Source organism: Pseudomonas lundensis, assembly GCF_001042985.1.
Lineage (GTDB): Bacteria > Pseudomonadota > Gammaproteobacteria > Pseudomonadales > Pseudomonadaceae > Aquipseudomonas > Aquipseudomonas lundensis.
This window is the reverse complement of sequence record NZ_JYKY01000024.1, coordinates 1-85,338: the sequence shown is the minus strand read 5'-3', so window position 1 is coordinate 85,338 and position 85,338 is coordinate 1. Positions and strand designations below refer to the sequence as shown.

Genomic DNA, 85,338 nt, shown 5'->3' with positions numbered 1-85,338 from the left:
TGAACGTTTGCCAACGGCGACATCGGTAGAGGATTACGAAGCCTTGCTGCCGTGGAACTGCGAACCTCGACTTCACAGCTAAACGCTTTACCCATCTTTAGCCAAGTGGGGTTTATGGAGCGCTTACGGAATATTCGTCAGTGTGCGTCAAATAAATATATGAGGCTTACTGGTTTTTATTAATGTGGCAGTGTGAATAACTCCTATGCTGGCTATATAGAGTTTGAATCAGGTGGCGTACGTGGCAAAAGCCCGTGTGCGAAGGGGGAGAGGTCGATTAAGTTAGTTGTAATGAGCTCGATGTAAGCGTCATTGTTTCTAATGCGCAGGATTCGGTTGAGGGGCAGGCCATGGGAAAGTGTTCTGGGCGTTGGTTCGGCTCTGTACGAAAAGTAATATCACAAACACTGCATCGCACAAACCGTTGAGCATCAATCGACTACCTGCGCTCATGCGCCCGCCACGGCGAGGTTGTTCGACTCTATCCGCAACCAAATCCCAGGGTACATCAAGGTAGTCAGGGCGACTCTCCAGTCCAATCTGATAAGTGCTGTCTTATTGTTCTGTTCAGGGATGAACGTCGGATGGAGTTGATCGGGGCGGGAAGCAACGTTTTAGTAATGCGTGTTTCTGTAATATTAAGTAAGGAACCATTTTTTGTATTGTAGAAAAAGCAGGCTATGTTTTATTTAACGGGTCGGGAAGGCTCGCTAAATAAAATCAAATGGAGTGATTGTATGATTGTTAGTGAAAACGTTGCTTTTACAGACCAAGAAGCCGAACAGTTTTTTAATGCGTTGCCCGTCAAGCAAAAAATGCAATTTTTAACGACGCCTGAATCGCCAAGCGTGGGAGGCGAGACAACAGAAGAAACTGCACTGATCGGGAAGGAAACACCAATCGTTATTGCATTTGCTGATGGTGTGGCTCCTGAGAAGCGTCAGGCGGTTATGAATATTGCCCAGCTCTCTGAAGCTTATGCCGATACAAAAGCAAACCGTAAAACCAATGCCTTGGCATGGTACGAGGCTTACCATGAATCAATGAAGGCGTGTGGTTGGACCTTCACCAATTATATATACACCACCCATGATACGAAAAATGTCAATGTCACCATGGACAGTCTCGTTTTGGAAATAGTTGCTATGGCTGCAGGGGCGAATGCCGCAGCGATCGTTCCTTTACTGGGTAAAGTCTTCGATAGAATCAAAAAAGACAATGCCATCATTACGTTGTTTGATAACAACAGTAAGGGCAGTAGCGTAGGCAGTTGTCAGATCATGCCGTGCTTAGAGTCTGAGGGCGGTATTGCTGTGACTGTCCTGGCCGGTCTGGAATGTACTTTTAACTCCTCCGAAGGCGGTGCCTGGTTCTGGAAGTGGAAGGCTTCGAGTCTGAGTGTTCAAAAAGCGGCGACTCAGATGAACTTGAACTTTGATTCCTATAAGCGCCGTGAGCACCATATACTCGGTCAGCTTGATAAGTCTTCTGATGATTTTTTTGCAAACATAAATCTGAAATGATTCGTCAGCGGGGCGGCACTTTATAGTGTCGCCTCGTTCATTAGCGCTATGTCCGAATAAGGGGGATGTACATGGAGTACAAGCTCAAAGTCGTATCAGGCCAGTTAATTTTTTTACCGGATAACTTGCCTGTGCCGTTTGAAAGTGATCTTGCCTGTTCGCAATTGTTTATGCAGTTTTATGCGGACGGCAGAGCTGACAGATTCGCTGAACTCGGCAGCTGGGATCAACATATCGGTGAGGCGCGTATACAGACGAAGTGGATAACAACGCTTTCACAGAATGTTGATGTAAAGCCAAGTGAGGATGCTTTTTTTGACGTGCTCTCTGTGATATCAGAGCTAATTAATCAGGCACACACTATTAACTCCGGGGTTTCACTGAAGCTCCTGCGCGATGGGCTAAAGGCTTTAACGTGTGACGCACAGGCGCAGAAAGTGTTTTTTGATTCAGTCTTTAAGCGTTCCGTCTCTGATCTGACCCTGAATGATCAAGGTTCTTTAAATGTTTGTTTCCTGCTCAGTGTGCTCAATCCTCAGAATCAGCTGTTAACGGTTCAGGTTCGTTTGAGCGTTCATGGGGATCCGGGCGCAAATATTTTTATTCGGCCCTTAGAGGGTAAAGAACTGATTGGTACGCCCTCGCTGACGGTATCAAGTGCTGAGTTGAATACGCGCATGTACGATAAGGTCAGAGGTAATATAAATGCTTTAGTGAAAGATATAGCAGTCGATCAGATTGTCGACTTGGCGATTCATTAAAGCATCGGGCTGTTTAATCGAGTAGATACCCCATCTACCCCGCGCAACGAGTAGGGATGAAGCAGGAATGTGATTTGCCGAGCCCGGCGGGTTTGCGCGGTAACTTATTTAAAGCATACGTGCTACGAATGGAAAATACGGAATGAGTAATCGCGTCGTTATGGTCGGTGGTAGTCTTCTTTCATTTGTTGACGGATTCTCGCCCCAAGAACAACAGGATATTATGAACAGCCTTGCGCTTGCTCAATACAGTGCTGACAAGTCTTTGAAGAACGACAAACTGCTTGTGGACTGGTTCGATTTGTTCACTGAAAGCCTGATGGCGGTGGGGTGGGAGGTCGATGAAGATATGCGTTCCGGCTGGGCCGAAACAGGTATTTTTTATAGCCTGGAAGAGGCCGTTTTAGACGGCCTTAAGTACGTAAATCAAGCGTCGCTTCGTGCTTCGCTCAAGCATTCGATTGAAATGTTGAAGTTGGACAAGGCGTCACAAGACATATTTGAGAGCCGTAATCGCAATGGCTCAATGGCCCATTATCAGTTTGTTCCCTGTGAGCATCGCAAGGCCTTGGGGAGCTATATGTTCGTAAGCGGGATGAAAGTTAAATCGCGCGTCAATCTCGATAATATTTTTTTCGATGGTAAAAAAATCAAGACGGACGATGCTTTGGATGTGCAAACAGCCTGTTCCGGGTTTTATTTGAGGACCGAAAACTACAACCCTCATCGAGAGATTGTTCTGCAAAAAATGAGTGAAATTGGTGACGATTTTTTCAAAAATCTGAAGCAATAGGCCTCCAGAGAGCTTATGCAGAGCTTTAGCTATCAGCTCAAGGCACCAGATACCCCTTCACCCCGGTAAAGATGATCTGTGCCGCGAGCGCGCATACGAATAACCCCATCAGGCGGCTGACGATTTGTAAGCCTTGTTCACCGAGAATGCGTTCAATCCGGTTGGACAGGTACAACACGATGCCGACCGTCAGGCTGGCCAGCGCGATGCTGGTGATCGCCATCAGTTTGTCGTCCCAATGCGGTTGGGTAATTCCCATCACCAATAACGCACCGATGGTCCCAGGGCCGACGGTCAGCGGGATGGTGAGTGGAACGATGGTCACATCCTGCTGCACGTTATCTGTCTGCACCGCCGACTTGCCTTGAGCCATGCCCAACGCCGAGATGAACAACACACTGCCGGCGCCGATGCGGAACGCATCCACCGTGATGCCGAAGACATTGAAGATCGTGCGCCCGAACAGGTACAGCAACACGCTCGAAATCAGGGTGGCCAGGGCGACTTTCCAGGCCAGACGGCGACGTTCCTTGTTCGAGTAACCCCGCGTCAGGCTGATAAAGCACGACAGCACGAAGAACGGGCTGTAGAGCACCAGCATCTTCAAATACACACTGAACAGCACATGGAGCATGGTATGAGCTCACGTCGAAGGAAGGCGCCGAAAGTCTATCAGGCGGTTGGAGGTCTGTCGGCAAACTCGCCATTAATGTAACGAGGGCGATTGTTCCTGAGATTGACGCAGCTCACGTTGGGCAACCCAATATTCGACCAGTTCGCGCAGTTGCGAGAGTTCGACCGGTTTGGCCATGTGGCCGTCCATGCCCGCCTGACGGGCGCGGTCTTTATGTTCGGTCAAAATGTGAGCCGTCAATGCCACCACGGGTGTGCGTACCCGTTGGTTGCTGACTTCCCACGCCCGCAATTGCTCAGTGGCCGAGAAACCATCGAGCACCGGCATTTCGCAATCCATCAGCACCAGGTCATAGCGTTCGGCCTTCATGGCTTTCAGGGCTTCGGCGCCATTGCAGGCGGTGTCGGGTTGCAGATTGAGTTTGCCGAGCATGCCGCGAATCACTTTGGTGGAGATGTTGTTGTCTTCCGCCACCAGAATCCGGAAGTCCCCTGGCACAGTGGTGGGCAACGTCGGGGTGCCGGCTGTGGCTTTGCTGCTGATGACCTGACCTTTATTGCGCTGGCTGAGTTCATCGGCCAGTGTGGTTTTCAAGGTGTAACCGGCCACTGGTTTGGCCAGGATGCGTTTGATCCCGCAGTTTCGTGCAATGATTTTGCTCGGCGCATTGCTGATGCCCGTCAGCATGACCAGCAGAATGTCGTGATTGAGGCTCGGGTCTTCCTTGATTTTGGCCGCCAGTTGCATGCCCGTCATGCCGGGCATGTTCTGGTCGAGCAGGACAATATCGAAATAGTCACGCAAGTGGGCCTTGGTCCGCAGCAGTGCCAAGGCTTCTTTGCCGGAGGCAGCCGCATTGACGTTCAAGCCCCACGCGGTGCATTGCTGCACCAATACTTTGCGGCAGGTGTCGTTGTCGTCGACCACTAGCACGCGGGCGCCTTTGAGCGGGCTGTCGAGGTCGGAAGTTTGGTGCTCCAGGTGCTGAGGATCCAGCGGCAAGGTCATCCACAGGCTGCTGCCTTTGCTCTGGCCGGGTTTGATGCCGAACTCGCCACCCATCAGCATGATCAATTGCCGAGCAATCACCAGCCCCAGGTGCCCGCCCAACCGCGTGGCGGCCAGGAAGTTCTTGCTGTGCAGTTCCGCGTGCAGCAGGGCATCGCGCTCCTGCTCATCCATGGGCTGGCCAGAATCCTGAACCGTGATGCGCAGGCGTGGCGGGTCGCTGCGCTCTTCAAGTGCCACGACAATCAGGATTTCGCCCTCATCGGTCTTCTTCAGCGCACTTTCGAGCAGGCTCAGCAACGTCTGGCGCAAGCGGGTCGGGTCACCGCTGATTACCCGCGGTACTTGCGGTTGAATGAAGCTGATGAGTTCGACGTTCTGTTGCTCTGCCTTGGTGCGGAAAATACTCAGGCAGTCATCGATCAGGGCGTTGAGGTCAAACTGCACGTCATCCAGCTCGATTTGCCCGGACTCCAGCTTGGAGATGTCGAGAATTTCGTTAATCAGCGTCAGCAACTCGTTGCCGGCGCTGTGAATGGTTTGCACGTAGTCCCGTTGTTTGACGGACAGCGGCGTGCCGAGCAGCAACTCCGTCATGCCCAGCACGCCGTTCATCGGGGTGCGGATCTCATGACTGATCTTGGCCAGAAATTCGGCCTTGGCATTGACCTCGGCGTTACTGGCCGCCAATTCACGGCTGATGCTGAATTCGTCTTCTGTGATGCTTCGATTGCGCTCACTTAACGCCAGGCTCATCAGGAAACCGCTGATACAGACGATCAGCATCAGGGCCAGTACCAGCTCTTGGGGGGCTATCAGGGTCAGGCCCAGCAGGGCGGGCAGAATCACCAGCGTGCCAAGGTTGAAAATAGCGATGGCCACCACGAACAGCCGGGCCGGGCGATAGCCTTTTTGCAGGTGATAGACCGAGACCAGCAAGATGCTCAGGCTCGCCAGGGCGACCAAGGCGTAGGTCATCAGGTTGAGCGGCAGGTTGTCGATGAACAGCAACAGCAGGCCGCCGAGGGCAATGATGAGGATGTCAGCCAGCAGTAGCCTGTTGATCGGGTGCGGGCCGCGCGATGAGAAAAAGCTGTAGGCGAACATCAGCCCGCAGGGGGCTGTCAGCAGCAGCGCCAGATAAGCGCCGGGTGTTTGCGCGCCATGCCATTCGGGCAACCACGGGCCCAGCAGGTTCAGGAACAGCGCAGAGCTGGTGAGCAGCAGGGCTTCACAAATCGCTAGCCACAAGCTGCTGATCGAACGGGTGAATCCGAAACGGGTGAGGTTGTGCAGAACCAGCATCAGCAGGCAACCCAACAGCAAGCCGTAGAGCAAGGGTTTGCCCTGATTGGCCGCCAGCATGACAGCGGTGTCGAGGGTGATGTAGGGCCGTAACTGATGGTCGGAGACCAGCCGCAGATAGACGTCCAGCGTGCGACTGCTTTGGGGCAGCGGCAGCATGTAGTCACTGCTTGGCAGGGGTTTGTCGGCCTGTGTCAGGGTATTGCCGGCGGTGACTTCTTCGATCAGTTTTTGATCGTCGAGCACGTACAGGTCCAGCCGGGACACATCGGGCGCAAACACCCGCAGGATTTGTTCGTGTTTGTCCGGCACCAGCCGGAAACGCAGCCACAGCGCTTCTCCCGGCTCAGCGGCTTTGAGCTGATCGAGTTCAATGGGGCTGAATTGAGTTGCGAATCGAGATGAATGCACATCGCTGATTTGCAACGTGCCTTGAGGGTCTGACAGCACAGACCAACTGCTGCCCTGAGCAGCATGTGCCGGCAGTAAAACAAGCAGAGCGGTCAATAAACTGACAAAAAAACCAATGGCGATCCTGAGCCAGCGCACGGCGAAATCCCTTCGTAGAGTAAAGCCTGATGAATAACTATGCGCGGCGCTGGAACAGTTAGGCAAGAGTGGGGTGCCCTTGCCTATCCATCTGGATTGCTTATTCCTGACGGTCGCCACGTTCGCGTGCAATTGCGCGATAACCAATGTCGTTACGGTAGAAGCAGCCATCCCACTCAATGGCTTTGGCCAGCGCGTAAGCGTGCTGCTGAGCGGCTTCGACCGTGTCGCCCATGGCCGTTGCACACAATACACGACCACCGGCCGTGACCACTTCCTGCGCGGCATTCAACGCCGTACCGGCGTGGAACACTTTGCCTTCGAGCTGCGCCGCAGCGTCCAGACCGTGAATCACCGCGTCTTTAGCGTAGTCGCCCGGGTAGCCGCCGGCTGCCAGGACAATCCCCAGGCTTGGACGCGGGTCCCATTGCGCTTCAACCTTGTCCAGTGCCTGAGCCAGTGCCGCTTCGATCAGCAACACCAGGCTCGACTGCAAGCGCAGCATCACCGGTTGGGTTTCAGGGTCGCCAAAACGGCAGTTGAACTCGATGACCTTAGGATTGCCGGCTTTGTCGATCATCAGGCCTGCATACAGGAAACCGGTGTAGACATTGCCTTCTTCGGCCATGCCACGAACGGTCGGCCAGATCACCTGGTCCATCACGCGCTGGTGAACCTCGGCCGTCACGACCGGAGCAGGGGAGTACGCGCCCATGCCGCCGGTGTTCGGGCCGGTGTCCGCATCGCCGACGCGCTTGTGGTCCTGGCTGGTGGCCATTGGCAATACGTTCTTGCCGTCGACCATCACGATGAAGCTGGCTTCCTCGCCGTCGAGGAACTCTTCGATTACAACGCGCGAACCCGCTTCGCCAAAGGCATTGCCAGCCAGCATGTCGCGTACGGCGTCTTCGGCTTCAGCCAGGGTCATTGCGACGATCACGCCTTTACCCGCAGCCAGGCCGTCAGCCTTGATCACGATCGGCGCGCCGACTTCTTGCAGATAGGCCAGCGCCGGTTCGATTTCGGTGAAGTTCTGGTAATCGGCGGTCGGGATCTTGTGACGCGCCAGGAAATCCTTGGTGAACGCCTTCGAACCTTCCAGCTGAGCAGCGCCTGCGGTTGGGCCGAAGCAGTCCAGGCCACGGGCGCGGAACAGATCGACCACGCCGGCCACCAGCGGCACTTCCGGGCCCACGATGGTCAGGGAAACGTTCTTCTCGGCAAAGTCGGCCAGTTGCTCAAGGGCCAGTACGTCGATATCGACGTTTTCGCACTTGGCTTCAATGGCTGTACCGGCGTTGCCCGGCGCCACGAACACTTTCGCAATGCGTGGGTCCTGAGCGACTTTCCAGGCCAGTGCGTGTTCGCGGCCACCGCTGCCAATGATCAAAACATTCATTTCAAAAACCTCGGATGACGCTGAATTCTATTGAGAGCCCAAAACGTTTCACGCTTCAGGAGACCGAACTGAAGCCGGTTGATGCCAGGCGTGGGTCTTGCTCGATGAGCGTACTTGCCGGTTGGCAATACGCATCATCGAGGTCGGCCCCCACGCCGCAGAAACCGGCTTCAGCGTGGCCGTCGCCTAAATTAATGGCGGAAGTGGCGCATGCCGGTGAACACCATGGCAATACCGGCTTCGTCGGCTGCGGCAATCACTTCGTTGTCGCGCATCGAGCCGCCTGGCTGGATCACCGCCGTAATGCCAGCCTTGGCTGCATTGTCGATGCCGTCACGGAACGGGAAGAATGCGTCAGAGGCCATGACCGCGCCCTGAACCTGCAAGCCGGCGTGCTCGGCCTTGATGGCGGCAATGCGGGCCGAGTTGACGCGGCTCATCTGGCCTGCGCCCACGCCGATGGTCTGGCGGCCCTTGGCGTAGACGATGGCATTGGACTTCACATACTTGGCCACTTTCCAGGCAAAGATCAGGTCGTGGATCTCTTGTTCGGTCGGTGCGCGTTGGGTCACGACTTTCAGGTCTTCGCTGCCGATCATCTCGATGTCGCGGCTTTGAACCAGCAGACCGCCGTTCACACGCTTGAAGTCCCACGCCGGGGCGCGGTTCTCGCTCCACTGGCCGCAGGCCAGCAGGCGTACGTTGGCTTTGGCAGCCACGATGGCGCGGGCTTCTTCGCTCACGGACGGGGCGATGATGACCTCTACGAACTGGCGCTCAACGATGGCTTTGGCCGTTTCGGCGTCCAGCTCGCGGTTGAAGGCGATGATGCCGCCGAACGCAGACTCGGTGTCCGTGGCGTAGGCCAGTTCGTAAGCCTGGCGGATACCGCCTTCGGCATCCGGGCTGACCGCAACGCCGCACGGGTTGGCGTGCTTGACGATCACGCAAGCCGGTTTGACGAAGCTCTTCACACACTCCAGCGCAGCGTCGGTATCGGCCACGTTGTTGAACGACAGCTCTTTGCCCTGCAGCTGGGTCGCGGTGGCGATGCTGACTTCGGCCGGCTTGGCTTCAACGTAGAACGCCGCTTTCTGGTGCGGGTTCTCGCCGTAGCGCATTTCTTGTGCCTTGATGAACTGGCTGTTGAAGGTGCGCGGGAACTGACCGCGGTCTTCGGTGCTCAGGGTCTCGGCGGCCTGGTTCACGGTGCCCAGGTAGTTGGCGATCATGCCGTCGTAAGCGGCAGTGTGTTCAAACGCCTTGAGCATCAGGTCGAAACGCTGGGCGTAGGTCAGGCCACCGGCCTTGAGGTTTTCCAGCACATTGGCGTAATCGCTGGCATTGACCACAATGGCAACGTCTTTGTGGTTTTTGGCCGCAGAACGCACCATGGTCGGGCCGCCAATGTCGATGTTTTCGATGGCGGTCGGCAGGTCGCAACCCGGCTTGTTGATGGTGGCTTCGAATGGGTAGAGGTTCACCGCGACCAAGTCGATCGGCTTGATGCCGTGCTCGTTCATGATGTCGTCGTCAATGCCGCGACGGCCCAGGATGCCGCCGTGGATTTTCGGGTGCAGGGTTTTTACCCGGCCGTCCATCATTTCCGCGAAGCCGGTGTAATCGGCGACTTCAACCGCGGCCACGCCGTTGTCTTGCAGCAGCTTGAACGTACCGCCAGTGGACAGGATCTCGACGCCGAGGGCTTCCAGTTCACGGGCGAAATCAAGGATTCCGGTTTTGTCGGAAACGCTGATTAGAGCGCGGCGGATCGGCAGGCGGGTAGTCTGATCGGTCATCTCGATTTCCATCAAAAGCAAAGGAGTCAGCAAAAAAGGCGGCCCGTTTTACGAGGACGCCTTTCAGGTTTGATTGAATGCTTACAGCAGATCGTACTGTTTGAGTTTCTTGCGCAGGGTGCCGCGGTTGAGCCCCAGCATCTCGGAAGCCTTGGTCTGGTTGCCCTTGACGTAGTTCATGACGCATTCGAGCAAGGGGGCCTCGACTTCGGAAAGAACCAGGTTGTACACGTCCGTGACTTCTGCGCCCTCCAGGTGGGCGAAATAGTTGTGCAGCGCCTTTTCGACACTCCCGCGAAGGGTCTGGCCTTCTTCGCTCGGCGTATTGAGGTGCTGTTTCAAATTGACGTTGTCGCTCACGGGCGTTGTTCCACTCACTAATGTCTCGGTCATCATCGTCATGCGGCCACCCATCCTTCGTCCCCTGTCCCCAGGCTCTTGTGTCGTTCGGCGAAAAACGCCTGAACGTTGGCGCATTGTGCTTCCGTATCTTCTAAACGATTGAAGTGGGCGCGAAACTCCTTGGCGCCCGGCAAGGTTGCGAGATACCAGCCGACATGCTTGCGGGCAATGCGAACGCCCAACACCTCCCCATAGAAGGCATGCAATGCGGCCAGATGCTCTAGCAGAATACGTTCCACTTCGCTCATCTCCGGTGCCGGCAATAGCTGCCCGGTACGCAGAAAATGATCCACTTCGCGGAAAATCCAGGGCCGCCCTTGAGCCGCCCTGCCTATCAACAGTCCATCTGCGCCGGTCGCGTCGAGGACGTGACGGGCCTTGTGGGGTGAATCGATGTCGCCGTTGGCAAAGACCGGAATCGACACCGCCTGCTTGATCGCGGCGATGGTGTCGTACTCGGCTTCACCGGTGTAGAGGTCGGCACGGGTTCTGCCATGAACCGCCAGTGCTGTGATGCCGGCCTGTTCGGCGATTTTTGCCACGGTCAGGCCGTTTTTGTTGTCCCGGTCCCAGCCGGTACGGATTTTCAAGGTGACCGGCACATCAACCGCAGCCACGACGGCCTGCAGGATCTCGTTCACCAATGCTTCGTCTTTCAGTAGTGCGGAGCCGGCGGCCTTGTTGCAGACCTTTTTTGCCGGGCACCCCATGTTGATATCAATGATCTGTGCGCCCAGTTCCACGTTGGCCCTGGCGGCGTCTGCCAGCATCTGCGCATCACCGCCGGCGATCTGTACCGAGCGAGGCTCGGGATCACCGTCGTGAATCATGCGCAAGCGCGATTTACGGCTGTTCCAGAGACTCATGTCGCTGGTGACCATTTCCGAAACAACCAGGCCTGCACCCATGCGCCGGCAAAGCTGACGAAAGGGCTGGTCGGTGACACCCGCCATCGGGGCGAGGATCAAACCGTTGTGCAATGTATATGGGCCGATGCGTACCGCCGACATAGGACTTCCCTGTTGTGGGGCCGGATCTTGGGAGTTCGAAAAAGGGTTGGCATGATACCCGCTCTCGATGACCGGATAAAGACGCAATTGGATAAAAATTGAACAGCGCGCCAATGCCTGAGCCGCCTGTCAAGGCGCCAAAAGCAGGTCGCTGTTCAGTGGCCGCTTACGCGTTCGGGCAAAAAGCCGGGGTTTTCATTCCGGAGAATGGAAACTCAAGCTGTAATTCACCGCTTTTGGGCCCGGATCCAGAATATCCAGTGCAACGTGGATCGGGGTTTGAGGCGGCATTTCAGCCTTGCCGGCCATCTCCCCGCTCAGGTACTCGCCGGGTTTGAAGCGACGACTGGCAATCATTTTTCCGTTGAGGTCTGCAAAGCGCAGTTCCAGCAAGGGGAACGGTTGCGAAAACGGTGCGCGGTTGTAGAGGATCGCATCGACCACCAGGGCTCCGGCAAACTCGGGGTGACTGCGCACCACCAGATTGCTGCTTTTGATCCGATCAATGTCGACCTTGGAGGGCACTGTGCAGCCGAGGGTCGGGCACAGTTGCTGGAAAATCGGCCGGTACTGGTCCTGGCGAGCCAGTTCTTCAAAGTGGTAGGCAATGTATTGGGCGCCCAGCGCGGCAGCGGCCACTAACACCAGCACGAACCACAGCAGGCGCTTGCCCCAGGGGGTACGGCGCTTTTGCCAGTCGAGGTGCAGCGGGTCGTCGACCAGATTTTGCAGCACTTCTTCGCGCACACCCGGTTCGTGGCGTTTGCGTTTGTCCTTGGTGACGGAGGGCGGCGCCAATGGCTCGTCGTCATCGTCATCATCCACGGCGGACAGATGCATCAGTGGCGGTTCCGGCTCTTTATCCAGCGACAGCTGAAGCGGGGGGGTGTCATCCGGATCGTCGAGGTCCAGGGACAGCGACGGCTCGGTGCGGCCCGAGTCAGCAGGTTCGAGGCGCTCAGGCTCGGCCTCGATGGCCTCGGCACGCTCGGCGGCCGAATCGCTGAACAGGCTGTCTGACCACTGACGTTCTTCGCCCTCATCGCTGTCGCGGCGTGCGCTCAGTGTGTCTTGCCGGGTGGCGGAAGGCTGGCCGAAGCTTTTGCTGGGCTGGATCTCCAGCTCTTCGAGTCGGGCCAGCTCCTTGTCCAGATCCAGATGGTCGAGGTCCAGCTCGGCAGCCTGCCATTGCTTCTGGCTGATGGGCTCAGGCGCGGCAGGCGACTCGATCGGCCGGGGCTCGGCTGCCGGTGCAGCAACGACGGGTTGCTGTTCCTTTTCAGCGCTCTTGTTGAGCAGTTGCTGCGCAGCATTGAACACTTGCAGGCAAGCGCCACAGCGCACCACGCCGCGGGCCATGCTCAATTGAGAATGGTTGACGCGGAAGCTGGTTTGGCAATGTGGGCACTGTGTTACGAAGCTATCGCTCATGCGGCCACCCGGATTAGACAGGCGTGCATTCTAGCGCCGACGACCACTGATGCGCACCCAGCCATCGCGGTTAGCGATCGGGTCCAGATCAAAGTCGTGCGCATAGGCGGCTGCCACGTCCTCGCCTTGTTCGGCCAGGATGCCGGAGAGCGCCAGACGGCCACCCGGTTTGACCAGGCTCGACAGTTGCGGCGCCAGTGCGACCAGCGGACCAGCCAGAATGTTGGCCACCAGTACGTCTGCCTGAACCTGCGGCAGGTCTTCTGGCAAGTAGAGCGGGAACAGTTCTTCAGCGATGTTGTTGCGGCCAGCGTTATCGCGAGACGCTTCCAGCGCTTGCACGTCGATGTCCGTGCCGACGGCCTGTTTGGCGCCAAGGAGCAGCGCGGCGATGGCCAAAATGCCCGAGCCGCAGCCGAAGTCCAGTACGTCGCAGTTTTTCAGGTCCTGACCGTCGAGCCATTCAAGGCACAGCGCGGTGGTCGGGTGAGTACCGGTGCCGAATGCCAGGCCCGGATCGAGCAGCAGGTTCACGGCTTCGGGTTGCGGCGCGGCGTGCCAGCTTGGAACAATCCACAGGCGCTGACCAAAACGCATCGGCTCGAAGTTGTCCATCCAGCTGCGTTCCCAGTCCTGGTCTTCGATCACTTCTGCGTGATGTTCAGGCAGTGGTGCGCCGGTCAGCAGCTCCAGATGGGACAGGACGAGTTCGGCTTCAGTGCCGCCTTCGAACAGTGCCAGCAAATGGGTGTGCGACCACAGCGGGGTGGTGTTGAGCTCGGGTTCGAAGATCGGCTGGTCTTCGGCATCCATGAATGTGACCGAAACAGCACCGACTTCGAGGAACGCGTCTTCGTAGGTTTCGGCTTGTTCCGGGCTGATGGCGAGGCGTACTTGCAGCCAAGGCATGGCGGGCACCTTTGAAAAATAGGGATGTGCAGCCAGTGGGCTGCGAGAAGCGCGCCAGTTTACGCGAGCGCAGGCCTCCCTGCTATGGCAGGCCATCTGTAGGCGGGTGGGCAGGGCCATTCGCGCAGGAATTCGATATTGGGCTGATGGCGTTTATGGACACGTCCTACATACCGTGATCGCCAATCTGAGCACTCTCCTCCTGATTACTGTGTATGAGGTTCGTTCATTCAATGACTGGGCTTCATGGTTCTCAGCCGTGCTCCCTGAGGGGCTATGCAATGGGAGAGGCTTATGGCCTTGGGCTATTTTATTGGTCTGGACGACAAAACGACCTGCGGTGGAAAGGTGCTCGAGTCAGACCCTGGCATTACGTGGAGTGGCATGCAGCATGCCCTCGAAGGCCACTTGGTCAGTTGCGGGCAAGACGGCAAGGCCTACCCGATTTGCGGCGGCGTTGAGGGGTTTATCAGCCATGGGCGGCGGGTGGCTGGCACGCTGGACAGCCGCAGCGGTTGCCCTTGCCAGGCCGAGCTGATTGCCTCTGTGACTGTGCATTCTTATGTCACCGATTCAGCCCCGGCATTTAATGGCGGCTTGACCGCCGGGCCACAACCCATGCCCGCCACCTTCAGCACAACGTGCGACGAGCGTTTCCAATTGTTCAATCAACATGGCCTGCCCCTGAGGCAACTGGGATATGCAGTGCTGCAAAACGACCACTGTATGGGCTACGGCACACTCGATGCACAAGGCCACACCTGCTCTTGCGCCAGCGTCAGCCCTGAACCATTGGGCATCGCCATCAACGCCCCGTCACCGGTTATGGAATAAGCAGCATGTCCTTGAATGATTTCCAGCGTACCAACGCCACAGGCCCGCAAGCCTTGTATCAACTGCCACAAGCCAGCTCGCGCACCTACAGCCCCACCCATACACCGGCCAAAAAAGTGGTCGTCCAGAGCCTTGCCCTGAGCCGCTTGCCGGGCGCCATGCGCGCGATGGGCTGGCACACGTCAGCGGCCTTGATGCAGCGCTGGTTTGACAGCCCGGCGTGGGCGATGCCGGAGGCGTGGAAGGAAGATAAAACCCAGCCGCACCCTTCAAGTATTAATCCCATACAACGTGATGAAAGCATCGTAAAAATGGAGTGGGCTATAGGATTTGAGCGTTGTCGTAAAGCAGTTGAAGTGGCTGAGTCAAGATTGGCTACGCCTAATGGCGTTAAACGTTTAACAGATCTGCTAACTAAAGCCGGGTGGTCGGGAAAAGGTTCGCAACCATTAGGTCATTACCCCATGTCCGCTTTGCAGATGGACGTTATCTCTCAAGTGAATTTCGCAGTATTCGGTGGCACGTGGGATGTTCTGGATGACATGTATGGAGCGTTGGGTAATGCAACTTTGAAGGTTGGAGTTGTCGGCGAAGCTTTTACAGAACGAAATCCGGCGACCAAACAACTTCGTCATCTATTTCATGTGGAAAGGGTTGGTTTCTATATTCGCGACCATTACGACTTCAATGGTCTGCAATATCTGGGCACTTGGACAGAGGATCGTGTGCTGACCAAGGCAGAGACCGCTTTTACCTTGAGCCTTCATGGTCAACTTGTATTGCGTTTAAAGGAGGGGCCTTTTGCTGCAGTCACCAATGGTGATTTTCGGGACTATCGTGACAAAACAGGCAAAGGCGGCGACTTCATCATTTATTCAGATGTACTCTGGAAAAAATCTGGGCAAGTCATTGATCTTGGGGGATGGGTGTGAAACCAGCCTCACGACGGTTAGCCTTTTTCGTCGCCTATATCACCATTGCGGGCGGGTTATGGACGGCTTCGAACTGGTGGGAAAGAGGATGGGCAGCCAAGGATAGTGAGTCGAGTATCAGCCCTAATGGCTGTTACCGAATTGATAGTTTCAAACCCTATTGGGTGCTCCCTGATTTTTTGCATCCCATGCCCCATCCGTTCGGGGACCTGCCGCCAAAATGGTTTGCTGGGTGGGGGTATCCAGCTTTTTTGCGTCTTTACGATCATCGAAATGGCAATCTGATCTCAGAAACTGAAATCTATGATGCGGAGTCAGCAGGCGGGCAACTGGACTGGGGGAATGGATCAGGCGATGTGTGGATTGGGATGATCCGCATGGATCTCAACCTCCCCGACTGCCCGGGTGATGTCCCCGAAAAAATGAGGCGCGAACAATGAAGTCCAGCTCGCGACGCATCGCCTTTTTCGTCGCCTATATCACCATTGCGGGCGGGTTATGGACCGCTTCGAACTGGTGGGAAAGAGGATGGGCTACGCGACTGGCGACCGATAGCGTCAGTCCCGATGGCTGTTATCGAATCCAGAGTTTCAAGCCCTATTGGCTTTTGCCAGATACCTTCCATAGGCGTTCAGACCCCAATGAAGATCAGCCGGCTGAGTGGTTTCCGTGGTGGGGTTATCCAGGTTTTTATCGTCTTTTCGATAACCGCAGTGGCGAGTTGATTTCAGAAACGAAAATCTATGATCTGGAGTCGGCGGGAGGCAGGCTTAGTTGGGGGGAGGGTTCTGGCTATGTTATGGCCGGTTTGATCATCATCGCCTCCAACCTCCCGGATTGCACCGGCGATCACCCCGGCGAAACAAGGCGCAAGCAATGAAAGCCATGTCTCCACCTATCGCTTCTACGCGGCCTGAATCAACCGTGTAGTCGGGTACCCAAAAACCTGGTGGCCCAGACACAACAAAGCCGCTCGAAAGCGGCTTTGTTGATCAGGAATCAAACTTACTGGTTAGCCAGTTTGTGTTCCAGGTAGTGAATGTTGACGCCGCCTTTGCAGAAGCCTTCGTCATTCACCAGGTCGCGGTGCAGCGGGATGTTGGTTTTGATCCCGTCGACCACGATTTCGTCCAGGGCATTGCGCATGCGTGCCATGGCTTCGTCACGGGTCGAGCCCCAGGTGATCAGCTTGCCGATCAGGGAGTCGTAGTTGGACGGAACCTTGTAGCCGCTGTACAGGTGCGAATCGACGCGAACGCCGTTGCCGCCCGGCGCGTGGAAGTGCTTGACCATGCCAGGGCTTGGCATGAACGTCGCAGGGTCTTCCGCGTTGATCCGGCACTCCAGGGAGTGGCCGTGAATGTTCACGTCATCCTGGGTGAAAGACAGCTTATTGCCTGCCGCAATGCTCAACATCTCTTTAAGGATGTCGATACCGGTGACCATTTCGGATACCGGGTGTTCTACCTGCACGCGCGTGTTCATTTCGATGAAGTAGAAACGACCGTTTTCGTACAGGAACTCGAACGTGCCCGCACCCCGGTAGTTGATATCGATACAGGCTTGAACGCAGCGTGCCAGTACTTCCTGGCGGGCTGTTTCGTCGATGCCCGGCGCCGGTGCTTCTTCCAGGACTTTCTGGTGACGGCGCTGCAGCGAGCAGTCGCGGTCGCCCAGGTGGATCGCGTTGCCCTGGCCGTCGGAAAGCACCTGAACTTCCACGTGACGCGGGTTGGTCAGGTATTTTTCGAGGTAGACCATCGGGTTGCTGAACCAAGCGCCCGCTTCTTCACGGGTTTGCTTGGCTGCTTCGATCAGGTCTTCTTCACGGTTGACCACGCGCATGCCGCGACCACCGCCGCCGCCAGCGGCCTTGATGATCACCGGGTAGCCGACTTCGCGGCCAATGCGCAAGGCGGTTTCAGGGTCTTCGGGCAGCGGGCCGTCGGAGCCTGGCACCGTGGGAACGCCCGCCGCGATCATGGCGTGCTTGGCCGATACCTTGTCGCCCATCAGGCGGATGGTGTCAGCTTTCGGGCCGATGAACGCAAAACCGGATTTCTCGACCTGCTCGGCAAAATCGGCGTTTTCCGCCAGGAAGCCGTAGCCCGGGTGGATCGCCGTGGCGCCGGTCACTTCGGCTGCCGCGATGATGGCCGGGATGTGCAGGTAAGACAGGTTGGCTGGTGCCGGCCCGATGCAAACGGTTTCGTCTGCCAGGCCCAGGTGCATCAGTTCCTTGTCAGCAGTGGAGTACACCGCGACGGTCTTGATGCCCAGTTCCTTGCACGCCCGCAGGATGCGCAAGGCGATCTCGCCGCGGTTGGCGATGAGAACTTTTTCCAGCTTCTGAGGCTTCAACATCGTTGGCTCCCCGTGGTTCAAACGATGGTGAACAGCGGTTGGTCGAACTCAACCGGCTGACCGTTTTCTACCAGGATGGATTCAATAACACCGGCTTTTTCAGCCTGGATGTGGTTCATCATTTTCATCGCTTCCACGATGCAGATGGTGTCGCCGACCTTAACGGTCTGGCCCACTTCAACGAACGCTGGCGAAGTAGGCGACGGGGTGCGGTAGAACGTACCGACCATTGGCGACTTGACCACAAAACCGTTCAGTGTTGGCGCAGCCGGTGCGTCAACTACGGTGGCTACCGGGGTCGCGGCAACAGGAGCAGCGGCAGCCGGCGCTTGCATTGGAGCCGGTGCGTAGAACTGCTGAGCAGGAGTCTTGCTGTGACGGCTGATGCGTACGGACTCTTCGCCTTCTTTAATTTCCAGCTCGTCGATGCCGGACTCTTCCAGCAATTCGATCAGTTTCTTAACTTTACGGATATCCATGAATCGTCAACTCCCAGTGGGTCGGTCAGGGGCGTTTAGCTTGTAGTTCAAGCTGTTCCAGGGCGGCCTCCAGGGCCAGTCGATAACCGCTGGCGCCAAGGCCGCAGATCACACCTACCGCAACGTCGGAGAAGTAGGAGTGATGGCGGAAAGGTTCGCGTTTGTGCACGTTGGACAAATGCACTTCGATGAATGGGATGCTCACCGCCAGCAGCGCGTCACGTAATGCCACGCTGGTGTGGGTAAAAGCAGCCGGGTTGATCAAAATAAAATCCACGCCTTCATCGCGTGCGGCATGGATGCGATCGATCAATTCATACTCGGCATTGCTTTGCAGGTAGAGCAAATGGTGACCGGCCTCGCGGGCCCGTAGTTCGAGATCCTGATTGATCTGCGCCAGCGTTGTGGCGCCGTAGACGCCCGGCTCGCGGGTGCCTAGCAGGTTCAGGTTGGGGCCGTGCAGCACCAGAAAGGTCGCCATCTGCTTTTCCTTGTTATGTCAGTGCGGGGCGACTATGCCGAAAAGCGTAAACGCTGTCCAGTTACCTGCAATAGCCAGCACGATGCCCGATGTTCACGCAAAGTTTGTGACTCAGGCTTTAAATCTGGTCATTTGCGTTAGCGACACGTTCGGCGAAGTCCGCGGCATTGATCTCGCCGATGACCCGTTGGTCACTGATTTCGCTGCCATTTTTGCCAAAGAACATCAGCGCCGGTGGGCCGAATAATTGATAGCGGTCGAGCAGGGCACGTTGCTCGGGGTTACTGGCCGTGATGTCAAAACGCACCAGCCGATAACCGCTGAGCAGATCCAGCACGCGCGGGTTGTTCAACACCTCATGTTCGATGACTTTGCAGCTGATGCACCAGTCGGCGTACCAATCCAGCAACACCGGCTGCCCTGCGGCCTTTGCCTCGGCCAGCGCCGCGTCCAGTTGGGCCGGGGTGTTGACGGTCTGCCATTGGCGGGTGGTGGTGTCGGCACGCTCGTCGAGGGTGACAGGCGCGGGGCTCGCCAGAGGTTTGAGCGGATCGCCTTGCCCGCTCAAGGCGCCGTACCAGCAAAAGAGCGCATACACCAGCAGGAACAGGCCCAGCAGTTGCGCCAGGCGCTGGCGCGGCGATTTAAAGGCAAACTCCAGCGTGCCCAGAAACAGGCTGACCCCGGCCGCCAGAAAACCGATCAACAGCAGGGTGGCCGGGCCCGGCAGCACCCGGCTGAGCAGGCCCACCGCCAACCCCAGCAACAACACGCCGATGGTGTTTTTCACGGTCACCAGCCACGGGCCGCTTTTGGGCAGCCACGCCGCCCCGCCCGTCGCCACCAGCACCAGCGGGGTGCCCATGCCGAGCCCCAGCACCAGCAGCTTCAGACCGCCGCCCAGCGCATCGCCGCTGGCGCTGATGTACAGCAACGCACCGGCCAGAGGCGCCGATACGCACGGCGAAACCAGCAAGCTGGACACCACGCCCAGCACCGCCGCGCCCCACAGCGAGCCGCCTTGAGTGTTATTGGCCACACGGTCCAGGCGATTGCTGATGGCGCGTGGCAGTTTGAGTTCGAACACCCCGAACATCGCCAGTGCAAACACCGCAAAAAACAGCGCGAACGGCACCAGAACCCACGCCGATTGCAGGCGCGCTTGCAGGTTGAGCTGCGCACCGAACAGTCCCATCAGGGCGCCGAGCAAGGCAAAACAGGCCGCCATGGGCAACACGTAAGCCAGCGACAGGCTGAAACCGCGCCAGCCGCCCACTTGGCCGCGCAGCACCACGCCCGACAGAATCGGCAGCATCGGCAGTACGCACGGGGTAAACGTCAGGCCCAGGCCCGCAAGGAAAAAGATCGCCAGTTCACGCCAGCTCCAGGCACTGGCGGGCGCGTTTGATGCGTCAACTGACGCGGCGGGCGTGCCTTCGATGGCCAGGCGCACGGTTTCGGGCGGGTAGCACAAGCCCTTGTCGGCGCAGCCCTGATAGGTCACGACAAGCGTGAAGGCGCGTTGAGCATCGGCCGGGCGCGGCACGTCCACGTCGACAATGCCGTGATACACCTGCACATCGCCAAAATACTCATCATGCTTGGGTTCGCCGGGCGGCAGTTGCACCGGGCCCAGGGTGATATCGGCGGGGTCGGTTTTGAACGCAAAGCGGTGCTGGTACAGGTAGTAACCGTCGGTCGGCACAAAACGCAGCTTGATGTTCGTGGGCGTGCTTTCGATCAGGTTGAGCTTGAACGCCTCGCTGACCGGCAGAAAATCGCGGCTGTTATTCACGGCGCCCAGCGTAGCGCTGGGGCGGTTGTCCAACAGTCCCGCGCCCATGGCGGGCACGGCGACGAGTAAACACAAAAGCAAAAACAGGCGGCGCATAGTGATCTCGCTAATCAAACGTGCGCGCATGATAGCGGAGTGAGAAACGCTGTGCCGAGCGGGGCTGACCGTTGACGGGGAGCGGCGGTATCGCAACCATCCACGCGCCCGGCATCACACCCGAAACGCCTGCACCGCGGCATTCAACTCGCCCCCCAACACCAGTAAGCGCTCACCTTGCTGGCGACCCTGGCTAATGCGTTGCAAATTGTCGTCACCCAACTGATGAATGCGTTCACTGTGATCGCGTATTTCACTGACCGCGCCGCTTTGTTGAGCAGTGACGTCGGCAATGCGGATGGCGGTGTCGGAGATGGTGGCTATCGCCCCGACGATTTCATCCAGCGCGCCATCGGCGGCTTGCGCCTGCCGGGCGGTGTCCCGGGCATGTACGACTTGGGCGCGCATGCCTTCGACTGACTGGCGCGCGGCCGTTTGCAGCCCGCCGATCAGGGTTTGAATTTCGCCGGTCGCCCCTGCTGTGCGTTGGGCAAGCGTGCGCACCTCTTCGGCGACCACTGCAAACCCGCGTCCCATTTCACCGGCACGGGCCGCTTCAATGGCGGCGTTGAGCGCCAGCAAGTTGGTCTGATCGGCGATGGCGCGAATCACCGTCAGCACGCCACCGATGGTGGCCGACTCTTCGGCCAGTTGCTCGATCATTTGCGCGTTGCCTTGCACTTCACCCACCAGTGCATGCAGCCCGGTCAAACTTTGACCAATGACTCGCTGGCCTTGGGCAACCGCTACCCCGGCACTGCGGCTGGCATCGGCCGCCTGACTGGCGTCGCCCGCCACTTGTGAAATGGTCGCTTCCAATTCACCCAGGGCGTCGCGGATTTGCGCCGTATCGCCTGCCTGCCGCTCGGCGCCGCTGTGCAAACCGTTGCTCACCTCGGCCAGCGCCTCACTGCTGCCAGCCACCTGTTCGGCGTTGACGCGCAAGGTGCCCACCAGATTGACCAAGTAATTGCGCAGGCGATTGAGCGAGGCCTGAATGTCGTGCAGTTCGCGATTGGTTTTGCCCAACTGAATGTCGCGGCTGAAATCCCCTTGTGCCCAGGTCGACAGCATCGGCACCAGGCGGGTCAACACGTTGGCCAGTCTGCGCTGTAACGTGTCGATCAGCAGTGCGATCAGCAGAATCAGGCCAATCATCGCGCCCTGAATCAGCCGCACTTCGCTTTGAATCTGGCCGTGTTCAGCGCGCACTGCCGGCTCCAGTCCGGCGATGGCTTGTTGCACTGCGCCCAGCTTTTCATGCGTGGCGTCAGCCAGTTGAGCGCGTTGTTCGATCTGGCTGCGGGTGCGTTGCAACTCGGCGGGGTAGCGGCTCAGCAGGTTGTTGAGTTCACGTTTGAGGGGGATGCCAGCGTCTTCGGTCGCGCCCGTCTGTTCCGACTCAAGGCCCATCAGTGCCGCGAAATCGTCACTGGCCGAGGCGCTGTTGGCGCTGACCCCCAGCAAAGGCAGCGCCTCGATGGTCTGCGCTTGCGCACGCATGTTGTCCAGCTCGCGCGCCACGTCCGCCGCCAGCTCACTGCGCCCGCTACTGACCAGTTTGTCGCGGCTTAAAGAGAGTTTTGCCAAGTGTTGGGAGGCATTGAGCAGCGGCACCAGATAGGCGTGGGCGTCGGGGCCGCTGGCTTGATTGGCATACTGGCTGAGTTGCTCCAGAGTGGCGCCCAGCTCCCGTTCGGCCTGCAACAGCAACGCTTGCGGGTCACCGGCCAGTTTGCCAGCGGCCAGCAGTTCGTTGCCACTGTACGTGCTCAGGCGTTCGAGGCTGGGGCGCAAGGCCTCGGCCAGCGCAACCGGGAGCGGGGTCAGTTCGTTTTTCAGCGTGTTGAGCGCGGTCGTGGCATCGCTCAGGCGCAGGGCGTCGCCGCTGGCCAGGTAATCATCAATATTGCGCGCCACCTGATTCTGGAACTGCTGGGACAGGCTCAAGTAGCGTTCCATCAGTTGAAACGGCCGTTCAAGCGCGTGTTGCGACCACGCCAGGGTGGCGCCGAGGGCGAGGCACACGGCGACCAGCAACAGGGTGTTGAGGTTGGTAAGCAGCTTCAGGCGCATCTGGGATTTTGCCTACGACGCAATGAGAAGCGGCTGAAGTTATTGCACGTGCGTTACAGCGATGTGACGGGATTCGGCAATTTGACTGAAATAGTGGCAATTTGCCTTGTTGGGTGGAAGCGCTCGATCCGGTTGCGCCCGTTGTGCTTGGCGCGGTACAGGGCTTCGTCTGCCTGAGACGCCATGACCAGGCCGTCTGTGTCCTCTTTGAGTTCCACCACGCCCGCGCTGAAGGTGCAGCATAAATCTGTGGGTTGGGCCGGGTAATGAATCTCCGAGAAGCGCTCGCGGATGGTGTTCAACACCGCGTGGGCCGCTTCCTGATCGGTGTCAGGCATCACAATGGCAAACTCTTCGCCGCCATAGCGCCCGATGAAATCGGTCTTGCGCAGACGCTGTTTGAGGAACAGCGCCAGGCTTTTGATCACCCGGTCGCCCATGGGGTGGCCGTAGGAGTCGTTGACCCGCTTGAAATGGTCAATGTCGATCATGGCAAAGCTCAGCGAGCGACTTTCGCGGCGGGCGCGGAAGGTGCAGTCTTCGAGCAGTTGCAGAATGTGCGTGTGGTTGTATAGGCCGGTCAGGCTGTCGCGCACCATCCGCGCCTTCAAGTGCCGTGCCCGGGCGGCGCGGTTGCGCACGGTGGTAATCAGGTGCCGGGGCTTGATCGGTTTGGTCAGGAAGTCGTCGCCGCCCTCGCTCATGGCGTCCAGTTGCTTGTCCAGGTCATCTTCGGCCGACAGGTAAATGATCGGCACGCTGACGTAGCGATCATTGTGGCGGATCACCTTGGCCAGCTCGGTGCCGGTGCAGGCGGGCATGTACATGTCGAGGATGATCAGGTCGGGCTGGAAGTCGGCCAGTTCGGCCATGGCCTGAATCGGCTCGATCAGGGTGCGGGTCACGATCCCGGCGCTGTTGAGCAGCCGTTCGGTGTGCAACGCCTGAGCCCGGGAGTCATCAATGATCAGCACTTTGTACGGTTCGTACTGCGCGACGCAGGTCAGTACCTCGATTTTTTCCATCAGGCTGGAGGCTTCGAGGGTGCCGGTCAGGAACTCCTGCCCGCCCGCGCGCACGGCGGCCAGTCGGGTGGGGGTGTCGGTTTCATGCAGGCTGAAAAACAGCAGCGGCAATTTTTGCTCCAGCCCCTCCTGCGCTTCGGCGGCCAGCAGCAGGCCATTGCTGGTGCCACTGAAATCCACGTCCATCACGATCGCGCAGGGTAGGCGTTCGGCCATGGCGCTGCGAAAGGCATTCACGCTGGGCAGCGATTGCGCGCCCAGGCCGAAAAACTCCAGTTGCTTGGCCAGTCGCTCGGCCCGGTCATGGTCCTGTAGCAGGATGTACACCGGCTTGCGCAGCGGTGGCAGAAAGGTGTGATCCAGCTGGTCGCCGTGGCGCAGACCGGTACGCGACAAGCGCTGCATCAGGCGGTTGAGTTCTGTAATCAGCGTACTGCTCAGGCGCCCGCGGTTGGCCTCGACCTGCTGCAAGGCCTGGCTGATGGCGCGGGCCAGTTGCGAATGCTCGGGCTGCTCGAAGCGTGCGGCAAACCGCAGCAGGCGCAGGTTGGCGTCGCTGAGTTCCGCGAGGTCTGAGGGGGCCCATTCATTGCCCTGTAAACGTTGCCAGATCTCAAGAATTTGACGTGCCTGATGGATGACCCGCTGGGCAAAGTGGTTCTTGAGGCGCTCGCGGTTCGGGTCTTCTTGCTCGGTCATATCCAGACTGCTTCGTGAGTGGGGCATGCTGAGGTTCGACTAGTGGCTCTATGCTAGCAGCTCTTTGGAAATGCACGAGCCCTCACACGAAATTAACGTTGGCCGGTTACATTTAGGCGTTGAGATCCTTCTGTGAGGGGCGCGAGCGTGGTTTATAGTGGCCGCCGCCTGTTGCCAGCGCCTTGTTGCAGATCAACCGTCAGGCGATTAAAAACAGGCATATAAGGCACGATGGGTTAGGGTTGTGGTCGAACCGTTGAATTCAGTAATCGAAAGGATATAGCCATGCTGGACTGGAAAAAACGTGAGGGCAGTGCCCGCGAGTCGGTCAAGGAGACCAGGACAGAGCCGCGTGGCTATTTCAAAAGCATCTTGCTGAGCCGCTCCATTGCCACCCTGGTGGGTGTGTATGTGCTGGTGTGCCTGGGGCTCGGCTGGTACTGGAGTCAGGAGCCGGATCTGTTCCCGGTGCAGCAAAACGCCCAGCAGGCTGCCGAGCGCGAAGGCAAGCAAATGGTGCCGGGCTTCACCACCGTCGAAACCCTGAAAACCGTGGCGGGCACGTTGCTCAACAAGCCGGGCGGTTACCTGTCCAATGACCGTTTCCCGCCGGGCCTTGTGCTCGACAACATTCCGAGCTGGGAATACGGCGTTCTGGTGCAGGTACGCGACCTGACCCGTGCCCTGCGCAAAGACTTTGCCCGCTCCCAGTCGCAGTCGGCTGAAGACGCGGATCTGGCCAAGGCCGAGCCGCGTTTCAACTTCGACAACAAGAGCTGGATGCTGCCGTCCAGCGAGTCTGAGTATCAGGAAGGCATCAATTCCCTGAGCCGCTACCAGGCTCGCCTGTCTGACCCTAATCAGAAAAACGCCCTGTTTTACGCCCGTGCCGACAACTTGAACAACTGGCTGGGTGACGTGGGTACACGTCTGGGTTCGCTGTCGCAGCGTCTGTCGGCCAGTGTGGGTCGGGTCAAACTCAATAGCGCGCTGAAAACCGAATCCCTGCAACCGGGTCAGGTGCCGGTGGTTGACGAAGAAGTCGTCGAAACCCCGTGGATGCAAATTGACAACGTGTTCTATGAAGCGCGCGGTCAGGCCTGGGCTTTGTCGCACCTGTTGCGTGCCATCGAAGTCGACTTCGCGGACGTGCTGGCCAAAAAGAACGCAACCGTCAGTGTTCGCCAGATCATTCGTGAGCTGGAGGCCGCTCAAGAGCCGGTCTGGAGCCCGATGATCCTCAACGGCAGCGGCTACGGCATGCTCGCCAACCACTCGCTGGTCATGGCCAACTACATTTCCCGCGCCAACGCGGCGGTCATGGACCTTCGTCAATTGCTCTCACAAGGTTAAGTGATGGCCATTTCACCCCGGGAGGCCGCCCACCGCGCGGCTTCTGACGCCGAGCAAGTCGCTTGGGTCGATCGCGAAGACCGGCTGCTGGGCAGTTTGCCCCGTGCCGAGCTGCGTGAACGGGGGGAAATCGGGCGGGGCACCTTCATTTTGTTGTTCAACTCCTCCGGCGAGCTGTGCGTGCATCAGCGCACGATGAGCAAGGCGCTGTACCCCGGTTACTGGGACGTGGCGGCGGGCGGCATGGTCGGGGTGGACGAAACCTATGCCGAGTCGGCAGCCCGCGAGCTGTACGAAGAGCTTGGCGTCAGCGGCGTCCCGTTGACGGCCCATGAGCGCTTTTACTTTGACTGCCCGGACAACCACCTGTGGTGCGCCGTGTTCTCGGCGGTGTGGGACGGACCGTTGCACGTGCAGCCCGAAGAGGTCCAGCAAGCGTGCTTCATGCCCGTGGCGCAGGCCTTGCGTTTGAGTCAAACCCAGCCGTATTGCCCGGATTCACTGGCGGCGCTCAAGCGTTATCTCGACAGCGTCTGAACGCAGTCGCCTCCCTCGTCAGCGACCCCGAGCGATACACAACATTTGCGCCGATTGGCTCTTGGGCACTGGCGAATTTGCCGTTACACTGCGCGACCTTTTTCAAGCTCAAGCGGCATTCCCGTCTGAGTTGCGCTGCCCCTGCCAGAGTGGGGCTTCGCGGTCGGTATCCCATGGCGCTCCCGCGCCTTGCACCGGCCAATTTTTTGTCCTCCATCTAGAGGATTGCCGGTGGCCAAAAAAGCCGCATCCTTCGCCGCCCTTGGTGGCCTGGTATTTTCCACCGACGCAGGTCGTCACTGTCCGGACTGTCGCCAGCCGGTGGACGCCTGTACCTGCAAACAGACCCGCCTCCCCGAAGGTGACGGCATTGCCCGCGTGCGTCGCGAAAGCAAAGGCCGCGGCGGCAAAACCGTGACCACCATCACCGGTGTGCCGCTGGCTGAAGACGCGCTCAAGGAGCTGGCCACCACGTTGAAAAAACGCTGTGGCACCGGTGGCGCGTTGAAAGACGGCATCATCGAGATCCAGGGCGATCACGTCGACCTGCTGCTGGCCGAACTGGTCAAGCAGGGGTTCAAGGCCAAAAAGTCCGGCGGCTAGCAGCCTCTGTGAAAACCACCGTTGAGCGCGCCTGTTGCCCTGTCGGGCTGACAGTGAGGGCTTGACCATGGTTTTCACAGAGCCTGTTATGACGGGTTTCTAAACTCCGCGCTGTTGCCAGGGTCTACCTTGCACAGACGAATCGTCACTTTCACGCCTTAGACTGCGCCAGCCTGGTTTCAGGTTGGGCTATTTGACTTATATATAGGGGACTTCGATGTCCGTACGACGCACACGCAAAGACGATGGCAGCCAATGGACAGTTGCGGACAGCCGCAGCGTTTATGGGATCCGCCATTGGGGGGCCGGGTATTTCGCGATCAATGAAGCCGGTCGCGTAGAAGTACGTCCGAACGGCCCGAACAGTTCGCCCATCGACCTGTACGAGCAAGTTGACGAGTTGCGCAAAAGCAGCGGTCTGTCCTTGCCGTTACTGGTGCGCTTTCCCGATATCCTGCAAGACCGTGTACGCCAGCTGACCGGCGCGTTCGATGCCAACATCGAGCGTCTGGAATACCAGAGCCAGTACACCGCGCTGTACCCGATCAAGGTCAACCAGCAAGAGGCCGTGATTGAAAACATCATCGCCACCCAGGACGTGTCGATCGGCCTTGAAGCCGGTTCCAAGCCCGAACTGCTGGCCGTGCTGGCGCTGGCCCCCAAAGGCGGCACCATCGTCTGCAACGGTTACAAGGACCGCGAGTTCATTCGTCTGGCGCTGATGGGCCAGAAGCTGGGCCATAACGTGTTCATCGTGATCGAAAAAGAATCCGAAGTGGATCTGGTCATCGAAGAAGCGGCATCGCTCAAGGTCAAGCCGCAGGTCGGCCTGCGCGTGCGCCTGTCGTCCCTGGCATCGAGCAAATGGGCAGACACCGGCGGCGAGAAATCCAAGTTCGGTCTGTCGGCGGCGCAGTTGCTGTCGGTGGTCGAGCGTTTCCGCGCGGCCGGTCTGGATCAAGGCATCCGCTTGCTGCACTTTCACATGGGTTCGCAGATCGCCAACCTGGCCGACTACCAGCACGGCTTCAAAGAGGCGATTCGCTACTACGGCGAACTGCGCAACCTCGGCTTGCCGGTTGACCACATCGACGTGGGCGGCGGTCTGGGCGTGGACTACGACGGCACGCACTCGCGCAACGCCAGCTCGATCAACTACGACATGGACGATTACGCCGGTGTGGTGGTGGGCATGCTCAAAGAGTTCTGCGATGCGCAGAGCCTGCCGCACCCGCACATTTTCTCCGAGAGCGGCCGCTCGTTGACCGCACACCACGCCATGCTGGTGGTGCAGGTGACCGACGTCGAGAAGCACAACGACGACGTGCCGGTGATCGAGAACAAAGAAAGCCTGCCCGAAACCGTGCAGTGGCTGATCGACCTGCTGGGCCCGACCGACATCGAGATGGTCACCGAAACCTACTGGCGCGCCACCCACTACATGAGTGACGTGGCTGCCCAATACGCCGATGGCAAGATCAGCCTGGCTGAAAAAGCCCTGGCCGAGCAGTGCTACTTCGCCGTATGCCGTCGCCTGCACAACTCGCTCAAGGCGCGTCAGCGTTCGCACCGTCAGGTGCTGGACGAACTCAACGACAAGCTGGCCGACAAGTACATCTGCAACTTCTCGGTGTTCCAGAGCTTGCCGGACACGTGGGCAATCGGCCAGGTGTTGCCGATCCTGCCGTTGCACCGCCTGAACGAAGAGCCGCTGCGCCGCGCCGTGCTGCAAGACCTGACCTGCGACTCCGACGGCAAAATCAAGCAATACGTCGACGAGCAGAGCATCGAAACCAGCCTGCCAGTCCACAGCCTCAACGAAGGCGAAGACTACTTGCTGGGCATCTTCCTGGTGGGCGCCTATCAGGAAATTCTGGGTGACATGCACAACCTGTTCGGTGATACCGACTCGGTGAACATCTACCAGAAAGCGGACGGCAGCGTGTACCACGCCGGTATCGAGACCCACGACACCATCGAAGACATGCTGCGCTACGTGCACTTGTCGCCTGAAGAGCTGATGAACCACTACCGCGACAAAGTGGCCAGCGCCAACATCAGCGTCAAAGAGCGCACCCAGTACCTCGACGCCCTGCGTCTGGGCCTGACCCGTTCGTCCTACCTGTCTTCGTAAGCCGTTCGAAGCCAGACACAACGCCGCCCTCGGGCGGCGTTTTTTATGTGCGCGCAATCACCCCGAGTTCACGCGTTGGGGTTGAACCACTGGTCCTTGCGTTGCATCGCCCAGGCATAGGCCGCCAGCGTCAGGCTGCGCAGCACCATGAACAACAGAAAACTGATCCACAGCCCGTGGTTGCCCAGGCGTTGCATGGCCCAGGCGACGGGCAGGGCGAGGATCACGCTGATGACCATGGCGTTGCGCATTTCGCGCGCGCGGGTGGCGCCGATAAACAGCCCGTCCAACAGGTAACTCCAGACGGCAATCAGGGGCAGCAGCGCCAGGTACGGCACGTAGTGAAAAGCGGTTTCGCGCACACTCGGGATGTCGGTCTGCATCTCGATAAACAGATGCCCGCCGAACAGGAACAACACCGCAAAACCTGCGCTGGCGATCAGCGACCAGCCACTGGCCACTACCATCGAACGGCGCAGGGCGGTCCGGTCCCGGGCGCCAATGGCATGACCGCACAGGGCCTCCACGGCATGGGCCAGGCCGTCCAGCGCATGGGCCGCCAGCAGCAACCCGTTGAGCAGCAGTGCGTTGGCGGCCACGGTGGCATCGCCCAGGCGCGCACCTTGCAGGGTGATGAGGAAAAACACCGATTGCAGCATCAGGCTGCGGATAAAAATGTCGCGGTTGACCCCCAACAGCGGCTTCCAGTTCTGCCATACGCGTAACGCCTGCCACATCACCCTGCCCGGAAACCGTCGCAGCGCGCCGCGTGTTAGCCACAGCCCGAGCAGTGCGCCGCTCCACTCGGCAATCACCGAGGCGCGGGCGGACCCGACCACCCCCCAGTCCAGCCCCAGGACAAACCAGAGATTGAGCGCGATATTCACCAGGTTGGTGGTGAGCAAAATCCCTAGCGGGGCCCGCGCGTTTTGCGTGCCCAGAAACCAGCCCACCAGTGCATAGGTGGCCAGCGCGCCGGGCAGGCCAAACAGGCGGGTATAGAAGAAATCCAGCGTCAGTTGGTGCAACTCGGGAGAGGGCTGCATCACGGTCAGGGCCAGGGAGCTGAACGGCAGTGCGATGGCCCCTAAAAACAGTGAGAGCAGCACACTGAGCAGCAACCCCTGCAACAGGATCTGGCGCAGCGCCGTGCCATCGCCCCGCCCGGCCGCCTGGGCGGCGAAGCCCGTGGTGCCCATGCGCAGAAAGCCCATCATCCAGGCCAGAAACACATACAGGCTGGCGCCCACGGCAACGGCGCCCAACTGATGCGCGTGGGGCAAGTGGCCGATGACGGTGCTGTCGACCAGCGCCACCAGCGGCACGGAAATATTGGACAAAATCATCGGCGCCGCCAGCGCCCACACCCGGCGATGGGTCAGGCGGTCGCGCCAGTCAGCAAGTAGGGAAAACGACATGCAGGCTCCTTGAGGGAGCGGCATTGTAGCCGAAGCGGCCTTCCCTCAGCCCCTTTGCTCCGTGAGACGGCCGGGGTGAGGGGGCGTGGGGATTTGTTATATAGTCGTGCCCTTCATTGCCTAGCCAACGAGTACACCATGCTTAACAAAGGACTGTTCCTGGCCTGCGCACTGGCACTGCTGAGTGCGTGTGATGCTTCCTCTCCCGGCAACCCTCCTGCGCCATCGGCGGCGGTTGGCACGCAAGCGGCCAAGCCTGTGCAGGATGTCAAAGCCCTCGCTGAACGCTACGCGGGGCGCGAGTTGAGTGTGGTGGATGTCTCGGAAGTGCAAGTGGACGGCGCCAGCACCTTGTCGGTGAGTTTTTCCGTGCCGCTGGACCCGGATCAGCCCTTTGGCGAAAAACTGCATCTGGTGGATGCCACCTCCGGCAAGGTCGACGGCGCCTGGGAGCTTTCCGACAACCTGATGGAGCTGCGTCTGCGTCACCTTGAGCCGCAGCGCAAACTGATCCTCACCGTCGACCCCGGCCTGCGCGCGGTCAACGATGCCGAACTGGCCGCCGAGTACGTCAGCCGCCTTGAAACCCGTGACCTGCAACCCACCGTCGGGTTTGCCAGCCGCGGCACGCTGTTGCCGACGCGACTGGCTGAAGGCTTGCCCGTCATCGCGCTCAACGTCGATAAAGTCGATGTGGAGTTTTTCCGCGTCAAACCTCAGTCCTTGCCTGCATTCCTCAGCCAGTGGGGCCGCAACAGCAGCCTGCAAAGCTATGAAGCCAAAGACCTGCTGGGCATGGCCGATCTGGTCTACGGTGCCCGGTTTGACCTGAACCCGGCCCGCAACACGCGTGAAACGGTGATCTTGCCAACCTCCGGCATCAAGCCCTTGCAGCAGCCGGGCGTGTACCTGGCGGTAATGAAAGCCTCCGGCACGTACAACTATTCAACCCCGGCCACGCTGTTCACCCTCAGTGACATTGGCGTTTCGGTACACCGCTATCAGAAACGCCTGGACGTGTTCACGCAGGCGCTCGAAGGTGGCAATGCGCTGGGCGACGTGGCGCTGGAACTGCTCGACGGCAAGGGCAAAATGCTTGCCCAGGGCACGACCGACAAAGACGGCCATGCCGAACTGGCCCTGCCGCCCAAGGCCGAGGTGCTGTTGGCGCGACAGGGCGATCAGACCAGCCTGTTGCGTTTGAATACCGCGGCGCTGGACCTGGCCGAGTTCGACATCGGCGGGCCGCAGGCGCATCCGTTGCAATTCTTCGTATTTGGACCGCGTGATCTGTACCGTCCCGGCGAAACCGTGCTGCTCAACGCCTTGCTGCGCGACCGTGATGGCCATCCGGTCAAGCCGCAGCCGGTCAGCGTGGAAGTCCGTCGCCCGGACGAGCAGGTCAGCCGCAAGTTCGTGTGGGAGCCCGATGCTGCCGGCTTCTATCAATACCCGCTGCAACTGGCGGGCGAAGCCCCCACCGGGCGCTGGCAACTGGTGTTCGACCTGGGGGACGGCAAGCCACAGCTCTATGAATTTTTGGTGGAAGACTTCCTGCCCGAGCGTCTGGCACTGGAACTCAAGGGCAGCGATACGCCGCTGCGTCCCGATCAAACCGCCGACATCCACGTGAACGGCCGCTACTTGTATGGTGCCCCCGCGGCCGGGAACCGCTTGAGCGGTCAAGTGTATGTGCGTCCCTTGCGTGAGGCGGTGAGCGCATTGCCGGGGTATCAGTTCGGTTCGGTGACCGAAGAAGAACTGACCCAGGACTTTGAACTGGATGAAAGCGTGCTCAACGCCCAAGGCGAAGACACCCTGCATCTGGAGAGCAAATGGAGTGACGCCAAATCGCCGCTGCAACTGATTGTGCAGGCCAGCCTGCAAGAGTCCGGCGGTCGGCCGATTACCCGTCGACTGGTGCAACCGGTGTGGCCTGCCGAGCGACTGCCGGGGCTGCGCGGCCTGTTCGACGGTACGGAAACCGATGGCGACGGCCCGGCTGAATTCGAGGTGCTGATTGCCGATGACGCAGGCAACAAGCTGGCGGCTGATAACGTCAACGTGCGGCTGGTGCGCGAGCGTCGGGACTACTACTGGAACTACTCGGACAACGACGGCTGGAGCTACCACTACAACGAGAAGTTTTTGAACCTCGGCGAACAAACCGTGAGCTTCAAGGCAGGCGGCACGGCCAAGGTCAGCTTCCCGGTGGAGTGGGGCCCGTATCGGGTTGAAGTTCAAGACCCGAAAACCGGTTTGATCAGCAGCCTGCGCTTCTGGGCGGGTTATCAGGCGCAGGACAATGCCGAAGGCGGCGCCGTGCGTCCCGATCAGGTCAAGCTGGCGCTGGATAAAGCGGCCTACGCCGAGGGCGAAACAGCCAACGTTACGGTCTCGCCACCGGCGGCCGGCAAAGGGTATTTGCTGGTTGAAGGCAGCGACGGGCCGCTGTGGTGGGAAGAAATTGACGTCCCGGCCGAGGGCAAGACCTTCGCCGTCAAACTGGACCCGCGCTGGGCACGCCACGACCTGTACGTCAGCGCGCTGGTGATTCGTCCCGGCGAGCGCATAGCCAACATCACGCCAAAACGGGCCGTGGGTGTGCTGCACCTGCCGCTGGACCGCACGCAGCGCAAACTGGCGCTGACCCTGGATGCCCCGCAGACCATGCGCCCCAAGCAGCCGCTGAAGGTCAAGGTGCAGGCTAAAAACGCCGACGGCAGCGTGCCCAAGGACGTGCATGTCCTGCTGGCGGCCGTGGATGTCGGGGTGTTGAACATCACCGATTACCCGACGCCCGACCCTTACGCCAGCCTGTTCGGTCGCAAGGCTTATGGCGCTGACCAATTGGACATTTATGGGCAACTGATTGAAGCCGGGCAAGGCCGTTTGGCCAGCCTGGCCTTTGGCGGTGACGCAGGGCTGGCCAAGGGCGGCAAGCGCCCGGCCACCAGCGTCACCATCGTTGCCCTGCAAAGCGCCCCGGTGACCCTCAACGAACAGGGCGAGGGTGAAGTCAGCCTCGACATCCCCGACTTCAATGGCGAGTTACGCGTAATGGCCCAAGCCTGGACCGACGACCGCTACGGCATGGCGCAAGCCAAAACCGTGGTCGCCGCGCCGCTGGTGGCCGAGCTGGCCGCGCCGCGCTTCATGGCGGGGGGCGATGAGACCCGGCTGGCGCTGGACCTGTCCAACCTCACGGCCACGCCGCAAACCCTTGAAGTCCACTTGAACGCCGAAGGCCAACTGAACCTGTCGGGCCTCAGCAGCCAAACACTCACCCTCAGCCCCGGCCAGCGCAGCACCTTGCAGGTGCCAGTCAAAGCGCTGGGTGGCTACGGCACCGGCAAGCTGACCGTCACCGTCAAAGGCCTGAATCTGCCCGGCGAGACGCTGGCGCCCTTTACCCGCGAATGGACGCTGGGGGTACGTCCGGCCTACCCGGCGTTGCTCAAGCACTACCGCGCCGTGCTCAACGATCAGCCATGGACGTTGCCAGAGGGCGAGCTGCAAGCCTTCGAGCCGGCGGGGCGTGAAGCCCTACTCAGCCTGTCGAGCCGTCCGCCGTTGAACCTGGGCGAGCAGATCCGTGCGCTCAAGGCGTATCCGTACGGATGTTCCGAACAGACCACCAGCGGTCTGTACCCGGCGTTGTATGCCGACGCGGCGTTGCTCAAGCGGCTTGGCCTGGAAGGCGAGCCGGATGCCGACCGCAAGCGCAAAATCGAGCTGGGCATCGAGCGCCTGCTGGGCATGCAGCGCTACAACGGCAGCTTTGGCCTGTGGGGCGCAGACGGTCAGGAAGAGTACTGGCTGAGCGCCTATATCACTGACTTCCTGCTGCGCGCTCGCGATCAAGGTTATGCCGTGCCGCCTGATGCACTGAAGAAAGCCAGTGAACGACTGCTGCGCTACACCCAGGAGCGCAACCTGATCGAGTCGGACTACAGCGATAATCTCGATCACACCCGGTTTGCCGTGCAAGCCTACGCCGCCATGGTGCTGGCCCGCAGTCAGCAGGCGCCGTTGGGTGCCTTACGCAGCCTGTTCGAACGCCGCAGCGATGCGCGCTCCGGTTTGCCGCTGGTGCAGCTGTCGATTGCCTTGCAGAAGATGGGCGACCAGCCTCGTGCCGATCAAGCCCTGGTCGCCGGTCTGGCCGTGACCCGCGCAGCCGATCAATGGCTGGGTGATTACGGCAGCTCGCTGCGCGATCAGGCGCTGATTCTGGCCCTGCTCGAAGAAAACAACCTGATGAGCGGCCAGCGTGAAGCCCGAGTATTTGCCCTGTCGGATCAGTTGGCGGCGAGCCAGTGGCTGTCGACTCAGGAGCGCAACGCGTTGTTCCTCGCGGGCCGGGACTTGCTGGACCAGCCTGAACAACCGTGGACCGCGCAACTGGTCAGTGGCAGCCAGACCCGTGAGCTGAACCCGGCTCAAGCCGGTCTCAAACTGGAAGGGCCGTTACTGGCGTCGCCTTTGAGCCTGCGCAATGAAGGCAGCGTGCCGGTGTACCAACAGCTGACGATTTCGGGTTATCCACAGCACGCGCCGCCTGCGGGTGGTGAAAACATGAGTATTCGCCGCGATTACTTGGGCATGAATGGCGAACCGCTGAACCTGAAAAACCTGCAAAGCGGCGATCTGGTGCTGGTGCACCTGGCTGTCACTGCCAAGCAGCGGGTGCCGGACGCGCTGGTGGTTGACCTGCTACCGGCGGGGCTGGAGCTTGAAAACCAGAACCTCGGTCAAAGCGCGGCCAGCCTTGAGAACGCCAGTAGCCAGGTCAAACAATGGCGCGAGTCCATGCAAAACGCGGGCGTGCAGCATCAGGAATACCGCGATGACCGTTACGTGGCTGCGTTGAATCTGGAAGGCTACGGCACCACGCACCTGTTGTATCTGGCGCGGGCCGTGACGCCCGGCACTTACCGCGTGCCGCCACCGCAAGTGGAGTCGATGTACCGCCCGAACTGGCAAGCCGTGGGCGAGACGCCCGCAGACATGGTGATCAAGGGCCGGTGATGCACGAAGCGAGGCTGGTGGGGGGGCAGCGACGGCGCCCCCGCTGCCTCGCCGCGTGTCAGCTGATGACCCAGCTCAACACCCACAACCCCAGCAACAGCCAGATCACGCCACCGATGATGGAAGCCCGCATGAAGGCGCGCACCGCGTTGTACAAAAACAGCAGGCCGATCACCAGCACCGCAATGCTGACAATCGAGGTGTCCATGCCGAGCGCTCGGGCCATGCCATCAATGAAATGACTGCCTGCCTGGGTAATCGCATTGAAAAGGCCGCTCAGGCTTTCGACGATCCAGCGAACCAGCGTGCCCAACCAAAGGCCCAGATTTCCTACAAAACTTTCGACGTGCATGGGGATGTTCCGATTAAGAAGACGGCCACTGTGCCAGAGATACCCCTTGGGCAACCAGTCAGGGCGCAAAGTTGCGTCACGGGCGGATGTTAATGGGATCGCGGCTTAAAAAATGCCTGCGCGGGATACTCGCCGCCACAGTGCTGCTGTGTGCCGCGCTGTGGCTGGCCGATAAAATCTGGCCGCTGCCCTTGCCCCAGGATGATCTGGCCCGTGTCGTATTGGCCGAAGACGGCACCCCGCTATGGCGCTTTGCCGATGCCAATGGGGTGTGGCGCTACCCGGTGAGCACGGATGAGGTGTCGCCGTATTACCTCGACGCCTTGCTGACCTACGAAGACCGCTGGTTCTTCCGTCACCCCGGCGTGAACCCGCTGGCGCTGGGGCGTGCCGCCTGGCAAAACCTCAGCGGCGGGCGTGTGTTGTCGGGTGGCAGCACGCTGTCGATGCAGGTGGCGCGGCTGCTCGATCCCCATGAACGCACGTTGCCCGGCAAACTGCGCCAGCTGTGGCGCACAGCCCAGCTGGAATGGCATTTGTCCAAGGACCAAATCCTGAACCTGTACCTCAATCGCGCGCCGTTCGGGGGTACTTTGCAAGGGGTGGCAGCGGCCAGTTGGGCGTATTTGGGCAAGTCCCCGCAACACCTCACGCATTCGGAGGCCGCGCTGTTGGCCGTGTTGCCGCAAGCCCCCAGCCGCTTGCGCCCGGACCGCCACCCGGCGCGCGCGCAGGTGGCGCGGGACAAAGTCTTGCGGCGGTTGGCCGAGTACGACGTGTGGCCGCGCACCGCCGTGGACGATGCCCTTCAAGAGCCGCTGCTCCTGGCGCCGCGCCTGGAACCCAGCCTCGCTCCCTTGCTGGCGCGGCGGTTGAATCGCCCCCACAGTCCGCCGCTGATACGCACCACGCTGGACGCCAACCTGCAACGACGTCTGGAAGACCTGTTGCTGGGCTGGCGTGCGCGTTTGCCGGATCACACCTCGGCGGCAATTGTGGTGGTCGAAACCGACAGCATGGCCGTGCGTGCTTACTTGGGGTCGGTGGACATCAACGACGCGCGGCGTTTCGGCCATGTGGACATGATCAGCGCCATGCGCTCGCCGGGTTCAACGCTCAAGCCGTTTTTGTACGGGATGGCGATGGACGCCGGGCTGATTCATTCCGAGTCGCTGCTGCAAGACTTGCCCCGGCGCTATGGCGACTACCGGCCGGGCAACTTCTCCATGGGCTTCAGCGGCCCGGTCTCGGCCAGCGCCGCGCTGGCCCTGTCCCTCAACTTGCCAGCGGTGCAGTTGCTCGAGGCCTATGGGCCGAAACGCTTTGCGGCGGACCTGCGCAACGGCGGCGTGCCGCTGACGCTGCCCGCTTTGGCGGAACCCAATCTGGCGTTGATTCTGGGTGGGGCGGGCAGCCGACTCGAAGACCTGGTCAGTGGTTACAGCGCGTTGGCCCGCGACGGCAAAAGTGCCACGTTGCGCTTGCAGCCCGACGATCCACTGCACGAACGGCGCCTGCTGTCGCCGGGCTCGGCATGGGTCATCCGGCGCATTCTGAGTGGCCAGGCACGCCCGGACCGTGACCCGCGTGCCGAATTAGTGCAACGCCCCGCGCTGGCGTGGAAAACCGGCACCAGCTACGGCTTTCGCGATGCGCTGGCGATTGGCGTAGGGCCGCGCTACTTGATTGGCGTGTGGATCGGGCGCCCGGACGGCACGCCGGTGCCGGGCCAGTTCGGGCTGGCCTCGGCAGCCCCGCTGATGCTGCAAGTGCACGATGTGCTGAGTAATCGCGACAGCCAGCGTGGCATCGTTGCCCCGGTGCAGGCCGTGCCGGGCAATGTTGGCGTGGCAGCCATTTGTTGGCCGTTGGGCCAGCCGCTGAGCAAGGGCGACCCCAACTGCCGCCGCCAGCGTTTTGCCTGGACGCTGGATCACACCACGCCGCCGACCTTGCTGGCGGCCGATCAACCGTTGAGTGTGGGGTTGCGCGAGCAGGTATGGGTCAACCCGCAAGGCGAGCGCGTCGGGCCGCAATGCCCCGGCGCGCAACCTCGCGAGGTGGCCCTGTGGCCCGCGCCGCTGGAACCCTGGTTGCCACGGGCAGAGCGACGGGACGCCCGCATGCCGCCAGCCTCGGTCGAGTGCCCGCCACCGGCGCTGCATTCGGTCACGCCGTTGTCGATCGTTGGCGTGCGCGACGGTGACCGCCTGCGCAGGCCCGCGGCGAGCGTGCAAGCGTTGCGGCTCACGCTGACGGCACTGGGCGGCGATGGCCGACGCTGGTGGTTCCTTAATGGCGTGCCGCTGGGCGACAGCGCCCACCAGGACGCGCTCAGCACCTCGCTCGAACAACTCGGGCGCTACGAACTTAGCGTGCTGGACGAAGGTGGGCACACCGCGCGTGTCGAATTCAGCGTGGTTGAGTGATCGGCTCAGTGCGCCTTGGCGCTGCTCGCCCGCGACGAGCGACGAGAAAACACCGTATCAATTGTGTTTATCACCTTGGTGTCGGGTGCGCAGTGCCTCTTTCAAGCGTGTTGATAATTCACGCTTTTTAAACCCTTGTCCCTCCTAATGGATTAACCCCAACGTATAGGCGCGCCCCCGCTATATAAGGGGTTAATACCAAGTTGAGAATTGCCCGACGCGTCCCTCGGGGTTGTTATGTCTGCAACGGATAAACGTATTGCTGGCGACAGATCAGGAAACGTTTGAACTCAGGCAAGCAGGTGCAAGGGACTCAATCATGAATACTCAACTGTGGTTAAAAACAAGTACTGCCTTACTGCTGGTCATGACAGTCAGCCTCAGTGGCTGCCATAGCGGTGGCGGCGGGTCCAAAAGTCATGTGGCCGCCAGCACTCCCGACAGCACCACGGATGGAGGCGATGGCGGTACAGATGGCGGTACTGGCGGTGGAACGGGTGGCGGTACAGGCGGTGGCACCGGTGGTGGAACTGGTGGCGGAACAGATGGCGGCACAGGCGGCGGTACAGGTGGTGGAACTGGTGGCGGAACCGGTGGTGGTACTGGCGGCGGAACTGGCGGTGGAACCGGTGGCGGTACAGATGGCGGAACTGGCGGTGGAACCGGTGGTGGAACTGGTGGTGGAACCGGTGGCGGTACAGATGGCGGAACTGGCGGCGGAACCGGTGGTGGCACAGGCGGCGGAACTGGCGGCGGAACCGGTGGTGGCACAGGCGGCGGAACTGGCGGCGGAACCGGTGGTGGCACAGGCGGCGGAACCGGTGGCGGTACAGGCGGTGGAACGGGCGCTGGTACGACTCCGCTGGTCACCGGTCAGGTGGTCGGCCAGGTTGGCACGGCGCTCGGCGGGGTCGGCACGACCGTCAGTGATCTGGGTACGACGTTGGCCACTGTTCCCGTGGTCGGTGTGGCAGGTGGTCTGGTGACCAATACCGGCAACGCCGTCACCTCGGTCACCGGGGGGGGGCACCAATGGCCTGGGCTCGCTGGGGACTAATAAAGACTCGCTGGGCATCACCGTGGCAGGCGCTACCAACGCCGTGAGCGATGTCGGTAAAGGCGTCACGTCATTGGGCACAGGCGTCAGCACGTTGATCGATAACACGCCGATCAGTCAGATCCCCGTGGTGGGCGGGGTGGTCAATAAAGTCACGGATGCAACGGGTGGTCTGGTGGGCAATGTGGGCACAACGGTCACCATGATCGGCAACACCCTCACCGGCGCCGCCACCACCGGGCCATTGAGCAAAGTGACCGGTGGCCTGAATGACAAAGTCGTGGTGCCCGTGATTTCACTGGTGGAAAACACCACGGGCAAAGTCGGCACGGCGACCGGACTCGGGGCGCCTGTGGATGGCCTGCTGAACAAAGTCGGCGGCGTGGTTGGCGGGCTGGGTGACAAGGTGGCCGGCACCGGTAATGGCAACCCTGTGACCGGTCTGGTGGGCGGGGTGTTGACGGGTGTTGCCGGGGCTACGGACAAGGCCGGCGGCTATGTCAATCCGGCACCCGCAGCGGGCGGTGGTACGGGTGGCGGGGCAGGCGGCCTGCCGGGGATTGCGGGCGCCGGGTTGCTGGAAACCGTGGGTGGCGTGGTCAATGGGGTAAGCACCGGGCTGGCCGGTGGCAGCACCAGCGGTGTGGTGGATGCCGCCGGTGCCAATGGCAATGCCATCGGCAATACCGTGGCCTCCATTGGCGGTGCGCTGGGCGGTACCGGAGTGGCGAACAACGCCGCGGGCGCCCCGTTGGCAGCGGTCACCACCACGGTGGGCACGGCGCTTAATCCGGTCACCAGCACCGTGACCAGCGTGACGCAAAACGTCGGTGCAGCCACGGGTGTCGGGGCGCCGGTCAGCGGCTTGCTCAATCAAGTGGGCGGGGCGGTCAGCAGCGTGGGTGTGAAAGTAGATGCGGGCAGCAACAACCCGGTCGTGAGCGCAGTCGGTCAAACGGTCAATACCGTGGGCGAAACGGTGGGTGCGGTCGGAGGACTGTTGAACGGTGGCACCACCGCGCAAGGCGGCGCGACAACCGGTGCTGTGGGCGGCTTGGGTGGGGTACTCGGAGGCCTGGGCAATCTGGGCAAGTAAAACTAACGAATTGCACCTGGCCGGTTCGACGGCCTCACCTACAGCGCCTACGCTTGGTTGAGACGAGAGGTTCTGATGAACCTCTCGTCTTTTTTTGAGCCAAGGATCTAGGGCTTGCACCGGGTAGCGTCGCCCTGAGATGACGCACCCACCTGGTTATGTCGCTGTTGTTGACCATGGAGTGTCATATGCGTACTTACGTTCCTCTCGTATTTGTTGTGCTGACCCCGTGCGTCATGGCCGAGCCCTTGCCGCGCTACCTCAACAGCAACGAAATGATGCAGACCCTGCCCACCCCCAACCTGCCAGTGGACGCTTACCGCCCGCAAAAGCCAGCGTTGCAATTGCCCAAGCCCGGCGCGGTCGAGCCGCCACCGTTGGTGATGGGCACCAGACTCACCATCCGCAAATTACAGATTGAAGGTGGCACCGTGTACCCGCTCAAGGAGCTGGGCGCTGCCTATCAATCGTTACTGGGCCATGAGATCACCCTGGCGCAATTGATCGATGCCACGCGCACCATCACCCAGCGCTACCAAACCGATGGTTACTTGTTGTCGTACGCGTTTTTGCCGCCGCAAAATTTTGATCAGGGGCTGGTGCGGGTGGTGCTGGTGGAAGGCTACATCCGTGATTACACCGTGCAGGGTGATGTCGGTCGGGTGAAGGGCTTCATCGATGAACTGGTGGACAAGCTCAAGGGCGAGCGCCCGCTGACCCGCAAAACGTTCGACCGCTACGCGACCTTGATGGGGCGCCTGCCGGGCGTCACCTTGCAAGCACAAGTGCCGCCGCCCGGCACCACGGATGGCGCCTCGACCCTGACCATCAATGCCAGCCGCAAACCGTTCACCACCAGCATGAGCCTCACCGAAGGCAGCCGCGACAGCACGCAGGCACTGTTCGGGGTCAGCAGCAACTCGCAAACAGCGATGGCCGAGCAATTGAGCGTCAGCGGGTTGTTCCCGCCCGGCAACGACAAAGAACATTACTACCGCATCGACTACAGCCAGTACCTGAACGCTGAGGGCACGCAGTTGAGCCTGTATGGCGCGCGGTATCGCAGCGATCCGGGGAGCAGCATTGCCACCAGTGACGGGTTTGAACTCAAGCCGCATCGCGAGAACGACCGCTTCTCCATCGGCGTCAGCCACCCGCTGATCGCCGCCCCCAACCAATGGCTCAGCGTCGGCGCCCGGTTGTACGGCGTGAATGACCGCACCGATTACGAGGTGGTCGGCTTCCCGGTCAGCCTCAGCGAGAAAACAGACGTACGCGCCCTGGCGTTCGAGGGGGACTGGCGCAAGTCCGATAACAAACAACTGCGCATCGTCAGCGCGGGTCTGTATCAAGGCATGAAAGGCCTGGGCGCCAAGAGTGAAACCAACCTCACCGGCAATCAGTACGACCTGGATTTCTTGCGCCTGCGTTTGTCCGGCGTGCAGAGCGATACGTTTTTCGAGAATTGGCAGGGCGTGATGTCCGGCGCCCTCTACTGGAGTGCAGACAGCTTGCCCGACAGTGAGCGAGCGGTGTTTGGCGGACAGAACTTTGGCCGCGGCTACCCCGACGATCAGGCGTCCGGCGACAAGGGGTGGGGGGTGGCGTATGAGGTCAACTACAGCTTCAACCGCGAAGGGCCGTGGGTGAAATTGCTGCAGCCCTACGCGGTGCTGGACAAGGCCAAAACCTGGTTCAACGATTTGCCATTCAAAGGCTCGGACATGTCTTCGGCGGCGGTCGGGCTGCGTTTTGGCGACAAACAGTGCGAGCACCACCGCCACCATGGCCGCAATCAGGGCGTATTCAATGCCCGAAGCCCCGTCCCGGCGCTTGATTAATTGACGGGTCTGATACACGCAGAACGCCTGAGTCGGCACATACACTTTCAGAACAGTATCCAGAAGCATCTGACTTCTCCTTAGTGCGCCGAAGCGGGCACTGTGTAACGTAGGTGCTACATACTTCCCATTTGCCATCAGAGCATTGCCAACAAAGCCCGACCTCACAACTGTAAGAAAGGATTAATCCGAAAGTAGTAATCCAAACGGATCAGGTCATCCGCCATCAAAAACGTTAAACAAATCAAAGTCCTCGAATGTCCTGTCAGAAATAACCCGGTCAGTAATGGCGTTTTGTCCTACCTGCGCTACCTTCAAATAGCGAAATGGTTGCAACTGGCCAACCGTTCATAGCTACCTGATTGCGCATGATTTTTTGTCTGCCGTACGCAATGGGAAAGGGAGAGCCATATGAACAATCGCCGGAGTCTGGTGCTCGCCGCGATCTTGTTTTTGGGGGCTATTGCCGCCGGTTTCTGGGGGTTGATGCTGGCCCGTCAACAGCCTGTTCCTCCTGCTCCGGTGGCGCAGGTGGTGGAGCAAGGGGTGAGCCATATTGAAGACCAGACCAAGCAAAGCGTGGTGGTGTTGACCCGCGATGTCGCCCCGCATGTGGCCTTGACTGCCGATGATTTGACGCTGGAAAAATTACGCACGGCGCCTGCCGGGAGCCTCACCGCTATCGACCAGGCGGTGGGACGCACCCCATGGCGAGGGCTGAACGCGGGCACCTGGCTCAATGAACACAGCTTCGAAATCGGCGGGCCGCTGGCGCGCATGATTCGCCCTGACGAACGCGCGCTGGCGGTGGCGATTGATGAAGTGGCCGGGGCCGCGGGGCAGTTTGGTCCGGGGGATTACGTCGACATTCTGCTGTTTCTGCGTCAGGACACCACCAACCCTGAATCCTCCACACAAGTGGTGCTGCCTGCGGTGCGGGTGTTGAGCATTGGCGATGAATTGGGTCTGACCAGTGACGGCCAACCGGTGAGTCAGGCGCTGACCGCCGAGCAGGCGCAACTGCAAACCCAGCGCCGGGTGACGGCACGCACCGTGGTGCTGGCCATCCCCGAGCCGCTGGTCAATCAACTGATGCTTGCCGCGCAGGCCGGAACCTTGCGTCTGGCGGTGCGCAGCGCGCAAGAACAACGCTTGAGCCACTACTGGTCAGGTGAAAAAGACGCGGCGAGCAATCTGGCGGCCGCCAGACGCAGCCTCTACCAGTTCAATCAACTGGCGATGGCCACGCCGGCCAACAAGGCGCCACTGACAGCCCCGGCCGGTCCGCCTCGGGCCCGTGGGATAGAAATCATTCGAGGCACCCAGGCGCCCGCCCACTAAAACATTCCTGATCTGCAAGGAAGCCCAGCATGAGTCAACGTTGTGTGCCGCTGTTTAAACAAGTTGTCTGGACGCTGATGCTGGGCGGCCTGTGTGTTGACATGGCAATGGCTGCGTCGGCGCATTGCGCGTTATTGGGGCCATTGCCCGCGGTGCTGGAAGTGGCCCAGGGCACCCAGCAAGCACTGGATTCCCCCGTCAGCATCACCCGCATTGCCGTGGGCGATCCGGCCATTGCGGACGTCTATGCCAACGGTGACAGCGCCTTTTTGCTGACCGGCGTCGCCCCCGGCACCACCAGCCTGATGGTCTGGACCGCGTGTTCCAACAAACCGCGCCAAAGCATGGTGTTCGTCAAAGGTAAAGCCGCTGCCGGGTTTACCAGCGCGTCACTGTCCCCATCGCAAGACCCGACGTTGCCCAGCCAGGTACAGACTGATATTCGCTTTGTCGAAGTCAGTCGCACCAAGCTTCAGGAGGCCAGCACCTCAATTTTCGGCATGGGCAGCAACTTCCTGTTCGGCTCGCCGGGGTCGCTGATTACCACCGCTGAAAACGTCATCACGGGCGGCCCCCCGGCCGACAACAAGTACTTCAACATCGGTTTTGGGGGCGGTCGGGTCAAGGCCATGATCAATGCGCTGGAAGGCAGCGGGTTTGCCTACACGTTGGCGCGTCCGAGCCTGGTGGCGCTGAGCGGTCAAAGCGCCACGTTTCTGGCCGGCGGCGAAGTGCCGGTGCCAGTGCCCAGCAGTGGCAGCGACAACGTGTCCATCGAGTACAAGGAATTCGGGATCCGCCTCACCCTGACCCCCACGGTGGTCAGCCGTGATCGCATCGTGCTCAAAGTCGCGCCCGAAGTCAGCGAGCTGGACTACACCAACGCCGTGAACATCGCAGGCACGCTGGTCCCCGGGCTTAAGGTGCGCCGCACCGACACCAGTATTTCCCTGGCTGACGGTGAGAGCTTTGTCATCAGTGGCCTGATCAGTACGCGCAATAGCTCACAGGTCGACAAATTCCCCGGCTTGGGCGATATCCCGATTCTCGGGGCGTTTTTCCGCTCCTCCAACATCAGCCGCGAAGAGCGCGAGTTGCTGATGATCGTCACCCCGCACCTGATCCAGCCGCTGGCGGCCACTGCCCAGTTGCCTTCATTGCCCGGAGAAAAGCTGCGCAATTACGACCCCAACTGGTATCGCCTGTATTTTCTCGAAAACGGCAATTTCAATCGCCGTAGCGGGTTATCCAAATGAGCCAAGGACTGAGCCAGACATTTCTCGCGTTAACGCGCAACATCACCGACCTTGAATGGTTGCAAGGCGCGCTGGCGCCCATCGGCCAAGTGGTAGGCGCCAGCACTGGCAGCCTGGATGAGTTATTGGCGCTGGTGGACGTGACCTTCGCCGGGCTGGTGTTCGTGGGGCTGGACCGCGAGAAAGTGGTCGCTCAGTGCGCCTTGATTGAAGGCGCGCTGGAAGCCAAGCCGATGCTGGCCATCGTGGCCCTGGGCGATGGCATGGACAACCAGTTGGTGCTCAACGCCATGCGCGCCGGGGCGCGGGATTTTGTCGCGTATGGTTCGCGCTCCAGCGAGGTGGCCGGGTTGGTCCGGCGCCTGAGCAAGCGCCTGCCTGCCGTCACGCCCAATGCACAATTGGGCGGCCTGACGGTGATGTACAGCGCGCAGTGCAACGCCGATGGCGCCTTGCTGACCAGCCACCTGGGGCTCGTGGTGCAAAAGAGCGACCAGCAAACCCTGCTGCTGGATTTGGGCCTGCCCCGTGGCGACAGTCTCGCGCTGTTGGGGCTGCAAAGCGCGTTCTACTTCGGTGATGCCTTGCGCCATTTGCGGCGCCTGGACAGCACGTTGATCGACAGCGCCTTCAGCGTCGCCCCCGGTGGCTTGCGCATTCTGGCGTACAGCGACAGCGACGAGCCTCTTGAGCACACCAGCGCGGCCGAGTTGTACATGTTGCTCAGCGCCTTGCGTCAGCACTTTCAGCACATCGTGGTGAACCTCACCGGCCAGCCCGACAGCGAAGCGCTGCGCACCTTTGTCAGCCATTGCGACAAATTGCTGTGGTACACCGATCAGAACGTCCTCGACTGCCGACGCAATCTGGCGATTCTCAACCTGTGGCGCGCCAAAGGCATGAACCTGGAACACGCGCGGATGCTGGTGGACCGTTACCTGCGCGGCGTGGCGCCCGACGCCGACGCACTGGCCAAAACCTTCGGCCTTGAAGTGCTGGCCACGCTACCACCTGCTGACGAACTGCGGATGAACGCCAAGAACCAGGCCACCACCCTCTTCGAACTCGGCCCGCGTGAGGCGCTGACCCAAGGCCTGAAAACCCTGGGCGAGCGCCTGGCCCAACGTTCTCAAGGGCTTGCCAGGCCCTCAGCCCATTGGCTGAGCCGCTTCTGGGGGGCTAAATGAACGGTGAAAAACTGTTCGGTGCCGGCCTGCACGGGGCGCACGGGCATGCCGAGCACGACAGCCTGAAACGGGTGCTGCACCGCTACATCATCGAGGCCATTGAGGAAACCGGCAAAAACCTGCTGGAAGACGCGCGCCCCGCGCTGGCTCATTTCGTCACTGACAAAGTGGCTGAATACGTGTCGCGCCTGCACCTGGCGATTTCACGCTATGAAATGGAACGGCTGGCCGAGGAAATCGTTGACGAACTCACCGGCTTTGGCCCGCTGGAAGTGCTGCTGCGCGATCCGGCGGTCACCGAAATTCTGGTCAATGGCCCGCACCGGGTGTTTATCGAGCGCGACGGCATCCTGCACCTGAGCGAACTGCGCTTTATCGACGACCACCACGTCGAGCGGGTCATGCAGCGCATTTTGGCGCCGTTGGGGCGACGGCTCGATGAGTCCTCACCGATGGTCGACGCGCGCATGCCCGATGGCAGCCGGGTCAACGCGATCATCCCGCCGATTGCGCTGGACGGCCCGTGCCTGTCGATTCGAAAGTTTCGCAAGGACATGCTCAAAAGCACGGACCTGATGGCCATGCAAACCATCGATCAGGCGATCTATGACTTCATTCAGGAGGCCGTGAGCAAGCGCTGCAACATCCTCATCAGCGGCGGCACGGGCACCGGTAAAACCACGCTGCTCAATATCCTCAGTCAGTTGATTAACCCCTATGAGCGGCTGGTCACCATTGAGGACGTGGCCGAATTACAGCTCGGTCACCCGCACGTGGTGCGTCTGGAAACCCGCCCGCCCAATGCCGAAGGCCATGGGGAGGTCAAAGCCAGCGACCTGATCCGCAACGCCCTGCGGATGCGCCCCGACCGCATCATCCTGGGGGAAATCCGCGGCGTTGAAGTACTCGACGTACTGACCGCCATGAACACCGGCCATGACGGCTCCATGAGCACCGTGCACGCCAACACCGCACAGGATGCGCTGTTGCGCCTGGAAACCCTCGTGGGCCTGACCGGGCGCACCGTGGCGGAGAAAACCCTGCGCCAAATGATCTGCGCCGCGCTGGACGTCATCATCCAGCTCACGCGCATGCCCGACGGGCGTCGCTGTGTCAGCGAAGTGCTGGAGGTGGTGGGTGTGCGCGATGACGTGTATGTCACCAACACCCTGTTCCGGCTGGATCGGCGCACCGGGGTCGGTTTCATGCGCGAAGCGCTCAATCCGGCGGGCGACAAGTTACGTCGCGAGCCAATCGTAAACCTTCAAGGTTGAGGGGCCCGCCATGATCCCGGCCCTGCTGCTGTTATTGATCGCGTTGCTGATGGCGTGCCTGGCGCTGTTTATTGTGTTCCGTGTGTTGCGCAATCCGACCACCAGCCGGGTGCTCAATCGGTTAGCGCAAGGGCAACCGCAACCGGCCCCGCATTTGGGCGGGCTGCTCTGGCTGGACCGCGCCTTTTTGCAGGCCGGGCTGCCCCGACCGTCGGAGCGCTTGCGACTGTGGCTTGGCCTGTGGCTCGGGGCGATGCTGCTGGCCGGGCTCGCAGGCGGCTGGATGGCGGTGCTTGCTTGCCTGCTGCTGCCACCGCTGTGCCTGAAGCTGTACCTCAGTTGGCGCTACCACCGTCAGGTGCGGCGCATGGTTGAGCAACTGCCGCCGTTACTGGATCACGCGGTGCGCAGCTTGAAGGCGGGTCGCACGTTGGCGGATGCCGTGCTCAATGCGATTGATGCCTCCAGTGACCCGCTCAAGACCGCACTGGGCCGGGTGTCGCGCAATGTGCAATTGGGCGTCAGCTTGCCGGAAGCGGTGCAGGACGTGGCCGAGCTGTACGAGCGTGAAGAGTTTCGCCTGTTTGCCCTGGGCCTCAAGGTCAACCAGCGCTACGGCGGCAACGCCAGTGAACTGCTGGAAAACCTCATCACCCTGATTCGCGAGCGCGAACAAGGCGCCCGTCAACTCAAGGCCATGACCGGTGAGACGCGCTTCACGGCCATGGTGCTGGCCGTTTTGCCGCTGTTGGTGCTGGTGTATTTCATGCTCACCAACCCCGCTTACCTGCCCAAAATGTGGAGCGACGCCTCCGGGCAGCACTTGTTGCTGACGGCGCTGGCGATGCAGGTCATTGGCTGCTTTACCCTGTGGCGCATGGTGCGGAGCGTATGACATGGCCTTGCTGATAAGCGTTGTCTTGCTGTTGGCCGCCCTGGCACTGGTCATCAATAGCGTGATCCAGCAGCGGCTGCGCCAACAACGTGTGATGCAGCGCCTTGAGGGCGGGAAAACCGGTACGCACACGCTTGGCACCTGGCTGCGGGCTGTCGGCAGCAGCAAAGTGGGCCAGCGCTCGGTGTCGCTGGACCACGAAACCCAAACCCTGTTGACCCGGCTGGGGTGGCGCACGGCCAGTCAGCGCTCGCTGTTTGCCGCCTTTCAGATTGGCACCCCGGTGGTGCTGGCCGGGTTGGTGTTCGTGGGGCATAACGTGTTCTACCCGGACACGGGCAATGTGTGGGTGGGGCCGCTGTTCGGGCTGGCCATCGGTTACTTGATTCCCAAACGGTTACTGGCCTACGCAGCCGCCCGGCGTCAGCAACAGGTGGCGATTGAGGTTTCTACATTTATCCCGCTCCTGCGCATTCTCTTTGAGTCAGGCATGGCGGTGGAGCAAGCACTGCGCGTGCTGAGTCAGGAGGCGCGGCAGTTGTTGCCCGTGTTGACTGGCGAGCTGCGACTGGTGCTGGCCCGTGTCGATTCCGGGCTGGAACTGGGTCAGGAGCTGCAAAAAGCCGCGAGCTTGCTGGCGGTGGATGAGTTCGACGACACCTGTGTGATTCTTCAGCAACTGATCCAGCAGGGTGGCGGCGCCATGAAGTCGTTGCAGGCGCTCAAAGCATTGCTCGATGACCGGCGCCTGACGCGCATGCAGGAATACATCTCGAAAATGTCGGCCAAGATGTCGGTCGTGATGATGGTGTTCCTGTTTCCGGCGCTGCTGATTGTGTTGGCTGGCCCCAGTTTTATCGCTATTTCACGGGCCTTCGGGTCTTGACCGGGAGTGTGAACATGAAAGCTGTGATCGTCGCGTGCGGGCTGCTGATGCTGGGCGGCTGTGCGAGCGGGGGCGCGAGTAACCCGCCGTGGCTGGCCCTGAACAGCAGTTGCGCCAAGTTGAGTGGCGATCAGGAGTTGTCAATGAACCTGGCCGACGACATGGCCAAAGAAGGCAAGCTGCACGCCAGTCTGGCCAATCTGCAAAGCCTGCCCGAGCGCTACGGGCAGGTGCAGTTGCGCAAGGCGCGCCTCTACCGTCAGTTGGGCCGCAGCGAGGCCGAGCCTCTGTATCGAAGTTTGCAGGGCACCTGTCTGGCAGCCGAGGGCGAGCATGGCCTGGGGCAACTGGCGGCAGCCCGAGGAGACAACGCCCAGGCCCTGGCCTACCTGCAAAAGGCCGCCAGCCTGGCCCCCACCGATGACAAGATCCGCAATGACTTGGGGGTGGTGTACCTCAACCTGTTGCGCCTGGACGACGCACGCTTTGAGTTTTTGACCGCGCTGGAACTCAGCAAAGAGGACGACACGTTGGCGGCGTTGAACCTGGTGACGTTGTTGATCTATCAGGACAACTGGAAGCAAGCGGCAGAACTGGTCACCCGCGCCGGACTGACACCCGAGCAAGTGACCGATGCCCAGGCCCGTGCGCAAGCACTCAAAGCCCCGGCCAGCGATCAGGTGGCGGTACTCAAATAATCGGAGGTGTGCGATGGCGATGACTGTACGTGTCGGCGTGTTACTGGTGTGGATGCCCTTGAGCGCGCTGGCCATCGAGCCGGGGCCGTCGTCCCGCTACCAGCAGGAAACCGAAAACTGGTTGCAGGTTCAGGTCAGCGGCAAAGAGGGTTCAACGGTGCCGCAGACGCTTACCCCGCAAGAGCGCGAACAAAGCCTGCAACGTTTGCTGAAAAGTTACGATCACGAAATCCCGGAGTACTACAAACAGGAATCGGGCGGCGGGGGCGGGACGTCCAATTAACGCGCGCCACCGCCTGTGCACGCTGAACACCGCGAGCACAGGCGTGGGGGCTTCAGTGGGCCGTCAGCCGGTGCTGTTTGGCGCTGGCATTGGGCGACAGCGCCAGGGCCAGTTGAGTGCGGTTGTTCATGTGGGTCAGGCGTAATACTTGTGACACGTAGAGTTTGACCGTGTTTTCCGTGATGCCCAGGTCGCAGGCGATCTGGTAGTTGGTCTGGCCTTTGCCCACCAGTCGGGCCACGTCGAGCTGGCGCGGTGACAGTTGCTGGAAAATCGCCGGCATGGCGTGCGAATCCTCTTCAGCGACGCCGTCCACGCCCGCGGTCAGTGGCGGTTGGCGCACGGATTCCATGTCCTGATACAGGTCGTCAATGGAGTCCGCCAAAAACTGAAGCTTGCGGTTCAAGTGCCCGAGCTGGACGCTTTTCATCCGTTCGCGCAGTTGCTCTTCCTGACGTTGGATGCCTTCAAGCAGTTCATTGAGGTCGACCGGTTTTTGGTAGTAATCCGCGATGCCGATGCGTAAGGCTTTGATCACATCCTGTTTGTCGGCGCGGCCGGTCAGCAGGATGCTTTCGAACAGGCGTTGTTTACCGGCGTGCTTTTGCAGGTGTTGGGTGAGTTCGATGCCATTCATGTCCGGCATGTGCAAGTCACACAGCACCAGACCGATTTCAGGGTCTGCGTTGAAGCACTCAATGGCTTCACGGCTCGACTCACAGGGCACGCACCGGTAGCCACTGCTTTCCAGAAACTCGCAGAGTTCTTCGACGATCAAGGGCTGGTCGTCGACCACCAGTACTTTTATGAGAGGGCTGAGCTGGTTCACGCGGTACTCCATGCCTGGCAAGCCTGTTCAAGGCAAACTGCGCCACTCATCGTGAGCAGGCTGGTTTAAAAGTAGACCCAGTTTCCCGTGCTGTACATGGAATAAATCCTACGTCTGCACTAGGGCATGCACAGCGTAGCCAACGCAAAACCCGCCAGCAAAAAGGGCGCGAAGGGGACTTTTTTTGACAGCGGGCCGGGGTCGCCGGGTGCAGGTGTTGTAACCCGTTGATACACAAGCGGCAGGATTTTTGACGCGATCAGCAGCCATAGCGCGGCACACAGGCCAGCGCCGATAAAGGTGCCCAGCACCGTCAGACGATCGGTGGCCAATGCCAGGGTTACCAGCAGCTTGACATCCCCCGCGCCGAACTTATTGAGCGCATAACCGGGCAGGGTCAGCACCAGCGCAATCAGCAGTGCCACCAGGGCTTCGCTGGGGGGTGCGCCGAGCCAGGTGTGGCCGCTCCAGAGCAGGTACAGCACTGCCAGGGCCATGCCGCCGAGGGTCAGGGTGTTGGCGATCTGGCGTTGGTACAGATCCTGAAGTGCGCACGCGGCCAACCAGAGGAACAGGATGAGTAATTGCGTCACGTAATCGGCGTCCCTTTTTGGCGAATGATTCTATGCTGATATGACGTGTGGTTTTCAGGGTAGACGCAGTCATGAAACCAGGCCTCCCCAGAAAAGAAAAAGGCGCAGCGGCCATCGAATTTGCGCTGGTGTTTGTGGCGTTTTTCGCTGTGTTTTACGGCGTCGTGAGTTACAGCTTGCCGCTCTTGCTGATGCAGTCGTTCAACCATTCCACGGCCGAGGCGGTGCGCCGCAGCGTGGCGCTGGACCCGACCGTTTCCCCCGCGACCTACACTCAGGATGTGCAAAATCGCGCCCTGAGTGTGTTGAGTGACCAACTCGCGTGGGTGCCGAGCGCCTTGAAAGGCAGCCTCAATCAGCAGGCGGTCTATAGCGGCGGGGTGCTGACGGTCACCGTCAGCCTGCCAGCCTCGGCGTTAAGCGCCATCATGCCGGTGCTGGTGCTGCCGGGAGACATCACGGTGCCCAGTTTGCCGACCACGTTAACGGCTCAATCGAGTCTGCAGTTTTGATCAGCGGCGAGCGCTTGTTGGGGCGGCTGCTGGGGCGAGCAGACGAGCCCGCAGCGTTGGCGGATACGCCTGCCCTGCGTGTGCAGGCGGGCATTCAATTGCGGCTCGATCAGCACGGCCATGTGCTGGAGCAGCATGGCCTGGCCATGGCGATGGGCAGTGGCCCGCCGCGCCTGTTGATCGATTATCTGGTGCCGGGCAGCACGCTGGCACTGGAAGGCACGCCCCGGGATTGGCAGGGGCAAAGCCTGGACCTCATGTTTCAGGTCGGCGGCGGCCCTGTTGTCTACACCCGCGGCTGGGTCCAGCCGCACGGTGACGACTGGTTACTGCAATTGCTGGACATCAGCGATGTGCTAATGGGTCAACAGCAGGCGCGCAGCCGGGAACTCACCCACCTGCTCACCACCCACATGGGGGAGCAATTGCGTCATTGCGGCCATGGCCGGCTGCCCGCGGTGGTGACCGATCTGCTGCAGCAGGTGGCGCACCATTGGCATATCCCGTGTGTAGCCCTGGCGTTGCCCGACACCACACAGGCCGAATGGCGCATTTACAGTGTTTACCGCCAGCATGATGCCCCCGCGCTGTGGGAGGTCGATCAAGCTCTGGGCAGCACCCTCGACAGCTTCAATGGCCACGCGCCCCAGCGGTTTGAGGCGCTGTATGGCCTCAACGACAAGCCCCGGCTGAGCGGGCTGTTTGGCAACACCGATGGCTTGCTGGTGCCGTACAACGATCATCAAGGGGTGAGCGCATGGCTGTTGTTTGGCCAGTACCCGGCGAGTCGTCACGCCCCGGCCATGGGCGACATGGATTGGCTTCAGGTGTGCGCGGCATTGGCCGGGCCGCTGCTCAGTCGCTTGCGTGAGTTGCAACATGTGCAGCAGATGGAGCGCATGGAGGCATTGCAGGGCCTGCTGGGCAGCGGCTGGTGGGAGTGGTCGGCCAGCACCCGGCAACTTTTGCTTGCCCCGCCCCTGGCCGCCAGCCTGTTGCCCGATCAGCCTGCGCATGTGCCCCGAGAGGCGTGGTTGGGGCTGTTTCACCCGGCGGACCGCGAAGAGCTTGCCAGCCGCTTCAATGACCTGCTGTCCCACGACACGCCTCTGTTGCTGTGCGTGCGCTTGCACCAACCCGACAGTACGCGGCCGGTGATCTGGTACCGCATTCAGGGCCAGGTGCTGGGCGGTGAAGGCGGGCCGCGTGTTGTGGGGTTCATGCTGGATGTCAGCGACATGCAAAATCAGCAACAGCAAGCGGCGGCGGCCCATGCCCGACTCGACAACCTGATCGCCAGCTCCCCGGCGGTGATTTATGTACAGCGCTATGCCGAGGGCGCGTTGCTGCCTGAATTCTTCAGCGCCAGTTTGCAGCCCTTGTTGGGCTGGACGCGTGAAGAATGCACGGCCGCCACGTTGATTGAGTGGGTACACCCTGACGACCGTGCGCAGTACTTCGAGCGCACCCGACGCCTGTTGCGCGAAGGCAATGTGCGCAGCCGCTATCGACTGCGCGACCGTGAGGGCGACTACCACTGGTTACTGGACGAGGCCCGGTTGCTGCGCGACGACCTGGGCCTGCCGGTCGAAGCCGTGGGCCTGTGGCTGGACATCACCGACGCCACGGAAGCCGCAGAACGAATCAAACACAGCGAAGAGCGCTACCGCATGCTGGTGGAGGATTCCCCGGCGATGATCTGCCGCTACACCCCCGACTTGACCCTGACCTTCGGCAATCGCCCACTGGCCAATTACCTGGAGTGCGCGCCCGAGCAGTTACCGGGCATCAACCTCAGCGGCTGGTTGTCGCCGGAGCAACAGCGGGCGTTTGTGCAACGTTTGGCCACCTTGACCCCCGAATTCCCGGTCAGCACCGCCGAAATCAGCCTGCAACTGCCGGGGCGCGAACATGCGTGGTGGGTCTGGTCGGATCGCGGCGTGTTTGATGAGCTCGGGGTGTTGGTCGAAGTGCAGGCGGTCGGGCGCGACAACACCGAAGTGCGGCGTTCGCAACAGCAACTGACCCAGAGCGCCAAAATGGCCACCCTGGGCGAGATGGCCTCCGGGCTGGCCCATGAGATCAACCAGCCGCTCAATGTGATGCGCATGGCCATCGTCAATGTGCTCAAACGCCTGAGCAATGGCGATGTGCAGATCGATTACCTGCAAGACAAACTCAATCGCCTCGACACCCAGGTGCAACGCGCGGCGCGGGTGGTGGACCACATGCGTGTGTTTGGTCGACGTTCGGAGATCGAACAGCAGGTGTTCAACCCGGCCATTGCCATCGACGGCACGCTGTCACTGCTCAGTGACGGCCTGCGCGGCAAAGGCGTGGAGATTCGCTGCGAAGGCCTGGACTGCGCCGTCCGCGTACGGGGTCATGTGGATCAACTGGAACAGGTGCTGATTAACCTGCTGGTCAACGCCCGTGATGCCTTGCTCGGCCAGCGTGAAAAAGACCCTGACTTCGCGCCGTGGATCGCCCTTGGCATCGAAACAGACCCCGGCCACGTGCGCTTGTGGGTACACGATAACGCAGGCGGCATTGACCCGCGACTGCTGGAGCGCATCTTCGAACCCTTCTTCACCACCAAACCGGTCGGTGTGGGCACGGGGCTGGGGTTATCCGTGAGCTACGGCATCATCGAGAACATGGGCGGTCGGCTGAGCGTCAGCAACACCGAACACGGCGCCCGCTTTTGTATAGCGCTGCCGGTGGTGGGCGATCAGAGCACCAGTTGAGCGCGGCCGCCCTGATTGCAGGAAAGATTGGCGCCTACTTCTGCATTACCCAGGCTGACCCCTAGCGCCCCCAAGAGCGTGTTGAGGATCGGGTCCAGCAGGTTGGACAGTAAGCCGCTTAACGCGGTGGAAAGAATGCCCGTCACTTGATTTATCAGTCCGGCCACGCCCGTCAGGGCATCGTTGGCCACGCTGCCGGTCTGTGGCGTGTACGTCACCACCATGTTGTCAGCCAGCGAGTCACCCAGACTCTTGATGATGCTTGCATTGCTATTCAGAGGTTTTTGGTAAACGGGCGGATTGTTGACCTCGGGTAGCAAAGGCGCACTCCATGTTTGCGGCTGAGAGTTGGCCGCTATTTGCGTTTGCACCTTCAGGCCCAGCCCACCCCCTTTGCCGACTTGCAGCGGGCCGCATAGCAACATGACCGAGCACTTGGTGACATCAATACTGATCAGTTTTACCGGGTCCACGGCCAGGTAATTCAGCTTGTTGATTTCAATCGACGATGGAAACGCACCGTTGGCTGGCGGGCTGCCAATACTCAGCTTGGCTGCCGCGGTAGATGTTTGCGCTGTCAGGCTTTTGGTGGCCTGACTGGAGCAGTTGTAAGCGGTCACATAACTGTTGGCACTCGCCGCTTCCAGATAAATATCCAACGACGACGCAATGCTAAGGGACGTTCGCTCGCACGCCAGGACGCACTGCAAGACTCCGATTAAATCCAGATTCAGCAATTTGTTGACGATATCGGTCAGGGGCGAGAGCAGTTGGGTGAGCGCAGACACAATCTGCGACACCAGTTTGAGAACTGCCAGATCAATATGAATGTGCGTCTGAACTTGCGCTGTTTTGACGTAGATGCGGTTAGCACCGAAAACCGGATCTTTAATGGCCAGTGCCGGGTTGCCAATCACCGACATTTGCGGGGGCTCAATCACTTTGATTGACACCGTGACGGTGCCTACCAGCGCAATCGTTGATGTGATATCGGCGGCCACTGCACTTTTGCCATTTGACAGTTGCACAATCCCTTGCAACAGATCAAAGACTGTCAGATTGGTGTTCAGGCCAGCACTTGAGGTGCCATTCTGGAGCTTCAACAAGTCGCCCAATTTCAGTATTTGCGTGTTAGCGGCGATTAACTTGATGGTGGTCAGCGCTTGCACAGCAACCGTGGCGCCCGGCCCGCCTTTTTGCAGCACATTAATCGCGGCATTAATCAACTGAGTTGCAGACACGTTTGTATTGAGCAATTGCGCGTAATCACCGGCATTCAGGTTCAGGTCGATGGCCAGTTGATCGAGATAACTCAGCAAGTTGATATTGGTGTTGGCCAGCCCCTGCCACGATGCAAGGCTCAAGTTCAATTTGCCCCCCAGCAGGCCGCCCACAAGGCTGTTGAGCAATGGCGAGTTGCTTGAATTGATATCTGCCAAAGACGACCTGATAGTGAGCGCTGCCAGCGGGGCGCCTCCCGTGGCCCCCACCGCACTGGCCGTCAGTTGGGTATTGAAGCCGAAGGTCCCGTTGGAAAACAGGTTCCACAGCCCGCCTGCCACGCTGGTCGGCACGACGGTGGTGGCGATGACGCGTATCGCGTCGGACTTACTCGCATCGGCGCTGAAGGTGCGCAGTTTGTCGCTGCCGGTCACCAGGGTGCCGCAGGTGGCGCTCAACGTTTGCGTACTGCCGGGGGTGAAACTGTTTCGCGTGGCGCTGGCGATGGCGTAGGTGCTGGCGGTCGTGGTGCCGGTTGCCAGGCAGTTACCGCCCCGGCTGACGGCCTCCAGCACGGCGACGTCAGCGACCCGTTGCAACTTGCGCTGTTCCAGATACAAGCGGCCGCTGTCGACCACCAGCAGCATGAACAGCAACACCACGCCGAGGGTCACGGCGGCCATCAAGCCGATTGCACCGCGCTGCGAACGAAGGGTGCACAGACGCGGGCCACGCAATGGGGGAGACATCGAGCACTCCTTTGCCGGCCTGCTGCCGAGCGCAACTCTCCACGGGTGAAGGGGGGTGTAGTCAAGGTGTGCGGACGCTGCGTACCCGATCTCGGCTTCGTTGCTCAGCAGCGACTACAGCCGGTGTCGTCGCTGCCGGGCGCTTAGTTCGCTGTCGGTTTGGGCGGGTAGTCGCTCAGGATTTTGCTCACGGCTTCGTGGATCGCCGCGCTGCGTTGCGCCGGGTCGGGGTTTTTATCCACGACTTTTTCCGCGCTGCCACGCCACACCAACTTGTCGGTTTTGGCGTCGATCAGGTCGATTTGCAGGGTGCCCACTTGGTAGTTGATGTTGCGCACTTCATCGTAGACCGGTGCGCCCCAGTAACCTTCCCACGGGCCACCCCAATAGCCGCCCCATGGCCCACCCCACGGGCCGCCGTAGCCATAGCCGTAATTGGTCACCACCTGTTCCTGGCGTTCGGCAACGATCAGGTAGGTTTGTACCCACAGGTCGGCTTTGGTCGCCGGGGTGACTTGGCGCAAGCCGCGCTGGTCCAGCTGATAAGCCACCGCCTGGGTGATGCGTTGTTGGGTCAGGTCGCTTTTGAGCATCGGGTTGTTGGGCACAAATTGCAGGGCAGGTTCCTTCCACGCCCAGGTGTGGAACGTGGCGAAATCAACGGACGGGTTGTAATCGTGTGTGACCTGCATCGATTCGCAGGCGCTGAGCAGCAGTGCCAGCCCCACGAGCGCTATTCGACGTAGCATGATGATTCTCCACTTCAACAATTAGTCTTAATGAGGAGGGTAGGCCTGTACTGCTTTGTTCAGCGATTCGCGCAACGCATTCCCGCGTTCGCTCAGGCTGCCCGTGCTGCTGGTTTCAGCGCTGGAGCTCCAGACAGGCTCGCCGGTCTTGCCGTCATACAGCGTCAGCCGCACCACCATGACGTCCACTTCGTAGGTTCGAACGATGGGCACGGTGTTATACATGCCGTACCGATTGCCATAACGACCGTAGCGATCCCCATAGAACCCGCCGTAACCAGCCCCATAACCATAGTCGTCCTGAACCTGACGCAAGCGTTTTTCTGCATGTAAATCGGCACTGACCCGCACATCAGCTGGGCGGCCGGGCTGGGCCGGGCGCAAGCCTCGCTGATCCAGGGCTGCGCTCACCGCTTCGGCGATCTGTGCTGAATCGGCCCAGGCCGTTCCTGCTGGCAGGCGGCCGTTGAGCCAGGCCCAGCTCTGGTAACGGCCGTAGTCGCGTGGGGGCGCCGGGTAAGCGCTCAGGTCAATGGCGTTGGCGGCCTGCGGCGGGGCGCCAGGCATGGGCAGTGACGAGGCGGTGTACGGGTTGGGGCTTTGGCAGGCGCCCAACCCCAGGCTCAGAACCAATAGAGCAACGCGGCGATACATGACACTCCCCCCCAGTTGAACGGTTAAAGCGGGCGGCACACCCAATGCAGGTAACGGCCCAGCCCCGCAAAGGCAGGGTGGCGCCGATGAGCCAGTTCCATTTCAATCAGTGCGTCGAGTTCGGCGCGGGCCTGGAACTCCACGGGCATGTAGTCGTGGAACACGCGCACGCCACTGTGGCTTTCAACCTGCCATAGCGCTTGCATCGCCTGCGCCAGCTCCCGTGGATCAAGGGGCTGTTGCGGGGTAAGGCTCTGCTTTTCGCCCGCCATGTCGTTTTTTCGCATCTTGCGGAAATGGCCTTTGAGCAAGTTGCGATAAATCAGCGCATCGCGGTTGTAGAACGCCAGCGACAGCCAGCCGCCGCTGGCCGTCAGTTGATGCAGCACCGGCAGGATCGCGTGGGGTTCGGCCAGCCATTCCAGCACCGCATGGCACAACACCAGGTCATACGGTTCGGTGAGTTGGCCCAACAGCTCTTGCCAGGACGCCTGAATAAACGTGCCCGTCTGGCCGGCGTCGGCGAAACGCTGACGCGCGCCTTCAAGCATCGGGGCGGCCGGTTCTGCCAGCGTCACGTCGTGGCCTTGCTCGGCCAGCCACAGCGACATGTGCCCCAGGCCCGCGCCGATGTCCAGTACGCGCAAGCGCCGCTGGGGCAGCGATTCTTTAAGGTCGGCTTGCAACACGGCGAGGCGGATGGCCCCTTTGGCGCCGCCATAGATTTTTTCCGCGAAGCGGGTGGCCAGCAGATCGAAGTGACGGTCGCTCATCGGCTGAAACGCCTTTCGCTGTCGGCCAACTTGCTGCGCACCACCTCGTTCATGTCCAGGCCCAGTTCGCTGCACAGCAACAAGAGGTACAACACGATGTCACCCACTTCCTGACCGGCATGGGCCAGTTGGTCGGCGGGCAGTTGGCGGGACTGGTCTTCGGTCAGCCATTGGAATATTTCCACCAGCTCGGCCATTTCAACACTGGCGGCCATGGCCAGGTTTTTTGGGCTATGGAAGGGCTTCCAGTCGTTGTTATCGCGGATGCGGTGCAGGCGTTGGGTCAATTCGTCGAGGTTCATTGCAGGTGTGCTCTCCAGAAGGCGCAAAGCTTGCGACCGAATGGACGTGGGCGCAAGGGGGGCGCTGGCGCGGCCGACACCTGCGCCGACTGGAGGTGAATTAACTCAACGGCCGCCAGCGCCCGACCATGTGCACCAGGTCTGCATGGCCATTGAGCTGAAAGTCGCCACTGGAACCGGCTTCGCTGCTGTGCAAGTTCACTTCGGCGGGCAGGCGCACCGGTTTTTTGAAGTCCACCGTGATTTCGACATTGGCCGCAGGCAAGTGCGAATTCAACGCGGCCAGCGTGCGGGCTTCAAGCCACAGCCCGTGGGCGATAGCGGTCGGCAGATCGAACAGCTTGGCGCTGGCGGCGCTCAGGTGGATCGGGTTGTAGTCCCCAGACACCCTGGCATAACGGCGCCCGATGTCGGCCGGGGCGTACCAGCGCGTCAACTCGGTCATGCCGCTCGCAATACTCGCAGCAGGCTGGGGCGCGTCGCCCGGTAAATCGACGCCTTTGCACAGCAAGGTACTTTGCGCCTCCCACAGCGGTCCGATGAGGTCGTCCACCTGAGTCACCACGTCGAACGTCGCACCTTTGGGGTGTTTTTGCAGATTGTTCGCGGACACGCCAATGCGCAGTTGAGACACGCCGCCCATGGGCCGCAGCACGCGAATCTGATTGCTCAGGTGGATCAACCCCAGCAGCGGAAACGGAAAGTCTTTGTCGGTCAGTAACTGCATTTGCAGCCCGAACGCCAGGAGGTGCGGGTAGGTCGGTGGCAACAGCGGGCTGGAAGGCAGGTCGCAGACTTCACGAAACGCCTCCAGCGGTTTGCCGTCCACCGTCACCCAGCAACGCAGCCCTTTATCAGGCAGGGTGTCGCCGGTGATTGTGCGCTTGGTCGCCGCGCGGGCGTACAGGGCGGGCAAGTGCGGCGGGGTGTCGAGGTCGAGCCAATGGACAGTCATGGGTCAGGCCCCCAACACGCTTTGGCCGCACACCCGCAGCGTTTGGCCACTGATCGCGCCCGAGCCCGGTTGAGCGAGCCAGGCCACTGCTTCAGCGACGTCCTGGGGCAAACCGCCCTGGCCCAGCGAACTCATGCGTCGACCCGCTTCGCGCAGGGCAAACGGAATGTGCGCGGTCATTTGCGTTTCAATAAAGCCCGGCGCCACGGCGTTGATGCTGATGCCGCGCTCACCGAGCAACGGCGCCCAGGCTTGCGCCAGACCGATCAGCCCGGCTTTGCTCGCGGCGTAGTTGGTTTGCCCGCGATTACCGGCAATGCCGCTGATGGAGGCGAGCAGAACGACGCGCCCGTTGTCCTGCAGGGTGCCGCTGTCGAGCAGGGCTTTGGTCAGCACTTGGGGCGCATTCAGGTTGACCGCCAGCACTGCGTCCCAGTACTCGGGGGTCATGTTGGCCAGGGTTTTGTCCCGGGTGATGCCGGCGTTGTGCACCACGATGTCGATGCCCTCCGGTAAGTGTTCGATCAGCTGCGGGGCGGCGTTTTCAGCACAAATGTCCAGCGTGATACTGCGCCCGCCGATACGGGCCGCGAGGGCTTCAAGGTCGTTTTTGGCCGCTGGCACGTCCAGCAGGATGACGTCGGCGCCGTCCCGGGCCAGGGTTTCCGCGATGGCTGCGCCAATGCCGCGGGCCGCGCCGGTGACCAGCGCCTTGCGCCCGGCCAGTGGTCGCGTCCAGTCACTGACCGGCGTTGCGCAGGCAGACAGGCGCAGCACCTGGCCACTGATAAAGGCGCTTTTGGGCGACAGGAAAAACCGCAGCGCCCCTTCCAGTTGATCTTCGGCGCCCTCGTTGACGTACAGCAATTGCAGGGTGCCGCCGTTGCGCAATTCTTTGGCCAGCGAACGGCTGAACCCTTCAAGCGCCCGCTGGGCACTGGCGGCAAACGGATCGCGTTGACGTTCAGGCGGGCGGCCAAGGATCACCAGATGCGCGCCGGGTTGCAGGCTACGCAGCAGCGGCTGGAAAAATTCGCGCAGCTGTTTGAGCTGGTCGGTGTGCAGCACATCGCTGGCATCAAACACCACGGCCTTGAGGGCGGGGCCCTGGCCTGGAATCCACGGGCTGGCGGCCAAGGGCTCGGCGCCATAGCTGAACACGGCGTCGGTGAGTTTATTGGCAAAAGACTTGATGTGTCGGACCAGCGGGCCGCCGCCCATCAGCAGCGGGCCTTCTACCGGGCGCAGACGTCCGGCTTGCCAGCGTTCCAGTCGCACCGGTGACGCAAGCCCTACCGCGCCGACCAACCGTCGGCCGAGGGATGAGTTGGCGAAGTCGATATAACGGTCTGACATGGAACACTCTCCGACACATGGGGTTCAAAGGGTTGACCACAGGAAGACAAGGGTCGTTCGTTAAAGGGTGATAGCACCTACGCTTGTCACGACAAATGGTTACTCAATCAAAGGGGACGTCTTATGACTTTGCGCCGTGTAGCGATTATTGGCGGTAATCGAATTCCGTTTGCCCGGGCTAACGGGCCGTACGCGAGGGCCAGTAATCAGGCGATGCTGACGGCTGCGCTGGAAGGGCTGATCGAACGCTTCAACCTGCATGGCGAGCGTCTGGGCGAAGTGGTGGCAGGGGCGGTGCTCAAGGATGCGCGCGATTTCAGCCTGACCCGCGAATGTGTACTGGGCTCACGCCTGTCGCCGCAAACCCCGGCCTACGATCTGCAACAAGCGTGCGGCACCGGGCTGGAAGCAGCCTTGCTGGTGGCCAATATAATCGCCTTGGGGCAGATCGAGTGCGCGGTGGCGGGCGGGGTCGACACCACGTCCGATGTGCCGATTGGCCTGAATGACGGGTTGCGTCAGTGGCTGTTGCAGCTCAACCGCACCAAGGCGCCGCTGGACAAGCTCAAAGCCGTGCTGCAATTGCGTCCGCAGTTTTTGAAACCGGCGTTCCCGCGCAATGGCGAGCCGCGCACCGGGTTGTCGATGGGCCAGCACTGCGAGTTGATGGCGCAAACCTGGCACATCCCCCGCGCCGATCAGGATGCCTTGGCCCTGTACAGCCATCAGGCGCTTGCCACGGCGTATCACGAAGGCTGGGAAGACGATCTGGTCACGCCCTTTTTGGGCCTGACTCGGGACAACAACCTGCGCACGGATTTGACCCTGGAAAAACTGGCCGCGCTCAAGCCGGTTTTTGAGCGCAGTGCCAAAGGCACGCTGACGGCGGGTAACTCGACGCCGCTGACCGATGGCGCGTCAGTGGTGTTGCTGGGCAGTGAAGCGTGGGCCAAGGCGCGTGGCTTGCCGATTCTGGCGTACCTGCGCGATGGAGAGACCGCAGCGGTGGATTTCGTACACGGTGCAGAAGGCCTGCTGATGGCCCCGGTGTATGCCGTCCCACGTTTGCTCGCGCGTAATGGCCTGAGTCTGCAGGACTTCGACTACTACGAAATACACGAAGCGTTTGCAGCACAGGTGCTCTGTACGTTGAAAGCCTGGGAAGACCCCGAGTACTGCAAAACCCGCCTGGGGCTGGACGCGCCGCTGGGGGCGATTGACCGCAGCAAGCTCAACGTCAAGGGCAGTTCGTTGGCGGCGGGGCATCCATTTGCGGCCACTGGCGGGCGTATCGTGGCCAACCTCGCCAAGTTGCTCGACGCCGCCGGCCAAGGGCGCGGGCTGATCTCAATTTGCGCGGCGGGCGGGCAGGGCGTCACCGCGATTATTGAGCGTTAACCCGCGCGTTAGGGCATCGGCGCGGCCGGGGCGTTGGGGATAAGAGGATCGGCCGCTTGCCGACGGCGGCTGGCATAGTTTTCTGCCATCACTGAGCACACGATCAGTTGCAGCGGGTGGTAGATCATGATGGGCAACAGGATCAAGCCCAGCCCAGGGTTGGCGCCGAAAATCAGGGCGGCCATGGGCGCACCCGCCGCCAGGGATTTCTTGCTGGCGCAGAACACGGCGGCAATTTCATCTGGCGTGCTGAAGTGCAGCGCACGGGCGGTGCGGGTGGTCATCCACAGAATGACCGCGAGCAGCACGGCGCTGCCGACAAAGGCGCTGAGAATCACTGACGATCCCTGTTGTTGCCACATCCCTGAGACCATCGAGTTGCAGAACGCGGCGTACACCAGCAACAGAATCACCAGCTTGTCGACGATGCTGGTGTAACGCTTGTGCCGGGCAAAAAAGCGGCCGAACAGCGGACGCACCAGTTGCCCCAGCACCAGCGGCAGCAACAACAGGGCGCAGAGGTCGAGCAGGGTGGCGCCGAGGTCGATTCCGCCTGTGCCGCTGCCGACCACGACACTCACCAGCAAGGGCGTCAGGAAAATCCCCAGCACGCTCGACAGGCTGGCGTTGAGAATCGCTGCCGGTACGTTGCCGCCCGCGCTGCCGGTGAGTGCCACCGACGATGAGATGGTGGAGGGCAGCGCGCACAGGTAGAAAAAGCCCAGCATCAACAGCGGCGGGACATGGCTGCCCATTAGGAGGTCGGCCCCCAGCCATATCAGCGGGAAGACGACAAAGGTGAAGCCTTGCACCATCAGGTGCAGGCGCAGGTTTTTCAGGCCGTGGCGGATCTGCTCGCTGGACAGGTTGACCCCGTGCAGGAAGAACACCAGGAACACGCCGATGTTGATGACCCATTCTGCGTGCATGGCGCCGCCGGTGCTGCCGAACGCGGGGAACAGGTACGCCAGAAACGTGGCCAGCACCATGCCGCACAGAAACCAGTCAGTGAATACGCGTTTGAAGTGTTTGAGCACAGGCATCGCAGGCACCGCAATGTTGTAAGAATTGATGACATAGCCTAACGTCGGCCTGATCTGACGTCTCGCGACATAAGGCCAATCCATGCCGCCCAACGGACAACGCGGCCCTCAACGGGCGATTCCCCAACTCGACGCACTGCCCCGGCCGCTTTATGCGCGGGCCGAGAGCCTGGGCGCGGGTTCCTGGACGCCGCGCCATCGGCATGACTGGGTGCAGTTTTCTTACGCCATCAGTGGCGTATTGGGGGTGCACACCGACCAAGGCAGCTTTTTCGCCCCGCCGCAGTGGGGGATCTGGATTCCGGCGGGGCTGGAGCACGAGGTCATGACCTCAATGCGCGCCGAGATGCGCAGCCTGTATGTGCGCCGTGAAGACTGCCCGTGGGCGCCCGATCATTGCCGGGTGCTGGAGGTCACGCCGCTGGCCCGCGAGCTGATCAAGCGCTTTTGTGCGCTGCCGGCCAACTACCCCGAAGCAGGCGGCCCCGAACAACGACTGGTGAGTGTGTTGCTGGACCAATTGGCCGAATTGCCGGAAGTGGGCTTTTCGTTGCCATTGCCTCACCACCCGCGCCTTCTGGTGCTGTGCAATGAATTAATTGAAACCCCTGATGCCGAAGTCAGCGTGGGGCTGTGGTCGGCCCGGCTGGGCGTGTCGGAGAAAACCTTGATGCGATTGTTTCAACGTGAGACAGGCTTGAGCTTTCGTGGCTAGCGCCAGCGGGTACGCTTGCTGTCGTCGTTGCGGGTGCTGGAAGACGGTGCTCACGTCACCCGGGCGGCTCTGTCCTGCGGCTATGAGTCGACGTCGGCGTTCATCGCCGCGTTCAAGAAACTGTTTGGCGCCACGCCCGGCGAGTTGTTTCGCCATCACTGAGCGTCGGGCGTTCAGGCGGTGCTCGCCCATCGGGGCTCGTCTATCATTCAGAAGGTTTGGCGCAGGATGTGCCGGACTGTCAGGTGTACAGGGAGTGCTTGCAAGCGACTTGGAATGCGGCGTCCCTCTCCCCGTGGTGCGCGGATTGCCGTATAACGAGTGACATTCGCGTGTTTGGTAATAAAGGACCCACAATAAAAGCTGATGAAGACTCCAAAACGCTTAGAACCCCTGATCGAGGACGGTCTGGTCGACGAGGTGCTGCGCCCACTTATGAGTGGTAAAGAAGCAGCTGTGTACGTAGTCCGCTGCGGCAATGAGCTGCGATGCGCCAAGGTTTACAAGGAGGCTAACAAACGAAGTTTTCGCCAGGCCGCCGAATATCAGGAGGGTCGCAAGGTTCGTAACAGCCGTCAGGCCCGAGCGATGGCCAAAGGCTCGAAGTTCGGTCGTAAAGAGACCGAAGACGCCTGGCAAAACGCCGAAGTGGCTGCGCTGTTCCGTCTGGCTGGCGCCGGGGTGCGGGTTCCCAAACCGTTCGACTTCCTGGAAGGCGTGCTGTTGATGGAACTGGTGGCCGACGAATACGGCGACGCGGCTCCGCGTCTGAACGACGTGGTGCTGGAGCCGGACCAGGCCCGTGAATACCACGCGTTTTTGATTCAGCAGATTGTGCTGATGCTGTGTACCGGTCTGGTTCACGGTGACTTGTCCGAGTTCAACGTGCTGCTGACCCCGACCGGCCCGGTGATTATCGACCTGCCGCAAGCGGTCGATGCCGCCGGCAACAACCACGCGTTCAGCATGCTGGAACGTGACGTGGGCAACATGGCGTCGTACTTCGGCCGGTTTGCGCCGGAGTTGAAGACGACCCGATACGCCAAGGAAATGTGGGCGCTGTATGAAGCGGGCACGTTGCACCCTGGCAGCGTGTTGACGGGTGAGTTTGATGAGCCGGACGAGCTGGCCGATGTCGGCGGAGTGATGCGCGAGATCGAAGCGGCGCGGCTGGATGAAGAACGCCGTCAGGCCGTACGGGCTGCCGATGAGGCTCCCCCGGGCAAAACCGAAGAGCCGCCTCCACCGTGGATGCAGTGATTCGATGAAGCAAAAAAACCGGCTGCGGCCGGTTTTTTTGTGGGCGTTGTTCCCCCCGCTGGCTTAAAACCGGTTCAGCGGGACTTTCAGGCTGTGTATGCCTTTGTCGTCGGCAGGCGGCAGGTTGCCCGCGCGAATATTGATCTGGATCGCCGGAATCAAGAGTTGCGGCACCGACAAGGTTGCGTCACGGGCGGTGCGCATCGCCACAAAACTTTCAAGGTCGAGGGTGTCATTCACGTGGATGTTGCGCGCCCGCTGTTCACCCACGGTGGTTGTCCAGGCCACGTCGCGGCCTTCGGGCGGGTAGTCATGGCACATGTATAACCGGGTGGTCGGCGGCATAGACAGCAGGCGTTTTATGGACTGATACAGTTGCCTCGCGTCGCCCCCCGGGAAGTCGCAGCGGGCCGTGCCGACATCGGGCATGAACAGGGTGTCACCGACAAAAATGTGGCTGTCTTCGATCTGGTACGCCATGTCCGCCGGGGTGTGGCCGGGCACATGCAAGGCGCGCACGTGCAGCGGCCCTATGTGAAACACCTCGTCAGGGGTAAACAATTTGTCGAATTGTGATCCGTCCTGCCGGAACTCAGGCTCAAGGTTGTAGAGGTCGCGGAACACACCCTGCACCTGGGTGATGGGCGCTCCAATGCCAATTTGGCCGCCGAGTGTTTTCTTCAGGTAGGCACTGGCCGACAAGTGATCGGCGTGGGCATGGGTTTCCAGCAGCCAGTGCACCGTCAGGCCACGGGACTCGACAAAGGCGGCGATCCGGTCCGCACTCTGGGTGCTGATGCGCCCGGCGGCGGCATCGTAATCGAGCACCGGGTCGATGATCGCGCAGGCGCCCGCCGTGGCGGCGTACACCACGTAGCTGACGGTGGAGGTAGCGGGATCGTAAAAGCCCTGTATTTCGGGGTGCATGGCGGCCTCACATCAGTCGATACAATTCTTAATATATTGAAAGATATATTATTGAATCGTAAACTGTCGACCGTTATGTCGGCAGGGGTTTTTTCAATGTCTGTACAGCTCACCCATCACCAAATCGGTCTGCTGCGCGATTCGGCGTCCAAAGCCTGCCTGCTGCTCAAGGCGCTGGCCAACGAAGATCGCCTGTTGCTGTTATGTCAGTTGACCCAGGGCGAGCGCAACGTGGGCGAGCTTGAGGCGCTGACCGGTATTCGTCAGCCCACGCTGTCTCAACAGTTGGGTGTGCTGCGCGATGAAGGGTTGGTCAATACCCGGCGCATGGGCAAGTTCATCTTCTATTCCCTCGCCAGTTTCGAAGTGGTCTCGGTCATGCAAACCCTGTCCGGTTTGTACTGTGGTCAAGCGTTGAAGCAGTAACGCGCAGCGGGACCCGATCCATTCATTTTCAGTTGTGCCTGGAGTGCTCAATGGAGCAAAACATCAAGCGAATCGACGCGTGCTTTTCGGTGGCGGGTCAAATCGGTCAGTCTGATCTCCAAACGTTAGCGGGGCAGGGGTTTCGCAGTGTGATCTGCAACCGGCCCGATCATGAAGGCGGCCCCGAACAACCCGAGCACACCGCGCTCCGCGACGCCGCGCAGGCCCTGGGGTTGAGTTTTGCGTATGTGCCTGTGGCCACCACCGGGGCGACGGCGCAGGACGCCGAACAGATGCGCACCGTACTGGCGCAACTGCCGACGCCGATTCTGGCGTTTTGCCGCACCGGCAATCGCTCCTCCAAATTGTATGAACTGGCCACCCGTGGCACTCGCGAAGCGGCACCGTATGACATCGTCGTGATCGGCGGCGGCTCGGCCGGGATCTCGGTGTGCGCGAGCCTGCTCAAGCGGGATGCGGCGTTACGCATTGCCGTGGTTGAACCCAGCGCCGAGCATTACTACCAACCCGCGTGGACGTTGGTGGGTGGCGGCGCCTATGACGTGAAAAACACCGTGCGTGCCACGGCTGACGTGATGCCCAAGGGCGCCACCTGGGTCAAGGCGTCGCTGTCTGCCTTTGCCCCCGAGCGCAATGTGGTGCTGCTCAGTGATGGCAAGGAGTTGACCTATCAGCAATTGATCGTCTGCCCGGGGTTGGAACTGGCCTGGGAGAAAATCGAGGGCCTGGAAGAGACGCTGGGCCAGCATGGCGTGACCTCCAACTACCGCTATGACCTCGCGCCCTATACCTGGGAGCTGGTGCGCACGTTGCGCGGCGGTACGGCGCTGTTTACCCAGCCGCCCATGCCGATCAAGTGCGCAGGCGCGCCGCAAAAAGCCATGTACCTGGCCTGTGACCACTGGCGTAAACAGGGGGTGCTGGACGCGGTAGCGGTCGAGTTCAACCTGTCGGGCGCGGCGTTGTTCGGTGTCCCGGCCTTTGTGCCGCCCTTGATGAAATACGTTGAAGCGTACAACGCCACACTGGTGTTTCAGTCCACGCTGGTGAAGGTCGACGGCCCTGGCAAAACGGCCTGGTTTGATGTGACGGACGCTGACGGCAATGTGAGCCGTCAGCAGAAAACATTCGACATGTTGCATGTCGTGCCGCCGCAACAGGCGCCGGATGTGATCCGTCGCAGCCCGTTGGCGGACAGTGCCGGTTGGTTTGAAACCGACCCGGCCACCTTGCAGCACCCGCGCCATCCGGAGATTTTTGCCCTGGGCGATGTGTGCGGCACGCCGAATGCCAAAACGGCCGCAGCGGTGCGCAAGCAAGTCGTGGTGGTGGCTGAAAACCTGATCGCCCTGCGCAAGGGCGCTGCGCTGAGCAAACGCTATGACGGCTACGGTTCGTGCCCGCTGACCGTCGAGAACGGCAAAGTGATCCTGGCCGAGTTCGGCTATGGCGGCAAATTGCTGCCAACGTTCCCGCTGGACCCGACTGTCGCGCGTCAGTCAGCGTGGTTCCTCAAGGCGTCTTTCCTGCCGTGGTTCTACTGGCAAGGCATGCTCAAGGGGCGCGAGTGGTTCACCGACTGCTCGGGAAACTGACCGGCCTATGTTGACCATTCTGTTGGGCGTTTTGGTGGGCGTGGTGCTGGGGTTGACCGGTGCCGGGGGTGGCATTTTGGCGATTCCGGCGTTGACCCTCGGTTTGGGGTGGACGCTGGCGCAGGCCACGCCGGTGGCGTTGCTGGCGGTGGGCACAGCGGCGGCGTTGGGTGCGCTCGACGGCTTGCGCAAAGGCCTGGTGCGCTACAAGGCCGCCGCGCTGATGGCGTTGGTGGGTTCGATCACCTCGCCGGTGGGGTTGTATCTGGCCGCGCTGTTGCCCGCCAGGGTGCTGGTGTTGCTGTTTGGCTGCGTGATGATTTTTGTGGCCGTGCGCATGTTTCTCCAGGCACGGGCCGATGGCCGTGAAGGGGCCAGCGAAGGGGTTCTGGAAAAAAACTGCATGCTCAACCCAGCCACCGGCCGCCTGACCTGGAATGCACGGTGCAGCCTCACGCTGGTGTCGATTGGCGCCACGTCAGGCTTGCTCACCGGGTTGTTGAGTGTGGGCGGCGGGTTCTTGATCGTGCCGGCGTTTCGCAAGTTCAGCGATGTGCGCATTCACGCCGTGGTGTCCACCTCGCTGATGGTGGTGGCGTTGGTGTCACTCGGCACGTTGGGCAATTTGATGCGTCAGGGCGTGAGCCTGTCCACCGAGGGTGTGCTGTTTATTGTCGCCACACTGGTGGGGATGATCGCGGGCCGGGTGATTTCGCCCAAGGTCTCCGCGCAGTTATTGCAGCAGGGGTTTGCCGTGTTGTGCGCGTTGGTGAGTGTGCTGATGTTCGCCAAAGTGCTCATGATGAGCCTTTGACGAAACGCCTGGCTCAGGCGCAGCAACTGCCCGACGCCAGGCCCTTGAGGATCGGGCAGTCAGGACGGTGGTCACCCTGGCACGTATCGACCAGCTCTTGCAGGGTGTCGCGCAGGCTGGTCAGTTCAACGATTTTTTGGTTCAGCTCATCGATATGCTGGCGCGCCAGCGCTTTCACGTCGCTGCTGGCGCGCTGGCGGTCTTGCCAGAGCGCCAGCAGTTTGCCGACTTCGTCCAGAGAAAACCCCAAGTCCCGCGAACGCTTGATGAAGGCCAGGGTGTGCAGGTCGTCGTCGCTGTACAGCCGGTAGCCGCTGTCACTGCGATGGGCAGGCTTGAGCAGGCCGATGGACTCGTAATAACGAATCATCTTGGCGCTCAGTCCACTGTGCTTCGCGGCTTGACCGATGTTCATGACGACTGCCTCCTCACTCAAGGTCCTTGGGTTTCCAGAACTTCAGCAACAGTGCATTGCTGACCACGCTCACGCTGGAAAAGGCCATCGCGGCCCCGGCCAATACCGGGTTCAAAAAGCCGAAGGCCGCCAGCGGAATCCCGATCACGTTGTAGATAAACGCCCAAAACAGGTTTTGGCGGATTTTGGCGTAGGTCTTGCGGCTGATTTCCAGCGCGGCAGGCACCAGACGCGGGTCGCCGCGCATCAGGGTGATACCGGCCGCATGCATGGCCACGTCTGTGCCGCCGCCCATGGCAATGCCGATGTCGGCCGCCGCGAGCGCCGGGGCGTCATTGATGCCGTCGCCTACCATGGCGACCACCCCGGTTTTTTTCAACTCGGCCACCGTGGCGGCTTTGTCGGCGGGCAGCACCTCGGCGTGAACATCCTGAATACCCAACGCTTCGGCCACCACCTTGGCACTGCCTTTGTTGTCGCCAGTCAGCAAGTGGCTGCTGATATGGCGCCCGGTGAGCTGCTGCACGGCGGACAGAGCCCCCGGCTTCAAGGTGTCGCCAAAGGCGAACAGGCCCAGCACTTTGGGCTGTGGGCTTTGCTCGATCAGCCACGACAAGGTGCGGCCTTCGGCTTCCCAGGCCGCGGCGGAGTCGGCCAGCGGGCCGGGGGTGAGCCCGGTTTCTTCCAGCAGGCGACGGTTACCCAGCGCCAGACGACGGTCCAGCAAGGTGCCCGCAATCCCTCGGCCCGTCAGCGACTGGCTGTCCGTGACATCGGGCACGGTCAACTGACGCGCTGCGCAGGCATCGAGTACGGCTTTGGCCAAGGGATGCTCGCTGCCGCGTTGCAGTGCCCCGGCGGCTTGCAGCAATTGCGCTTCGTCCCCCGAGACGGCACTGAAATGGGCAATTTGCGGGGTGCCGGAGGTCAGCGTGCCGGTTTTGTCGAAGACCACGGCGCTGACTTCATGGGCGCGTTCAAGGGCTTCGGCGTCTTTGATCAAAATGCCATGCCGGGCAGCCACACCGGTTCCGGCCATGATCGCCGTCGGGGTGGCGAGGCCGAGCGCGCAGGGGCACGCGATGACCAGCACGGCGACAGCGTTGATGAGCGCGGTTTCAATCGGCGCGCCGTAGAACCACCAGCCCAGTAACGTCGCCAGCGCAATCAGCAGCACCACGGGGACGAAAATCTGGCTGACTTTATCCACAAGCTTTTGAATCGGCGCCTTGCCCGCCTGTGCGTCTTCCACCAGGCGAATAATGCGCGCCAGTACGGTTTCAGTGCCCAGCGCCAGGGTTTTGATCACCAGACGACCTTCGCCGTTGATGGCGCCACCCGTGACGTTATCCCCAGGCTGTTTTGGCACCGGCAGGCTTTCGCCGCTGATCAGGGCCTCGTCGGCATGGCTTTGACCCTCGACCACTTCGCCGTCTACCGGGAAGCGTTCGCCGGGTTTGACCAGTACTAGGTCGTTGAGGCGCAGGTCGCTGATGGCCACGTCCTGTTCCTGCCCATCGACCACCCGCAGGGCGCGTTCGGGGCGCAAGGCTTCAAGTGCCCGGATGGCGCTGGCGGTCTGGCGTTTGGCGCGGCTCTCAAGGTATTTACCCAACAGCACCAGCGCGATCACCACGGCCGAGGCTTCGAAGTACAGGTGGGGCATGGTGCCGGGGGCGGCGATGGCCCATTCATACAGGCTGAGGCCGTAACCGGCACTGGTGCCAAGTGCGACGAGCAAGTCCATATTGCCTGCACCGGCTTTGACGGCTTTCCAGGCCGCCACGTAAAACCGTGCGCCGAGGATGAACTGCACCGGAGTGGCCAGCAGAAATTGCGCCCAGGCGGGCAGCATCCAGTGCAGGCCGAACGGCTCGACCAGCATCGGCAGGACCAGCGGCAATGCCAAAACGATGGCCGCCACCAGCGACCAACGCTCACGGCGCAGGCGTTTGTGTTGATCGTCTTGGGTGGCGTGGACATTTTCTGTGAGTTGGGCGCTGTAGCCCGCCTTGGTCACCGCCTCGATCAGGCGGGCGGGGTCGATAGGTCCCAGCGATTCGATGTGCGCCCGCTCACTGGCCAGGTTGACGGTGGCGTTTGTCACGCCGGGAACTTTGGCCAGGGCTTTCTCGACCCGACCTGCACAGGAGGCGCAGGTCATGCCGCCGATGTTCAGCTCTACGGTCTGGCTGGGCACGCTGTAACCGGCCTGGGCGACCGCGTCAAGCAACAACGGCAGGCTGTCGGCAGGCGCTTCGATACGCGCCTGTTCAGTGGCCAGATTGACACTGACCGATGTCACACCGGGCACCTTGGCCAGCGCTTTTTCTACGCGGCCGGCGCAACTGGCGCAGGTCATGCCGGCGATCGGCAAGTCGTATTGAATGGGCACGAACAATCCTCCTCAAGAAGTTATCTATCCATAGAATCGACCTTGACCCGGTGGGAAGGTCAAGGCGCTTGTCAACCGTGACGGCCGTCTTCTTGACGGTGCTTAATATTCGAGCTTGGCGGGCTTGAGGTAGAGGCCGCCTTTTTGCAGGGCAATGCGATATTTGCGTACATCGCCCGCTTTCAAGGTGAGGGTTTGAGACGGCGGGGCCAGCATGCCCGGCAGACAACCCGGGGCTTGGCCCGGCAACGACTTGAGGCGAATGCTGATCGGGCCGGGCGGGAAGTTAAAGGACGTGGCTTGTTCCTGGAACAAGCGGCCAGCCAGTTGATCGTCTACATAAAGACCGATTTCGCAATTGGTGGGCACCTCAAGGCGCTCGCGGGAAATGATCAACACGCCGTAGTCCTGATCAGCGTTTGCCCACAACGGCAAGCTGGCAAGACCTAAAAGGCTGACTAGGCTCAAAGCGGACCAGCGCATGGCTACGTATCCTGTTTTTAAATCGGAAGGTTTGCAGCTTGGCCGAGCGCGAAACAGATTGCCAGCCTCGTGTCACTGCACCCGGGCTTGACCTTGCCATGATGGCAAGGTGGACACTCTGAACCTCACTAACCAAGGAGTGAACACAATGCACGTTTTTAAAGTTGACGGTATGACCTGTGGCGGATGCGTGGGCTCGGTAACTCGGGCGCTCATAAAGGCAGACGAAGACGCAAAAGTTGAAGTGGACTTGCAGAGCAAAACCGTGAAAGTGGAAAGCAAATTGCCTGCACTGGAAATCATCGATGTCATTACCACGGCGGGTTTTGACGCGCGTACGGCCCATTAACGCATTGTCGGGTTGTGCCTCATCAGGGGTTTATTAGCTAGCTCGCTATCTTTATGTTCAAGATCCGTCAGCACAGCTAGACTACCGGGTCGCGCTGACACTCGTCCGACCTGGATCCCTGATGAACTTTAGAACCATTTTGATTCTCGGAGCTTTGAGCGCCTTCGGTCCCTTGGCCATCGATTTTTACTTGCCGGGTTTCCCGGCGATGGCCCAGGCATTTGCGACCGATGAAAAACACATTCAACTTACGCTGGCGGTTTACTTTCTGGGCCTGTCGATCGGTCAGTTGGTCTACGGTCCCATTGCTGACCGCTTCGGTCGGCGCGTGCCTTTGTTGGTGGGCGTCGGGTTGTTCACGGCGGCGTCGTTTGCCTGTGCCTTTGCGCCCTCGCTTGACTGGCTAATCGGGGCGCGTTTCGTTCAAGCCCTCGGCGGTTGTGCGGGGATGGTGCTGTCGCGGGCGATTGTCAGTGACAAGTGCGATGCCGTGGGCTCGGCCAAGGTGTTTTCGCAACTGATGCTGGTCATGGGGCTGGCGCCCATCCTGGCCCCGATGCTCGGTGGCCTGCTGGTCAATCTGTACGGCTGGCAGGCGATTTTCATTGTCCTGACGTGCTTCAGCGCCCTGGCGGCGTTGGCCGTGGCGCTGGGCTTGCCGGAAAGTTTACCGGCCAATGTGCCACGTCAACCGTTGTCCGGTGCGTTGCGCCAGTACGGCCGCTTGCTCAAGGATCGTGAATACCTGGGGCATGCGCTGACCGGCGGGATCGCCATGGCCGGGATGTTCGCCTACATCGCGGGTTCGCCGTTTGTCTTCATCCAGTTGTATGGCGTCCCCGCCGAGCATTACGGCTGGCTGTTCGGCAGCAATGCGGCAGGTTTCATTCTCGTGGCTCAGGTTAACGCGCGGTTACTGGCCAAGCGTGGCCCGGCCTTTTTGCTGTCGCGCATGGTGTGGCTGTACCTGGCCGCCGGTTTGACGCTGTTGGGCATCAGCGCCTTGCACACGGAACAACTGTGGCCGCTGTTGATCCCGCTGTTTATTTGCATCGCCAGCCTGGGGTGCATCATTCCCAATGCTTCGGCCTGCGCCATGAGCGGGCAGGGCGCACGGGCGGGTAGCGCCTCGGCGTTGCTCGGCTGTCTGCAGTTCAGCGTGGCGGCCGCGGCGGCGTGGCTGGTGGGGGTATTGCACGATGGCAGCGCCATGCCGATGGCCATGGTCATCAGCTTGTGCGGGATTTTGGCGGTGTCGATCGCGGTGGCAACCCGGCGGCTGTACACCGCGCGGATTGCCGCTCAAACCTCGATTTGATTCAGCCCGCCATTCGCTCAGGCAATCTGTGCGGGGCTTGCAAGCGTGTGCGCAGCGTGTCCACAAAGGCTCTGGCCTCCGATTCGCTGCGAAAGTTGATGGCTTGCTGGTCGATTTGAACCTGCCACTGGCAGTCGCGGGATCTTGCTAACGCTTTTATCAGGATTTTCATTTCTGGCCTCCTCAGGTTCGCAAAGGAGGCCAGTGTATGCCCGATAACGCTGAGAAATATGACGGACATCAAGTCTCTGACTGACGGTTACACAATGGCCGGATCAGTCTCGTCAGGCGTTTCTCAAAACCCTTCCAGCACAATTTTGCCCTTGGACTTTCCGCTTTCCAGCAGCGCGTGGGCGCGGCGCAGGTTAGACGCGTTGATGGTGCCGAAATGTTCGCCCACGGTGGTGCGCAGGGTGCCCGCGTCTATCAGTTCTGCGACCCGGTTCAGCAAGTGATGCTGTTCAATCATGTCCGGGGTTTCGAACAGCGACCGGGTGTACATGAACTCCCAATGCAGTGACAGGCTTTTGCGTTTGAGCAGAGCAATGTCCAGCGTCTTGGGGTCGTCGATCAGGGCCAGTTTGCCCTGGGGTGCCAATGCCTCGACCAACTGCGCCAGGTGTTGATCGGTCTGGGTCAGGCTGGCGACGTGAGTTACGGCGTCGATGCCTGCCTGCTTCAAGGCTTCGCTCAGGGGCTGGCGATGATCGACGATCACATCGGCGCCCAGTTCGCGCACCCACGCCTGGGTCTCTGGACGCGAGGCGCTACCGATGACCTTGAGCCCGGTAAGCTGACGGGCCAGTTGTGTCAGGATTGACCCCACGCCGCCCGCCGCACCGACGATCAACAGACGTTGGTGCAAGTCAGTCTTGCCTTGCGCGATGCCCAGGCGTTCAAACAACAGTTCCCACGCGGTGATGGCCGTTAAAGGCAGTGCCGCGGCGTCGGCGAAGCTCAGGCTGTTGGGCATGTGACCGACGATGCGTTCGTCGACCACGTGACGTTCACTGTTGGCACCGGGGCGGGCAATAGAACCGGCATAAAACACCTTGTCGCCCACCTTGAACAAACTGACGTCACTGCCCACGGCCTTGACCACCCCCGCCACGTCCCACCCCAGTACCTTGGCTGTGCCCGCGTCGGGCTGTGTGTTTTGCCGCACCTTGGTGTCGACCGGGTTCACGGAGATAGCCTTGACCTCCACCAGCAGGTCCCGCGGCCCGGCGACAGGTTCAGGCAGTTCAATATCTTGCAGGGCTTGCGGGTCTTGAATGGGCAGCGAATGGTAATAACCGACAGCTTTCATGGGGGCATCCTGTAGAGAGGGACAGCGTGGGGCGATGATTCGCTATTTCCTGGCGTAGTAAAACCGGCTAAAACGGCAGGCTCTTTCAATATTTTTTTGATAATAGGCGGTGTTTTCAGCATGGTGCGCTTTGACGACCTGCAAGTATTTGTCCGCGCTGCTGATCTGGGCAGCCTGTCAGCCGCGGCCCGGGTCATGGACATGTCACCTGCGGTGGCGAGCGCCGCCCTCAAGCGCCTGGAGGCTCAGTTAGGTGCGCGCCTGCTGGCACGCTCAACCCGCAGCCTGCGTTTGACGGCCGAGGGGCAGGGGTTTCTGGACTATGCGCGCAAGGCATTGGGCAGCCTGGAGGAAGGGCGGCGGCTTTTGTCCCGTGGGCAGGATCAGGTCAGTGGGGTGCTGCAACTCTCGGCGCCTTCAGACTTCGGGCGAAATGTCTTGCTGCCCTGGCTTGATGAGTTTCAGCGTGAGCATCCGCAACTGACGGTGAGGCTGCTGCTGGGGGACCGTATTGCTGATCTGTTTCGCCAGCCGGTGGACATCGCCTTGCGCTATGGCGAGCCGGAAGACTCCAGTTTGGTCGCCTTGCCGGTGGCGGCGGACAATCGTCGGGTGCTGTGTGCGTCACCCGCCTATCTGGCGCGGGCTGGCGAGCCGCATCAGCTCGAACAATTGCTGCAACACAATTGCTTGCTGTACATGCTCGGCACGCGGGTGCACGACCATTGGCGATTTGATGACGGCAAGCGTGAGACCGGGCTGACGGTGAGCGGCGACCGTTTCAGCGATGACGCTGATGTGGTGCGTTTGTGGGCGCTGGCCGGGGCGGGCATTGCTTATAAGTCCTGGCTGGACGTGTCTGCGGATGTGCAGGCGGGAAGGTTAAAGGTGCTGATGCCCGAGCGGGTGGGGGAACGGGCGCCGTTGAACATGTTGTGCGCCCACCGGGCGCAGTTGAGCAAACCGGTGAAATTGTTACGTGACATGCTCAGCGAGCGCTGTGCTGAACGGGCGCTGCGCCGGTAATCGCCGCCGCAGGTCACGGCAGCGATTACGCACACGCTTTACGGCTTGATCAAACGGGCATCCAGGCCGTTTTGCGCCAGACGCTTGGCCTGGTCTTCGGTCATGCCCAAGTGGGTGTGCAAGGCGTGGAAGTTCTCAGTCATGTACCCGCCGAAGTACGCCGGGTCATCGGAGTTCACCGTGACGTTCACGCCACGCTCCAGCATGTCGAGGATGTTGTGTTGCGACATGTGATCGAACACGCACAGTTTGGTGTTAGACAGCGGGCACACGGTGAGCGGAATTTGCTCCTCGATAATGCGCTGCATCAAGCGTTCATCTTCAATGGCACGCACGCCATGGTCGATCCGCTGAATTTTCAGCAGGTCCAGGGCTTGCCAGATGTATTCCGGCGGACCCTCTTCGCCAGCGTGGGCTACGGTCAGGAAGCCTTCGTCGCGGGCGCGATCAAAGACGCGCACAAACTTGCTGGGCGGGTGGCCCATTTCCGAGCTGTCCAGGCCCACGGCGATAAAGGCATCGCGGAACGGCAACGCTTGATCGAGGGTCTTTTCGGCTTCTTCTTCGCTCAAGTGGCGCAGGAAGCTGAGAATCAAACCGCTGGTGATGCCCAGTTGCTGTTCGCCGTCCTTGAGTGCAGCGGCGATGCCGTTAAGCACGACCTCGAACGGGACGCCGCGGTCGGTGTGGGTTTGCGGGTCGAAGAACGGTTCAGTGTGAATGACGTTCTGCTCTTTGCAGCGCAACAGGTACGCCCAGGTCAGGTCGTAGAAGTCTTGCGAGGTGCGCAATACGTCCGCGCCCCGGTAATACAGGTCCAGAAACTCTTGCAGGTTGTTGAAAGCGTACGCTTTGCGCAGGGTTTCGACGTCGTTCCACGGCAGGGCGATCTTGTTGCGTTCAGCCAGAGCGAACAGCAGTTCAGGTTCCAGAGAACCTTCAAGGTGCAGGTGCAGTTCCGCTTTTGGCAGGGCGTTGAGCCAGTCGTACATAGAAGTTTTTCTCATCAAATCAGGTGCAGATGGCGGCATTCTACAGGCCCGGGCCGACATATTTGGTAAAACCCGACCAAGCTATTTGCCGGGCCGCGGCCATTGGCGGGGTGCGCAGGGGCGAAGTGGTGCGTTCAGTGAACTAATATGTAACGAAACGTTAGTGAGTTGCGGCAGTCTGTAACCCAACGACGTGTATTGGTTCACAGGTAAAAGGCTCGCGATGCTGACTTTATTAAAAGATGAAAAACTCCTGCTGCTGGCGATTGTCATGGCGTGTGTGGCCTTCCCGCTGGAGCCCTGGCTGCTGCATAACGGGCAAGTGACAGCGCTGGTGGCGGGTGGCGTCCTGATTGCAGCGATTGTGTGCGCGTCCATGCGTGTGGCTCATCACGCCGAAGTGTTGGCTGAAAAGTTCGGTGATCCTTACGGAACAATGATTTTGACGCTGTCAGCCGTTTTGGTTGAGGTCGTCATCCTCGCGATCATGATGAGTAATGAGGCGTCTCCAACGTTGGTGCGGGATACGATTTATTCAGCGGTGATGCTGGATATCAACGGGATTCTCGGCCTGGCAGCGCTGATGGGCGGGATCAAGCACGGCGAGCAGTCCTACAACGACGATTCGGCGCGCACCTACAGTGTGATGATTCTGACGGCCATGGGCGTGTCGATGGTGGTGCCGGAATTTATCCCCAAGGCAGACTGGAAAATTTACTCGGCGTTCACCATTGGCGCGATGGTGTTGCTGTACACGCTGTTTTTGCGCATGCAGGTCGGGCCGCACAGTTACTTTTTCAGTTACAGCTACCCCGAGAAAAAGGGCCGTAAACGTGCCCCGGAAGGGGAAGCGAGCAACCTGAAACTGTCAGTCGGCGTGTTGGTGTTTGGCATTATCGTGATTGGCGCGCTCGCCGAGGTGATGTCCAAGGCCCTCGATCTGGGGTTGGAAGGGACGGGCGCACCGCCTGTCATGACTGCGATTGTGGTGGCCGCGATCTCGGCGGCTCCGGAAATCTTGACTGCGCTGCGTGCCGCCTTGGCCAATCGCATGCAGTCGGTGGTGAATGTGGCACTCGGGGCTTCGCTGTCCACCGTTATCTTGACCGTGCCGGTCATGGAGGCCATGGCGCTGTATACCGGTCAGCCGTTCCAGATGGCCATGACGCCCGTGCAGACGGTGATGGTGTTGATTACGTTGGTGGTGAGTGCCATCAACTTGAATGACGGCGAGACCAATGCGATCGAAGGCATGACGCACTTTGTGCTGTTTGCGACCTTCATCATGCTGTCGCTGCTGGGGCTTTGACGTAAAGGGCGGCGTGCAGGCGCCGCCCGATCGGTCGCCTACCAGGGAATCGTCTGGCCTTTATAGTCGATGAAGTAATGGCCCCCTTTGCCTGCATAGGCCTTCACTTGCTCAACCAGCCCACGGGTGCTGGTTTCAACGTCGATATCGGCACCTTCGCCGCCCATGTCGGTTTTGACCCAGCCGGGGTGCAGGGTCAGAACAGTAGGCCGGTCCTCGCCCAGTTGACTGATGAAGGTATTGGTCATGGAGTTGAGTGCGGCTTTGCTGGCTTTGTAGAGCGCTAGTTCAGGCGCGTCTGGCGATGCAACACTGCCCAGACCGGAACTCATAAACGCCAGCACCCCACTGCCTTTACGGATTTTGCTGACAAAGGCTTGCGCCAGGGTGATCGGCGCTACGCTGTTGGTCAGGAACAATTGACCGATGTCGGACAGACTGGCGCGCCCTGACGTTTGATCGTCCGGCCCCTTGATCCCCGCGTTCACAAACACCAGGTCAAATACGTGAGTGTTCAGCTTTTGGCTCAGGTTCCCGATAGCTTCAACGTTGTCCAGATCCAGCTGTTCGATGTTGACGTTGCCCAACGCTTTAAGCTTCTCAACGTTGCCAGGGTTACGCACGGTGGCGGTGACGTTCCAGCCATCGTTGATGAGTTGCTCGACCAGGCCCAGACCCAGTCCACGTGAGGCGCCAATGATAAGTGCGTTTTTTGCTGTCATGAGTCGCGTCCTATACAGGGTAAATGAGGTTCACCGCACACGGTTTTACTCCTTCAGGCGTCGACTGCCCACCCATGCAAGTTGGTTAAAAAACGTACAGCCATAAGCAGCCGTTACAGAATGTGCGCTCCCGTTGGGTTTGCACGGCTTATCCACAGGTTGCTCCACAGGAACTGTGCGCAACCTGTGCACCTGGGTATAAGCGCGCGCAGGGATGGTTCGAAGGGCTATAAATCAGAGTAACGCGCTGTTTGCATTGAGGTTTCTACCCTTTGAAGGCGCAGTCGATCAAAAAACGTACAAAGCGGCGCAGGTCACGCCAGTCAAGGGCTGTAGAGGAGTGTGCTCAGGTTATCCACAGTCGGGTGCACAGTGGTTGTGGGCAACTGTTTGACGGGGGATAAAGTGGGTCACTCTTCACTATTGATCGACTGGCGGGTCAGCACAATGCGGCCACGGCTGAGGTCGGCCAGTTGCTGTCGCAAGTCAGGAATCTGCGCTTCACTGACTTCCAGGACTAGCTCCACCCCGTTAGCGGTGAAGGTTTCATTGCTGAGCACGCCGTTGAGTTCAGACAGGCGCAGTTTGACCAGCGCCAATTCGCTGAAGCTGCACGCGCATTCCAGCGCGACTCGCGTGATAAGCGGTGACTTATCGGCCGCTTGCAGGCATTTGTTGGCGCCACCCCCGTAAGCGCGTGCCAAACCGCCCGTGCCCAGTTGAATGCCGCCATACCAGCGGATCACCAGGACCACGACTTGATCGCAATCCTGCGCTTCGATGGCGGACAGAATGGGGCGTCCGGCCGTGCCGCCGGGTTCGCCGTCATCGCTGCTGCGGTACTGATCGCCCAGCTTCCAGGCCCAGCAGTTGTGGGACGCGTTAAGGTCGCTGTGCAGCGCGATAAAGTCCTGTGCCTGTTGAGCGCTGGTGATGGGCGCCGCATGGGTGATGAAGCGGCTCTTGCGGATTTCTTCGCGGTACTCGCATGGACCGGTCAGGGTTGAAGGCATATCGATTCCGGGCTGGGCGCGAGGCATGCAGGCTTCGCGGCGGGGCTGACGAGGGGGACGAACGTTAGCGTGTCGATTCGAGGCTCTCAAGGAAACTTTCAAGAACCAGATGGGGGCGGCGGCCTTTGCGTGTGACCGAGGCCAGGCTCAAGTCATAAAAACGGGTATCAGGTTTGAGCGCCCGCAGACGACCTTGTTGTACCCACAAACTGGCGTAATGGTCCGGCAGGTAGCCTATGTAGCGGCCGGTCAGAATCAGGAACGCCATGCCTTCACGGTCCGATGCACTGGCGGTGCACTTGAGCGCCTGATAATGCGCCTGAATCTCTGAGGGCAGACGAAACGTCGGTGCAATGGCGTCCTGATCGTTGAGGCGTTCGTCTTGCAACTGGTGGTCATCGACATAAAACAGCGGGTGGCCGACGGCACAGTAAAGCAGCGACCGCTCGCTATACAGCGGCTGATATTCCAGACCGGATAACGCACTGGCCTGGGGTACAACGCCGACGTGCAGACGGCCGTCCAGCACGCCCTGTTCTACCTCGTTGGGCGAAATCATGCGGATCTGGATTTGCACATCGGGCCCACGCTCTTTGAGTTGGGCCAAGGCGTGGGTGATACGCATATGGGGGAGGGTGACGAGGTTGTCGGTAAGGCCGATGGTCAGCTCACCGCGCAAGTGTTGATGCAGGCCGTTTACCTCTGTGCGAAAACTCTCAAGTGCGCCGAGTAATTGGAGTGCTGATTGGTAGACCTCGCGACCTTCTTCCGTCAGGGAAAAACCAGCACGCCCGCGCTGGCACAGGCGCAAGCCCAGTCGCTGCTCAAGATCGCTCATTTGTTGGCTGATTGCTGACCGGCCAATGCCAAGCACTGTTTCTGCCGCAGAGAAGCCGCCGCACTCTACGACACTGCGAAAGATGCGCAACAAGCGAATATCGAAGTCGCTGACTTGCGCCAAGGTATCGGAACGACGGCTGCTCATAGTTTAGTAAATGCCTAACTGAAGGTTAGAAGAGTTGGATTTCACCGACTTTATAGGCGTGGCAATTTAGCTGCAACAACGATTTCGACCCGACACTGCACTCTGTCTTGCGAGGTTTTGCTGATGAACATGCCTGAAAACGCCGAGTTAAACGTAGCCAGCCAGCTCAAGCTGGATGCGCACTGGATGCCTTACACCGCCAACCGCAACTTTCATCGGGATCCGCGTTTTATCATCGGCGCCAAGGGCAGTTATCTGACCGACGACAAAGGTCGACAAATTTACGACTCGTTGTCCGGCCTGTGGACATGTGGTGCAGGGCATACGCGCACGGAAATTCAGGAAGCCGTGGCCAAGCAACTCGGCACGCTGGATTATTCGCCGGCGTTTCAATATGGCCATCCCTTGTCGTTTCAGCTGGCTGAGAAAATCACCGAGCTAACGCCGGGCAACTTGAACCATGTGTTCTTCACGGACTCGGGTTCTGAATGCGCGGACACGGCCGTGAAAATGGTGCGTGCGTACTGGCGGCTGAAAGGCCAATCGACCAAGACTAAAATGATTGGCCGGGCGCGCGGCTATCACGGTGTGAACATTGCGGGCACCAGCCTGGGTGGCGTGAGCGGCAACCGTAAGCTCTTTGGTCAGGCAATGGCGGATGTCGATCATCTTCCGCACACCTTGCTGGCGAGCAATGCCTTTTCACGCGGTATGCCTGAGTTGGGCGGTATTGCGCTGGCGGATGAACTGCTCAAGTTGATCGAACTGCATGATGCTTCGAATATCGCCGCCGTGTTTGTCGAGCCGATGGCTGGGTCTGCCGGTGTGCTGGTGCCGCCTCAGGGCTATCTGAAACGTCTGCGTGAAATCTGCGATCAGCACAACATCCTGCTGGTATTCGATGAGGTTATTACCGGGTTTGGTCGCACAGGCTCCATGTTCGGTGCTGACAGCTTCGGTGTGACGCCGGACCTGATGTGCATCGCCAAGCAGGTCACTAACGGTGCGATCCCGATGGGGGCTGTAGTTGCCTCTACCGAGATTTATCAGACATTCATGAATCAGCCGACGCCTGAATATGCGGTGGAATTCCCACACGGCTATACCTACTCCGCGCATCCGGTCGCGTGTGCCGCGGGCCTGGCCGCGCTGGATTTGCTGCAAAAAGAGAACCTTGTCCAGAGCGTCGCGCAGGTGGCACCGCATTTCGAGCAAGCATTGCACGGCTTGAAAGGCGTGAAGAATGTGATCGATATCCGTAACTACGGTCTGGCTGGTGCGATCCAGATTGCACCGCGTGATGGCGATGCGATTGTGCGTCCTTTCGACGCCGCCATGAAACTGTGGAAAGCCGGCTTCTACGTCCGCTTTGGCGGTGACACGTTGCAGTTTGGTCCAACCTTCAACAGCAAGCCTCAGGATCTGGATCGTTTATTCGATGCGGTGGGTGAAGCGCTGAATCAGATCGACTGACCCCTTCTATATAGAAAAGGCTTTTTTGGATTTTCGACTGGCGCGTAGTGTTCGCGTCAGCAAACCTGTTTTGGAGTGGCAATGAGCACGATTCAACATTTGATCAATGGTGAGCTGGTTAATGATTCTGGCCGTACCGCCGATGTGTACAACCCGTCGACGGGCAAGGTGATTCATCAAGTGCCGTTGGCCAGTCGCGAGACGATTCAACAGGCAATCGACACGGCCAAGGCTGCCTTCCCGGCCTGGCGTAATACGCCTCCAGCCAAACGTGCTCAAGTGATGTTCCGTTTCAAGCAGTTGCTGGAACAGAATGAAGCCCGGATTTCGCAGTTGATCAGCGAAGAGCATGGCAAGACGCTCGAAGATGCGGCGGGTGAGCTCAAGCGCGGGATCGAGAACGTCGAATACGCGTGTTCCGCACCGGAGATTCTGAAAGGCGAGTACAGCCGTAACGTAGGACCGAATATTGATGCATGGTCGGACTTTCAACCGATCGGGGTTGTGGCGGGGATTACGCCTTTCAACTTCCCGGCCATGGTTCCGTTGTGGATGTACCCGTTGGCGATTGTGTGCGGTAACTGCTTCATTCTGAAACCGTCGGAGCGTGACCCGAGTTCGACCTTGTTGATTGCGCAGTTGCTTCAGGAAGCGGGCCTGCCTAAAGGGGTCTTGAGTGTGGTGCATGGCGACAAGACAGCCGTAGACGCCCTGATTGAAGCACCAGAGGTGAAAGCCTTGAGTTTTGTCGGCTCCACGCCGATTGCCGAATACATCTTTGCCGAAGGCACCAGGCGCGGTAAACGTGTTCAGGCGTTGGGTGGCGCGAAGAACCATGCGGTATTGATGCCTGATGCCGATCTGGATAATGCCGTGAGTGCCTTGATGGGCGCTGCTTATGGCTCGTGTGGTGAGCGCTGCATGGCGATTTCGGTAGCCGTGTGCGTTGGGGACCAGGTGGCGGATGCCTTGGTTGCCAAGCTGGTGCCGCAAATCGAGGCGTTGAAAATTGGCGCGGGGACTTCATGCGGTCTGGACATGGGGCCTTTGGTCTCCGGCCAGGCGCGGGATAAGGTCAGTGGCTATGTGGCGGACGGTGTAGCGGCGGGCGCGCAGTTGGTCGTTGATGGGCGTGGTTTGAGCGTCAAGGACCATGAAGACGGGTTCTTCTTGGGTGGATGCCTGTTTGATCGCGTTACACCAGAGATGCGCATCTATAAGGAAGAGATCTTCGGACCGGTTCTGTGCATCGTGCGTGTGAATAGCCTGGAAGCGGCGATGCAACTGATCAACGATCATGAGTACGGCAACGGCACATGCATCTTCACGCGTGATGGCGAGGCTGCGCGTTTGTTCTGTGATGAGATCGAAGTCGGCATGGTGGGGGTTAACGTACCGCTGCCTGTGCCGGTGGCTTATCACAGCTTTGGCGGCTGGAAGCGTTCATTGTTTGGCGATCTGCATGCCTATGGCCCGGATGGTGTGCGTTTTTACACGCGTCGCAAGGCAATTACCCAGCGTTGGCCGCAACGGGCCAGCCATGAAGCGTCGCAGTTTGCATTTCCGAGTCTTTAACGCATCTGTTGTTTAACAAGAAGCCAGCCGCAAGGCTGGCTTCTTTGTTTTAAGCTTTCGAAGGTTTATGACAGAAATGTGAAATTGAGGCTTGACTCAGAATTTCAGCGGCCTATAATTCGCCCCACTTCCGGCGCAGTCGAAACGGAAAACTCCTTGAGTTTCAATGAGTTATACGGTTTTGATAGTGTCAGCTTCAAATCATCGAAGCAGGAAATGAGGTGTTGACAGCGGCGTGTAACGCTGTAGAATTCGCCTCCCGCTGACGAGAGATCGAAAGCGCAAGTGGTTGATGTTACAGAGGAAACTTTGAAAACATCTTAAAATAACCGCTTGACAGCAACAGAGGCTGCTGTAGAA

73 protein-coding genes and 1 pseudogene are annotated in these 85,338 nt (G+C 60.3%); 38 read left to right on the top strand and 36 right to left on the bottom strand.

Annotated elements, in window-relative coordinates; genetic code table 11:
* The first annotated feature begins 737 nt into the window (after nucleotides 1–737).
* The 3 genes from TU74_RS17850 to TU74_RS17840 all read left to right on the top strand — a co-directional run bounded on the left by TU74_RS17850 (nucleotide 738) and on the right by TU74_RS17840 (nucleotide 3,077).
* Nucleotides 738–1,523 carry a hypothetical protein gene (locus tag TU74_RS17850; protein WP_048377203.1) on the top strand — a complete coding sequence of 262 codons (786 nt, stop codon included), beginning with the start codon at nucleotides 738–740 and terminating at the stop codon, nucleotides 1,521–1,523.
* Between the two features lie 71 nt (nucleotides 1,524–1,594).
* Nucleotides 1,595–2,284, top strand: coding sequence for a hypothetical protein (locus tag TU74_RS17845; protein ID WP_047273202.1), 690 nt, complete (start codon nucleotides 1,595–1,597; stop codon nucleotides 2,282–2,284).
* 142 nt (nucleotides 2,285–2,426) lie between these two features.
* Nucleotides 2,427–3,077, top strand: a complete 651-nt coding sequence (locus TU74_RS17840) for a hypothetical protein (protein ID WP_139047489.1) — start codon at nucleotides 2,427–2,429, stop codon at nucleotides 3,075–3,077.
* 37 nt (nucleotides 3,078–3,114) lie between these two features.
* Here the strand turns inward: TU74_RS17840 and TU74_RS17835 are convergent, their stop codons facing one another.
* The 8 genes from TU74_RS17835 to prmA all read right to left on the bottom strand — a co-directional run bounded on the left by TU74_RS17835 (nucleotide 3,115) and on the right by prmA (nucleotide 13,523).
* On the bottom strand, nucleotides 3,115–3,711 hold the full coding sequence (locus TU74_RS17835) for a MarC family protein (RefSeq protein WP_047273204.1): 597 nt from the start codon (nucleotides 3,709–3,711) through the stop codon (nucleotides 3,115–3,117).
* Between the two features lie 72 nt (nucleotides 3,712–3,783).
* Nucleotides 3,784–6,573 carry a hybrid sensor histidine kinase/response regulator gene (locus tag TU74_RS17830; protein WP_047273205.1) on the bottom strand — a complete coding sequence of 930 codons (2,790 nt, stop codon included), beginning with the start codon at nucleotides 6,571–6,573 and terminating at the stop codon, nucleotides 3,784–3,786.
* Nucleotides 6,574–6,673: 100 nt separating this feature from the next.
* The gene (gene purD, locus TU74_RS17825; RefSeq protein ID WP_047275186.1) at nucleotides 6,674–7,972 is read right to left on the bottom strand and encodes a phosphoribosylamine--glycine ligase; all 1,299 of its coding nucleotides are present in this window, start codon (nucleotides 7,970–7,972) and stop codon (nucleotides 6,674–6,676) included.
* Between the two features lie 191 nt (nucleotides 7,973–8,163).
* Nucleotides 8,164–9,771, bottom strand: coding sequence for a bifunctional phosphoribosylaminoimidazolecarboxamide formyltransferase/IMP cyclohydrolase (purH, locus tag TU74_RS17820; protein ID WP_047273207.1), 1,608 nt, complete (start codon nucleotides 9,769–9,771; stop codon nucleotides 8,164–8,166).
* 81 nt (nucleotides 9,772–9,852) lie between these two features.
* A complete protein-coding gene (gene fis, locus TU74_RS17815; RefSeq protein ID WP_019408796.1) occupies nucleotides 9,853–10,173 on the bottom strand; it encodes a DNA-binding transcriptional regulator Fis in 321 nt (106 codons plus the stop codon).
* Complete coding sequence (gene dusB, locus TU74_RS17810; RefSeq protein ID WP_047273208.1) at nucleotides 10,170–11,183, bottom strand: tRNA dihydrouridine synthase DusB; 1,014 nt, start codon at nucleotides 11,181–11,183, stop codon at nucleotides 10,170–10,172. The genes fis and dusB overlap by 4 nt, the downstream gene beginning before the upstream one ends.
* Before the next feature lie 195 nt (nucleotides 11,184–11,378).
* On the bottom strand, nucleotides 11,379–12,614 hold the full coding sequence (locus TU74_RS17805; RefSeq protein ID WP_047279983.1) for a DUF3426 domain-containing protein: 1,236 nt from the start codon (nucleotides 12,612–12,614) through the stop codon (nucleotides 11,379–11,381).
* A gap of 30 nt (nucleotides 12,615–12,644) precedes the next feature.
* A complete protein-coding gene (prmA, locus tag TU74_RS17800) occupies nucleotides 12,645–13,523 on the bottom strand; it encodes a 50S ribosomal protein L11 methyltransferase (RefSeq protein WP_047273210.1) in 879 nt (292 codons plus the stop codon).
* Between the two features lie 294 nt (nucleotides 13,524–13,817).
* Here prmA and TU74_RS24005 point away from each other — a divergent pair, with 294 nt between their 5' ends.
* Genes TU74_RS24005 through TU74_RS17780 form a run of 4 tightly spaced genes read left to right on the top strand, consistent with a single transcriptional unit; the run spans nucleotide 13,818 to nucleotide 16,169 of the window.
* Nucleotides 13,818–14,357, top strand: a complete 540-nt coding sequence (locus tag TU74_RS24005) for a PAAR domain-containing protein (RefSeq protein WP_088500211.1) — start codon at nucleotides 13,818–13,820, stop codon at nucleotides 14,355–14,357.
* Between the two features lie 5 nt (nucleotides 14,358–14,362).
* Entirely contained in the window at nucleotides 14,363–15,289 is a 927-nt protein-coding gene (locus TU74_RS17790) for a DUF6402 family protein (protein ID WP_048377202.1), read from the top strand.
* Entirely contained in the window at nucleotides 15,286–15,729 is a 444-nt protein-coding gene (locus TU74_RS17785) for a hypothetical protein (RefSeq protein ID WP_088500212.1), read from the top strand. Before TU74_RS17790 ends, TU74_RS17785 begins: the two co-directional genes overlap by 4 nt.
* A complete protein-coding gene (locus TU74_RS17780) occupies nucleotides 15,726–16,169 on the top strand; it encodes a hypothetical protein (protein WP_048377201.1) in 444 nt (147 codons plus the stop codon). Before TU74_RS17785 ends, TU74_RS17780 begins: the two co-directional genes overlap by 4 nt.
* 125 nt (nucleotides 16,170–16,294) lie before the next feature.
* On the opposite strand, the gene accC is transcribed toward TU74_RS17780, so the two are convergent.
* From accC to TU74_RS17750, 6 genes are all read right to left on the bottom strand, one after another.
* Nucleotides 16,295–17,653, bottom strand: coding sequence for an acetyl-CoA carboxylase biotin carboxylase subunit (gene accC, locus TU74_RS17775; RefSeq protein WP_047273215.1), 1,359 nt, complete (start codon nucleotides 17,651–17,653; stop codon nucleotides 16,295–16,297).
* Nucleotides 17,654–17,670: 17 nt separating this feature from the next.
* Nucleotides 17,671–18,132 carry an acetyl-CoA carboxylase biotin carboxyl carrier protein gene (gene accB, locus TU74_RS17770; RefSeq protein ID WP_047273216.1) on the bottom strand — a complete coding sequence of 154 codons (462 nt, stop codon included), beginning with the start codon at nucleotides 18,130–18,132 and terminating at the stop codon, nucleotides 17,671–17,673.
* 25 nt (nucleotides 18,133–18,157) lie between these two features.
* Nucleotides 18,158–18,613, bottom strand: coding sequence for a type II 3-dehydroquinate dehydratase (aroQ, locus tag TU74_RS17765; RefSeq protein ID WP_047279992.1), 456 nt, complete (start codon nucleotides 18,611–18,613; stop codon nucleotides 18,158–18,160).
* Between the two features lie 118 nt (nucleotides 18,614–18,731).
* Complete coding sequence (locus TU74_RS17760) at nucleotides 18,732–20,504, bottom strand: protein-disulfide reductase DsbD (RefSeq protein WP_048377200.1); 1,773 nt, start codon at nucleotides 20,502–20,504, stop codon at nucleotides 18,732–18,734.
* Nucleotides 20,505–20,618: 114 nt separating this feature from the next.
* Entirely contained in the window at nucleotides 20,619–22,580 is a 1,962-nt protein-coding gene (locus tag TU74_RS17755; RefSeq protein ID WP_048377199.1) for a methyl-accepting chemotaxis protein, read from the bottom strand.
* 53 nt (nucleotides 22,581–22,633) lie between these two features.
* Nucleotides 22,634–24,304 carry a GGDEF domain-containing response regulator gene (locus TU74_RS17750; RefSeq protein WP_048377198.1) on the bottom strand — a complete coding sequence of 557 codons (1,671 nt, stop codon included), beginning with the start codon at nucleotides 24,302–24,304 and terminating at the stop codon, nucleotides 22,634–22,636.
* A gap of 285 nt (nucleotides 24,305–24,589) precedes the next feature.
* Between TU74_RS17750 and TU74_RS17745 the strand changes: the two genes are divergently transcribed.
* The 4 genes from TU74_RS17745 (at nucleotide 24,590) to speA (ending at nucleotide 28,931) form a co-directional block, all read left to right on the top strand.
* Nucleotides 24,590–25,657 (top strand): DUF2333 family protein, encoded by a 1,068-nt coding sequence (locus tag TU74_RS17745; RefSeq protein WP_048377197.1) that lies wholly within the window; start codon nucleotides 24,590–24,592, stop codon nucleotides 25,655–25,657.
* A gap of 3 nt (nucleotides 25,658–25,660) precedes the next feature.
* On the top strand, nucleotides 25,661–26,194 hold the full coding sequence (locus TU74_RS17740) for an NUDIX hydrolase (RefSeq protein WP_047275205.1): 534 nt from the start codon (nucleotides 25,661–25,663) through the stop codon (nucleotides 26,192–26,194).
* Nucleotides 26,195–26,425: 231 nt separating this feature from the next.
* The gene (locus TU74_RS17735) at nucleotides 26,426–26,797 is read left to right on the top strand and encodes a translation initiation factor Sui1 (protein WP_047273222.1); all 372 of its coding nucleotides are present in this window, start codon (nucleotides 26,426–26,428) and stop codon (nucleotides 26,795–26,797) included.
* A 217-nt stretch (nucleotides 26,798–27,014) separates the two neighbouring features.
* A complete protein-coding gene (speA, locus tag TU74_RS17730; protein WP_047273223.1) occupies nucleotides 27,015–28,931 on the top strand; it encodes an arginine decarboxylase in 1,917 nt (638 codons plus the stop codon).
* Between the two features lie 68 nt (nucleotides 28,932–28,999).
* Here speA and TU74_RS17725 read toward each other — a convergent pair whose 3' ends face one another.
* Nucleotides 29,000–30,349: an MATE family efflux transporter gene (locus tag TU74_RS17725; protein WP_048377196.1), complete on the bottom strand. Its 1,350-nt coding sequence runs from the start codon at nucleotides 30,347–30,349 to the stop codon at nucleotides 29,000–29,002.
* A 138-nt stretch (nucleotides 30,350–30,487) separates the two neighbouring features.
* Between TU74_RS17725 and TU74_RS17720 the strand changes: the two genes are divergently transcribed.
* Nucleotides 30,488–35,380 carry an alpha-2-macroglobulin family protein gene (locus tag TU74_RS17720; RefSeq protein ID WP_048377195.1) on the top strand — a complete coding sequence of 1,631 codons (4,893 nt, stop codon included), beginning with the start codon at nucleotides 30,488–30,490 and terminating at the stop codon, nucleotides 35,378–35,380.
* Between the two features lie 58 nt (nucleotides 35,381–35,438).
* Here TU74_RS17720 and TU74_RS17715 read toward each other — a convergent pair whose 3' ends face one another.
* Nucleotides 35,439–35,732: a hypothetical protein gene (locus tag TU74_RS17715; RefSeq protein ID WP_047273226.1), complete on the bottom strand. Its 294-nt coding sequence runs from the start codon at nucleotides 35,730–35,732 to the stop codon at nucleotides 35,439–35,441.
* A 92-nt stretch (nucleotides 35,733–35,824) separates the two neighbouring features.
* On the opposite strand from TU74_RS17715, the gene pbpC reads away from it, so the two are divergent.
* From pbpC to TU74_RS17660, 12 genes are all read left to right on the top strand, one after another.
* Entirely contained in the window at nucleotides 35,825–38,161 is a 2,337-nt protein-coding gene (pbpC, locus tag TU74_RS17710) for a peptidoglycan glycosyltransferase PbpC (RefSeq protein ID WP_048377194.1), read from the top strand.
* A 461-nt stretch (nucleotides 38,162–38,622) separates the two neighbouring features.
* Nucleotides 38,623–39,147, top strand: coding sequence for a hypothetical protein (locus tag TU74_RS24770; protein WP_241485586.1), 525 nt, complete (start codon nucleotides 38,623–38,625; stop codon nucleotides 39,145–39,147).
* Between the two features lie 93 nt (nucleotides 39,148–39,240).
* Entirely contained in the window at nucleotides 39,241–40,314 is a 1,074-nt protein-coding gene (locus TU74_RS24765) for a collagen-like triple helix repeat-containing protein (protein ID WP_241485585.1), read from the top strand.
* Between the two features lie 188 nt (nucleotides 40,315–40,502).
* Nucleotides 40,503–42,155, top strand: coding sequence for a ShlB/FhaC/HecB family hemolysin secretion/activation protein (locus TU74_RS17700; protein WP_082149891.1), 1,653 nt, complete (start codon nucleotides 40,503–40,505; stop codon nucleotides 42,153–42,155).
* A gap of 411 nt (nucleotides 42,156–42,566) precedes the next feature.
* Nucleotides 42,567–43,496, top strand: coding sequence for a Flp pilus assembly protein CpaB (cpaB, locus tag TU74_RS17695; protein ID WP_048377193.1), 930 nt, complete (start codon nucleotides 42,567–42,569; stop codon nucleotides 43,494–43,496).
* 29 nt (nucleotides 43,497–43,525) lie between these two features.
* Entirely contained in the window at nucleotides 43,526–44,752 is a 1,227-nt protein-coding gene (locus tag TU74_RS17690; RefSeq protein ID WP_047273232.1) for a type II and III secretion system protein family protein, read from the top strand.
* Nucleotides 44,749–45,939 carry a CpaE/TadZ family protein gene (locus TU74_RS17685; RefSeq protein ID WP_048377192.1) on the top strand — a complete coding sequence of 397 codons (1,191 nt, stop codon included), beginning with the start codon at nucleotides 44,749–44,751 and terminating at the stop codon, nucleotides 45,937–45,939. The genes TU74_RS17690 and TU74_RS17685 overlap by 4 nt, the downstream gene beginning before the upstream one ends.
* Nucleotides 45,936–47,213, top strand: a complete 1,278-nt coding sequence (locus TU74_RS17680) for a TadA family conjugal transfer-associated ATPase (RefSeq protein WP_048377191.1) — start codon at nucleotides 45,936–45,938, stop codon at nucleotides 47,211–47,213. Before TU74_RS17685 ends, TU74_RS17680 begins: the two co-directional genes overlap by 4 nt.
* Before the next feature lie 10 nt (nucleotides 47,214–47,223).
* Nucleotides 47,224–48,108 (top strand): type II secretion system F family protein, encoded by an 885-nt coding sequence (locus TU74_RS17675; protein WP_047280005.1) that lies wholly within the window; start codon nucleotides 47,224–47,226, stop codon nucleotides 48,106–48,108.
* Nucleotide 48,109: 1 nt separating this feature from the next.
* A complete protein-coding gene (locus TU74_RS17670) occupies nucleotides 48,110–48,994 on the top strand; it encodes a type II secretion system F family protein (protein ID WP_047273236.1) in 885 nt (294 codons plus the stop codon).
* 14 nt (nucleotides 48,995–49,008) lie between these two features.
* A complete protein-coding gene (locus tag TU74_RS17665) occupies nucleotides 49,009–49,692 on the top strand; it encodes a tetratricopeptide repeat protein (protein WP_047273237.1) in 684 nt (227 codons plus the stop codon).
* A gap of 13 nt (nucleotides 49,693–49,705) precedes the next feature.
* Nucleotides 49,706–49,975 carry a DUF3613 domain-containing protein gene (locus TU74_RS17660; protein ID WP_047273238.1) on the top strand — a complete coding sequence of 90 codons (270 nt, stop codon included), beginning with the start codon at nucleotides 49,706–49,708 and terminating at the stop codon, nucleotides 49,973–49,975.
* 52 nt (nucleotides 49,976–50,027) lie between these two features.
* Here the strand turns inward: TU74_RS17660 and TU74_RS17655 are convergent, their stop codons facing one another.
* The gene (locus tag TU74_RS17655; RefSeq protein WP_048377205.1) at nucleotides 50,028–50,804 is read right to left on the bottom strand and encodes a response regulator transcription factor; all 777 of its coding nucleotides are present in this window, start codon (nucleotides 50,802–50,804) and stop codon (nucleotides 50,028–50,030) included.
* A 119-nt stretch (nucleotides 50,805–50,923) separates the two neighbouring features.
* Entirely contained in the window at nucleotides 50,924–51,397 is a 474-nt protein-coding gene (locus tag TU74_RS17650; RefSeq protein WP_047273239.1) for a prepilin peptidase, read from the bottom strand.
* A gap of 71 nt (nucleotides 51,398–51,468) precedes the next feature.
* Between TU74_RS17650 and TU74_RS17645 the strand changes: the two genes are divergently transcribed.
* Together TU74_RS17645 and TU74_RS17640 are read left to right on the top strand one after the other, a co-directional pair.
* Nucleotides 51,469–51,909, top strand: a complete 441-nt coding sequence (locus tag TU74_RS17645; RefSeq protein ID WP_047273240.1) for a TadE/TadG family type IV pilus assembly protein — start codon at nucleotides 51,469–51,471, stop codon at nucleotides 51,907–51,909.
* On the top strand, nucleotides 51,906–54,656 hold the full coding sequence (locus TU74_RS17640; protein WP_048377190.1) for a PAS domain-containing sensor histidine kinase: 2,751 nt from the start codon (nucleotides 51,906–51,908) through the stop codon (nucleotides 54,654–54,656). Before TU74_RS17645 ends, TU74_RS17640 begins: the two co-directional genes overlap by 4 nt.
* Here TU74_RS17640 and TU74_RS17635 read toward each other — a convergent pair.
* From TU74_RS17635 to TU74_RS17605, 7 genes are all read right to left on the bottom strand, one after another.
* The gene (locus tag TU74_RS17635) at nucleotides 54,641–56,626 is read right to left on the bottom strand and encodes a pilus assembly protein TadG-related protein (RefSeq protein WP_048377189.1); all 1,986 of its coding nucleotides are present in this window, start codon (nucleotides 56,624–56,626) and stop codon (nucleotides 54,641–54,643) included. The two genes, TU74_RS17640 and TU74_RS17635, sit on opposite strands and share 16 nt — an antisense overlap.
* A gap of 143 nt (nucleotides 56,627–56,769) precedes the next feature.
* Nucleotides 56,770–57,375 carry a DUF4136 domain-containing protein gene (locus TU74_RS17630; RefSeq protein ID WP_047273243.1) on the bottom strand — a complete coding sequence of 202 codons (606 nt, stop codon included), beginning with the start codon at nucleotides 57,373–57,375 and terminating at the stop codon, nucleotides 56,770–56,772.
* Nucleotides 57,376–57,402: 27 nt separating this feature from the next.
* Nucleotides 57,403–58,029: a DUF4136 domain-containing protein gene (locus tag TU74_RS17625; RefSeq protein WP_047282043.1), complete on the bottom strand. Its 627-nt coding sequence runs from the start codon at nucleotides 58,027–58,029 to the stop codon at nucleotides 57,403–57,405.
* A gap of 23 nt (nucleotides 58,030–58,052) precedes the next feature.
* A complete protein-coding gene (locus TU74_RS17620; RefSeq protein ID WP_048377188.1) occupies nucleotides 58,053–58,802 on the bottom strand; it encodes a methyltransferase domain-containing protein in 750 nt (249 codons plus the stop codon).
* Nucleotides 58,799–59,104, bottom strand: a complete 306-nt coding sequence (locus TU74_RS17615; RefSeq protein WP_047273246.1) for a MazG-like family protein — start codon at nucleotides 59,102–59,104, stop codon at nucleotides 58,799–58,801. The genes TU74_RS17620 and TU74_RS17615 overlap by 4 nt, the downstream gene beginning before the upstream one ends.
* 100 nt (nucleotides 59,105–59,204) lie before the next feature.
* A complete protein-coding gene (locus tag TU74_RS17610) occupies nucleotides 59,205–60,059 on the bottom strand; it encodes a MaoC family dehydratase (protein WP_048377187.1) in 855 nt (284 codons plus the stop codon).
* A 3-nt stretch (nucleotides 60,060–60,062) separates the two neighbouring features.
* Nucleotides 60,063–61,415: a 3-oxoacyl-ACP reductase gene (locus TU74_RS17605; RefSeq protein ID WP_047280010.1), complete on the bottom strand. Its 1,353-nt coding sequence runs from the start codon at nucleotides 61,413–61,415 to the stop codon at nucleotides 60,063–60,065.
* Between the two features lie 123 nt (nucleotides 61,416–61,538).
* Between TU74_RS17605 and TU74_RS17600 the strand changes: the two genes are divergently transcribed.
* Nucleotides 61,539–62,813, top strand: coding sequence for an acetyl-CoA C-acetyltransferase (locus tag TU74_RS17600; protein WP_048377186.1), 1,275 nt, complete (start codon nucleotides 61,539–61,541; stop codon nucleotides 62,811–62,813).
* An 8-nt stretch (nucleotides 62,814–62,821) separates the two neighbouring features.
* On the opposite strand, the gene TU74_RS17595 is transcribed toward TU74_RS17600, so the two are convergent.
* Nucleotides 62,822–63,856 carry a bile acid:sodium symporter family protein gene (locus TU74_RS17595; RefSeq protein ID WP_047273278.1) on the bottom strand — a complete coding sequence of 345 codons (1,035 nt, stop codon included), beginning with the start codon at nucleotides 63,854–63,856 and terminating at the stop codon, nucleotides 62,822–62,824.
* An 82-nt stretch (nucleotides 63,857–63,938) separates the two neighbouring features.
* On the opposite strand from TU74_RS17595, the pseudogene TU74_RS17590 reads away from it, so the two are divergent.
* A pseudogene (locus TU74_RS17590) lies at nucleotides 63,939–64,733 on the top strand (AraC family transcriptional regulator).
* A 204-nt stretch (nucleotides 64,734–64,937) separates the two neighbouring features.
* A complete protein-coding gene (locus TU74_RS17585) occupies nucleotides 64,938–65,831 on the top strand; it encodes a PA4780 family RIO1-like protein kinase (protein WP_047273251.1) in 894 nt (297 codons plus the stop codon).
* Between the two features lie 63 nt (nucleotides 65,832–65,894).
* Here the strand turns inward: TU74_RS17585 and TU74_RS17580 are convergent, their stop codons facing one another.
* The gene (locus tag TU74_RS17580) at nucleotides 65,895–66,758 is read right to left on the bottom strand and encodes an MBL fold metallo-hydrolase (protein ID WP_047273252.1); all 864 of its coding nucleotides are present in this window, start codon (nucleotides 66,756–66,758) and stop codon (nucleotides 65,895–65,897) included.
* Nucleotides 66,759–66,854: 96 nt separating this feature from the next.
* On the opposite strand from TU74_RS17580, the gene TU74_RS17575 reads away from it, so the two are divergent.
* Genes TU74_RS17575 through TU74_RS17565 form a run of 3 tightly spaced genes read left to right on the top strand, consistent with a single transcriptional unit; the run spans nucleotide 66,855 to nucleotide 69,614 of the window.
* Nucleotides 66,855–67,184, top strand: a complete 330-nt coding sequence (locus TU74_RS17575) for an ArsR/SmtB family transcription factor (protein WP_047273253.1) — start codon at nucleotides 66,855–66,857, stop codon at nucleotides 67,182–67,184.
* Nucleotides 67,185–67,234: 50 nt separating this feature from the next.
* Complete coding sequence (locus TU74_RS17570; protein ID WP_080960165.1) at nucleotides 67,235–68,800, top strand: bifunctional protein tyrosine phosphatase family protein/NAD(P)/FAD-dependent oxidoreductase; 1,566 nt, start codon at nucleotides 67,235–67,237, stop codon at nucleotides 68,798–68,800.
* A gap of 7 nt (nucleotides 68,801–68,807) precedes the next feature.
* On the top strand, nucleotides 68,808–69,614 hold the full coding sequence (locus tag TU74_RS17565) for a sulfite exporter TauE/SafE family protein (RefSeq protein ID WP_047273254.1): 807 nt from the start codon (nucleotides 68,808–68,810) through the stop codon (nucleotides 69,612–69,614).
* A 13-nt stretch (nucleotides 69,615–69,627) separates the two neighbouring features.
* Here TU74_RS17565 and cueR read toward each other — a convergent pair whose 3' ends face one another.
* The 3 genes from cueR to TU74_RS17550 form a co-directional block, all read right to left on the bottom strand.
* Nucleotides 69,628–70,029 (bottom strand): Cu(I)-responsive transcriptional regulator, encoded by a 402-nt coding sequence (gene cueR / locus TU74_RS17560; RefSeq protein WP_047273255.1) that lies wholly within the window; start codon nucleotides 70,027–70,029, stop codon nucleotides 69,628–69,630.
* A gap of 13 nt (nucleotides 70,030–70,042) precedes the next feature.
* Entirely contained in the window at nucleotides 70,043–72,430 is a 2,388-nt protein-coding gene (locus TU74_RS17555; RefSeq protein ID WP_262502249.1) for a heavy metal translocating P-type ATPase, read from the bottom strand.
* A gap of 96 nt (nucleotides 72,431–72,526) precedes the next feature.
* A complete protein-coding gene (locus tag TU74_RS17550) occupies nucleotides 72,527–72,907 on the bottom strand; it encodes a hypothetical protein (protein WP_047273256.1) in 381 nt (126 codons plus the stop codon).
* A 148-nt stretch (nucleotides 72,908–73,055) separates the two neighbouring features.
* Here TU74_RS17550 and TU74_RS17545 point away from each other — a divergent pair, with 148 nt between their 5' ends.
* Both TU74_RS17545 and TU74_RS17540 read left to right on the top strand, forming a co-directional pair.
* On the top strand, nucleotides 73,056–73,256 hold the full coding sequence (locus TU74_RS17545) for a heavy-metal-associated domain-containing protein (protein WP_047273257.1): 201 nt from the start codon (nucleotides 73,056–73,058) through the stop codon (nucleotides 73,254–73,256).
* Between the two features lie 121 nt (nucleotides 73,257–73,377).
* The gene (locus tag TU74_RS17540; RefSeq protein WP_047273258.1) at nucleotides 73,378–74,574 is read left to right on the top strand and encodes a multidrug effflux MFS transporter; all 1,197 of its coding nucleotides are present in this window, start codon (nucleotides 73,378–73,380) and stop codon (nucleotides 74,572–74,574) included.
* Between the two features lies 1 nt (nucleotide 74,575).
* On the opposite strand, the gene TU74_RS24500 is transcribed toward TU74_RS17540, so the two are convergent.
* Together TU74_RS24500 and TU74_RS17535 are read right to left on the bottom strand one after the other, a co-directional pair.
* On the bottom strand, nucleotides 74,576–74,746 hold the full coding sequence (locus TU74_RS24500; protein ID WP_162841622.1) for a hypothetical protein: 171 nt from the start codon (nucleotides 74,744–74,746) through the stop codon (nucleotides 74,576–74,578).
* A gap of 123 nt (nucleotides 74,747–74,869) precedes the next feature.
* Complete coding sequence (locus TU74_RS17535) at nucleotides 74,870–75,883, bottom strand: zinc-binding alcohol dehydrogenase family protein (RefSeq protein WP_047273259.1); 1,014 nt, start codon at nucleotides 75,881–75,883, stop codon at nucleotides 74,870–74,872.
* Between the two features lie 120 nt (nucleotides 75,884–76,003).
* On the opposite strand from TU74_RS17535, the gene TU74_RS17530 reads away from it, so the two are divergent.
* Nucleotides 76,004–76,909, top strand: coding sequence for a LysR family transcriptional regulator (locus TU74_RS17530; RefSeq protein ID WP_047275247.1), 906 nt, complete (start codon nucleotides 76,004–76,006; stop codon nucleotides 76,907–76,909).
* Nucleotides 76,910–76,947: 38 nt separating this feature from the next.
* Here TU74_RS17530 and TU74_RS17525 read toward each other — a convergent pair whose 3' ends face one another.
* A complete protein-coding gene (locus tag TU74_RS17525; RefSeq protein WP_047273261.1) occupies nucleotides 76,948–77,901 on the bottom strand; it encodes an adenosine deaminase in 954 nt (317 codons plus the stop codon).
* Between the two features lie 223 nt (nucleotides 77,902–78,124).
* Here TU74_RS17525 and TU74_RS17520 point away from each other — a divergent pair, with 223 nt between their 5' ends.
* Nucleotides 78,125–79,210, top strand: a complete 1,086-nt coding sequence (locus tag TU74_RS17520) for a calcium:cation antiporter (protein WP_047273262.1) — start codon at nucleotides 78,125–78,127, stop codon at nucleotides 79,208–79,210.
* A 38-nt stretch (nucleotides 79,211–79,248) separates the two neighbouring features.
* On the opposite strand, the gene TU74_RS17515 is transcribed toward TU74_RS17520, so the two are convergent.
* The 3 genes from TU74_RS17515 to TU74_RS17505 all read right to left on the bottom strand — a co-directional run bounded on the left by TU74_RS17515 (nucleotide 79,249) and on the right by TU74_RS17505 (nucleotide 81,930).
* Entirely contained in the window at nucleotides 79,249–79,932 is a 684-nt protein-coding gene (locus TU74_RS17515) for an SDR family oxidoreductase (RefSeq protein WP_047275253.1), read from the bottom strand.
* Between the two features lie 410 nt (nucleotides 79,933–80,342).
* Entirely contained in the window at nucleotides 80,343–80,945 is a 603-nt protein-coding gene (locus tag TU74_RS17510) for an IMPACT family protein (protein ID WP_047273264.1), read from the bottom strand.
* Between the two features lie 64 nt (nucleotides 80,946–81,009).
* On the bottom strand, nucleotides 81,010–81,930 hold the full coding sequence (locus TU74_RS17505) for a LysR family transcriptional regulator (protein WP_048377185.1): 921 nt from the start codon (nucleotides 81,928–81,930) through the stop codon (nucleotides 81,010–81,012).
* Between the two features lie 123 nt (nucleotides 81,931–82,053).
* On the opposite strand from TU74_RS17505, the gene aptA reads away from it, so the two are divergent.
* Both aptA and TU74_RS17495 read left to right on the top strand, forming a co-directional pair.
* Entirely contained in the window at nucleotides 82,054–83,403 is a 1,350-nt protein-coding gene (aptA, locus tag TU74_RS17500; protein ID WP_047273266.1) for an omega-aminotransferase AptA, read from the top strand.
* Between the two features lie 81 nt (nucleotides 83,404–83,484).
* A complete protein-coding gene (locus TU74_RS17495; RefSeq protein WP_048377184.1) occupies nucleotides 83,485–84,978 on the top strand; it encodes a CoA-acylating methylmalonate-semialdehyde dehydrogenase in 1,494 nt (497 codons plus the stop codon).
* Nucleotides 84,979–85,338: the final 360 nt, after the last annotated feature.

Coding starts and splice junctions, on each gene's coding strand:
- TU74_RS17540 (WP_047273258.1), top strand. CDS start 73,378: ATGAACTTTAGAACCATTTTGATTCTCGGAGCTTTGAGCGCCTTCGGT.
- TU74_RS17525 (WP_047273261.1), bottom strand. CDS start 77,901: ATGTACGACTGGCTCAACGCCCTGCCAAAAGCGGAACTGCACCTGCAC.
- TU74_RS17760 (WP_048377200.1), bottom strand. CDS start 20,504: ATGCGCCGCCTGTTTTTGCTTTTGTGTTTACTCGTCGCCGTGCCCGCC.
- TU74_RS17575 (WP_047273253.1), top strand. CDS start 66,855: ATGTCTGTACAGCTCACCCATCACCAAATCGGTCTGCTGCGCGATTCG.
- accB (WP_047273216.1), bottom strand. CDS start 18,132: ATGGATATCCGTAAAGTTAAGAAACTGATCGAATTGCTGGAAGAGTCC.
- TU74_RS17520 (WP_047273262.1), top strand. CDS start 78,125: ATGCTGACTTTATTAAAAGATGAAAAACTCCTGCTGCTGGCGATTGTC.
- TU74_RS17610 (WP_048377187.1), bottom strand. CDS start 60,059: ATGACTGTCCATTGGCTCGACCTCGACACCCCGCCGCACTTGCCCGCC.
- TU74_RS17675 (WP_047280005.1), top strand. CDS start 47,224: ATGATCCCGGCCCTGCTGCTGTTATTGATCGCGTTGCTGATGGCGTGC.
- speA (WP_047273223.1), top strand. CDS start 27,015: ATGTCCGTACGACGCACACGCAAAGACGATGGCAGCCAATGGACAGTT.
- TU74_RS17700 (WP_082149891.1), top strand. CDS start 40,503: ATGCGTACTTACGTTCCTCTCGTATTTGTTGTGCTGACCCCGTGCGTC.
- TU74_RS17625 (WP_047282043.1), bottom strand. CDS start 58,029: ATGTATCGCCGCGTTGCTCTATTGGTTCTGAGCCTGGGGTTGGGCGCC.
- TU74_RS17790 (WP_048377202.1), top strand. CDS start 14,363: ATGTCCTTGAATGATTTCCAGCGTACCAACGCCACAGGCCCGCAAGCC.
- TU74_RS17840 (WP_139047489.1), top strand. CDS start 2,427: ATGAGTAATCGCGTCGTTATGGTCGGTGGTAGTCTTCTTTCATTTGTT.
- TU74_RS17600 (WP_048377186.1), top strand. CDS start 61,539: ATGACTTTGCGCCGTGTAGCGATTATTGGCGGTAATCGAATTCCGTTT.
- prmA (WP_047273210.1), bottom strand. CDS start 13,523: ATGCCTTGGCTGCAAGTACGCCTCGCCATCAGCCCGGAACAAGCCGAA.
- TU74_RS17835 (WP_047273204.1), bottom strand. CDS start 3,711: ATGCTCCATGTGCTGTTCAGTGTGTATTTGAAGATGCTGGTGCTCTAC.
- TU74_RS17745 (WP_048377197.1), top strand. CDS start 24,590: ATGCTGGACTGGAAAAAACGTGAGGGCAGTGCCCGCGAGTCGGTCAAG.
- aroQ (WP_047279992.1), bottom strand. CDS start 18,613: ATGGCGACCTTTCTGGTGCTGCACGGCCCCAACCTGAACCTGCTAGGC.
- TU74_RS17505 (WP_048377185.1), bottom strand. CDS start 81,930: ATGAGCAGCCGTCGTTCCGATACCTTGGCGCAAGTCAGCGACTTCGAT.
- TU74_RS17740 (WP_047275205.1), top strand. CDS start 25,661: ATGGCCATTTCACCCCGGGAGGCCGCCCACCGCGCGGCTTCTGACGCC.
- TU74_RS17670 (WP_047273236.1), top strand. CDS start 48,110: ATGGCCTTGCTGATAAGCGTTGTCTTGCTGTTGGCCGCCCTGGCACTG.
- TU74_RS17755 (WP_048377199.1), bottom strand. CDS start 22,580: ATGCGCCTGAAGCTGCTTACCAACCTCAACACCCTGTTGCTGGTCGCC.
- TU74_RS17725 (WP_048377196.1), bottom strand. CDS start 30,349: ATGTCGTTTTCCCTACTTGCTGACTGGCGCGACCGCCTGACCCATCGC.
- TU74_RS17605 (WP_047280010.1), bottom strand. CDS start 61,415: ATGTCAGACCGTTATATCGACTTCGCCAACTCATCCCTCGGCCGACGG.
- TU74_RS17715 (WP_047273226.1), bottom strand. CDS start 35,732: ATGCACGTCGAAAGTTTTGTAGGAAATCTGGGCCTTTGGTTGGGCACG.
- TU74_RS17780 (WP_048377201.1), top strand. CDS start 15,726: ATGAAGTCCAGCTCGCGACGCATCGCCTTTTTCGTCGCCTATATCACC.
- TU74_RS24500 (WP_162841622.1), bottom strand. CDS start 74,746: ATGAAAATCCTGATAAAAGCGTTAGCAAGATCCCGCGACTGCCAGTGG.
- TU74_RS17630 (WP_047273243.1), bottom strand. CDS start 57,375: ATGCTACGTCGAATAGCGCTCGTGGGGCTGGCACTGCTGCTCAGCGCC.
- TU74_RS17845 (WP_047273202.1), top strand. CDS start 1,595: ATGGAGTACAAGCTCAAAGTCGTATCAGGCCAGTTAATTTTTTTACCG.
- TU74_RS17850 (WP_048377203.1), top strand. CDS start 738: ATGATTGTTAGTGAAAACGTTGCTTTTACAGACCAAGAAGCCGAACAG.
- TU74_RS17570 (WP_080960165.1), top strand. CDS start 67,235: ATGGAGCAAAACATCAAGCGAATCGACGCGTGCTTTTCGGTGGCGGGT.
- dusB (WP_047273208.1), bottom strand. CDS start 11,183: ATGTCGGCGGTACGCATCGGCCCATATACATTGCACAACGGTTTGATC.
- TU74_RS17515 (WP_047275253.1), bottom strand. CDS start 79,932: ATGACAGCAAAAAACGCACTTATCATTGGCGCCTCACGTGGACTGGGT.
- fis (WP_019408796.1), bottom strand. CDS start 10,173: ATGACGATGATGACCGAGACATTAGTGAGTGGAACAACGCCCGTGAGC.
- cpaB (WP_048377193.1), top strand. CDS start 42,567: ATGAACAATCGCCGGAGTCTGGTGCTCGCCGCGATCTTGTTTTTGGGG.
- TU74_RS17510 (WP_047273264.1), bottom strand. CDS start 80,945: ATGCCTTCAACCCTGACCGGTCCATGCGAGTACCGCGAAGAAATCCGC.
- TU74_RS17580 (WP_047273252.1), bottom strand. CDS start 66,758: ATGCACCCCGAAATACAGGGCTTTTACGATCCCGCTACCTCCACCGTC.
- pbpC (WP_048377194.1), top strand. CDS start 35,825: ATGGGATCGCGGCTTAAAAAATGCCTGCGCGGGATACTCGCCGCCACA.
- TU74_RS17615 (WP_047273246.1), bottom strand. CDS start 59,104: ATGAACCTCGACGAATTGACCCAACGCCTGCACCGCATCCGCGATAAC.
- TU74_RS17620 (WP_048377188.1), bottom strand. CDS start 58,802: ATGAGCGACCGTCACTTCGATCTGCTGGCCACCCGCTTCGCGGAAAAA.
- TU74_RS17720 (WP_048377195.1), top strand. CDS start 30,488: ATGCTTAACAAAGGACTGTTCCTGGCCTGCGCACTGGCACTGCTGAGT.
- TU74_RS17645 (WP_047273240.1), top strand. CDS start 51,469: ATGAAACCAGGCCTCCCCAGAAAAGAAAAAGGCGCAGCGGCCATCGAA.
- TU74_RS17495 (WP_048377184.1), top strand. CDS start 83,485: ATGAGCACGATTCAACATTTGATCAATGGTGAGCTGGTTAATGATTCT.
- TU74_RS17660 (WP_047273238.1), top strand. CDS start 49,706: ATGGCGATGACTGTACGTGTCGGCGTGTTACTGGTGTGGATGCCCTTG.
- aptA (WP_047273266.1), top strand. CDS start 82,054: ATGAACATGCCTGAAAACGCCGAGTTAAACGTAGCCAGCCAGCTCAAG.
- accC (WP_047273215.1), bottom strand. CDS start 17,653: ATGTTGAAGCCTCAGAAGCTGGAAAAAGTTCTCATCGCCAACCGCGGC.
- TU74_RS17665 (WP_047273237.1), top strand. CDS start 49,009: ATGAAAGCTGTGATCGTCGCGTGCGGGCTGCTGATGCTGGGCGGCTGT.
- TU74_RS17680 (WP_048377191.1), top strand. CDS start 45,936: ATGAACGGTGAAAAACTGTTCGGTGCCGGCCTGCACGGGGCGCACGGG.
- TU74_RS17635 (WP_048377189.1), bottom strand. CDS start 56,626: ATGTCTCCCCCATTGCGTGGCCCGCGTCTGTGCACCCTTCGTTCGCAG.
- TU74_RS17690 (WP_047273232.1), top strand. CDS start 43,526: ATGAGTCAACGTTGTGTGCCGCTGTTTAAACAAGTTGTCTGGACGCTG.
- TU74_RS17805 (WP_047279983.1), bottom strand. CDS start 12,614: ATGAGCGATAGCTTCGTAACACAGTGCCCACATTGCCAAACCAGCTTC.
- TU74_RS17595 (WP_047273278.1), bottom strand. CDS start 63,856: ATGCCTGTGCTCAAACACTTCAAACGCGTATTCACTGACTGGTTTCTG.
- TU74_RS17565 (WP_047273254.1), top strand. CDS start 68,808: ATGTTGACCATTCTGTTGGGCGTTTTGGTGGGCGTGGTGCTGGGGTTG.
- cueR (WP_047273255.1), bottom strand. CDS start 70,029: ATGAACATCGGTCAAGCCGCGAAGCACAGTGGACTGAGCGCCAAGATG.
- TU74_RS17685 (WP_048377192.1), top strand. CDS start 44,749: ATGAGCCAAGGACTGAGCCAGACATTTCTCGCGTTAACGCGCAACATC.
- TU74_RS24005 (WP_088500211.1), top strand. CDS start 13,818: ATGGCCTTGGGCTATTTTATTGGTCTGGACGACAAAACGACCTGCGGT.
- TU74_RS24770 (WP_241485586.1), top strand. CDS start 38,623: ATGGCGGTACAGATGGCGGTACTGGCGGTGGAACGGGTGGCGGTACAG.
- purH (WP_047273207.1), bottom strand. CDS start 9,771: ATGACCGATCAGACTACCCGCCTGCCGATCCGCCGCGCTCTAATCAGC.
- purD (WP_047275186.1), bottom strand. CDS start 7,972: ATGAATGTTTTGATCATTGGCAGCGGTGGCCGCGAACACGCACTGGCC.
- TU74_RS17530 (WP_047275247.1), top strand. CDS start 76,004: ATGGTGCGCTTTGACGACCTGCAAGTATTTGTCCGCGCTGCTGATCTG.
- TU74_RS17585 (WP_047273251.1), top strand. CDS start 64,938: ATGAAGACTCCAAAACGCTTAGAACCCCTGATCGAGGACGGTCTGGTC.
- TU74_RS17550 (WP_047273256.1), bottom strand. CDS start 72,907: ATGCGCTGGTCCGCTTTGAGCCTAGTCAGCCTTTTAGGTCTTGCCAGC.
- TU74_RS17545 (WP_047273257.1), top strand. CDS start 73,056: ATGCACGTTTTTAAAGTTGACGGTATGACCTGTGGCGGATGCGTGGGC.
- TU74_RS17535 (WP_047273259.1), bottom strand. CDS start 75,883: ATGAAAGCTGTCGGTTATTACCATTCGCTGCCCATTCAAGACCCGCAA.
- TU74_RS17750 (WP_048377198.1), bottom strand. CDS start 24,304: ATGACCGAGCAAGAAGACCCGAACCGCGAGCGCCTCAAGAACCACTTT.